The following is a 112,805-nucleotide window of genomic DNA, read 5'->3' as shown; positions in this document are numbered from 1 at the left end:
GCAGGTCCCGTGGGGCGTGGACGCCCTTCGTGGGCCGGTCGCCGAACCCGCGTGGAAGCACCGGCCCAGCTGGTACGTGCTCGCGACCCAGGACCGGATGATCCCGCCGCCCACCCAGCGCATGATGGCCGAACGCGCCGGCTCGACCGTCGTCGAGGTCATCGGCAGTCACGCCGTCCACATCTCCCAGCCCGCGGCGGTCGCCGACCTCATCCGCCAGGCCGCCGCCGGCTGACCACGTCCGTCCACCCAGGCCGGACTTCTCCCACCGCCGCGGACGGCCTCATGGACCGCCATCCGCTGATTCCGCACGCCCGAACACCGGGACCGGACGCCGTCCCCAGACGCTCGGCCCCTGCGAAAAGGAGGCAGTCATGACATCCAGACCCGTGACCAAAGCCGCCGTCATCGGCACCGCGATCGAGTTCTACGACCTCGCCCTCTTCGGGCTGGCCGCAGCCATCGTCTTCAACGACCAGTTCTTCCCCGCCGACGCGCCCCTGGCGGGCACGCTGGGCTCCTTCACCGCGTTCGCCGTCGGCTTCCTCGCCCGGCCCATCGGCGGAGTCGTGTTCGGGCACATCGGTGACCGCGTCGGTCGCAAACCCGCCCTGGTCCTGACGCTGCTGCTGATGGGGCTGGCCACGACCGGCATCGGGCTGCTGCCCACCTACGACCAGGTGGGCCTGGCCGCGCCGATCCTGCTCGTGCTCCTGCGGCTGGTCCAGGGCTTCGGCGCCGGAGCCGAATACGCCGGCGCCCTCGTCCTGGTGGCCGAGACCAGCGACCCCCGCCGACGAGGCCTGCGGGCCGCGCTTCCCGGCATGGGCGTCCAGATCGGCATCCTGCTCGCCACGCTCGTCTTCACCGCGGTCGCGCCGCTGCCGTCGTTCACGTCGTGGGGCTGGCGGGTGCCGTTCCTGCTCAGCCTGGTGGGCGTGGGCGTCGGGCTCTTCTGCCGGATCCGGGTGCCGGAGTCGCAGCTCTTCGAGCGCGAGCGGGCGCACGGCGTAAGCCGCTTCCCGGCGCTGGAGGTCTTCAGAAGGCAGCCGCGCAGCCTGCTGATCGCCGCCGGGATCAACGCCCCCTACGGCGCGATCGGCTACATCATGAACGTCTTCGTGCTGTCCTACGTCACCAAGACGCTCGGCCTGCCCGCCACGGTGGGCCTGATCGCCAACGTGTGCTCGGCAGCCGTGGGGATCGCGCTCATGCCGCTGTTCGGGCTCCTGGCCGACCGCGTCGGCCGCCGGCCGGTCTTCCTCGGTGCCACGCTCGCCCTGTCCGTCTTCGCCTTCCCGATGTTCTGGCTGGTCGACACCGGCCGCCCCGAGCTGGTGATCTTCGCCGTCACGCTGGGGTACGGCGTCTTCGTCACGGCCATGTTCGCCGTCCTCGCCTCGATCCTGACCGAGCTGTTCGGCACCCGATACCGCTACAGCGGCATCGCCATCTCCCGCGAGTGGACGGCCGCGCTGACCAGCGGTCCCGCCCCGCTCGTGGCGGCCTCTTTGGTGGCGGGAGCCGGCGGCGCGTCGTGGCCCATCGCGCTCCTGCTCGTGGGTCTGGCGACGATCGCCTTCCTGGCGGTTCTGCTCGCTCCCGAGACCCGCGCCAAGAACCTGGACGAGCGCGTAAGTCAGGAGCCCGTCGGCTCAGGTGCAGTCATCTGACCGATTACCGGCCGGGGGCCGCAAGCCTAGCTTCGGAGCACATCGAGACCGCATCAGTGAGGAAGTCACATGCCCTACATCACCGCCAACGACGGAGCCCGGATCTTCTACAAGGACTGGGGCACCGACGGTTCCCCGGTCCTGCTCAGCCACGGCTGGCCGCTCAACTCCGACGCCTGGGAGGCGGCCGCCCTCTTCCTCGCCGAGCACGGGCACCGCGCCATCGCCCACGACCGGCGCGGCCACGGCCGCTCGGCGCAGACCTGGCACGGCAACGAGATGGACACCTACGCCGACGACCTGGCCTGCCTGATCGAGCAGCTCGACCTGCGCGACCTCACCCTGGTCGGGCACTCGACCGGAGGCGGCGAGGTCGCCCACTACCTCGGCCGCCACGGCAGCGACCGCGTCTCGAAGCTGGTCCTGGTCTCCGCCGTGCCGCCGCTGATGCTGCGCAGCGAGGACAACCCCGAGGGCCTGCCGATCGAGGTGTTCGACGCGATCCGGGCCGGTGAGGCCGCGAACCGGTCCCAGCTCTACCGCGACCTGGCCGATGGTCCGTTCTTCGGGCACAACCGCCGGCAGGACGTCCCTCAGGGCTTCCGGGACGCGTTCTGGCTGCAGAGCATGGCGTGCGGGCACCGGGGCGCCTACGAGTGCATCGCGGCCTTCTCGGCCACCGACTTCCGGCCGGACCTGGCGAAGGTCGATGTCCCCACCCTGGTCATTCATGGCGACGACGACCAGATCGTGCCGTTCGAGGTCGGGGGTAAGCGATCGGCCGAAATGATCAACGGCGCCGTCCTGAAGGTCTACGAGGGCAGCGGGCACGCCCTGCCCGACACCGACCGCGACCGCCTGCACGCCGACCTCCTCGCCTTCGTGAACTCCTAAGGAGCACCCGCATGACCCCACTGCGCCGTCTCGGCACCCTGCTGGGCACCCTCGTCGCGAGCTGCGCCCTGATCCTCGGTCTGAGCGGAGCGGCTGTCCCCGCCTCCGCCGACTCCACCACCTCCGGCGCCAAGCCGACCGTGGTCCTGGTCCACGGTGCGTTCGCGGACGCCTCCGGCTTCAACGACATGATCACACTCCTGGGGGCGGCCGGGTTCCCGGTGATCGCGCCGGCCAACCCGTTGCGTGACGTGGCCGGTGACGCCGCGTACATCTCCAGCGTCCTGGACACCATCACCGGGCCGATCATCCTGGTCGGGCACTCCTACGGCGGCATCGTCATCACCAACGCCGCCCGCGGCCACGACAACGTCAAGGCGCTGGTCTACCTAGGCGCGTTCGCCCCCGACCAAGGGGAAAGCGCTCTGCGACTCGCCGGCCAGTTCCCTGGCAGCGAGCTGGGCGAAGCCTTGCTGGCCCGGCACTACCCGCTGCCCGACGGCACCAACGACGGCGTCGACGGCTACATCACCGCCGACAAGTTCCGCGAGGTGTTCGCCGCCGACCTGCCCGCCTACAAGACCCGGCAGATGGCGGCCACCCAGCGGCCCGGCAGCGTCACCGGCCTGTCCGACGGCAGCGGCGAGCCGGCCTGGAAGACCGTCCCCTCTTGGTACCTGATCCCCATGCAGGACAAGGTGATCCCGCCCGCCGCCCAGCGCTTCATGGCCGAACGCGCCGGCAGCAAGGTCCGCGAGATCAACTCTTCGCACGTCGTGATGATGTCCCACCCCGCCGCCGCGACCGCGGTGGTCCTGTCCGCCTACGCCGCCACCCGCTAGGAGAGACCGGATGAAACCCGACACGATCGTCTTGATCCATGGCTTCTGGGTCACCCCGCGCAGCTGGGAGAACTGGATCGCCTACTACGAGGCCAAGGGGTTCCGGGTACTCGCTCCTGCCTACCCCGGCTTCGAGGTCGAGGTCGAGGCGCTCAACGCCGACACCACGCCCATCGAGCAGGTCACCGTCCCGCAGATCATCGACTCGCTGGAGAAGCTGGTCGGCGGCCTGGACAAGCCGCCCATCCTCATCGGGCACTCGGCCGGCGGCGTATTCACCCAGATCCTGCTCGACCACGGTTACGGCGCCGCCGGTGTGGCGATCAACTCCGCCCCCACCGAAGGTGTCAAGATCATCCCGCTGTCGCAGCTCAAGGCCACCTTCCCCGTGCTGAAGAGCCCCGCCAACCGGCACAAGGCCGTCGGCCTGGACTACGAGCACTGGCGCTACGCCTTCACCAACACCTTCCCCGAGCACGAGGCGCGGGCCGCCTACGAGCGCTACCACATCCCCGCCTCCGGCAACATCTTCTGGGGCAGTGCCCTGGCCAACATCCACCCCGGCAAGGACGACACCTACGTCGACTACCGCAACGACGACCGCAAGCCCCTGCTGTTCATCGCCGGCGAGCACGACAACCTGATGCCGCCCAAGATTCAGCGCTCCAACGCCAAGCACTACAAGGCGCCGAACACGATCACCGAAGTCATCGAATACCCCGGGCGCTCCCACCTGATGCCCGCCCAGCAGGGCTGGGAAGAGATCGCCGACCGCGCCCTGGCCTGGGCGCTCCACCACAGCTCGTAAAGGGAGCGTTCCATGTCGGACGTCAGGTTCACCCACATCGGCGGCCCCACCGTCCTCATCGAGTTCGACGGCTGGCGGCTGCTGACGGACCCGACCTTCGACGTCCCCGGCCGGACGTACGCGTTCGGCTGGGGGACCTCCTCCCGCAAGCTCACCGGCCCCGCCCTCCATGCGTCCACCCTCGGGGGCGTGGACGCCGTCCTGCTCACCCACGACCACCACGGCGACAACCTTGACCACGCCGGCCGCGCCCTGCTGGCCACCGCCACGACCACGATCACCACCGCCTCGGGCGCCCGCCGCCTCGGCGGCGCCACCCGCGGGCTCACGTCCGGGCAGACCACCCGGCTGGCTGCGCCCGGCCGGCCGGCGATCGAGATCACCGCCACCCCGTGCCGGCACGGGCCGCCCTTGAGCCGGCCCATCACCGGCGAGGTGATCGGCTTCTCCCTCACCTGGCCCGGCCAGGCCTACGGCCCGCTCTGGATCACCGGCGACACCGTCTACCACCGCGCCCTGCGCCGGGCCGCCGCCCGGATCCGGCCGGGAACGGTCCTGCTGCATCTGGGCGGCGTCGGCTTCCCCCTCACCGGGCCGCTGCGCTACACCATGACCGCCAAGCAGGCCGTACGACTGTGTCAGGCCATCACCCCGCACACGATCCTGCCGGTCCACTACGAGGGCTGGCAGCACTTCCGGCAAGGCCGCGAAGGCATCGAGCAGGACCTGCGGCGCGCCCCCGAACAGGTCAGCAGCCGCTTCCACTGGCTGCCCCGAGGAACGGCCGAACAACTGCGGCTCTAGGCCGACCACACCCCGGAAAGGACGTCGACCATGACCACCACGACCCCACCCCAGCCCCAGACCGACAACCTGGCGATCGCCGCCTTGCAGGACGTGCTCATCGACGTCGCAGAACTGGCCTCCCAGGCCAAGCAGGCGCACTGGAACGTCCGCGGCGCGACGTTCCTGTCCGTGCACCGCTGGCTCGACGAACTCGCCGAGACCCTGCGCACCCACACCGACACGCTGGCCGAGCGCATCGCCACCCTGGGCGGCTGGCCGGACGCCTGCAGCGAGACGCTGGGCGAACGCACCACCCTGGAGTCGCTGCCCTTCGGCCGGCTCACCACGGGCCAGGCGCTCACCGCCATGGACGCCGGCCTCGAGCGCATCGCCGCCGTGGCCACCTCGTGGCTGGACAACGCGGCCGTCGGCCGCGATCCGATGACCGCCGACCTCCTCACCGGCATCTGCCGCGACGTGCAGAACCAGCAGTGGTTCGCCCGCGCCCAGCAGTGAGCCGTAGCCATGGCCGACCTGTACTGGACCAACCGCGCCGCCTGCCGGGCGGCCGACCCTGACCCGTTCTTCCCGCTCATCTGGGACGGCCGGCACCAGCCGGCCGTGCGGATCTGCTCAGGCTGCGTCGTGCGGCCGCGCTGCCTGGAGTGGGCGCTGGAGTCCGGCGAGCCGGACGGCGTCTGGGGCGGAACCACTCCGGCCGAACGTCGGCGGCTGCGGCGGCTGCCACGGCTGAAGACTTCGACATGACGCCTCACCTCAGTTCGCGAGTCGTCGCCCAGGACCGGTCCCTGCCCGGCGCATCCAAGGAGACTTCATGACGATCTTTTCACGCGGGTTCCGCAGCAGGCGCCGCGCCGATGAGCGGCTGCCGCCGGGGCAGTACCTCACCCAGGGCTTCCCTGTCCTGTCAGCCGGGCCCACGCCGCACGTCCCGCTGGAGCGGTGGGAGTTCACCATCGACAGCGAGACCGAACAGGTGCACCGCTGGACCTGGCCGGAGCTGATGGCCCTGCCGCACGAGACGCCGACCGTGGACATCCACTGCGTCACCACCTGGTCCAAGCTCGGCACCCACTGGCAGGGCGTCTCGCTAGACGTGCTCTTCGAGCAGGTGGAGACGGCGGCGCAGTACGCGCTGGTCTACTCCTACGGCGGCTACACCACCAACCTGCCGCTGGACGACCTGCTGGACGGCAAGGCCTGGATCGCCTACCGCCACGACGGCCAGGACCTGGCGCCCCGGCACGGCGGACCGGCCCGCCTGCTGGTCCCTCACCTGTACTTCTGGAAGTCGGCCAAGTGGGTGCGCGGCATCCGCCTGCTGAAGCAGGACCATCCCGGCTTCTGGGAGAGCGCCGGCTACCACCAATACGGCGATCCCTGGCGCGAACAGCGCTACGCCGAGGACTAAGTGGCTGCCCGCCCGCCTGGCCGAGGCCTACGACGAAACCGATACCGCCCGCACACTGATCTTCGACGTGCCCGGCTGGCCCGGGCATCTGCCCGGCCAGCGCGTGGACGTGCGCCTGACCGCCGCCGACGGCTACACTGCCCGCCGCAGCTACTCCCTGGCCGCCGCCAAGGGCGTCGAGCTGACCGTGCAACGGGTGGAAGACGGCGAGGTCTCTCCCTACCTCACCGATGACCTGCGCGTCGGCGAGCGGGTGGAGATCCGCGGCCCCATCGGCGGCCGGTTCGTCTGGCGACCGGTCAGCCGTCCGGTGCTGCTCGTCTCCGGCGGGTCCGGTGTCGTGCCGCTGATGGCCATGATCCGCGCGCGCCCGTGCGGCGGGGGTGGACGCCCCCTTCCACCTGATCCACTCCCTGCGCTCGCCGGAGCGGCTCTACTACGCCCGCGAACTGCTGCACCCCGACCCCGGTGTGCGAGTCAGCCTCCTCTACACGCGCACGGCCCCCGACGATCACCCTCGCCCGGCCGGCCGCCTAACCAGCGCCGACCTCGACCCTCCCGGCGCCGCCTGCTTTGTCTGCGGCCCCACCGGCTTCGTCGAGACCGCCGCCGAACTGCTCGTACGCCTCGGCCACGACCCCGCCGACATCAGAACCGAACGATTCGGCCCCACCGACGGCTGAGCGCACCGACGCGCGGACGGGGGTCAGGCGCGTTCGACGTGGACGAAAGTCATGCTTGGAAGCTTTGAGGAGACTCTGGCCCCTGGCTGGCTGCCCGGGAGGTTAACAGCCAGCACCCTCATGTACGCGATAATTCTCTATTATCTCGTACATGAGCCATCTCGGCGGCGCGGCGACCAGGAGAATGTCTCGCCGGGACGGTGCGCGACTCCCACACGTTATCCAGTACATCACCGAAGGCGTCGCCCGGCGGCCGGCATGAGCGCAACGCCGAAGATCGCCGCCCTGCGCGGCGAGCCCGTCACGCTCGCCGCGGCCGCCGACGCCTTCCTCGCCACCCCTCGCACCGCCAACCCCAACACCCACCGCGCCTACGCCTCGGCCATCGACCGCGTCACCGCGCTGCTCGGCCGCGACCGCCCGCTGGCCGAGGTCGCCGACGCCGAGATCGGCACCGCGCTCGCCGAGCTGTGGGGCGCCAGCGCGCCGGCGACCTGGAACCGCAACCGCGCCGCCATCGCCTCCTGGCTGCTCTGGTGCCAGACCAAGAAGCACTGGGCCGCCCCGTCGGTCCCGGCCGACGCCGAGCGCCGCAAGGAGAGTGCCGACGAGACCCGCGCCGTGGCCAAGACCACCATCCACCGGCTGCTGTCGCGCCGTGACATCCCGCTGCGGGAGCGGGCGCTCTGGCGGATGCTCTATGAAACGGCCGCCAGAGCGGCTGAGATCCTGGCCCTCAACGTCGAGGATCTCGACCTGAAGCACCGGCGCGCCCCCGTCCGATCCAAAGGCGGCGCCATCGAATGGGTGTACTGGGACAGCGGCACCGCCCACCTGCTGCCCCGCCTCCTACGGCTCCCCGACGGCAGCACCCGCACGCACGGCCCGCTGTTCCTGTCCGAGCGCCGCCCCGTCCCCGCTCGTCGGCCCGCCGCGGGCGACATCTGCCCGTACACCGGCCGCGCCCGTCTGGGCTACGATCGCGCCCGCGTCCTGCTGGACAAGTACGCCGGACTCGATCTGCATCAGCTGCGCCACAGCGCCGCCATCCACCTTGGCGAGGCTGAGGTGCCGCTGCAGCTCATCATGGGCAAGACCCGGCACAAGAACCCGCGCACCGCCATGCGGTACGTCAAGCCTGGAGCTGAGGCCATCGCCAAGGTCACCGAGGTCCTGGCGCCCCGCCGCCGTATCCACTGATCAACTGAGTGGCGGCTCGCCGGAGCCATAGGAGTTCCGGGCCTTTTACGCGCAGAAGGTAGCGGTCACTGCCTCTTTCCCCCGTACTTGGTCTGCCCCCCTCACCGGGAGGGCGAGGCGTGCACGGCGGGGCGCGGGCGAGCGCTTGACGCCCGGGTGTCAGGGGACGCGCCGCACCCGGATGCCGTGGGCGTCGGCGCGCTCGGTGCCGCCCGCGTCCACGTTCGTGATGGGGATCAGCCCCCGCACCTGCCCCGAGCGCCCGTCGTCGGTCATGCGCACGATCAGCATGCCGGGGTCGTGGCCGTGGGAGGAGTGCGGGTCGCCGGAGAGCGGGTTGGGGCCGCGCGTCGAGGCGAACACCCACCCGTGGTCCGGCGAGGAGGCGAACAGGTCCACTGTCGGGTCGGCGCTGTACGGGGAGGTCAGCGGCACCGTGTTGACCCGGGCCCCGGTGCGCCCGTCGAAGACCTCCACCACGTTGGCGTCCCGGTCGCCCACCCAGACGTGCCGCTCCCGGGGGCCGACGGCGGTGCCGTGCGCGTCGCGTTCCGGGGTGTCGTCGTCGTAGAGCCGCTCGACGGCCGGCGTGTTCGGCGGGTTGGCGGCCGAGTAGCCGCCGCGGGGCATCCGGAAGACGCTGAACTGGTCGAGGTTGGCCGGGGTGCCGCCGCCCCCGTCGCCGAAGACGGCGCCCTTCGCCTCGATGAACCCGCAGCCGTTGGCGGGCACGTGCGCGGCGTCGTACTCGCCCGTGATGGCCATCGGCGTGGCGCGCCAGTCCACGACGAACATGCCGCCGCCGCGCAGGCTGACGAAGACCGGGCCGTTGTCGGAGGCGATGAACGGGCAGATCGGCGCGTTGTCGGGGCGCAGCTCGGGGGCCTGGCAGGGCGCGCCGGCCGGTGTGGTGCAGCCGGCCAGGTCGAGCGTCGCCGCGGGCTCCTGGGTGAAGGTGCCGGTGGCGTAGTCGGTGCGGATGCGCTCCAGCTTCTTGCCGTTCTGGTTGGCGATGACGAGGTAGCGGTCGTCCCCGGTGGGCCACAGGGCGTGCGCCTGCCGGGCGCCGCCCGCCCCCGTCTCGGTCTCGACGCAGGCGAGCGGGAGTCGGGAGGCGGCGTCGAAGATCACGACGTGGCCGCTGGCGACGAAGGCGAGCGCCGCGTGCGTCCCGGCCTGGTTGAACACGATCATGTGCGGCCTGACCGGGTTCCTGCCGGTGGCGGCCAGGCACAGGGACGACGTGGCGCCCGCGAGGTCGATCACGGAGACCGGGCGCGCGGCGGACAGCCGCCTGGTGACCTCGCCGCCGTCATAGACGTGCACGTAGCCGCCGTAGGTGCGGCCGTTGCTGTCGGACTGGTCCACCAGCCAGATCTCGTACGCCTCACGGCCGGGGTCGGCCCCGGCGGCCCCCAGGGTGAGCGTCATCAGCAGCGCGGCGATCACGACACGCCATTTCACGGCGCCTCCCAGGGACGTCTCCAGCACTGATCGTCGCCTGCAGTGTCTCCGCGATCTCGTGTCCGGACAAGGGTCACGCCACGATGCCGGCCGGGGGCCGGCGGCACGCTGCAGCACGTGCTGCAGCGCCTGCCGCAGGCGATGGGCGGCGTCCAGCGCGCCTCACCGAATGATCCCGGATCAGGGGCGAAGGTCCTGCGTCGCGGGGCCGGGCGGTCCGGATCAGGGCTGAAGCTCCTGCGTCGCGGGGGCGGGTGGCGCGGATCGCAGGGGGACCTGCCAGCGCAGGCGGGTGCCGCCGCCGTCGTCGGGAGCGTCGAGGTGTGCGGTGCCGCCGAGCCCGCGGGCCCGCTCCTCGATGTTGCGCAGCCCGCTGCGCCGCCCGGCCGTCCCGACGCCGACGCCGTTGCCGGTCACCACCAGCGGGAGCCGCTCGCCCGCCTCGACCGACACCTCCGCGCGGCCGGCGCGGGAGTGGCGCACCACGTTCGACAGCGCCTCGCGCAGCACGGCGAGCAGGTGCTCGGCGACCGGCTCGGGCACGACGGTGTCGATCTGGCCCTCCATGCGCAGGCCCGGCATGAAGCCGAGATGGCTGCCCGCCCCCTCGACCAGCTCCACGATCTGCCCGCGCAGCCCGGGCGCGATCTCGTCCACCGGCCCCTGCAACGCGAAGATCGACGACCGGATCTGCCGGATCGTCTCGTCCAGCTCGTCGATCGCGTGCTGCAGCCGCTTGGACGCCTGCGGATGATCGACCAGCCGCACCGTGCTCATCAACGTCATGGCCGTCGCGAACAGCCGCTGGATGACCACGTCGTGCAGGTCCTTGGCGATGCGGTCGCGGTCCTCCAGCAGGCCCAGCCGCTCGCCGTCGCGCCGCGCCTCCGCCAGCTCCAGCGCCAGCGCCGCCTGCCCCGCGAACGCCTGCAACATCTGCCGGTCCGCCCCGCTGAACGGCAACCGGCCGCTCCGCTCGGCCAGCATCAGCACGCCCCGCACCCCCGGCGCGGTGCCCAGCGGCACGAGCAGCGACGGCCGCCCCTCCGGCTCGCTCATCGGCTCGCCCCAGGTGAACACCTCGCCGGCCGGCGTGCCGTCGATCTCGCACGCCGTGCCCAGCAGCTCGCGCGCGCCCTCGCCCTCGGCGGCCGCCACCCGCAGCGCCGGCCCCTCCGGCAGCAGCACCTGCGCCAGGTCCGCGTCGCTCATCTGCCGGGCGCGCGCGGCCACCACCGACAGCACCTGGCGGGGATCCGCCCCGGACAGCAGGTTCGTGGTCACGTCCGCGGACGCCTGCAGCCACCTCTCGCGCCGCCGCGACTCCTCGTAGAGGCGGGCGTTCTCCACCGCGACGCCGGCCGCGGTGGCCAGCGCGATCACGACCGCCTCGTCCTCCTCGTCGAACTCGCCGCCGCCGCGCTTCTCGGTCAGGTACAGGTTGCCGAACACCTCGTCGCGCACGCGTACGGGCACGCCGAGAAACGTGCCCATCGGCGGATGGCCGGGCGGGAACCCGTACGACTCGGGGTGGTCGGCGATGCGGCCGAGCCGCAGCGGCCGCGCGTCCTTGATGAGCAGGCCGAGCAGCCCCAGCCCGTGCGGCCAGTGCTCGATCCTGGCGATCTCCTCCTCGCTCAGCCCCACCGGGATGAACTGGACGAGCGTGTCGCCCTCGCCGGCCACGCCCAGCGCGCCGTAGCCGGCGTCCACCAGCGTGGTCGCGGTCTCCACGATGCGGCGCAGCACCGTCTCCAGATCGAGGTCGCTGCCGATGGAGACCACGGCCTCGAGCAGCGCATGCACGCGGTCCCGCGTCGCCAGCACGGCGTTCAGCCGCACCTGCAGCTCCGCCAGCAGCTCATCGAGGCGCATCTGCGGCATCAACGGACGGTGCTCGCTCTCCACACCGGCCAGCCTGGCACGCCGGGGACGCGGCCCGTACCTAGGTCGCGGGCAGCGCGGCGGCCAGCAGCACCACGCCCAGCGAGCCCACCAGCGACGCGATCGCCATGCTCCTGGCCAGCCGAGGACGGCCGGCGCCGCTGGCCCAGCCGTGCGCCCCGACCATGGCCATGACGGCGCAGAACAGCAGCAGCTTGGCCGCCAGGATCCGGCCGTAACCCGGCTCGGCCAGCATGGCCCACGTGACGCCCTTGTGCCAGGCGATGGCCACGCCGGTGGCGAGCTGGAGCGGCAGGAACACCGCGACGGTCAGCAGCCCGAAGCGCCGGCCCACGGCGGTCAGCACCTGGCCGCGCCGCTCGGCGTCGAGCAGCCGCCGGGCCGGCGGCAGCACCACCAGCGACACCGTGAGCTGCCCGCCGACCCACAGCGCCGCCCCGAGCACGTGCAGGAACCGCACCACCGACCACCACGTCATGGCTGTGTGCGCCCTCCTCACCCGTCCCGGAGCCCGATCAGGCTACCGGCCGCGCCGGCCGGGGCCGCAGGGTCCTCCTTCCGGCGAAGAAGGGACTTTGGTCCCTGGTCCCGCACGGGACGGGGTCGGCAGGCTGTGATGGTGATGTACCAGAACGGGACGGACGCCCGGCGGCTGCGGGAACTGCCCGGGAGCGAGGCGCTGCGCCTGCTGGCCGACGTGCCGTTCGGCCGGATCGTCTTCACCCGCCACGCGTTGCCCGCGATCCGGCCGGTGAACCACGTCGTGGTGGACGGCGCGATCGTCATCCGGTCCAGCCCCGGCACGATCCTCAGCTCCCACGTGGCGCCGGCGGAGGCCGTGGTGGCGTACGAGGCCGACGAGCTGGACGGGCACGAGCGCCTGGGCTGGAGCGTGATCATCACCGGGGTGGCGCGCCTGGTGACGGAGCCCGGCGAGGCGGCGCGGTTCCGGGCCGTCCTGACCCCCTGGGTGGCGGGCGAGATGGAGCAGGTGATCCGCATCCAGCCGGAGATCGTCACGGGGTTCGAGCTCGTGCCCGCGGCGGTCACGGCGTAACGGGCGTACAAAGGTCGGTCCGCCGGGATAGTGGGCGCGGCACGGACGGATGGGGAACGCTGCCCGTGGACGGAACGGACGCAGCCCCCAGAGTCGGGAGATCCCCATGGACCATGCCGGTGCACGCCCGTTCGTCATCGATCCCGCGGGCCGCGACATCCACGGCGAGGCCGAGCACATCCGCGCGCTCGGGCCCGCCGCGCGCGTCGAGCTGCCCGGCGGCGTCCTGGCGTGGGCGGTGAGCGACCAGGCCCTGCTCAGGCGGCTGCTCACCGATCCCCGGGTGTCCAAGGACGCCTACCTGCACTGGCCGGCCTGGATCAAGGGGGAGATCTCCCCCGAGTGGCCGCTGTTCGCGTGGGTGGCCGTGCGCAACATGCTCACCGCGTACGGGCCGGATCACCGGCGGCTGCGCGGGCTGGTCTCCAGCGCCTTCACCGTCCGCCGCACCGCCGCGCTGCGCCCGCGCATCGAGGCGATCGCCGCGGAGCTGCTCGACGAGCTGGCCGACGTGCCGCCTGCGACGGTGACCGACCTGCGCGAGCGGTACGCCTACCCGCTGCCGATCAGGGTGATCTGCGAGCTGTTCGGCGTCGGCGACGAGGCGACCCGCGAGGAGGTGCGCCACTGCGCGGACTCCTTCTTCCAGATCGGCCGGCCCGACGCCCCGGACACGGCCGACATCCTGGCCCGCCTGCAGGCCGTCCTGCGCGGGCTCGTCGCGGACAAGCGCGCGAACCCCGGCGACGACCTGTCCTCGGCGCTCATCGCCGCCCGCGACGAGGAGAACGCGCCGCTGGAGGAGCACGAGCTGGTCGACACGCTCGTCCTGTTCCTGAGCGCGGGTCACGAGACCACGGTCAACCTGCTCGACAACGCGATCTGCGCGCTGCTCGCCCATCCCGGCCAGCTCGCCCTCGTCCGCGCCGGCCGCGTGAGCTGGGACGAGGTCGTCGAGGAGACGCTGCGCAGCCAGGGCCCGATCGCGAACCTGCCGCTCCGCTTCGCCGTCGAGGACATCGACCTCGGCGACGGCGTCGTGCTGCCCGCGGGCGAGCCCATCCTCAACTGCTACGGGGCCGCCGGGCGCGACCCGCTCGTGCACGGGCAGGACGCCGGCGCGTTCGACGTCACCCGGGCCTCGAAGGAGCACCTGGCCTTCGGGTACGGCATGCACCGCTGCCTCGGCGCGCCGCTGGCCACTCTGGAGGCCACGATCGCGCTGCCCGCCCTGTTCGCGCGATTCCCCGGCATGAGGCTGGCCGTGGCGCCGGACGAGCTGCTGCCGCTGGAGTCGTTCATCTCCAACGGGCACCGCGCGCTGCCCGTCCTGCTGTCGGTCTGACGTCGATCCCGCCGGCACGCCATCGCGGGCGGCACCTGCCATGGCTACTCCCTGGCCGTGCCCGGTGACCGCGGTTCCGTGCGCGAGGCGATCGAGGGCGTCCGCGTCCGTCGGGCACCATGAACACGCCTCGCATTGTTCACCGTCCCTTGGCGTTGACGTCCTTCCTTGACAACACGCGAAAAGCGATCATGACGGTATCCGTCACCCCTTCCGCAAGGAGGCTTCGTGCACGCTCCGCCGCGCCCTCGCCCGTCCTGGCCGGTACGGCTCGCCGTCGTCCTGTCCGCCCTCGCCTCCCTCGTCGGGCTGGCCGGGGTCGCTCCCGCCAACGCCGCGGTCTACAGCTCCTGCACCATCTCCCGCTGCGCCGACGCCCGCTCGGCCAAGGCGATCTGGGCCTCCAAGGGCTACCCCACCAGCGCCGGCTGGTACTCCTGGCCCGACGGCAGGTACAACTACACCGGCGGACGCCACTACAACCGCGAGGGGCAGCTGCCCGCCGACGCGATCTACTACGAGTACGACGTGTACTCTCGTGCCCGGGGCGCCGCGCGTGACGCGTACCGGATCGTCGTCAACCGCAGCACCGGCGCGGCCTGGTTCTCGCCCAACCACTACACCGACTTCTACCGGCTCTAGGGAACGTCCATGGCCTCTGCCCCGCGTCCGCTGCCCGCATGGCTGACCGTGTCCACCGGCCGGGTCGTGGACGGGCGGGCCTGCCGGACCCGTGCCGCCTTCTTCGAGGAGGTGGCGCGGGCCCTGCGCTTCCCCGGCTACTTCGGCCGCAACTGGGACGCGCTCACCGACTGCCTGCGCGACATCGGAGCCGTCACGCTCGTCGTCGGCCACGCCGAGGAGCTGCTGGCCGACGAGCCTGCCGAGCAGCTCGCCACGTTGCTGACCGTGCTCGCCGACGCCTCCCACGACGGGCTGGCCGTGACGCTGTGCGCGGACGCCGGGCACGACGCCGCGCTGCGCGAGCGCGTCGCCGCCGCGCTGAGCTGATCCCGGTCACCCCTGGAGGTAGCGCAGGACGGCCAGCACGCGGCGGTGGTCGTTGTCGGACGGGGCCAGGCCGAGCTTGGTGAAGATCTGCGTGACGTGCTTCTCGACCGAGCCGTAGGACAGGAACAGGCTCTCGGCGATGGCGCTGTTGGAGCGGCCCTGCGCCATCATGGCCAGCACCTCGCGCTCCCGCGGCGTCAGCAGCGCCAGCGCGTCACCGCGGCGGCTGGCGCCCATGAGCTGGGTGACGACCTCGGGGTCGAGCACGGTCTCCCCCGCCGCGACGCGGTCGAGGGCCGACAGGAAGTCCCTGACGTCGGCCACGCGCTCCTTGAGCAGGTAACCGATGCCGCGGGCGCCGCCGGCGAGGAGCTGGGCGGCGTAGCGGGTCTCGATGTACTGCGAGAACACCAGCAGGCCCAGCCCGGGATGGTCGCGGCGGACCTGGATGGCGGCGCGCAGCCCCTCGTCGGTGTGGGTGGGCGGCATGCGCACGTCCACCACCGCCACGTCGGGGCGGTGCTCGGCCACGGCCGCCACCAGCGCGTCACCGTCGCCCACGGCGGCCGCCACCTCGTGGCCGCGCGTGGTGAGCAGCAGGCACAGGCCGTCGCGGAGCACCACGGCGTCCTCGGCGATCACGATGCGCATGGGCCGTCCGTTCACGCGCGCAGGGGCAGGTCGACGGTGACCACCGTAGGGCCTCCGGCGGGACTGTGGATCGCGAGCTCGCCGTCCACCACCCGCACGCGGCCGGTCAGTCCGCGCAGCCCCGACCCGGTGGCGGGCCCGCCGTCCGCCACGACGGCGCCGCCCTCGCCGTCATCCCACACCCGCAGGCGCAGCCGCCCGCCCTCCGCGCGCAACCGGATCGCGGCCTGCCGGGCGCCGCTGTGCTTGGCCACGTTGGCGAGCAGCTCGGCGGTGCAGAAGAACGCGATCGTCTCGACGGCGGGCGAGGGCCGCTCGGCCAGTTCGGCGTCCAGGTCCACCGGCAGCGGGCTGCGGGCGGCGAGCGTGGCCAGGGCCACCTCCAGGCCCTTGTCCAGGGCGGGCGGGTGGATCCCGCGGATCAGGTTGGTCAGCTCCGACAGGGTCTCCTTGGCGCCGCGGTGGGCGCCGTCGATCAGGGCGCGGGCGCGTTCCAGGCGCTCGGGGTCGCCGGCCTCGGCCAGCTCCTCCCTGGCCATGCTGAGGCTCATGGCCAGCGCCGTCAGCCGGGCCGCCGTCCCGTCGTGCAGGTCGCGCTCCACACGGCGCAGCGCGGCGGCGGCGTCCTCCACGGCCAGCGCCCTGGTCTCCTCCAGCGTACGGATGCGGTCCTGGGCTGGGGGCGGGCCGAGCAGCGTACGCGCCAGCATCCGCTCCGGCAGCAGCGCGACGTGCACGGCCCAGGGGGCCAGCAGCAGCAACCCCAGCCCGAGCACGCCCAGCAGCAGCGCGCCCGGCCAGCCCTCCGGCGCAGGGAGGCCGGGGAAGCGCCACCACAGCGGGCACGTCAGCAGCACCAGGCCGAGCCCCCACGTCCCGGCGGCGGCCGCGAAGGCGAGCGCCGCCGCGGGCAGGCGGACCACGGCGTGGATGATCGCCCGCCAGCCGGCGACGTCGCCGAGCGCCGAGCCCATCCGGTTCAGCAGGCCCCGGCCCGGGCGGTAGGGCGCGGGCGACGGCACGTCCGTTCCCGCCAGCGTCCGCGCCAGCCCCCGATTGGCCGCGCCGAGCCGTCTCGCGCCCACCACGCATCCCGCCAGCAGCGGCAGGCCGACCAGGTAGGTGGAGGCCACCACGCCGACCAGCACGACCAGCAAGTGGACCAGGCCGAGTGCGGCCATCACCGGCACCGTCAACGTGTAGCCGAGCTCGCGCCAGATCCGCACCGGCCCGCTCCCTTCTCCTCGCCTTCCAGGCTGACGGAACCGCCCTGGGACGGCCACCCGGTGATCCCCCGGGGGTTGTCCCCCGTCGGGCACGGCGGACCTTCCCGTGGTGCGCGGGTGGAGGCGCGGGCGAGGGTGGCCCTGTGGGTGATCGATCGGACATCGGTGGATCGAAGGAGAGGAGTCACGACATGTTCCGCAAGTCCACGGGCCTGGCGGCCGGGCTGGCGATGGCGACGCTCATGGGGCTGGCCCCTTCAGCGGAAGCCGCGGCGGACACGGCGGCGGGCACGACGGCGGGCGCGGCGGCGGGCGCGACGGCGGGCGCGGCGGCGGGCGCGGCGGCGGGCGCGACGGCGGGTGCCGGAGCGGTGCGGCCTGCTCGGGAGACGGCGCCCCAGCCGGCCTCGGCCGCCCAGACGGCGGCTCGCAGGACGGCGCCGATCGTGTGGGGGGCGTGCACCGGTGAGGACGTTCCCGCCGGGATGGAGTGCGGCGCGCTCGACGTGCCGGTGGACTGGTCGAAGCCGCGCGGCAAGCAGGTCAGGCTGGAGCTGGCCAGGCTGCCGGCCACCGAGCCGGCCCGCCGCATCGGCAGCGTGCTCGGCATCCCCGGCGGCCCTGGCGCCAGCGGCATCGACGACCTCAGGCGGGCGGCGCCCGACCTGACCGAGCTGCGCCGCCGCTTCGACCTCGTCGGCTACCGGCCGCGCACCACGGCCTGGGGCGCGACCGCGGCCGAGCCGTGCTGGAAGCCCGGCGTGGCGCTGCACGACCCGCGCGGCCCCAGGGAGTTCGAGGCCATGAAGGCGGCGATGGCCCGGGCGTTCGAGGCCTGCCGCGAGGCTGACACGACGGGCCTGTTCGCCCACCTGGACTCGCTGTCCATCGCCAGGGACATGGAAGCCGTGCGCCGGGCGCTCGGCGAGGAGCGGCTGAGCTTCATGGCCAACTCCTACGGCGGGGTGGCCGCGGCCGCGTACATCAGGCTGTTCCCGCAGCGCATCAGGGCCATGTACCTGGACGGGGTGGTCGACCAGACCGAGGGTTGGCCCATGGTGAACCTGGTGATGCGCACCGGCGTGGAGGAGGCGCTGGAGCGGTTCGGCCGCTGGTGCGCGGCGACTCCCGCGTGTGCGCTGCACGGCGAGGACGCCACGGAGATCTGGCGCGAGCTGACCCGCGCCACCGACCGCGAGCCGATCCCGATCAGGTCGGAGCGGTACGGCGAGGGCGAGCTGACCGGCTGGCACCTGCGCAGCCTCGGCTTTCTCCCGGACCCCGGCCCCGGCCACTCCCGGTGGCTGGCGCTGGCCGAGTGGGTGGACAAGGCGCGGCGCGGGGACGGGTCGGGGTTCGCCGACCACGTCCTGGGCAACACGCAGGTGTGGGCCATGCCCGCGATGCTGGCGATGACCTGCGGCGACGAGCGCGGCTACACCGGCTGGGCCCAGCTCCGGAAGTACCGCCGCGACATCCGCGAGGCCGCGCCGGACTTCTCGGGGGCGGCGTTCGACCAGCTGGGCTGCATCGGCTGGCCGCAGCCGGTGGCCAATCCGGCGCGCCGGCTGGAGGTGCGCGGGCTGCCGCCGATGCTCGGGGCGGGCACCCTGGAAGGGGACTTCCCGTTGACCGAGCGGTTCATCCGGATGGTGCCGGGCTCGGTGACCCTGGGGTATGACGGGCCCGGGCACGTCCTCTACCTGCTGGGCAAGAAGTGCCCGATCGCGCACGCCACCGCGTACCTGGCCGGGCTGAGGCTGCCCGCTGCGGGCACCGTCTGCCCCGCGGAATGACGCGGGCTCGCCCCGAGGCGGCCCCGTCGTGGACGTAGGTGCGGGTGGCCGGGGCCCGGCGTGGTTCTCATCGGGCGGCGCGCGTGACGTCCTTGATGTGGGCGTTGCGCAGGAGGATGAGCCTGGTCAGGTAACGCTTCAGGACCAGGATCTCGGCGAGCGTGCCCAGCGGCGGCACGGGGGCGGCGAAGTCGACGACGTCCGTCATGAGCGTGGCCGCGCCGTCGTGCGCCGCCTCGAACGTGTGGGCGTGACGCCAGCGCCTGAACGGGCCGGTGACCTGCTCGTCCACGAAGTACGAGGGGCGCGTGCTGGCGCTGATGATCGAGGTCAGATGCCAGGTGAGGCCGAAGTGGCGGGCGCGCCACGTGACCTGGTCACCGAGAGAGAGCCGGCCGGACGTGACACCCGCCACCGCCTGCTCGGCGGTGTGCCCCATCGAGGACGTGTGCACGTCCACCGACAGGGACGCGTCGAAGACGACCGGCGGCGGCGCCAGGACCAGTGTGGTCACCTCGAATCGGGCCATGCGCGGATCCTAGCCCCGCACACCCGCCCTGCCCTCCGCCAGCCCGGCCCCCGCAGCCCCGCAGCCCCGCAGCCCGACGCAGGGTAGGCACCGCAGAGCAGACGGCCGCATGGCACGCGGCCCGCGCAGGACGGGCAGCGCTCAGGGCGGCAGCCCCGAACACCACAGGCCGCACATCCCACGGGCCACAGGCAGCGGTCGCAAGGCCGCGGACCGCAGGCGCTGGGCCGCACGCGGTGGGGCTGCCCTACGGCATGCGGCGGCGCAGGGCGGCGGCGCTCAGTACGGAAGGCGGCAGGCGGCAGGCGGCGGTTGCTGGGGTTTGCGGGTGGCCGGGTCAGCGGTCGCCGGTGAAGCGGCGGAGCAGTTCGTCGGCGGCGGCGAAGCCGGCGACCACGTCCGCCGCCGTGCGCTGCCGCTCCACCATGCCCACCGCCTGCCCGGCGTAGACGTAGGCGGTGTCGAAGTCGCCCGCCGCGCGTGCGGCCTCAAGCTCCGCCCGCGCCGCCTCGTCACCGGCCAGTTCCTCCTCCCGCCCGTGCCACCGCTCGAAGAAGGCGTTCCGCAGCGCGCGCCCGCCGAACTCCGGCGGCCAGGCCAGCCGTTGCGCGACGTCGAAGACCCGCCCGTACGCCGTGCCGGTCTCCCCGGTGGCCAGCACGCGCGCCAGGGCGGCCTCGGACAGCGTGGTCTCGGCGCAGCCCAGGAACGCCGTGCCGGCCCAGGCGCCCGCCGCGCCGGCGGCCAGCACGGCGGCCAGGCCCCTGGCCGTGGCGATCCCCCCGGCGGCCAGCACCGGGACCGTCACCTCCTCCAGCACGCCCTGCAGCAGCGGCAGCGTGGCCACCTCGGCACGGCCGTGGCCGCCGCCCTCGCCGCCTCTGGCCACCACGACGTCCGCGCCGGCCTGCTCGGCCTCCCGCGCCTCCCGCGTGGTGCCGGCCTGGACGGCGACGGTGATGCCGGCGCTCCGCAGCGGCTCGACGTACGGGGCGAAGTCTCCGAAACTCACCGAGACCAGCGCCGGCCCGGCCTCGATGGCGGCGTCGAGCTGGGCGGGATGGTGCTCCAGCGCCCACGCCATCAGCCCGATCCCGTACGGGCGCCCGCCCGCGGCGGCGACCGCGGCCTGCTCCGTGATCCACGGGGCCGGCGCGGAGGCGGGCACCCCGATCATGCCGAGCCCGCCGGCCGCCGAGACGGCCGCTGCCAGCCGACCGTCCCCGACGCCCGCCATCGGCGCACCGACCAGCGGCACGTCCAGGCCGAAACGGTCGGTCAGCCAGGTGCGTGGCATTCGTCGCTCCTCATCACCCAAGGTCTCATCACCATCACCAGAGGCCACGTTGCCGGAGACCTCGCCACAGCAGGCCTCGTCACTGACTCCAGGCCTGCTCGTCACTGACTGGAGGCCTCGCCACCGCAGGCCTCGCCGCGACTACAGCCTTCGCCACCGCGGGCCTCGCCACTGACTACAGGCCTCGTTACTGCAGGTAGCCTTCGACCTGCGCGACCGGCGCGACCTTGGCGTCGTCGGGGTCCATCCCGGCCGACTGGCGGGCGCGGCGGCGGCGCAGCAGGTCCCAGCACTGGTCGAGGGTCTCCTCCAGGTGGGTTATCCGGGCGTGCTGCTCCGGGCCGGCGGACTCGCGCCGGGATAGCAGGTCGTGCTCCTCCTCCACGAGGGCGTGAATGCGCTGGAGGATCTGCTGGTCGTCCATCGTCCGTCCGATGCCTTCCTGTGTGCATGCCGATCGGGACCCACCGTGCTGGGGGGACGATCCACCGTACATCGCACGAATGTGTGATCTTGACGGCCATGCCCGCCGGGCCGGCCGGCCGCGGGAAAGGACCCCCGCACCCGGCCGAGACGAATTTCTCGCAACCCGCATATCGATGCGGCAATAAATTTCAACAGGCCCGGAACCGTCTCCGCCGCACCGGCCGGCTTTTTCTGACGCGTAATCTTCTTATGCCGTTCCAGGAAGTACCGTTCCAAGGTCGCTTCCGCCGATCATTGGTCGCGGCAAATCAAGATCCGTGTGTAATCGTACGGTCCTGTTGGGGAAAAGCCGCGCGTTGCAAGGTGGTCATATGGATTTCAAGATCCTCGGGCCGATCGAGGTTCGTACCTCTCTCGGGAGACCGATCGCGCTCGGCCGCCGAAAACAGCGCGTGCTGCTGGCCGCCCTGCTGCTCAACACCGGAAAGGCGATCCCCAGCCGGCGCATGCTCGACTGGCTGTGGGGCGAGCGCGCCCCGGCCACCGCGGAGTCGAACCTCTACACCTACATCTCCGCGCTGCGCAAGGTGCTCGGCTCTCCCTCCCGCATCGAGGCGGGCTCCAACGGGTACATGCTGCGCGTCACGCCCGGCGAGGTCGATGTCACGCTGTTCGAGGACCTCGCCGCGCAGGGGCGGCTGGCGCTGTCCGCCGGACGCCACGACGTCGCGCTCGACCGGTTGACCCGGGCCCTGTGCCTGTGGCGCGGCGAGTCCGTCCTGGAGGAGCTGCCCCTGCCCGCGCCGCTGCGCTGCGAGGCGGCGCGGCTGGAGCGGCTGCGCGCGACCGTCGTGGACGCCTCGCTGGAGGCCAGGCTGGCGCTCGGCCAGCACGGCGAGATGCTCGCCGACCTGGAGGCCATGACCCGCAGGGACCCGCTGAACGAGCGGCTCAGGGCCCAGCTCATGCTGGCCTTGTACCGTTCCGGCCGCAGGGCCGACGCGCTGACCGTCTATCAGAGCGCGCGGATGACGCTGGCCGCGGAGGTCGGCATCGACCCCGGCCCCGACCTGGTCCGCATGCACCAGCGCATCCTCGCCGACGACCCCGCCCTGACGCCGCCGCCGGCGGTCGCCGCCCGCAGGGCCCCGGCCGAGCTGCCCATCGGCTCGGCCGCCTTCACCGGCCGGACCACCGAGATCTCCCGACTGCGCACGATGCTGACCACCGGCTCCGGCACCACCGCCATCTCGACGATCACGGGCGCCGCCGGGGTCGGCAAGTCGGCGCTGGCCGTGCACGTCGCCCACCAGGTCGCGGGGCATTTCCCGGACGGGCGGCTCTACGTGGACCTGCACGGCTCCACCCCCGGCGTCGCGCCGCTGAACCCGGCCGACGTCCTGGCCCGCCTGCTGCGCTCGCTCGGCGACGACACGGCAGCGGGGCCCTTCGGGCGGCCCGACGTGGACGAGGCCGCGGCCCGCTTCCGCTCGCTGACCGACGGCAGGCACCTGCTGCTCCTGCTCGACAACGCCCGCGACGCCGCGCAGGTGCGCCCGCTGCTGCCCGCGAGCCCCACCTGCCGCGTGCTGGTCACGGCGCGCAGGATGCTCACCTCGCTGGACGCCGCGTCGCACTTTCGCCTCGGCGTCATGGCCGAGGACGAGACCTCCACGCTGCTCGGCCGCCTGATCGGGGAGGAGCGCGTGGCCGCCGAGCAGTGGGCGGCGCGCGCGATCGTACGGCTGTGCGCCGGGTTGCCGCTGGCGATCAGGATCGCCGCCGCCCGGCTGATAGCCAGGCCGGAGCTGTCGCTGCGCGCCCTGGCCGACCGGCTGGCGGTCGAGGACCACCGCCTGTCCGAGCTGCAGGCCGACGACCAGGCCGTACGGGCGTGCTTCATGATGAGTTACCGGAGCCTGGACGCCGAGTCCTCCCGGATGTTCCGGCTGCTGAGCCTGCTCGGCGGCGGCGTCATCAGCGTCGCGGCCGCCGCGGCCCTGGCCGACCGCCCCGAGCCGCGCACCGCCGACCTGCTGGACCATCTCGCGGAAGCCCAGCTTCTGGAGTCATGCGGCCACGACCGCTACCGCATGCACGACCTGCTCAGCCTGTTCGCCCGCGAGCGGGCCAGGGAGGAGGACACCGAGGAGGACCAGGCCCAGGCCGTCCGGCGGGCGCGGCGCGGCGTCCGGACGCTGCCCGCCCTGCCACCCGCCCTGCCACCCGCCCAGCCACTCCCTCCGCCGCTCGCCCCGCCGCCCGCCCAGCCGGTCACCTACATGACCGTGAGGGGCTGAAGCCGGCCCGCCCGCGGGAAATCATCCGTATTCACCGGGAGATCGGATCGAGAAATACCCGGCGATCCGCTCCCGGCCGCTTTTTCTTCTCCGCCGTCTCGCGCCCGCCGCCGACCTACACACATTTGTATGGCACGGGGCATAGCCGGATTCGACATTGTTGACGCCAGGTCTCACCTTTTCTCGCCGCCGAGAAGAAGGCCGGGCACCAGCGGAATTCGCGCGAACCGGGAAGGGCGGACGTGTCTGAACTCATCGGCGTGGACGAGTGTGAAAGTTTCACCGTGAAACAGGTCCAGGACTTGTACAGAAGGTACGTCAGCCGCAGCCAGGTCAACCTCATGACCTCCTTCGGCTTCGGCCGGGAACTCGTCGAGAGCGCCGAGGGCGCCCGGATCAGGACCCGCGACGGCCGCGAGGTCCTTGACGTCACCGGCGGGGTCGGCGTACTCAACCACGGCCACAACCACCCCCGCATCCTGCAGGCCCGGCGCCGCTTCGCCGACCGCCGGCGCATGGAGGTGCACAAGGCGTTCTTCTCGCCGTACGTGGCCGCCCTCAGCCACAACATCGCCACGCTGCTGCCGGGCGACCTGAACATCTCCTACTTCCCGAACTCCGGCGCCGAGGCGAACGAGGGCGCCGTCAAGATGGCGTACAAGTACCACGGGGGGCGCCGCAACACCATCCTCCGCTCCGACATCAGCTTCCACGGCAAGACCCTGGGCGCGGGCAGCCTGACCGGATCGTCGGAGAACTCCTTCCGCTTCCCCGGCCTTCCCGGCATCGTCGTCCACCCGTACGGCGACGTCGCGGCCGTCCGCGCGGCCGTCGAGGCCGCCCGCACCCCGGACGGCACGTGCGACGTCTACGCGATCATGGTCGAGCCGTACAGCGCGTCGAGCATGCGCTGCTGGTCGGAGAGCGACCTGTACGAGCTGCGGCGGCTCTGCGACGCCGACGACATCATGCTGATCTTCGACGAGGTCTACACCGGCTGGGGCAAGACGGGCAGCCTCTTCTACTTCATGCGCCATCCCGACCTGCTGCCCGACATCCTCGTCTACTCCAAGTCCCTCGGCGGCGGCAAGGCGTCGATCGCCGGGTACACCGCCCGCGAGCGTGTCTTCCGCAAGGCGTACGACCGGCTCTCGGACGTCATCCTGCACAGCACCACCTACTACGGCTTCGGCGAGGAGACCGTCACCGCCATCGAGGCGGTCAACATCGTCATCGAGGACGACTACCCCGCCAGGGCCCGGCAGATCGAGCGCATCCTGGGCCCCGGCCTGCAGAACATCCACAAGCGCCACCCGGACGTCGTCGGCCGGGTGAGCGGGGTGGGCTCGCTGTGGGGCGTGTTCCTCAGCGGCGGGCCCAAGGTGCTCGACCTGGCCGCCAAGCTCGCGCCGGGCTTCTCCGGCGACCCGCAGTTCCGCACCAAGCTGGTCGCGCTCTCGGTCATCGCCGACCTCTACCGCGAGCACGGCATCGTCTCCTACTACAGCCCGAACGCCGACAACCCCCTCGTCGTCGCGCCGACCCTGGCCATCGAGCCGGAAGACGTCGAGTACTTCCTGGATAGCCTCGACAAGACGCTGTCGAAGGGCCTGCCGCGGTTGCTCGCCGCCTTCGTGCGGGAGAAGGTGGGGTCGCGATGGCCCGCCGGGTCGTAGTCACCGGCAGCGCCGGGATGCTCGGCGGCCACCTGGCCCGCCGGCTCGTGCTCGACGGCCACGACGTGCTCGGGGTCGACGTGCGTCCCCAGCCCGACCCGCTGCTGGCCGCGGGGCACCGGATCGGCGACGTGCGCGACCTGCCGCTGATGACCGAGGCCATGACCGGCGCGGACGCGGTCGTGCACTGCGCCGGCGCGCTGCCGAGCTACCCGGCCGAGCAGATCCACGACCTGATCGTCACGGGAACCGGCACGGTCCTGGAGGCCGGGCGCCGGGCCGGCGTGGAGCGGCTGGTCCACATCTCCTCCACCGCCGTGTACGGGCTGCCGTCGCTCGTGCCCACCCCGGAGGAGCATCCCCGCGCCCCGGTCGACCCCTACACCAGGGCGAAGGCCGAAGCGGAGGAGCTGGCCGAGAAGTACCGGGCCGACGGCATGTGCGTGCCCGTCCTGCGTCCCAAGACCTTCCTCGGCCCCGGCCGGATGGGCCTGTTCGCGATGCTCTTCGAGTGGGCCGAGGAGGGCCGCAACTTCCCGGTGCTCGGCAGCGGGGACAAGCGCATCCAGATGTTCGCGATCGAGGACCTGGTGGACGCGGTGGCCCTCGTGCTCGACGCGCCGGCCGGGGTCGCCGGCGACACCTACAACCTGGCCGCCGCCGAGTTCGGCACGCTGCGCGAGGACTTCCAGGCGGTGCTCGACGCGGCCGGGCACGGCAAGCGGGTCGTCTCGCTGCCCGCGGGACCGGCCCTGGCCGGGCTCCGGCTGCTGGAGCGCAGCAGGCTGTCCCCGGTGTACGGGCGGCTGGCGCGCAAGCTGCTCGCCGACTCCTATGTCAGCATCGACAAGGCCCGTGAACGGCTGGGCTTCCGCCCGCGGCTGTCCAACCGGGACGCGATCCTGCGCACGTACGCGTGGTGGCGGGAGCAGCGGGCGGCCGGCGTACCTGCCGGTTCAAGTGGCGGCGCGACGAGCCGTGACGCGTGGCGGCAGGGCGCGCTGTCCCTGGCGAAGGTCTTCTTCTGAGCTATCGGGGTGAAGCATGCGCCTTGTCGAATCGGCAGACGTTCCAGAGAGCCCGCAGCGCCAGGAAGCGGCGCAGGACCGGGCCGTGGCGACCCGCAGGCGCCCGGTCGCGGACCTGGCCGCCCTGATCCGCCCCTCCCACGCGGCCAAGGCGATCCTGCTCGTGCCCGTGGCGCTCATCGGCGCGACCCCGCCCAGCCTGTCCGAGGTGGTCGGGGTCGCCTGGGCCACGGTGGCGTTCATGCTCGCCTCCGCCGCCGTCTACATCGGCAACGACATCGCCGACCGCCACCGCGACCGCCTCCATCCGGTCAAGTGCGCCCGCCCCGTCGCGGCCGGCCGGGTGGGGGTGCTGACCGCTGCCGCCTGCTGCGCCGTCCTGCTGGCGGTGCTCGCGGCCATCGTCGCCCAGGCGCCGGCGTCCTCGTGGCCGGTGCTGGTGTACCTGGTGCTCAACGTCGCCTACAGCCGCGGGCTCAAGCACGTTCCGCTGGTCGACGTTGGGGTCGTCGCGGCCGGCTTCGTCCTGCGCGTCGTCCAGGGGTACGAGGTGACCGGGGACCGGGTGCCCTCCTGGCTGCTGATCACGGTGTTCGCGATGTCCCTGCTGCTGCTCATCGGCAAGCGCCGCCAGGAGCTGCTGGAGGCCGGAGCCGTGCACCGGCCCGCGCTGCGCGGCTACTCGATGGAGCTGACCAACTGGCTGCTGCAGATCGCCTCCGTGCTCGCCCTCGTCTCGGGCCTGATGTACCTGCGTGACGAGGGGCCGTTCGGCCCGCATCACGGCCAGACGGCCATGATGCTGTCCACCCCCTTCGCGCTGTTCGCCCTCTTCCGGTACCTGCAGATGCAGCTCGTGGACAAGCAGGGCGGTGACCCGGTGCGCCTGCTGCTGCGCGACCGCGTCATGGTCGCGAACTCGATGTTGTGGGCCGCCGCCCTCGGCGTGACGCTCGTGCTCGTCCACCTGTGACAACGATTGTGAGAGGAAGGCGATGGACGTCCGCTTACTGGGACCGGTCGAGGTGACCTCCGGTGACCGCGGTGTGCCTCTGGGGCCGCCTCAGCGGCGCGCGGTGCTGGCCGCCCTGGCGATCGACGCCGGCCGGCCCGTCTCGCTCCGCACGCTGATCGAGCGGGTCTGGGACGATCCGCCGGACCGGGCGGCCGACTCGCTGTACGCCCACATCGCCCGCCTGAGGCAGGCGCTGACCGTGACCGGCGCCTGCATCGAACGCCGCGACGGCGGTTACACGCTCGAGGTGGACCCCGATCGGGTGGACGCCTACCGGTTCCGGCGGCTCGCCAAGCAGGCGCAGCTACGCGCCCGCGACGACTTCGCGCGGGCCCGGCTGCTGGGCGAGGCGATGGAGCTGTGGCGCGGCGCGCCTCTTACCGGCATCCCCGGCGAGTGGGCCGCCCGCATGCGGTACGGCATCGAGCAGCAGCACGTCGGCGCCCTCGTCACCTGGGCCCAGGCGCACCTGCGCCTGGGCCGTCCCGACGTCGTGGTCACCGAGCTGACCCCGCTGGTGCCGCGTTACCCGCTCGCGGAGCCGCTGGCGAGCCTGCTCATGCGCGGCCTGTGCGCGCTGGGACGCGGCGCGGAGGCGGTGGCCCTGTACGCCCGCCTGCGCGGGTACCTCGCCGACCACCTGGGCGTCGAGCCGGGGCCTGAGCTGCGCGCGCTGCATCTGCGGATCCTGCGTGCGGGCACGGGCCCGGCGCCCCGGCCGGCCCTGCTTCTCGCCCAGGTCACCGGCTGAGCGAGACGACCAGCCGCTGCCCGCTGTGGTCGGACAGGCCGTCGGAGCGGACCAGCCGGTACTCGTGCACGGCGATCTCGGGCGTGGTGTACGCCCAGTCGATCCGCCACAGCGACAGCAGCGGCCGCCGTTCGTCCCAGGTGGCGGGGTAGAGCGAGCGCAGCGCCGGGGCGGCGTCGGTCATCCGCTCCGGCACCAGGCGCAGCAGGCCCATCGCGGGCGAGGCGTTGAAGTCGCCGGCCAGGACGGCGGGCAGCGGGTTCGCCCGGATGTCGGCGGCCAGCGCGCGCAGGTTGGCCTCGCGGGCGTCGTGCTGGGCGCGGCTGAGGCCGCCCGCGGCGACCGGCGAGTTGATGTGGGAGTTGTAGAACGAGACGGTGCTGCCGCCGACGCGCAGGTCCGTGCGCAGCGTCTTCACCGTGTGGAAGCCCGGCCAGCCGGAGCCGGGCGGCACGTGGGCGTCCCCCGCCTCGATGCCGCGCTCCAGGACGATGGGGAAGCGCGACAGCGTCACCATCTCGCTCGCCGTGGCGATGTGGAACCCGGGGAACTCCCGGCGCAGCCTGTCCAGGTCGTTCACCCGGATCGGCCGGGAGTCCGCGCCGAAGTAGACGTACTCCTGCAGCAGCAGCACGTCGGCGTCCTGGGCGCGGAGGTGGCGGTAGAAGGCGGCGACGTCCCGCGGCGGCGTGCCGGCCGGCGGGGGCGCCATGCCGCTCACCGGCTGGTCCCAGTACCAGGTGTTCCAGGAGAACACCTTGATCGCGTCCGGCGGGGCCGGGGCGGCGCGGTGCCACAGCGAGGCGAGGTTGAGCCCGCTCGCGCCACCGCCCAGGATCAGGGACACCAGCGCCACCGCGACGGCCGTCCGGCGCGCGCGGCGCGCCACCGCCAGGGCCGCGGCGAGCAGCAGCACGGGAACGGCCGCGAACGCCAGCGGCGGGACGAGCTCGGGGCCCTGCCACCACCACACCCGCCCGGACAGGACGCGGTGCAGCACCACGAACACCGTCCAGGCGATGGCCGCGCACAACACCAGCGGGACCCTCCGGCGCGCCCGCGACGGCGTGGCGCCGGTCGTGCGCGTCTGCCGGGCCGGATCCCGCAGCGGAGCCGTCATGTGGCCGCCTGCCCTGAGACCTCCATCGTCACGTCGGGATCGTAGAGCCGGCGGAACCTCGCCGAGCACAGCCACCGCGCGACCCCGGCCGCCACCCCGGCGGCGATGGTCACGTTCACCAGGAAGTGCACGGCGCCGAAGTACAGCAGGAACAGCGGCCCGCGCCTGCGCAGCACGAAGCGGTACATGCCGAGGTCGGCCAGCAGCGACACGGCCAGGGCCAGGGCGGCGGGCGCGGCGCCGGCCGGGCCGAGCGGGATCACCAGGGGCGAGGCGGCCACCGCCGCCAGCGCGGCGAGGCTGCCGCCGGCCCGGCTGGAGGTCTCGAACCCGCGGGCGAAGCGCCGCCGGCGCGCGTACAGCGGCACCCTGGCGCGCCCCCGCCGGTACAGCTTGCGCAGCAGCTTGGCCAGCTTGTCGTCGTGGTCGTGCCGCGAGCGCACCGCGGTGGTGAGCAGCATCTCGTAGCGCTGGGTGAGCCGGTGGCCGTAGTCGACCTCCTCGGTCTCGCGCAGGCGCGGGTTGAACGGCCCGATCTCGTCGAACACCCGGCGCGGCATCGCCATCAGCGCCGAGAACAGGAACGAGACGGGCCCCTCCGAGCTGACCGTCCAGTAGTGGTACTGCAGCGCCCGGTACTCCTCGACGAGGCTGTCGCGGATCAGCGGCTCGGGGTCGTGGATGCTGGACACCACGCCGAGCCCCGGATCGGCGGCGAGCAGGCCGACCGCCACCTCGACGGCGTCGGGGTAGGCGGCCACGTCGGAGTCCACGAACACCAGGATCTCACCGCTCGCGTGGGCGGCGCCGAGGTTACGGGCGGCGGCCACGCCCAGGTTCCGCTCGGTGCGGATCACCCGCACGCCGAGCCGCCGCGCGACCTGCGCCGAGTCGTCGGTGCTGCCGTCGTCCACGACGATCAGCTCGATCGGCCGGTACGTCTGCGCCTGCAGCGCGCGCAGGCACAGCTCCAGCGAGGCGGCGTAGTTGTAGTTGGGCACGATCACCGACACGACAGGCCCTGGCCCGCTCATCGCTCACACCTCCGCGGGAAGGTCGTAGGTGCGCCGGAACCTGCTGGACACCAGGCACTGGGCGGCTCCGGCGAACACCGCCACCGCGACGGTGACGTTCACCAGGAAGTGCACCGCGGTGAAGTACAGGGTGAAGGGCATGCCGGCGTAGCGCCGGACGAAGCGGTACATGCCCAGGTCCGCCGCCATCGAGCCGGCCAGCAGCACCAGCGGCGCGGCCAGCCAGGCCGGGCCGAGCAGGGCCGGCAGCGGCGCGGTGAGCACGGCGAACAGGGCGGCGAGCGAGCCCCAGCCGCGGCTGCTGTTGGCGGGGCCGCCGTTGAAGTCCGGGCGGCGCAGGTACAGCGGGATGTGCAGGCGCGCGCGGTGGAAGAACTTCGACAGCACCACCGTGAGCCGGTCGTCGTGGTCGTGCCTGCCCCTGATCCGGTTGTCCAGCACGATGCGGTACCGCTGGGTGACGCGGTGGCCGTACTCGGCGTTCTCGCTGTGGCGCAGCGCCGGGTTCAGCGGGCCCACCTCGCGGAAGACCTCCGCCCGCATGGCGAACAGCGCGGAGTAGATCGTGCTGATCTCGCCCTCGTCACCGGAGATCCAGTAGTGCAGCTGGAGGCTGCGATAGCGCTCGACGAGGCTGTCGGGGATCAGCGGCTCCGGGTCGTAGGTGCCGCACACCACCCCCAGGGTGGGATCGGCGGTCAGCAGGTTCACCGCGTGCTCGACCACGTCCTCGGCCAGCGCCAGGTCCGAGTCGAGGAAGAACAGCACCTCGCCGCGGGCGTGCTCGGCGCCGAGGTTGCGGGCCGCCGGGGCGCCGATGTTGGTGTCGGTGACCACGACCCGCACCCCGTGCCGGTGGGCGACCGCCACGGAGTCGTCGGTGCTGCGGTCGTCGACGACGATCACCTCGACGCGCGGGTACGTCTGCCGCTCCAGCGCGCTCAGGCACAGCTCCAGGGTGCGGGCGTAGTTGTAGTTCGGCACGATGACCGAGACCAGCGGCTTCATCGGGGACCCCTTCGCCTGGTCCGGCGCAGCAGCAGCGGCAGGGGCCGGCCGAGGCCGCTCCTGGTGAAGTCGGAGGAGTTGTTGACCCGGGGGTAGGGCTCGTCCGGGACCGGGACCTCCAGGAACTCGCACAGCGGGCCCCAGCCGGCGGCGGCGTCGAAGACGAGCAGCCGCCCGGCCGGGATGGCGGCGACCACCCTGGCCGTGTGCTCCTGGAACAGCTTGACGGCCCGTTCGGGCTCCCGGTCGGCCGCTGTCGCGAAGGTGCGCGCGTCGAGGGTCGTGTCGACCATCCTGACGAACGCGGCGAGGTCGGTGCCGAGCAGCGACGACAGCAGGACGGCGGCCCTGCCCGGCAGCGACTCGATGCGCCGCCGCTGGGCGAACAGGGTGCGCTGCATGCTGGCCAGCCAGCGCTCCGGGTCGCGCGTGGTGAGGATGACCTTGGCCTTCGGGTAGTGGTCGGCGAGCTGCCGCCAGTAGGCGGAGGTCGGGCCGTCCACGCACGACTCGTAGCCGACGAGCAGCCGGTCCCAGTCCGCCTGGCGGGCCGTGGCCGCGGCCAGCCAGGGCCTGATCTGCCGCGGGTGGGCGAACACGTCCACCATGTGGTGGCACGGCCCGAAGCCGAGCCGTTCCAGCGCCGTCTTGAGCGACAGCGTTCCCGTCCGGCCGAAACCGGTGCCGATGACCTGCATGGCCGCTCAGTCCTGGGCCGCGAGACGGGCGAGCTTCTCCAGGCGGGCGAGCGCGAGCCGCTGCGTCACGCCCACCGCTCCGCCGAGGGCGCCGGTGAAGGTGACGGCGAGGTGCACGCCGGAGAAGTACAGGCCGAACGCCGCGCCCCGCTGCTTGTAGGCGAAGCGGTGGGTGCCCGCGTCCAGGGCGATGGCGGCGGCCACCAGCGCGGGCGGGACGAGCGCGCCGGCGCGGCGCGCCCGTGCGGGCAGGACGCGGGGCAGGGCGAGCGCCGGGACGGCGGCGAGCAGCAGCACGCCGCCGACCGCGCGCGGCACGGAGTCCCCTGGCGTCTCCCCCTCGCGCCAGTCCAGCGCGCTGAGGCGGGCGCGGCGGAAGACCTTGCGCAGGATCGTCCGCACGGTGGCGTCGTGGTCCTTGCGGCCGCGGATCGCCTCGCTCAGCTTCACCTCGTACGAGCGCGTCACGCGGACGCGGTAGTCGGAGGAGACCGTCTCGCGCAGCCGCGGGTCGAAGGGGCCGACCTCGGCGAACACCTTGGCGGGGACCGCCAGGACGGAGGCGTGCAGCTCCAGCGTCGGCCGGTGGGCGGGCATCCACCAGCGGTGCATCTGCACGGCGCGGTACTGGGCGGCCAGGCTCCGGGAGACGAGCGACTCGGGCAGCAGGATGCCGCCCAGGGCGCCGATCTCCGGATGATCCCGCAGGATCCGCACCGCGTTCTCCACCGCGTCCGGGTCGAGCGCGATGTCGGCGTCGAGGAAGAACAGGATCTCCCCGGCGGCGTGCTCGGCGCCGAGGTTGCGGGCGGGGGTCGGGCCGCCGTTGACCCTGGTGCGCACCACCGTGGCGCCCATGGACGCGGCCACATGCGCCGCGTCCTCGGTGCCGCAGTCGTCCACCACGATGACCTCGACGTGCGGATGGGTCTGCGCTCTCACCGCGTCCAGGCAGAGCCGTAACACGTCGGACCGGTTGTAGCTGGGGATGATGACCGAGACTAGCGGGTGCTCCCGACTCATGATGTGCGCTCCATTGGCCGTGCCAGACCTCATGTCCGGCTCACGCTAGGCACGGCGCCTTGTCCCGTTCTTGTCGTGCCGGACGCGCCCGCCCGGCACGACAAGAACGGGACAAGGACCGCTCACTACGTTCGGCACCGTGATCGAGCAGCGGCTGGCCGCCACCACCCCCTTGCCGGAACGATCCTTCGCGGAGCGGGTCAGGCGTTTCGTCCGCCCGCGCCGGCGCTGGTGCTGGGGCACCAGGCTGGTCGTGACCGCCTCGGTGGCGTGGCTGCTCTTCGTGCTCTGCCACCTGGCGGCCAGCGGGCGCACCCCGCTGTGGGCCCCGCTGGAGCTGATCCCGCCGCTGTTGTTCCTGCTGGTCCCCGCGCTGCTGCTGATCGTGGCGCCACTGGCCCGGCCGGTGCGGCGGCGCGTCATCCCCCTGCTGGTGATCACCGCGGTGCTGGGCGCCGGGCGCAGCGGGATCAACTACGCCACCCTCTGGCACACCCCGCCGCCCGCGGGCCCCGGAGCCGTCACCGTGGCCGCCTGGAACACCCAGTTCTGGGACCAGGACTGGATCACCGCCGGCGGCGACCGGTACTCCCCCGGCTTCTACGCCTACCTGCACGAGCTGGACGCCGACGTCTACCTGCTGACGGAGTACCTGTACGCGGACACCAGCGCCGGCGACATGCGGTCCGGGCGCTGGACCGCCGACCTGGCGATGCGCATCGACAAGCTGGCCGAGCTGCGCCGCGAACTCCCCGGCTACCACGTCGCGGCGTCCGGCGAGCAGATCACGCTCTCCCGGTTCCCGATCACCGGGCACCGCGGCCTGGACCTGCGCCCGTGGCTGCCGCCGGACCAGCGGGAGATCCCCGAGGCGCTGCGGGACTGGCCGGAGGGCTACACGGTCGAGACGCTGCGCACCGACCTCGACGTCAACGGCACGACCGTCTCCTTCTACGCCACCCAGATCTCCCAGCCCCCGCTCGAATGGCGGCTGTACGACGCCGGCTCCCGAGACGCCGCCACCAGCACGACGCTGCGGCGGGAGGCGAGTTTCCGGGCCATCGGCGCGGACCTCGCGGCCAACCCCCACCCCGTCGTGCTCGCCGGCGACCTGAACACCTCCCCGGCGATGGGCATCCGCCGCCTGCTCCCCGAGCGGCTGATCGACCGGACGCCCGCGCTCTCGTCCCTCCATCCGGCGACCTACCTGGCCGGGACCGCCGAGCTGTGGCGGATCGACTGGCTCTACACCAGTGCCGACGTGACCGTGCACCGCTACGAGCTGCCCGGCGCCGAGGGGCTGTCCGACCATCGGGCCCAGCGCATGGTCGTGTCGGTGTCCTGACCGGCGCGGCTGCACCGACGAAAGGAACGACGCATGCCTGACGAGGTGTCCTGGCGTGGTGACGTCGCGGTCATCGTGCCGAACTACAACAAGCGCAAGACCCTGCGGGCGTGCCTGGAGTCGGTGTACGCGCAGACGTACCGCCCGGCCGAGGTGGTCGTCGTCGACGACGTCAGCACCGACGGCTCGCTGGAGATCGCCCGGCGGTTCCCGTGCACGCTCGTCGAGTCGCCGCGCAACCGGGGGCCGGCGGGGGCCCGCAATCTCGGGGTGGCGAACAGCTCGGCTCCGCTGCTGTTCTTCGTCGACTCCGACACCGCGCTGGCCCCCGACGCGATTCGGAACGCCGTCAAGGCGTACCGGGAGACGCCGGACTGCGGCATGGTGCAGGGCATCTACGACATCGAGCCGCTGTACGACGACGGGCCGGTCGAACGCTACCGCGTGCTGTGCGAGCACTACGAGCGCAGCCGGACGACGGCGACGTTCCTGTCCTGCAGCCTGATCCCGCGCCACGTCTTCGCTCAGGCGGGCGGGCTGGACGAACGGCTGCGCGACGGCGAGGACTTCGAGTTCGGCACCCGCATCCCGGCCCGCTACCGGCGGGTCGTGACCACCTCCGTGGTCACCAGGGCCGACGACGAGGACCGGTTCTGGGGGTGCCTGGCGGAGCGCTTCGTGCGGTCCACGACCCTGCCGGTGATCATGGTGCGGGCGCGGCGGCTGCGCGGCGAGGGCCGGGCCGGCTTCCAGCTCGACATGATCGGAACGGGCCGGCACAAGCGCCGCAAGGGACCCCGGCTCTCCTCCGCCTCGGCGGCGGCCACGTTCCTCAGCCTGCCGCTCGCGCTCCTCAGCCCCTGGCTGCTGGCCGTGCCGGCGGCGGCGCTCGCGGTGTTCCTGTTCAGGAACCGGGTGTTCATCGGCTTCGCCCGCCGCCACCGGGGCGCCCGCTTCGCCCTGTGGGTCGCCTGGATGCAGCTCTGCTTCCACACGGCCTTCTTCCTCGGCGCCTGCGTGGGGCTGCTGCGCGTCGCCTACGAGCTGGGCCGAAGGCGGGGCGAGCCGATCAGGACGGGCCCGGCCCCGGTGCCGTCGGCCGGGGCAGGCGAGTGAGCCCGGCCAGGCCGCCCCGGCTCCTGCGCCTGCCCCGCCTGCCTCGCCTGCCTCGCCTGCCTCGTCCGCTGGCGCGGGCGCTGGTCGCCGCGTTCGCCCTCGCCGTCGTGGCCGCGATCGCCTGGACGATGTCCCGGCTGGACTGGAGCGTGGTCGGCGTCCTGTTCACCCGGCGCGACGCCGGTCAGATCGCCCTCCTGCTCGGCGGCTCGCTGCTGGCGAGCACGGCGGGGCTGTCGCTCGGGTTCCTCGCCTGGCGCGTCGTGCTGCTGGAGCTCGGCCCTCCGGTCAGCGGGCCGCGGGTCGTGCGGATCTTCTTCGTCGGCTTCCTGTCCAAGTACCTGCCCGGACGGGTGCCCGGCATGATCGCCACCGCCAAGGTCGCCACGGTCAACGGCATCACCTTCGGCAGGCTGATGACCACGGCGGCGCTCGTCATGAGCCTGGTGCTGCTGAGCGGGTTCACCGTCGGGCTGCTCGCCGGCGTGCAGATGCTGGGGGCGCGGGCGGCCTGGCTGGCCGTGGCCGCCGTGCTGATCGTGGTCGTCCTGGTGCGCCCGCAGCTCGTCAACCAGAGCTCCGCACTGCTGCTGCGGCTGCTGCGCCGCCCCGCGGCGGCCAGGGCCGCCTCCGTCCGGGGGGTGCGGCTCGCGGTCGCCTGGCAGAGCCTGTCATGGGTGGTGACGGGGCTGCATCTGTGGCCGCTGGCCATCGCGATGGGCGCTCCCGCGTCCCGCTCCCTCCTGCTGTGCGTCGGCGCGTTCACGCTCGCCACCTCGGTCGGCATCGCGGCCGTGTTCATCCCCGACGGGATCGGCGTCCGCGAGGCGGTGCTCACGGCCGCCCTGAGCGTGGTGCTGCCCACCCCGGCCGCCGCGGTGGTGGCCCTGGCCAGCCGGCTGATCTCCACCGTCAGCGAGGTGCTGCTCGGCGCGGCGGCCCTGGCGATCGCCGAGTACCTCATCCGCCGCGGCCGGTCCGATCCGCAGGAGGCGCCTCAGCCCGCGGTGTCACCCCAGCACGGCAGCCCGTGACCGCCGGAACGTACCGGCGACGGCCTCCGCCGTGCACCGCGCGGCGGCCTCCGCCGTGAACCACGCACCGGCCTCCGCCGTGAACCACGCACCGGCCTCCGCCGTGTACCGCACGCCGGCCTCCGCCGTGTACCGCACGCCGGCCGAACGGGTGATCTCCGACGCTGTTCACCTGGGTGCTTCGCGGGCACCGCCCGCCGTTCATCGGCGGGCCCTTGACTGCCCTGGCAGACGCCACCAGCTCCCGGTCCGCCGAGTCCTCCGGCTTCTTGCGCGCCACCGCGGCGTCCTCCAGGTCGATCTCCGTCGATGCCTGGATCACAGCACTCATCAGGTGTGTCCCCCTGATCAGGAGTTACACCGTTGTTCTTGTTGTTCTTACAGTCCCCCAACCGCTCAACGCGCCACGGGGATGGATGAGCTCACGCGCAGTGCCGCGCCCCTGCCGGTGCTACGCCAGCAGGGAGCGCGGCAACGTACGCACGAGAGCACGTGCGCCGAGGCGACGGGCGGCGGGGTCGTGCTCGGGTGGCACCGCGGGGGCGCGCCCGTCCTAGATCATTGTGTGAAGCTGATGCACTTGTAGTAGCTGCCGCCCGGCATGCCGGTGTCCTTCTTCAGGCAGCCCTTGTAGGTCTTGCCGGAGATCAGCTTGTAGCCCTTGGTGTAGCTCGTGCCGTTGATGTCGACGCTCACGGGGCTGCTGCCCACGATGAAGAAGAGCTTGTAGCTCTTGTTGGCGGTGCTGGTGGGCTTGCTGATCCGGGCCCAGATGTACCAGTTGGAGCCCAGCTTGCCCTTACGCAGTTGCAGCGTTCCGAGGTCGGTGTTGGCCTGCAGGCGCGTCGTCACGTTGACGGCGTCCGTCGGTGCCGAGGAGTCCCAGTTGTCGGCCGAGGCGGGAACCGAGCCGAGCAGCGACAGGGCCAGCCCGGCACCCGCGATGAAGGCTGTCTTGCGCAGATATCTCACTACCGTCTTCTCCCGAATCAGGGTGTCTGGACGGGAGGCGACGGTAGTGACACGTGGTATGCCCTCGGTATGTTCGCGCGCCTGACCGCGGCGTGTGGATCCGCCAAGCTTCTGGACGTCGCGCGCGGTATCGGTGGATCGCCGATCCCTCGGCCCCTCGGCGGCGCCCTGGATACCTGCCACAGCCTCGACGTCCCCCTGGCGTTCGGCACGCTGGACGGCCCCGTCGCCGCTCGGCCCATCGGCGACGAGCCCAACCCCGAGGCCGTCACGCTCTCCCACGAGCTCGAACAGGCATGGATCCGCTTCGTCACCACCGGCGATGCGGGATGGGCCGCCCACCGGCCCGGTCAGCGGCTCACCCGTGTCCTGGACGCCGGGCCGCAGACTCTGCCCTACCGGGACGGCCTCCCGCCGGATCTGGGAAGGCCACGCCCCGGCCCCCTTTCGGTCTCCCGTAGGGCGCGGACACCGCAGGCCGGACCGGCGCACCCGCTCATCTCTTCACGTACAGGTCGCTGAAGATCCTCTCCCGTACTGCTTGGTGTCCGGGTGCTCGATGAGCAGGACATGGGCGGTCTTGTCGGCAACGGGACGGTGCCGCATTCCCCTGGGAACGACGAACAGTCCGCCCGCCTTCAGCACCACCGGGTCCTGCCCTTCCAACTGGATCTCAAAGCTGCCGTCCCAGCACAAGAAGAGCCCGGTTGTGAACAGCGCCCGCCCCGCCGGGGCCGCCGACCGCCTGGGCCGGGCGTCGGTCACGAGGTCGTGTAGGGGCTCTGGGTGAGCAGGTGGGCCTTGTAGCCTTCGCCGATGCCGGGTTCGGGGGTACCGTTCCAGTCCTTGATCAGGACGCCGCCGGTGCTGCAGCCCCAGGGGTTCCAGGTCCATGCCAGGTGGGACAGGCCGTGTGCGGCGGCCCAGTCCATCAGCGTGTCCATGTAGTCGTAGCCGCAGTTGTCCTGGCCGAACTCGCCGAGCACTATGGGTACCTGCTGGGCGAGCGGGGCGATCTGGGCGTCCCAGCAGGACGTGGTGGCGCAGGCGTTGAAGCTGTACGCGTGCCAGGACGCGGCGATGTTGTTCAGCGGGTCGTTCGGCTTGTAGGCCAGCCACTCCCGCATGTCGTTGGCCCACTCCAGGCCGCCCACCATGAGGACGTTGGCCGCCCCGGTCGCCCGGACCGCGTCCACCAGGTCCTGCATGCCGGCCACCTCATAGGGAATGCCGGTGCAGGTGCCGCCGTCGCGCAGGCACTGCCAGCCCAAGGTCTTGTTCCAGTCGCTGCCGATCTCCGGGTACGGCTCGTTGAACAGATCGAAGACGACAGCGTCGTTGCCCTTGAAGGTGTTCGCGACGCCGGTCCAGAACCGGGGGGCGTACTGCGCGTCCGGCATCGGCTTCTGGCACGTCGCGGTGGTGTCCTTGCAGTGCCAGTCCGGCCCGTTGCTGTAGGCGCCCGAGGTCCAGTGCAGGTCGAGGATCGGGGTGATGCCATTGGCGACCAGCAGGTCGACGTAGGCCTTCACGCCCTGCTGGTAGGTGGCGCCGCTGGGCGAACCGTTGACGCCGAGCCAGCATTCCTCGTTCAACGGCAGCCGCACCGCGTGGATGTTCCAGCTCTTCATGGCGTCGACCGAGGCCTGGTCGACCGGGCCGCCGTCCCATTGGCCCTTGCCCTGCACGCAGGCGTATTCACCGCTTGAGCGGTCCACGCCGAGCAGACGGTAAGGCTTGCCGTCCGATGTGACGATCTTGTTGCCGGACACTCGCAGGCGTGGTGCTGGACCACCGGGGTCGGGGGTGGGAGTGGTGGTCGTGGTGGGGGTCGGCGTGATCACCGAGCCGGTGCAGGTCGTGCCGTTGAGCGCGAACGAGGTGGGTACCGGGTTGGCGCCCTTCCACGCTCCGGCGAAGCCGATGGAGGCGGACGCGCCGGTGTCCAGCGATCCGTTCCAACCCATGCCGGCGGCGGATACGCGCGTCCCGGACTGCGTCCAGGTGGCGCTCCAGCCTTGCGTGACCTTCTGATCGGCGTCGGGGAAGTCGAACGTCAAGGTCCACCCCTTGACCGCAGAGCCGAGGTTGGTGATGGCGACGCCGGTGGTGAAGCCGCCGGGCCACTCGCTCTGGACGGTGTATGTGACGGAGCAGCCTGTGGTGGTGGCGGCCGATGAGGGGAGCGTGGCCGCTGCCATGCTGCCCAGTGCCAGAGCTCCGACGGCGCCGAACGTGAGCAGCGCATGACGATGTTTCATCCGATCCCTCTGTTCGAGATAGACGGGGGACAGCTGCTCCAGCATGCTTGGTTAGAAAACTTGTGAAAGTCAATCGTGGAGGGGATGCCCAGGAAGAACTGCTCTGGAGGCCGGGAAAGGATCCCAGCTCAAGGGCCTCCGGGCGGAGCTGCTCGTCTGGCGGGTGGCTGAAAATAAGGTAGCTTTTGCATACCAGGTGTGGGAGGTGGCGCGGTGACGAGCCCGATCTGGGCAAGTCGGACGAAGACCCGTGGAATGGTGCTGGACTTGATCCGGGCGGCGCGGGCAATCAGCCGGGTGGAGCTCGTGGCGGCGACCGGTTTGACCGCACCGACGATCTCCGAGGTCGTACGTGAACTCATGGCTGACGGTCTCGTCGCCGAGGCGGGGCTGGGGGCCTCGACGGGTGGCAAGCGACCGATGCTGGTCCAGCTCAATCCTTCGGCCCGCTACAGCGTCGGGGTGCAGTTGGAACGCAATACATGCGTGATCGTCGTGGTCGATCTGGCCGGCCGGCAGATCGCGAGGATGTCGTTCAGCGGAGTGTCGTCGATGCCGCCGGAACGTGGGCTGTCGTCGGTGGCCGCGCAGGTGAACGCGTTGCTGGACACGGCGGCCGTCGATCGTGACAAGGTGCTGGGCGTCGGCTTGGTCAGCTATGGGCCGCAGGATCGGCGGAGTGGTGTGCTGCTGACCCCGCAGCCCACCGAGGAGTGGTTCGGCTACCCCATCGCGGACCGTCTCGCCGAGAGCCTCGGCCTGCCGGTCCTGTTGGACAACGACGCGGCGGCGGCCGCGATCGGTGAGTACTGGATGGGGGCGGTGGAGCCGCGCAGCACCTACGGCTGCATCTACATGGCCACGGGGATCGGCGGTGGCGTGGTGGTCGCCGGCGAGGTGTATCGCGGCAGCTCTTCGAACAGCGTGGAGATCGGCCACATCTCCATCGACGTCAACGGGGACGAATGCCCTTGCGGCAACCGTGGCTGCCTGGAAAACTACGCCGGCCCGGCCGCGTTGGTCAGGGAGGCGCTGACGACGCCGGGGCTCGGCCAGCGGCTGGCGCTCGACCCGACCGGGGACGACTTCCTCACCGACTTCGCGCGTCTCGCGGCCGCGGCGAACGCCGGCGACCCGGCCGCCCGCGGCCTGGTCGAACGGTCGGCCCGCTGTCTGGGTAGCGCCGCGGTCACCATGGCCACCCTGTTCGACCTCGACACGGTCGTCCTGGCCGGGCCGAGCTTCGCGGTTGCCGGCTCGACATACCAGTCGGTGATCCAGGAGGAGGTGGACCGCCGTACGTTCGCGCGGCGGGCTCACCGGGTGCGGGTCGTGCCATCGGTCAGCGGGTCGGACGCCGCGGCGATCGGCGGAGCGGTCCTCGTCCTGCAGAGCGAACTGGTCCTCGGCCGCGGCCGTCCGAAGGACGGCGCCCCACCCGCGTCTCCCGAGGGTGAGGTGGAGACCGCGACCGTCGTGTGACGCGCCGCCTTATTCGGACATCTTCTCAAGTGAGGCGATCGCTGCCAGCGACCTTGCGCTCAGGATCAGAGCAGCTCAGAAGCTTGTCCGGCCCAGGGGCAGGCAGGGCCGGAACACGTCGTCGAACAGGGCTCCTCCGGCTGGCCGATCTGCTGCGACATCGCGGTATTGGCTTAATTAAGTTGCTTACGTAAGCATGGCGTCTGCGTAAGGTCCGGACGCCTGGTCGGTCGTGACGACCTGTGTCAGTACGGTTTGAAGTCGGGGTAGTAAGCCGCGGCTGCGGTGGCGGTGTCGATGTTCCGCGGGAACAGCGCGGCTTCGTAGGCGCGGATGGCCGCGTCGATGTCCTCGGGCTGTCCGGCGATGGCGTTGCCGAGCTGGCCGGCGTCGAACAGCGCCCAGTTCGCTCCTTCGCCGTCCGGAGGCGCCAGGTGGGCGGCGTCTCCGATGAGCGTGACCCCGGGTACATGCTCCCAGCGGTGCCCGATCGGCAGCCCGTACAAGGGGCGGAAGACCGGCGGGATGTCGCTGTCGGCGACCAGCGCGACGAGCTCCGGCGCCCACCCCTCGAACATCGCCGCGACCGTGCGGGCGGCCGCAGGGCCGTCGGTGAAGTCGATGCCGTCGAACCAGTCGAGCGGCTGGTCGAACATGGCGTAGGAGTGCAGGGTGTCCGCGCGCTCGCGCTGCACGCCCAGACCGATGCGGGTGGTTTCGTCGTAGGCGGTCATCGACCCGCCGCCGACCAGCGCCAGGGTGGCAGGGTGCCGGGTGTCGCTCTCATACAGGTAGGTCTCGACCATCGAGCGTCCGGCGTAGGCGGGCGTGGCATCAGACAGCAGCGGCCGGACCTTCGACCAGGCACCGTCGGCACCGACGAGGATGTCGGTGACGATCGTCGATCCGTTGGCGAAGGTCACTTCGTGACGACCGTCCTGGAGGGTCCGGACATTCTGCGTCTTGTGGCCCCAGACGACCGTGCCGGCGGGGAGGGATTCCAGCAGCAACTGCCGGAGCTCGCCACGCTGCACCTCGGGGCGGCCTGCGGCGGGGTCGTCGGGCTGGTCCGCCAGGATGGTGCCGTCAGGTGCCACGTCGCGGGATGCCTGGCGGCCTTCGAGGATGAGGGAGCGGAAGCCGTCCATCAGGCCGGCGGCACGGATCCCGTGCTGTCCGTTGTAGTCGTGGATGTCGAGCATGCCGCCTTGGCCGCGGGCCTGCGCGGACGCCTCCGCCTCGTACACCGTGGACGGGATTGCGTGAACCGCCAGGGTTCGGGCCAGCGTCAGTCCCGCAAGACCGGCGCCGATGATCGTGATCTGAGTCATATATGCGTTCCTTACTGCTCTTGGACGAACCGGCGGTCCTGCCCGCAAGGGCTCCCGGCCACCGCGCGGAACACGCGGAGTGACAGGGCTGCCGGGTCAGGGGAAGCTGGGCGGCTCGATCCGGGAGGCGAGCTGCTCCAGGAGGTCGTGGAGCCGCGCCCGCCCTTCGGCGCCCAGCGGCGCGAGGATCGACTCCTCGACGCGGTCCATGGCCTCTTCAAAACCCTGGATCAGCTCGGAGCCCGCTGGGGTGACATGCACCCGGCGGCTGCGCGTGTCACCCTCCTGCGTCCGGCGTTCCACGAGTCCGCGCCGCTCCAGCCCGGCCAGGAGCCGCGAGACGCCCGGCGCGCTGGTGCGCGTGGCCCGGACGACGTCACGCTGGATGGCATCCGGGTTCTTTGACAGGTACGCCAGCACGGCGCTCTGCTCGTGGGTGAGGCCGCGTTCCCGTATCCAGTCATCGGCGATGCGCCGCTGCCCCCACACAACCCACCGCATCAGCTCCAACGTGCTCTCCTTCATAGTTAACATGGTAACTGTTGCATAGTTAACAATCAAATCGGGATACCTCTCACACTGGTGTCCGGCCTCTCCGGCACGAGGACCTCGGCGACCTTGGCGATGGCTTCGGCACCGGGCTTGACGTAGCTCATAGCGGTGCGGGGGTTCTTGTGCTGCGTTTTGCCCCCGATGAGCTGCGGGGGATTTCGGCGTCGCCGAGGTGCATTCGCCGTAGCGACCGGGCACACCGCCGCCCGCGCCGCTCTGTGACGATGGGCCGTCGGCGGACATCCGGATCGGCTACGCCCGCTGCTCCGCCGTCACCGAACTGCAACGGTCTGCGGCTCATCCCCGGCACCGCCACCAACGACCGCCGGGCCACACCCTTGCCTTCCCGCTGAGGCAACAGCCGAGCTGGAGCGGCTGCGCCACCAGGTGCTGGGAGATGCCAAAATCCGAGCCACCGCGATCATCGCCCAAGCCCGCACCGACGCCCAGCAGATCATCGCGACGCCAGGCTACAGCGCACGCAAAGCCGGTACCCGCACCAGGCTCAGCCAGGGCAAGCCGCGCAGACGGCGCCCGCGATCACCGGTAATCCCGCACCCATCATGGTGCTCAACGACCGCCGGCGCATCTACGCACCCCTCAACGCCGATGCCCGAACCCCTACCTGTCATCGCACCCGTCCCCCAGCCACAGAGTCGCTAACCGGCGTGGCTGTATGCGGCCTTCTTGATGCACCAGGCGTCTTGATGCACCAGGCGTCGCTGTTGCTCTGGCGGCCCACGAGGTCTTATCTGACGTCATGGAGCATGACCTGGCGCGGGTGATCTCGCCCGACTGCGCCGCGGCCGGCAAGCGCCCCGGCCGCGGCGGAGCAGGTCAGCTTCCGTGGACCTCGAAGGTGAACAGGGAGTAGCCCCACGCCGTACCTCGGGCCGTGCCGTAGACGCGGAGGTAGCGGGTGGAGGCGTTCAGGCCGGTGTTGTCGTCCTCACCGCCGTTGCCGCCCGTAACTGACCTGACGGTGGTCCAGGTCGTCCCGTTCGGCGAGGTCTGGATCTGGTACGCCGACCCGTAGGCCGTCTCCCATACCAGCCGCACCCGGTTGACCGTGCGGGTCGCGCCCAGGTCCACCTGGATCCACTGCGGGTCGGAGAAGGCACTGGACCAGCGGGTGGTGGCGGAGGCGTCCACGGCGGCCGAGGCCGGGAAGGCGGCCGACTCCACGCTGGAGGCCGCCGCCGGCCTGTTCAGCGCCAGATTCGTCACGGGCGGCTGGATGCCCTGCTCCTTGATGCGGATGTTGCGGAAGGCGGCCTGGTCGGCGCTGCCGTGGTTCTGGATGCCGACGTACCCGTCCAGGTTGCGGTTCGGATCGGTGTTGGTGAAGTCGTTGACCAGGGAGCCGTTGAGGTAGACCCGGATGCGCTGGCTTTCGACGAGGAGCTCGAAGGTGTTCCACTCCCCCGGCGGGTTGAGCGCCGCGTCGCGGGCCGCGAGGTCGGCCGACTTGAAGCCGTAGATGGAGCCGGTGGTGCGGTCGGGGGTGTCGGTGGCGTCGATCTGGATCTCGTAGCCCTGGTTGACCGCCACCCACGGGTCGCTGCCGGGGTTGGGGAAGCCGACGAAAACGCCGGAGTTGCTGTCGCCGGTGAGCCGCCAATCGGCCTTCAGCGAGTACGAGGTGTACTGCTTGGCGTTGTACCAGAACAGGCCCATGCCGCCGACGGAGGTCAAGGTGGCGTCGGCGTTGCTGAAGCTGCCGGGGCCTGACTGCGACCAGCCGCTGGTGGAGCCGTTGTAGAGGGTGGTGTAGCCGGTCTCGGGCCGGCAGTCGGCGTGGGCGCGCTTGGCCGCGTACCGGATGCCGCCGAGGAGCTGGGAGCGGAAGGCCGGCTCGGCGTAGGACGACTGGGTGTGGCCGAAGCCGGTGTAGAACGAGCGGCCGGCGTCGATGGGCTTGCACCAGGTGATCGGATGGTCGGCGCCCATGGAGCCGCCTGAGTAGGACGACTCGTCCAGCGTGGCCAGGACGCGGGCCGAGGAGCGCGGGTTGGTCTGGTAGTTGTACAGCTCGTCGGTACGGGTCCAGACCTGCGGCAGGTGCGCCGTGGCCGGGTGGGCCCGGTTCTGGGTCGGGGAGTTCACCTGCTGGATCGCCGGGTGGCTGGCGAAGTGGGCGCCGACGAGCTGGCCGTAGAAGGGCCAGGCGTACTCGGTGTCGGCGGCGGCGTGCACGCCCACGTAGCCGCCGCCACCGCGCACGTAGGACTCGAACGCCGTCTCCTGACCGGCGTTCAGCACGTCGCCGGTGGTGCTGAGGAAGACGACGGCCTCGTACTGGGCGAGGTTGGCCGTGGTGAACGCGCCGACGTCCTCGGTGGCGGTGACGGTGAAGCTGTTGGCCGCGCCGAGTTCCCTGATCGCCTGGATACCGGCCGGGATGGAGTCGTGCCGGAATCCGGCGGTCTTGGAGAAGACCAGGACGTCGTAGGGGGCGTCGGCGGCCACGGCCGCCGGCGCGTAGATCGTGCAGGCGGCCAGGGCGATGGCGGCGCCCAGGCCGGCGAACAGTCTGCGCATGGATCCTCCAGTTGCGGCGGTGCGGTGCCGGCGACCGGGCGTCCGCGCGGGGCACGGGCGCCCGGTCGTCGCATGATCACCGAGGCGGGGCTGAGCGGCTCGCCGTCGGCGTCGTGCCAGGGTCCATTCGGTCGTCCGACCTCATTGTCACCTTCTTGGCCGGACGGGTCAGCTTCCGTGGACCTCGAAGGTGAACAGGGAGTAGCCCCACGCCGTACCTCGGGCCGTGCCGTAGACGCGGAGGTAGCGGGTGGAGGCGTTCAGGCCGGTGTTGTCGTCCTCACCGCCGTTGCCGCCCGTAACTGACCTGACGGTGGTCCAGGTCGTCCCGTTCGGCGAGGTCTGGATCTGGTACGCCGACCCGTAGGCCGTCTCCCATACCAGCCGCACCCGGTTGACCGTGCGGGTCGCGCCCAGGTCCACCTGGATCCACTGCGGGTCGGAGAAGGCACTGGACCAGCGGGTGGTGGCGGAGGCGTCCACGGCGGCCGAGGCCGGGAAGGCGGCCGACTCCACGCTGGAAGCCGTCGCCGGCCTGTTCAGCGCCAGGTTCGTCTGCTCCGTCCCACTGGTGAAGGAGAAGGAGTCGACGTCGAACAGCGCTCCCGCGCCGCCGGTGAACACCAGGTAGAGGGTGTGCGTCCCGGACGGCGGCGTCACCGTGCCGGTGACGTTCGCCCAGTTCTCCCAGCCGCCGGTCGGCGCGACGGTGGCCGAGCCGATGACCGTCCCGGTCGCCGAACCGGCCCGCAGGGTCAGCGTGCCGCCGACGCCGGCCGACGCGACGCGCGCCGTGAACGACGTCACCCCGGTCAGGTTGTACGGCGTGAAGGAGATCCAGTCGCCGTTCTCCACGTTCCCGACCACGTTGCCGCCGTCGGCCGACGGCTTGGGCAGGACCGCCACTCCCTGCTGCGCGCCGAAGTGCTCGGCCTGCCGGGCGCGCGGCTGCAGCACGGTCTGCGGCGCGTGCACGGGCATGGTCGAGCCGGCCGGCATGTACTCGGCGTCCAGGACGCCGAAGATGTTGGCCGCGGCGTCGTGCTCACCGTCCTCGGTGGTCTGGATGGTGCCCGAACAGCCGGTCGCGTTGGTGATCGGATGGCCATGGCTGTCGTGGCCGAGGATGTAGGTCACCCGCACCCGGGAGCAGTCGATCGTCGGCGCGTTCGGATCGGTGACGCTGACCTGGAACGGGATCGCGTCGCCGAAGGCGAACACCCGCCCGTTGGGCGGCTGGGTGAGCGTGACCGTGGGCTGGCCGACGCTGATGACGACGCTCGCGGTGGAACTTCGGCCGGTGCTGTCGCTCACCGTCAGCGTCGCCGTGAACTGGCCGTTGGAGGTGTAGGTGAACGACGGGTTGGCGGCGGTGGAGTCGGTGCTGCCGTTCGTGGTGAAGTCCCAGGCGTAGGTGATCGCGTCGCCGTCCGGGTCGCTGGTGCCCGCCGAGCTGAACTGCACGGTGAGCGGCGCGTTGCCCGACCTCGGGGTGGCGCCGGCGGCGGCGACCGGGGCCTGGCCGGTACCGGCGTTGTACTCGATGCGGTAGACGGCCGAGTTGGCGTCGCCGCCGAACCAGCCGGTGCCGTAGTCCAGCACGTAGAGGGCGCCGTCCGGCCCGAACTCCAGGTCCATGACCTGGGTGCCGGTGAAGGCAGGGAACGACTCGATGGTGCCCACGCCGCCGGAGGAGGTCACGGTGACCGTCTTGATCCACCGCCGGCCGAACTCGCCGAGGAAGACCTTGCCGCTCATGGACTGCGGGAACTTCACGTCCGAGGCGAGCGCGGCGTTGTAGGTGTAGACGGGGCCGCCCATCGGCGACAGGCTGCCGCAGCACAGGGCCGGCGGGTCCTGCCCGGCGCCGTACGGCAGCCAGGCCGCCCGGGAGGCGGGCAGCTGAGTGATGCCGGTGTTGCGCGGCGAGTTGTTCACCGGCCCGCCGGCGCAGTTGAACGCCGACCCCGAAGGCCCGGACGGGAAGGTGTAGTCGATGTAGGGCACGTTGAACTGCGAGCAGTACGGCCAGCCGTAGAAGCCGGGCTGGGTGATGCGCTCGAAGGAGACCGAGGCCGCCGGCCCTCGGCTGGGGCTGGCGGTGCCGGCGTCCGGCCCGTAGTCGCCGAGGTAGACGACGCCGGTCGCGCGGTCCACGCTCATCCGGAACGGGTTGCGGAAGCCCATGGCGTAGATCTCGGGCCGGGTGTTCGCGGTGCCGGGCGCGAACATGTTGCCCGCCGGGATGGTGTAGCCGCCGGTGGCGCCCGGCTTGATCCGCAGCACCTTGCCGCGCAGGTCGTTGCTGTTGCCGGAGGTGCGCTGCGCGTCGTAGGCGGGGTTGCGATCGGCCCGCTCGTCGATGGGCGTGTAGCCGCTGGAGTCGAACGGGTTGGTGTCGTCGCCGGTCGACAGGTACAGGTTGCCGGCCGCGTCGAAGTCGATGTCGCCGCCCACGTGACAGCACATGCCGCGGCTGGTGGGCACGTCCAGGATGGTGACCGCCGAGGCGGCGTTGATGGTGTGGTCGGCGTTGACGGTGTACCGGGCCAGCCGGTTCACGCCGTTGAATGGGGCGAACTGGGCGGCGGTGCCGGTGGCGGGCGCGTCACCCGCGGGGGTGCTCAGCGGCGGCGCGTAGTAGACGTAGACCCAGCGGTTGGAGGCGAAGTTCGGGTCGGCCTTGATGCTCTGCAGGCCCTCTTCGTCGTGCGTGTACACCGGGATGGTCAGCGCCACCTTGGTGTTGCCGAGCGGGTCGGTGTAGCGGATCGTGCCCTCGCGCGAGGTGTGCAGGACACCTCGGTTCGGCAGCACGGTAAGGCCCATCGGCTCGCCGGTCTCGGCGACGCCCTTGGCCAGCGTCACCTGGGTGTAGCCGGCCGCCTCCGCGGGGGACGGCGCGATGAGACCGAAGGCCGCCATGACCACGGCAACGCATCCGGCCAGTCTTCGTAACATGATCGGTGATCCCGCTTCCTGTCGTCGAGATGGCAGACAGGCGTGCGCCGATCACGCCAACGACGGGGGACGCCCCGCTCATCGGCCGGACGGAGTCGGTACCCGGCGGGCGCTGGTACCGTCAGCGCCCGCCGGTCTCCTCCGGCGCGATGAGCGGGGCCGGGCCGGCAGGGTGGTCGGCGTCCGCCCGGCCGGCTCCGATCTTCCCCATCCAGAACAACATGTGATCAAAGGTGTGGCGAACGGTGCGGGGTGGCGAGGTCGCTCTCATGCTGCACCTCCGGCCACTTTCGGCAATCCATGCGGCTCGTTGTGCCGCAAGAGTAGGTTGTTACCTGCATGTTGTCCAGATTTTCACCCGTACTACCCCGACTTTCATCACGGCCAAGAATAAGTCCTGAACAAACGGCGATAAGGTCTTCCTCGCGAGCGCGAAGCGGGGTATGTTCGGCGACGAACGTCCCGAGCAAGCGCCCATCAAGGAGGGCGGGTGAAGTCGCACCGGCCGGAGAACGCGCACCAGGCCACGCTGCTGCGCCTGCTGCGCGATGGGCCCCGGTCGCGGGCCGAACTCGCCGACATCACCACCGAGCCCGCCGGGTCGCCGACGTTCCCGTACCCGAGACGCATGTCGCGCTCCAAGCTCAACACCGAACTTGACCGGCTCGTGAAGCTGGGACTGGCCGAGCCCGACGGCCTGGCCGCCTCCCGGGGCGAGCGCCGTTCCGGCCAGGTACGGCTGCCGCACAACACCCGCTTCGCCGGCATCGGCATCGGCGCCACCTCGGTCGACGTGGACGTCGCCGCCGGGGAACTGCGCGTGCTCGGGCATCTGAGCCAGCCGCGCGACATCCGCCTCGGCCCCGAGCAGGTTCTCGACCGGGTGCTCGGCCTGGCCGGGAAGCTGCGCGAGCAGGGCTCCACACCCAGCTGCACGGCGCCGGAATCGGGATGCCGGGCCCGTGAGCTTCGCCGAGGGTGTCCCGGTGGCACCGCCGATCACGCCGGGGGCCCGCCAGGTCGGTGACTTCCTGCTCGTCAAGATCGGCTCCGGCGCCGGCTGCGGCATCGTGTGATGGACGGCAGGATCTACCGTGGCGTCTCGGGCAGCGCGGGCGACATCGGGCAGGTCGGGCAGCCGGGCCCCCGGCCCGTGACGGCCGTTGCCGATCAGGAGGACGCGGGCGCCAGGCCCGGCCGGCAGCAGCCCACTGTCGGCCATGGCACCTCCCTGCACCGGCCAGGGTGAGTACCCACATATCGCCGCCAACCGCCGAAGCGCTCCATGACAGCGCAACATGACAGCGCTGCCTTGACAGCGCGCCTCCCGGGTGAAACTTTCATACCAGATCGGGGTTGACAACGTTGTCAGATTTGTTGGTACTGGCCTGCTGACCTGCGGGAAGGTCCTCGATGAAGCGATCCGTCCTGACAGCACTCTTATCCCCCCTCATCGCCCTCGCCCTCGCGGCTCCCGCCACCGCCGCGCTCACCGCACAGAAAGGTCCGGAGCCCATTCCCAACCCAGGCCCTTCGGGCACCCCCTCCCCCGGCCCCTCCTACAGCCCGCCGCCCGGCCCGGCCGCGGCCGAGCCGGCCCCGCCCGCCGGCGAGGCACGCAGGGCCGCACGTGACGGCCAGGAGCTGGCCAGAGCGGAAGGCGCGGCCTTCGCCTCCTCCTTCGAGGACGGCGACCCGCAGCCGACGTGGCTCAACACGGCCGAGAAGGCCGAGAACGTCACCGGAACCCTGCCCGGCGGCATCGAGGGCAGCATCACCGACAAGATCGCCGAGGTCCGGGCCAGCGGCGAGTACGCGGCCGCGGGCGAGGTGAAGGAGAACCTGGCCGACACCGACGCCAACACCAAGTGGCTGGTGTTCACCGGCACCGGCTGGGCGCAGTACGACCTGTCCGAGCCCGTCGCGGTCGTGCACTACGCGCTAACCTCCGCCGGCGACGCCCCCGAGCGCGACCCGCGCGACTGGGAGCTGCAGGGCTCGCAGGACGGCCGGGCCTGGACCACCCTCGACACCCGCACCGGCGAGACGTTCACCGCCCGCCACCAGCGCAAGGAGTACCGCTTCGGCAACACCACCGCCTACGCCCACTACCGGCTGAACGTCACCCGCGTCGGCGACGGCTCGACCCTGCAGCTCGCCGAGTGGGAGCTGTCGGACGGCAGCAGCGGCCCCCGGCCGCCCAGCGACATGCGCAGCCAGGTGGGCACGGGCCCGACGGGCGGGTTCGTCTCCAAGCCGCGCGCCGGCTTCACGGGGCTGCGGGCCCTGCAGTACGCGGGCAGCACCACCTCCGCGTCCGGCGGCCGTTCCCTGAACAAGGTGTTCGAGGTGGACCTCCCAGTGACGTCCACCACGGAGCTGTCGTACCTGGTCTTCCCCGAGTTCACGGCGGCCGACCTGCGCTACCCCAGCACGTACGTCTCGGTGGACCTGGCCTTCGACGACGGCACCTACCTCAGCGACCTGAAGGCCGTGGACCAGCACGGCGTCCGGCTGGCCCCGAGGGAGCAGGGCGAGTCCAAGACTCTCTACGCCGACCAGTGGAACTTCAAGCGCGCCGAGATCGGCCGGGTGGCCAGGGGCAAGCGGATCAGCCGCATCCTGGTGGCCTACGACAGCCCGGCGGGCATGGCCGGGTTCCGGGGCTGGGTGGACGACATCAGGATCGTCTCGGAGCGCAGGCGGCAACCGTACGAGGGGCGCCCGCCGCACCAAGGCAGCGGCTACGCCGGCCACGTGGTGACGACCCGCGGCACCCATTCCACCGGAGGCTTCTCCCGGGGCAACAACTTCCCGGCCACGGCGGTCCCGCACGGGTTCAACTTCTGGACGCCGATGACCGACGCGGGCTCGACCAGCTGGCTGTACGAGTACCACCGCGCCAACAACGCCGCCAACCAGCCGGAGATCCAGGCGTTCACCGCCAGCCACGAACCGAGCCCGTGGATGGGCGACCGGCAGACGTTCCAGTTCATGCCGTCGGCGGCCGAGGGCACGCCGGACCCGTCGCGTACCGCCCGCGCGCTGCCCTTCCGGCACGAGCGCGAGGTCGCCCGCCCGCACCTGTACGCGGTCACGTTCGACAACGGGATCAAGGCCGAGATCGCCCCGTCCGACCACGCGGCGCTGGCCCGCTTCACGTTCCCGGGCTCCGCGGCGAAGCTGATCTTCGACAACGTGAACAACAGCGGCGGTCTCACGCTCGACGTCGCCGCCGGGGTGGTCACCGGCTACTCCGACGTGCGCAGCGACCTGTCCACGGGCGCCACGCGGATGTTCTTCCACGCCGTCTTCGACCGCCCGGTCACCGGCGGCGGCAAGCTCACCGGGCAGGGCCGCGACAACGTGCTCGGCTACCTCGCCTTCGACGCCGGCCCGACGCGTACGGTGACCATGCGCATCGCGTCCTCACTGATCAGCGTGGCGCAGGCGCGCAGGAACCTGGAGCTGGAGATCGCCGCCTCCGACACGCTGGAGGCGGTGAGCGAGCGGGCGCGCCGGGCGTGGGACGCCAAGCTGGGCGTCATCGAGGTGGAGGGCGCGAGCAGGGACCAGCTCGTCACGCTCTACTCCAACCTGTACCGGCTGTTCCTGTATCCGAACTCGGGCTTCGAGAACACCGGCACCGCCGCCGCGCCGCTCTACCGGCACGCCGTGCAGTCGGCCACCGGCACCCCGCCCAGCACGCCGACCGAGACGGGCGCGCGGGTGGCGGACGGGAAGGTCTACGTCAACAACGGCTTCTGGGACACCTACCGGACGACGTGGCCCGCGTACGCGCTGCTCACGCCGGAGGCGGCCGGCGAGATGGCGGCCGGGTTCGTCCAGCAGTACCTGGACGGCGGCTGGATCGCGCGCTGGTCGTCGCCGGGGTACGCCGACCTGATGGTCGGCACCAGCTCCGACGTGGCCTTCGCCGACGCGTACCTGAAGGGGGTGCCGGGGTTCGACGCCGAGGCCGCGTACGCCGCCGCGGTCAAGAACGCCACGGTCGTGCCGCCCAGCCGGAACGTGGGCCGCAAGGGCCTGGCCACCTCCACGTTCCTCGGGTACACGACCATCCAGTCCACGGGCGAGGCGATGTCGTGGGCGATGGACGGCTACATCAACGACTTCGGCATCGCGAACATGGCCAAGGCCCTGGCCGGGCGCTCCACGGGCGCGAAGCGGGCCCGCTACCTGGAGGAGTACGAGTATTTCCGTGACCGGGCGCTGAACTACGTGCACCTGTTCGACCCGGCGACGGGCTTCTTCCAGGGCAGGAACGCCGACGGGTCGTTCCGCCGCAAGCCGGGCGCCTACGACCCGCGTACGTGGGGCTTCGACTACACCGAGACGAACGGCTGGAACATGGCCTTCCACGTCCCCCAGGACGGCCGCGGCCTGGCCAACCTGTACGGCGGCGCCGGCAAGCTGGCGGACAAGCTGGACACGTTCTTCGCCACGCGGGAGACGGCGCTGTTCCCCGGCTCGTACAGCGGCATCATCCACGAGATGCGCGAGGCCAGGGACGTGCGCATGGGCCAGTACGGGCACAGCAACCAGCCCTCGCACCACATCGCCTACATGTACGACTACGCCGGCCAGCCGTGGAAGGCGCAGGCCAAGGTACGCGAGGCGCTGTCGCGGCTGTACCTGGGCAGCGAGATCGGCCAGGGCTACCCGGGCGACGAGGACAACGGGGAGATGTCGGCGTGGCAGGTGTTCGGCGCGCTGGGCTTCTACCCGCTGCAGATGGGCAGCCCGTACTACGCGATCGGCTCGCCGCTGTTCAAGAAGGCGACGGTGCGGCTGGAGAACGGCAGGAAGCTGGTCATCAGGGCGCCGGGCAACAGCGAGCGCGACGTCTACGTGCAGGGGCTGAAGGTCAACGGCAGGCCGTACGGCAAGACGTACCTGCCGCACGACCTGATCGCCAAGGGCGGCGAGCTGGTGTTCGAGATGGGGCCGAGGCCGTCGCGATGGGGCACCGGCGAGGACGCCGCGCCGCCCTCGATCACCCGCGACGACCGCGTCCCCGCGCCGCTGCGCGACGTCACGGGCCCGGGCCGCGGCACGGCGTCGGGCGCGGGCGGCGCCGACGTGAGCGCGCTGTTCGACGACAGCTCGGCCACCCGGGCGGACCTGCCCGAGTGGGTCCGCTACGACCTGCCCGGCAAGCGGCGGGTGAGCTTCTACACGCTCACCTCGGGCGCGCAGGCGGGCCAGGACCCGGCCGGCTGGGTGCTGGAGGGCTCCGCGGACGGCCAGTCGTGGCAGGTGCTCGATGAGCGGTCCGGCGAGAGCTTCCCGTGGCGGCTGCAGACCCGGCCGTTCAAGATCGCCAAGCCGGGGGCGTACGACCATTACCGGATCAGGTTCACCGTCTCCGGCGGGACGTCACCCGCGCCACCCGCGGCGTTGGCGTCACCCTCGGCGTTGGCGTCACCGGCGTCGCTGGCCGAGATCGAGCTGCTCGCACCGGCGGGGCCGGAGACGTCGCCGGTGGTCGCCGAGGCCGGCGGGGCCTTCGCCGCACCCGGGGAGACCGTGACGCTGCCGGTGACCGTGACCAACCACGCCGACCGGCCCGCCGGCGGCGAGCTGACCGCGACCGGGCCGCAGGGCTGGACCGTCGAGCCGGGCTCCGCCGCGTTCGGGCCGCTCGCGGCGGGCGCCTCGCAGGTGGTGCCGTTCCGGGTGACGGTGCCGGCCACGGCGGCTCCCGGCAGCCATCCGGTACGGCTGTCGGCGGTCTCCGGCCTGGGCACGGCGAGTGAGCAGGTGACGGTCACGGTGGTGGGCGACAGCGTGGAGTTCACGCCCGGCACCCCCGCCGAAGAGCCCTGGCTGCTCGACGAGGACGGCTCGCAGCTCGACGGCGAGGTGCACGACGGGCGGGCCCGCTTCACCGACGGCGACAGCCAGGCCGTCTACCGGTTCGAGCTGCCGGCCGGGACGAGCGCGGGCTCGCTGACGCTGGACATCGGCAACCAGTTCCTGGTGCAGGTCTCCTCCGACAACCAGAGCTGGCGGACGGTGCTGCAGGAGAACGCCAACGTCCGCGACCTGTCCAACCGGGAGCAGCGCACCGTCGAGCTCGCCGAGGGGCGCACGTTCTACCTGCGCATCGCGGACAGCCGGCCGCAGGACGGCTGGGGGGCCTGGCTGGCCAGGGTACGGCTGGAGGTCCAGCGCCCGGCCGGCTGACCCGTCGCTGCCCGGGGGCGCTCGACGTCCCCGGGCAACGCCCCCGGCTGACCCGCCGCTGCTCGGAAGCGCTCGGCGTCCCCGGGGGAACGCCGTGTCATGCCAGCCGCTCGCCGATCTCCTTCAGCTCCGCGTTCTGCACCTGGATGATCTTCCCGGCCAGCTCCAGCGTGGGGCCGTGCCTGCCGGAGGTCCGCACGGTCTCGGCCATCATCACGCCGTGGTGCAGGTGCTCCGACAGCGCCTTGAGCCACGCGCGGTCGAAGCCGTCGCCTTCGGGCAGGTCCGTACCCATGGCGGCGACCGGCTTCACCGGCACCGTCTCGTTCCAGGAGCGCAGCCAGGACTCCATCATCGCGATGTCCGCCCGCTCCGCCGGGATGAGCTTCCCGGCGAGGTCGCGCACGTACGAGCTGCCCGCCCGGCCGGCCGCCGCCTCGGCGAGCTGGATCGTCTGCTGGTGATGCGTGATCATTTCCTGGTTGAAGGTCACGTCCGCCTGCGCGTACGCCTTCTCCGTCTCCGCCGCCGCGGCACAGCCCGCCGCCAGGAGCAGGCCGAGCAGCGCCACGATTGCCGTCTTCCAACGCATGTGCTGAGGTACGCACGCCATTGCCCGATGGTTCGATCGGCACGCCACGTAGTTCTATGATTACCCGATGTCATCACGATGGCGGGGTGCGGTCCCGCCGGTTCTTCTCACCTGCGCCCTCCTGCCCGCCTCTCCCGCCCGGGCCACGGCCGGGCCCGCCGACTACGCCGTGCACGGCATCGACATCTCCGGGCACAACCATCCGAAGGAGCAGGCGATCGACTGGCGGGCGCTGGCGGCGAGCGGGCAGAAGTTCGTCTCGATCAAGGCCACCGAGGGTCATCGGACCAAGTGGGTGAACACGTGGTTCGCCCGCGATCTGGCCGGGGCGCGCCGCGTGAAGCTGATCCACACCGCCTACCACTACTTCGTGCACGGTCAGGACGGCGTCGCGCAGGCTGACCACTTCCTGAACACGGTGCGCGGGCAGGGCCTCGACGGGACGCACCCGTACGAGCTGCCGCTGGAGGTGGACGTGGAGGGCGCGTGCGGAGCCGAGCCCGCCGTCCTCGTGCGGCGGGTGCTGGCCTTCATCGGCCGGGTGGAGAGCGTCACCGGCGTCGCGCCCACCGTGTACACGCAGAAGAGCTTCGTCGACCGGTGCATGGCGGGCAGCACGGCGCTCGGGAAGCACCGCGTCCGGCTCGCCCGCTACGGCCGCACCCCGCCGGCACCCCTTCCCGGCGGGACGGGCTGGGACTTCTGGCAGTTCACCGACTCTGCCCGGGTGGCGGGGCTGCCGGACCACGACGTGGACGAGAACGTCTTCGCCGGCGACCTGGCGGCCCTCGAACGCCTGGCCAACCTCAGCCCCTGACGGCCCCGCCGAAAGGCACGGAAAGAGCCGTTATCAGTTATTGATTTCCCGGGAACGGGGAATTTATTTTCGGCTGCTATGCTGAATTCATAATCTCGCGAATTGCATTTAGCATCGGCGTTCCACTCCCCCAGGAAAGGAACGCCCGCACATGCGAGACGCGCGACCCAGCCAGACCGCGATCATGGCGGCCGCCTCCCGCGCGGCCCACCTCGTCGTGGACGGCGAGCCGTACATCTTCCGCGACACCCTGGCCGCGACCCTCCTGGGCGGCCAGGCCGAGGAGCTCGTCGGCTACCACCGCGCCTACGGCGGCCACATCGTGCTCTCCGGCACCCGCGCCCAGGTGACCGCCCGCGCCGCCTACACCGAGCGCCGGCTCGGCAACCGCTTCGAGCAGTACGTGGTGCTGGGCGCGGGGCTCGACACGTTCGCGCTCAGGCGCGCGCCGGGCGGGCCGCCCACGCGGGTGATCGAGGTCGATCACCCCGCCACGCAGCAATGGAAACGCGAGCTCATGGCCGCGCCCGGCCTGCGTGACGAGCGGGGCGCCGAATACGCCTCGTTCGCCCTGGCCGCCGCCGCCGACCGCGGCGAGCCGTGGCTGTCGTTCTTCGCTCCCGACGAGGTGTCGTCGCTGCTCAAGCAGCACGGGCTGGAGGTGGTGGAGCACGTGCGGCAGGCCGGCTGCGTCGATCCCGAGCTGTGGCGCCGCCAGGACGGGCTGCGCCCTGCCGACCTGTGCCGGCTGGTGCGCGCCGTCGTGACCGGCTAGCCGACGGCCCAGCCGACGGGCCCGATGGGCGAGCCGGGCGACACGGCGGTGCCCTCCTGTGCCACAACGCCACCGACTGCTACTCTCCGTTATGGATTGCTTACTTTTCGTATAGCGGGGAGCTCTTGTGAAGGTCGCGTGCGTCGGTGGCGGGCCCGCCAGCCTGTACTTCTCGATCCTGATGAAACGGGTGGACCCCGACCACGACATCACCGTGTACGAGCGCAACCCGGCCGGTTCGACGTACGGCTGGGGCGTGACGTACTGGGACGAGCTGTTCGGCTACCTGCACGACGTCGATCCCGAGTCGGCCCGCGAGATCAGCGCGAGCTCGGCCCGCTGGGACAGCTGGGTCGTGCACCTGCACGAGCGCGCCACGGTGACGGTGGGGCACGGCGACAAGGGGTTCGGCATCAGCCGGCGCCGGCTGCTCGCCATCCTCGCCGAGCGGGCCGAGTCCCTCGGCGTGCGCGTCGAGTACGAGCACGAGATCGCCGGCGAGGAGGAGGTCGCCGACGCCGACCTGGTCGTGGCCGGTGACGGCGTCAACAGCCGGCTGCGCGAGCGGCACGCCGAGCACTTCGGCACCGAGGTCGCGGTCGGGCGCAACCCGTACATGTGGCTCGGCACCACCAAGGTGCTCGACTCCTTCACCTTCGCCTTCGTCGAGACGGAGCACGGCTGGATCTGGTGCTACGGCTATCCGTACAGCGAGCAGCACAGCACGTTCATCGTCGAGTGCGGGCCCGACACGTGGCGGGGGCTCGGGCTCGACGTGGCGAACGAGGCCGACGGCCTGGCCCACCTGGAGAAGCTCTTCGCGGAGGTGCTGGACGGGCATCAGCTGATCGGCCGCACGCAGGCCGACGGCGGCCCGCGCTGGCTGCACTTCCGCACCCTGACCAACCGCACCTGGCACCGCGGCAACCTCGTCCTGCTCGGGGACTCCGCGCACACCACCCACTACTCGATCGGCGCCGGCACCGCCCTGGCGCTCGGCGACGCCGCCTTCCTGGTGGACGCGCTGCACGCGGACCCGGAGCTCGAGACCGCCCTGGCCGGGTACGAGCGGGAGCGCATGACCGCGATCCGGCCCTCCCAGCGGGCGGCGCGGCGCAGCGCCCAGTGGTACGAGCACGTCCCGCGGTACGTCGACCGGCCGCCCAGGGAGATGATCGCGCTGCTGAACCAGCGGCATTCCGCGCTGCTCCCGCACGTGCCGCCGCGCCTGTACTACTGGGCGGGCAGCGCCGCCGGCGCGATCTCCGGGCTCGGCGCGCGGCTGTTCAGGCGGGGTTGAGACCGGGCGCCACGACGGCTCGGCCGGACGTGGTGCGCTCGCGCCACGACGGCTGACGGCTCAGTCGGGCGTGGCGCGCTCGCGCCCGGCTCCCGGCGCGGACTCCTCAGGCGGGCCGGACTCCTCAGGCGGGCCGGACTCCTCAGGCGGGCCGGACTCCTCAGGCGGCTCGGGCGGCTCGGGTGGTGGCACGCCGCCCGGCGGCGGCGCCGCGGTGTGGTGATCGGCCGTGGCGGCCTGGCCCGCGGGAACAGGCTGGACCAGCTCCTGCCGGGCGACGAACGTGTCGATCAGCGACAGCAGCATGGCCACCACCGGCACGGCCAGCAGCGCCCCCACCGCCCCGAACAGCGACGCCCCCAGGATCACGCCCGCGAAGGCCACCCCGGGATGGATGTCCACCGACCTGCCGCTGATCCGCGGCTCCAGCGTCAGGTTCTCCACCTGCTGGTACAGCACGCCCCAGGCGAGCGCGGCCAGCCCGATCCACGGCCGGGGCGACACGAGCCCGACCACCACGGGCAGCACGATGGCGATGTAGGTGCCGATGGTGGGCACGAACTGCGCCACCAGCCCCGTCCACAGCCCGAGCGCGAGCCACGACGGCATGCCGAGCGCCAGGAACACCACGGTCGACGCGGCGGCGTTGACGGTGGCCAGGATGAGCCTGGCCCACACGTACCCACCGGTCTTGGTCAGCGACACGTCCCAGACGGTGAGGAAGACGCGCTGGAGGTTCGCGGGCATGAGCCGGGCGAGCCACACGCGCAGCCGGGGCCCGTCGGCGGAGAGGTAGAAGATCAGCAGGATCAGCGTGAACAGGTTGACGACCGCGCCGGTGAGGGTGCCGACCAGGCCCAGCACGTTGCCGAGCACGTCCTGGGCGTACTGGGCGGCCTGCTGCGGGGTGAGGTTGAGCGAGGTGAGGATGTCGGCGATCCGGTAGTCGGTGCCGAACCGCTCGTTCACCCAGGCGACGGCGCCGGTGAGGATGTCCGGCAGCTCCCGCACCAGGACGGCGACCTGCTCCGCCAGCAGGCTCCCGAACAGGTACAGGAAGATCGCCGAGACGAGCAGGAACGCCACCATCACCAGCAGCGCCGCCGCGCCGCGGCGCATGTGCCGGGCCAGCCGGCCCACGGCGGGCTCCATGGCCAGGGAGATGAACCAGGCCATCACCACCACGACGATCAGCCCGCCCGCGTCGGCCAGCACGAAGCGCGCGAAGAGCACCAGGGCGAGGACCGCGACGACGGCGAGCGCGGCCCGCCACACGTTCGCGGGTGAGAGCAGCACCCGCACGACGCGGGGCTCTTCCTGCTGCGTCATGTCCCCTCCCTGGGGCTTGCGGTCGCCGCCGCCCTCCTCCGGACCGGGTGACATGATCGGCGACAGGTACGTGGCCCTGCGCAGCGTACGTGGTGGACGAGGTGGTTGCCCAGTCTCGATCAGGACCGCGGCGGCCCGCGGGAGGGCGGGACGTGGCGCGGATCAGCCCGTGAGGAAGTCGTCGATCATGGAGGCGAGCCATTCGGCGCGGTGCACGAGCGTGACGTGCGTGGTACCGGGCAGCACGGCCAGCCGCGCGTCCGGCAGCCCGGCCTGGTCGCCGGCCACCCCGCCGCCCCGCAGGCGGAACGTCTCCACGGCGTGCTCGGGGCGGATGATGTCGGAGTCGCCGATGACCACCATCGTGGGCGCCTCGATCGCCCGCACCTCCTCGGCCGTGGGCTCGCGGAGGTCGCGCATGAGGGCGCTCACCTTCTCGCACAGCGCGGGGAAGTCCTCGGGCCGGGGTGCGAGCTGGAGGTACTCGTCGTGGAAGGGCGAGCCGTGCAGGTGCTCGGGCCGGATGCTCTCGAAGCCGTCGGCCAGGCCGGGGTGCAGGCCGTCCGGGCTGAAGGAGAACGAGGCCAGGACCAGCTTGCGGACGAGGTCCGGCCGCTGCTCCGCGACGTGGAAGGCGATGCTGGAGCCCAGGCTGTAGCCGAGGAGGTCGGCCCGCTCGACGCCGAGGTGGTCCAGGAGCGCGGCCACGTCGCCGGCGACGAGCTGGGGCGACAGGGGGCGGTCGATGTCGGCCGTGCGGCCGTGGCCCTGGAACTCGACGGCGATCACCTGACGGGTCTTGGCCAGGTGCGGCAGGAGCTTGCCGAACGAGGTGCCGATGCCGGAGAAGGAGCCGTGGATGAGGACCAGCGGGTCGCCGGCGCCGTGGATCTCGTAGTACATGTTCAGGCCGTTGACGGGGGCGTAACCGCTCGTGTGGTTCGTCATGTGCCCATGGTGCGGGCCCGCGCTTACGCTCTTCTTCAGGTTCGCTTCCGCACGTCACAGTAGAACGGAACCCTACGTTCCCTTACACTGCGGGTATGAGCAGCGCACCGATGAGCGGCCGCAAGGCGCAGGCCGCACGCAACGACGAGTTGATCCTCCAGGCGGCGCGGGCGGTCTTCACCGCCGAGCCCGGCGCCCCCATCGCGGCCGTGGCCGAGAAGGCGGGCGTCGGGATCAGCGCCCTGTATCGCCGCTACCCCAGCAAGGAGGCGCTGCTGCAGAAGCTGTGCGGGGACGGGCTGCGGCTCTACATCGAGGTCAGCGAGCGCTCGCTGGCCGACGACGGGGATCCGTGGGAGGCGTTCGCCGGATACCTGCGCGGCATCGTGGACGCCGACTCCAGCTCGCTGACGATCAAGCTGGCGGGCACGTTCACGCCGACGGAGGAGCTGGGCAAGCTCGCGGCCAGGGCCTCGGCCCTGGCCGTCGAGGTGCACGGCCGGGCGGTGGCGGCGGGCGTGCTGCGGCCGGACGTGACGGTGGCCGACATCGCGCTGCTGTTCGAGCAGCTCGCCTCGATCAAGCTGGGCGGCGAGGAACGCGCCTCCCAGCTCCGCCACCGTTACCTGACGCTGATGATGGACTCCATGCGCGTCCCTCCGGCCCACCGCGACCTGCCCGGCCCCGCGCCGCAGGACGAGGAGCTCGGGGCCCGCTGGGTGCCGCGCGGCTAGTCCTCGCCGGCCTTCCAGTGGAACAGGTACGACATCAGGAAGCCGAGCAGCCCGGTCACCCCGGCCGACACGGTCATCGCCATGCCCAGCGCCGACACCGCGCCGGAGACCAGGCCGGGGCTGCCGGCGACGAGGCCGGCGGCCTGGGTGAGCACCAGGGCGACGCCGAGCACGAGGAACAGCACGAGGCCGATCTTGAACAGGACCATGGTGACGCTCTTCATGACGGGGGCTCCTCTCAGATCGGCAGCACGCCGGTGGCGACCAGCACGCCGATGACCAGGGTCGGGATGACGAACCAGAGGATCAGCCGGCCGAACGTCCTGGCCGGGTCCACCTGGGCGATGCCGCTGGCGATGTAGATCGGGGCCGCTCCCGGCGGGGACGCCCCCTCGGTCGAGGCGAAGATCATGATGGCGGTGGCCGCGGCGGCCGGGGCGATCCCGGCCGCGGTCAGCGCGGTGAAGGCCACCCCGCCGACGGCGGCGATCGTGGCGGTGCCGGTCAGCGGCGCGGCGATGACGACGAGCAGCAGGCCGACGATGGTGGCGATGACCACCGCGGGCGCGTCCAGCCCCCGCAGGATCGCGGTGAGCTGGTCCACCAGGCCCAGCTCGCCCAGGCTGGCCGCGGCGGCGAAGGCGAAGAACAGCGTCGCGCCGATGACGGCGTACCTGGGGGCCATCTCGCCGAGCAGCTCGCTCCAGGCGCGCCCGGTGCGCGGCAGCCGCTTCCACGCCACCGCGAACGTGGCCAGCACGGTCAGCACCGGGATCCACACGATGATGCTGATGTCGTCGGCCGCCTCGCCGACCCGCGACTCCATCAGCGCCACCCCGAAGTCCAGCGTCATCAGCACCGGCACGACGATGCCCGCGTACACCAGCAGCGACGTCCACCCGGCGCGCAGCGCCGCCCGCAGCGGCACGATGTCGGCCGCGTCGGTGGCGGCGATGTCGTGCCTGCGCACCCACAGGAACACCACCACGAACCGGTAGGCCACCGTCCACAACCCGCCCACGAGGGCGGGCACGAAGAGCTGGTCGGCGGTCAGCACGGGCGCCACGGCGGCCGAGCCGAGCAGCAGGAACATCGACGAGCTCGGCGGGATCGAGATGCCCAGCCCGGCGTTGCCCGCCACCAGCGAGGCGGCCAGGTCGGGGCGCCAGTTCGAGCGGATCATCCAGGGGATGGTGACGGAGCCGACGGACGCGGAGATGCCGGAGCCCGACCCGGAGGGGCCGCCCAGCAGCGCGGAGGCGGAGGTCGAGACGTATCCCGCACCGCCGCGCAGCCTTCCGAAGATCGAGTTCAGTACGGTGACCTGCTCCTGGATGAGGCCGAGCCTGGTGAGCAGGTACCCCATGAAGACGAAGGCCAGGGCGGCGAAGACGACCTCCTCGGCCATCGCGTCGGCGATGCCCGCCCACGCCAGGTCGAAGAAGCTCGTGCCGCCGAAGAGGCACACGCCGGCGAAACCGATGAGCATCGCCTCACCGATGTTGCGTTTCAGCACGCCGTTCCAGACGACGATGATGGCGATGTAGGCGATGAGCGCCCATACGGCGATTCCCATGGCGAATGACCTCCAATGGGGGGTTGTGCTGGGGGTGAACGGCCCGCCGGCCGATGGTCAGGCGCCGGCTTCCGGCGGGGGCGGGGATGAGCCCGGTGGGGCTGCGGCTGGGCCGGGCCCGCTGTCGCGCGGGCCAGGCGGGGTTTCGCGCGGGCCGGGCGGGGTTTCGCGCGGGCCAGGCGGGGTTTCGGGGCGGTCGGCGAGGCGGCGGGCCAGGTCGACGGTGCGGCGGGCCCTGACGACGATCGGGGCGTCCACGAACCGGCCGTCGGGCAGCGCCACCGCGCCGAGGCCCGCCTGCTCCGCCTGCTCCGCCGCGGTCACGATCTCGGCGGCCCTGGCGGTCTCCTCCTCGGTCGGCCGGAACGCCCGCCTGATCGCGGGGATCTGGCGCGGGTGGATGGCGGTCCTGCCGAACAGCCCGAGCGCGCGGCCCGCCCGGCAGGAGGCGAGCAGCCCGGCCTCGTCCTTGACGTCCGGGTAGACGGACATGGGCACCGGCGGCAGCCCGGCCGCCGCGGCGGCGAGGACGACCTGGAGCCTGAGGTGGTTCATGGCCTGCTCGTCGGTGATGGCCAGCTCGGCCGCCAGGTCCTGCTCGCCGAGCGCCACCCCCGCCACGCGCGGGTGCGCGGCGATCTCCCTGGCCGCGACGATCCCGGCCGCCGACTCCAGCAGCGCGTACGCGGGCGCGCCGGTGAGCGCGTCGAGCACGGCCGTCGACTCGACCTTCGGCAGCCGTACGGCGTCGGCGAGCTCCCCGACGGCGGCCAGGTCGTCGCGCCCGCGGGCCGTGGCCGGATCGTTGACCCGCACGTGCACGGCCGGACCCGGGGTGCCGCGGCGGGCGCGCAGGTAGGCGACCGCGTTCTGTCTGGCCGCGTCCTTCCGCACGGGCGCGACCGCGTCCTCCAGGTCGATGATGACCACGTCGGCGCCCGACGCCACGGCCTTGTCGAACCGCTCGGGCCGGTCGCCGGGCACGTACAGCCAGGTCACGGGGAGCAGCGGGCTCACGCGATCACCCCGTCCTCGCGCAGGGCGGCGATCCGCTCGGCGGGGTAGTCCAGCTCGCCGAGCACCTCGTCGGTGTCCCTGCCGAGGGTGCGCCCCGGCCACCGGATCTCGCCGGGCGTCTCGGACATGCGGAACATGACGTTCTGCATGGTGAGGGTGCCGAACTCCTCGTCGGGCACCTCCACGAACGTGTTCAGCGCCGCGTACTGCGGGTCCTCGGCCAGGTCGGTGACGTCGTAGATGGGCGCGACCGCGGCCTGCACCTCCTCGAACCTGGCGATGACCTCCGCGGCGTCCCGTTCGGCGATCCAGGAGGCGACCGCCTCGTCCAGCTCGTCCACGTGCTGCACCCGGCCGTGCCCGCTGGCGAACCACGGCTGCTCGACCAGGTCGGGCCGGCCGACGAGGGTGACGACGCGCTCGGCGATGGGCTGGGCGCTGGTGGAGATGGCCAGCCAGCGGCCGTCGCGGGTGCGGTAGGTGTTGCGCGGCGCGTTGCTGCTGGAGCGGTTGCCGGTGCGCTGTTGCACGATGCCGAGCGCCTTGTAGACGCTCATCTGCGGCCCGAGCAGCCCGAGGATCGGCTCGATGATCGCCATGTCGATGACCTGCCCGCGCCCGGTCTGCTCGCGGGCGTGCAGGGCGACCATGACGGCGTACGACATGGCCAGGCCCGCGATGCCGTCGGCCAGGGCCAGCGGCGGCAGGGTCGGCGGCCCGTCGGGCTCCCCCGTCATGGCCGCGAAGCCGCTCATGGCCTCGGCCAGCGTGCCGAACCCCGGCCGCTTGGCTATCGGCCCGAACTGCCCGAACCCGGTCATCCGCGCCACGATCAGCCGCGGGTTGAGCTCCAGGAGGTCCTGGGGGTCGAGGTTCCAGCGTTCGAGGGTGCCGGGGCGGAAGTTCTCGATCAGGACGTCGGACCGCTCGGCCAGGCGGCGCAGGATCTCCTGCCCCTCGGCCCGCGACAGGTCCACGGCCGCGGCGCGCTTGTTGCGCGACAGCGTCTTCCACCACAGGCCGGCGGCGCCGTGCCCGCGCGAGGGGTCGCCCCGGCGGGGATGCTCGATCTTGATCACGTCGGCGCCGAAGTCGCCCAGCATCATGGCGGCGGAGGGACCGGCGAACAACGTCGCCGCGTCGATGACCCGCAGGTCAGCGAGGCTCGTCATGGGTATGTAACTTATAAGAAATATGTCATAGGTCAAGAGCGTGGCCGTTCTGCGAGACACTTGAGGACATGTCACCCACCGAGCCCCGGCCGCCCATGAGCAAGGCCGAGTACGTCTACAGCGTGCTCCTGGAGGAGATCCGCACCGGCCGGATCCCGGGCGGCACGGCCTTGCGGGCCGGGGAGGTGGCCAAGCGCCTGGGGGTGTCGGTCACGCCGGTGCGGGAGGCGCTGCGCAGGCTCGAGAAGGACCGGCTGATCAGTTACGAGGCCCACCACGGCGCGACCGTGGTGGACCTGGGCGACGAGGCGCTGGCCGAGTACTACGGGGTGCGCGCCGTCGTCGAGGGCCTGGGGGCGCGGCTGGCGGCGGCCAGGATCACCGCGCAGGAGCTGGCCGAGCTGCGCGAGCTGCACGCCTCGATGGCCGACGACGCCGCGCGGGGCAGGCACGACCGGCTCGGCGAGCAGAGCAGGCGTTTCCACCTGCGCATCGTCGACATCGGCGGCCCCGCGTTCCTGGGCGCGCACGCCAGGTCGGTGCGCAACAGCTTCCCCGTGCCCGCCGAGGCGTCACTGTGGCTGGACGAGACGCAGGTCCAGGCCCAGCTGGAGGCGCACGAAGGCATCCTGACGGCCCTGGAGTCGGGCGACGCGGAGACGGCGGAACGCATCATGATCGACCACGTGCGCCGCGCCGGCGAGTTCCGCCAGCACCACTGAGCAGGAGGTCAGTGGGGCAGCGTGGCGCGGACCCCGTCCAGCACGTCGGGGGTGGACTCCACGGGCAGCGCCGACAGCGACAGCCGCGCGAACGCCTGCTGGTGCTCCTCGACCCGCCTCCGGTCCTCGATGACGATCGGGGCGTGCAGCAGGTGCAGCACCAGCGCGTCGGGACGGTCCTGCTGGGGGAAGCGCAGCAATGTGAACGGCGGCCCCTGGTAGAGGTAGCCGCTCTCGCTGACGGGCCGGGCGACCTGCACGGCGAGGTGCGGCTGCCTGGCGGCCTTGGTGAGCGCGTCGAGCTGGGCGAGCCGGTCCTCGGGCCGGCCGAGCGGCGGGTCGGTCAGCGCCGCCTGGTCGAGCACCGCCCACAGGTGCGGCCCCTGGTGCCGGTCGAGCACCCGCTGCCGGACCGCGACCAGCTCGGCGGCGCCGGCGGCCTGCTCGTAGGAGGCTCCGGCGGGCAGCCCGGCCAGCGCGGCGGACAGCGCGTAGGCCGGGGTCTGCAGCAGCGCGGGGACCTGCATCGGGCAGTACGTGTAGATGATCTGCGCCTGGTCCTCCATCTCCAGGAACGCCGACAGCCCCAGCGGCACGCCGGGGGCGTCGTACCAGCCGGGCACCCGCTCCTCCCGCAGCAGCGACAGCAGCCGGGGCGCGTGCTCGCCGTGGCCGTACAGCTCCAGCAGGGTGCGCACGGTGGCCTCGCGCGGGGCCACCAGCCCGTGCTCGATCCGGAAGATCGTGGAGGTGTTGAGCCCCGCGGCGTCCGCCGCGGACTTCATCGACAGCCGGGCCGCGGCGCGCAGGGAGCAGAGCCGGGCCGCGACAACGCTTAACTGCATACGTCTGTCACAACCATCGATGACAAATATCAGCGTTTACACCTGGTCTATTGAAACCGAGTGACGGGTGTTGCACGATGGCCACTCTAGTGGTCAGACACGTCGTGCATACGCCAATCCGAAAGGCAGCGAAACTGTGGCGGACGCGTGGATACTCCATCCCGACTACCGGACTCCTCCGGCCCCCACAGACCTCGGCCTCACCCCCGGACCGTGGCGGCACCCTGACGGGGGCCAGATCATGAACGGCACCTACGAGCGCCCCCTGCCCAGGCACCGGGTCGAAGTCGTGACCGTCTGGTACGGCTACGCGCTGAGCCACTGGCGCGGCCCCCGCATGCCGCGCTTCAGCAGCCCGATGGTGTCGGCCTGGAACCCGGTGCTGGCACAGGGCCTGTCCGTCGATCCACACGCCCCGGCACCCTACCGCGACGAGCTGTGGTGCGACCGGTGGATAGCCGAGGCGTTGCTGTACGCGCGCAAGCCGTACGGGGCGTTCACGCTGCCCGCCGACGAGGCGATGCGCTGGTTCGCCAAGAGCGGCGGCACGAACCTCGTCTACCGCGCCCAGCTCGACGGCGACCTCGTGCGGGTGGTGGCGGGCACGTCGGAGCGGTACGGGCAGCTCTTCGACCTCGACGCGCTGATCGCCGACTACCGCGAGGCGCTGCCGAAGGAGCTGGCGGAGCTGGAGGCGCAGGCGCTGGACGCGCACCGGTCCTGCTCCCCCGCGCTGAACTACGTGCTCACCGAGAACGCCGAGGCGCTGTTCGCGCAGGCCGCCCTGTCGGTGCGCGGCCTCACGCTCGGCTACCCGCCGCGGGAGACGGCGGCCCGCATCATCGCGGAAGCCGCCCAGTGAGCGAGCCGGGGATCAAGGGCATCCTGTTCGACCTCGACGGCACCCTGTTCGACCATCGCGCCGCCGCCGACGCCGGCATCACGGCGTGGGTGGCGGGCCGCTTCCCCGGCCATCCTCGTCTGGACGAGGCGGCGGCGATCTGGGCGGCGCTGGAGGGCCCGTACCTGGCGATGTGGCAGGCGGGGCAGTGCTCGGTGCAGGAGCAGCGGCGGCTGCGCCTGGCCGCGCTGTGCGCGGAACTGGCCGTGCCCGTGCCCGGCGACCTGGACGCCGCGTACGCGGGCTTCGCCGACCTGTACCGGCGGCACTGGGCGGCGTTCCCGGACGTGGCCGGGGCGCTGGCGGGGCTGGGCGGGTACGCGCTCGGGGTGCTGACCAACGGCACGCTGCCGATGCAGGAGGCCAAGGTCCGCACGATCGGGCTGGCGGGGCTGGTCGGGCCGGTGCTGACGGGCGAGGTCCTGGGCGGGCACTTCAAGCCCGCCCCCGCCTGCTACACCGGGGCCGCCGCGGCGCTGGGGCTGGCGCCGCGGGAGGTGCTGCTGGTGGGTGACGACGTGGAGAACGACGTGACGGGCCCCGCGGTGACCGGGATGCGCTCGGTCTGGCTGGACCGGCTCGCGGCCGTCCCACCGCCCGCCGGGTTCCCCCGCATCACGTCGCTGACGGAGCTGCCGCAGCTCCTCGCGAGCTGATCGCCCCGATGCCGAAACCGCCGAGGGGCAGCGCGATGAGCGCGGCGGGCACCCGCCCGAGACCGTGCCGGCGCCCGCTCCCGTACGCGGCGGCGCGGACGACGGTGACGGCGACGCGGGCGGGGGCGAGGGCGGCGACGCGGGCGGGGGCGAGGGCGGTGAAGATGGCGGGGGCGGGGGCGGTGAAGATGGCGGGTGCGGCTGCGGCGGCGGGGAGCCGTGAGACCCCGCCCATGCCTCGTTTGTCAGGACATTCTGACGTCGGTTAAGCTGATCAGCATGACCGCGAACCTGGCCATCGACCTGGACCGGTCCAGTCCCGTGCCGCTCTACTTCCAGGTGGCCGAGCAGATCGCGGAGGCGATCCGCCGCGGTGACCTGGCCCCCGGCTCGCGGCTGGACAACGAGATCCTGCTGGCCGACAAGCTCGGCCTGTCGCGGCCCACGATCCGGCAGGCGATCCAGTACCTGGTGGACAAGGGCCTGCTGGTGCGCAAGCGCGGTGTCGGCACCCAGGTGGTGCACGGCCAGGTCAAGCGCTCGGTCGAGCTGACGAGTCTCTACGACGACCTGCGCCGCTCGGGCCAGGAGCCGGCCACGCAGGTACTGGCCCTGGAGTCGCGCCCGGTCGACGAGGACATCGCGCCCATCCTGGGCGTGGAGCCGGGCACCCAGATCCTCTACCTGGAACGCCTCCGCTTCGCGGCCGGGGAGCCCCTCGCCGTCCTGCACAACTGGCTCCCCCAGGGCCTGGCCCCGCTCACGGCCGCCGACCTGGAGGGGCGCGGCCTGTACGAGCTGCTGCGCGGCGCGGGGGTCCGCATGCGCGTCGCCAACCAGCGCATCGGCGCCAGGGCCGCCACCCAGGCCGAGGCCCGGCTGCTGGAGGAACGCCGCGGCGCGCCGCTGCTGACGATGGTCCGCACCACGTACGACGACCAGGGGCGCGCCGTCGAGCACGGCTCCCACGTCTACCGCGCCTCCCACTACTCCCTGGAGGTCACGCTCATCGAGCGCTGATCTCCGCGCTCGCCGGCCGGCGAGCTGCCCGGCGAGCGTACGCGGCGGAGGCGGTCTCCTCACCTCGGCCACTGGCGACGGGCCACTTCGCGCCGGTGCGGCTGCTGCGAGGATCGAACGTGCGGGGCCTGAAGCTCCAGCCGACCGTCATGGGGCTCGCAGCTACAGGACCTTCCGAGAAGGGGCCATACCTTCAGCTCGAAGCAGCCGCCCTCGCTCCAGCCGATGCATGGCCACGTCAGCGCGCGCCGCCTCGTAGAAGCGATCACGCGCCTCGGTCACCCCATCCGCCAGGGACGACCAGTCGTCCCATCGATCCGGTCGTTCACTCACATACGTTCGCAGGACCACGATCGCGTCGCACCAGGCATCGGCGGCTTGAGCCGTAGCAGCGTCCCCGAAGAACAGCACCTTCTCCAGGGCCTGCCTTCGACGCATCTCAGCCTGGGCCATCAGAGCCTCTCCGGTCTCCCATTCGATATGCGGGCTGGCCGAGTACGGCCGATGCATGGCCGTCGTGCAGCAGGCGAGCGTGTACAGCTCCTTGTTCACGCTTGCGTACTCGACGTAAGCGTCGAGCCGGCGCTCGTCCCACCGGGTCGCACGCTCCCGTCTCCAGCGCCTTCGGTCGGCGGAGGCCGTGGTGGCCATGGTTGCCAGCGCCCCGACGATCACTCCGATCAACGGGAGGAGTTGCAGGAGAAATGCGTCCATGCCTGGAGGATGACAGGGGCACGCGAGACGTCATAGCTACGTCCCCCTACCTCTGGGCGGCGCCAGGTCATGTCCAAACGGGGTGGGCGGCCCGGCAGCCGTGAGAGGCTTCGCCGGTGCTGTCACCTCACCGGCCGAGCGGCTACGCGACGGGTTGCGTCCGCGGAAGTGGTGTACGAGTTTGACCTGGTCAGCAGGTGTGGCGTCGTGAAATGAGAACGGTCATCGCGTGATCCTTCGTAGCAACGATTCCAAGAAGGAGAACGGCGATGACCGCGGACAACAGTGTGTCGCCTGAGCGGTGGCTGGCGCAGCAGATCGAGACCGGCGGTCCGGATCTGTTGCGATCCATGGTGAAGACCATGGCCGAGACGTTGATGTCGGCGGAGGCCGACAGCCTGTGCGGCGCCGCCTACGGGCAGCGCAGCGACGAGCGGACCAACTCCCGTAACGGCTACCGGGCCCGCGAGTGGGACACCCGGGCGGGCACGATCGAGCTGGCCATTCCGAAGCTGCGCTCGGGCTCGTACTACCCGGAGTGGCTGCTGGAGCGCCGGCGCCGCGCGGAGCAGGCGCTGATCAGCGTGGTCGCCACCTCCTACCTGCTGGGAGTGTCGACGCGGCGGGTGGACAAGCTGGTCGAGCAGCTCGGCATCAAGCACATCTCCAAGAGCCAGGTCAGCCAGATGGCCAAGGTGCTGGATGAGCAGGTCGAGGCGTTCCGCACCCGCGCGCTGGATGCCGGTCCTTACACGTTCGTCTGGCTGGACGCGCTGACCCAGAAGGTGCGCGAGGGCGGCCGCACGATCAACGTGCACGCACTGGTGGCCACCGGCGTCAACGCCAACGGCCAGCGCGAGGTGCTCGGCCTGGAGGTCACCTCGGCCGAGGACGGCGCGGGCTGGCTGGCGTTCCTGCGCGGTCTGGTCGCCCGCGGCCTGTCCGGGGTGCAGCTCGTGGTCTCCGACGCTCACTGCGGGCTGGTGGAGGCGATCGGCGCCGCGCTGCCGGGCGCGGGCTGGCAGCGCTGCCGCACCCACTACCTGCGCAATCTGCTCACCTGCGTGCCGAAGTCGGCGCAGCCGTGGGTGGCCACGCTGGTGCGGACCATCTTCGACCAGCCTGCCGCCGAGCAGGTCCGCGCCCAGCACGCCTGGGTCATCGACGCCCTGGAGGCGAAGTATCCGGCCGCGTGTGAGCATCTGGACGCCGCCCGCGAGGACCTGCTGGCCTTCGCTGCCTTCCCGCGTGAGACCTGGCGGCAGATCTGGTCGAACAATCCGCAGGAGCGGCTGAACAAGGAGATCCGCCGGCGCACCGACGTGGTCGGCATCTTCCCTGACCGGGCCGCGATCATCCGGCTGGTCGGCGCTGTGCTGGCCGAACAGACCGACGAATGGACCGAGGCGCGCCGCTACATGGGCCTGGACATTCTCGCCAAGGCACGCGTCCGGCTCATCGCCGGTGACACACCGGCCCAGAACCCGCTCCCGCAGACACTTACCGCTTAACCTGCAAACCAGGATCACACGAAGATCGATTCATACACCACGTCCGTGGACGCGACCTACGCGACGAGGGGTTGACGGCGTCGCGGTGGCGATCTTGTGTACGGCGGAGCAGCCGCCGTCCCAGATTCCGGACGGGTTACTTTCTCTTTTCGTCACCCCCGCAACCCTTGGCAACACACCTCCCGGACACCTATGGTTCAGTGCAATGCCACACATTACTGGGAAGGTTCATGACGTCTAAGCAGGTCAAGCCGCTGTCCGGCGCCGTACGCACGTCCGCCGGGGCCGTACGGCCGCTTCCGGGAGTGCGTATCACCGGTGGTCTGCTGCACCACTGGCAGCACAGGAACGGCACGGCCACGATCCCGCACACCATCGAGCAGCTCCGCGCGGCCGGCAACGTCGCCAACCTGAGCCGCCTCCTGGAGCAGGACCCGGCGCCGTACCGCGGCCGCTACCCGTTCCTGGACACCGACCTGTACAAGACCCTGGAGGGGCTGGCCTACGAGCTGGGCGACGGCCGCGCGGGGGAGCCCGTACGGGAGTTCTTCGAGGAGGTCGTCGGCCTCCTGGAGCGGGTCCAGGCCGAGGACGGCTACCTCAACTCCTTCTTCCAGGACCCGGCCGCCACGAAGAAGCCGTGGGAGGACCTGGCCTGGGGGCACGAGCTGTACAACCTGGGTCACCTCATCCAGGCCGCCGTCGCCGCGGCGCGCCGGATGGGCGACCAGCGGCTGCTGCGGGTGGCGGAGCGGTTCGCGGACCTGGTGGTGGAGCGGTTCGCGCACGAGGGGGTGTGCGGCCATCCCGAGGTGGAGATGGCGCTGGTCGAGCTGTTCAGGCAGACGGGGCTGCGCGCCTACCTCGACCTGGCGGCCGCGTTCGTGGACCGGCGCGGCTCCGGGCAGCTCAAGCACAGCATCTTCGCCGGCGACTACTTCCAGGACCACCTGCCCTTCCGTGAGCTGCCGTCGGTGACCGGGCACGCGGTGCGGATGGCGTACCTGGCGGCCGGCGCGGCCGACGTCCACCTGGAGACCGGCGACCGGTCGCTGTTCGAGGCGCTGGAGCGGCTCTGGGACGACATGGTGGCGACCAAGCTGTACGTCACCGGCGGGCTCGGCAGCCGCCACTCCGACGAGGCGATCGGCGACCGGTACGAGCTGCCGTCCGAGCGCGCCTACAGCGAGACCTGCGCGGCCATCGCCGTCATGCAGTGGGCCTGGCGGATGTTCCTGGCCACGGGCGGCGCCAAGTACCTCGACGTGTTCGAGCGCGTGCTCTACAACGCCTACGCCGTGGGCCTGTCGGCGGACGGCAAGGCGTTCTTCTACGACAACCCGCTGCAGCGCCGCCCCGACCACGAGCAGCGCAGCGGCGCGGAGGCCGGCGGCGAGCCGCTGCGCCGCGCCTGGTTCACCTGCCCGTGCTGCCCGCCGAACATCGTGCGCTGGATGGCCCAGCTCGCCGACTATGTGGCGGCCGAGCGGGACGGCGCGCTGCTGATCGCCTCCTACGCCGAGGGCCGGATCGAGGGCGCGGAGCTGGACCTCGCGGTGGAGACCGCCTACCCGTGGGACGGCGACGTGCGGCTCACGGTCGAGCGGGCGCCGGACGGGCCGTACGGGCTGGTCCTGCGCATCCCGGGCTGGGCCCGCGGCGCGACGGTCACGGTCGACGGCCGGCCCTGGGACGCGGAGCCGGACGGCGGCTGGCTGAGCGTCGAACGCCAGTGGAAGGCCGGCGACGAGGTACGGCTCACGCTGCCGATGCCGGTCAGGGCGCACGGCTCGCACCCCCACCTCGACGCCACCAGGGGCACGGTCAGCCTGGCCCGCGGCCCGCTGGTCTACTGCGTGGAGCAGCAGGACAGCCCGGACGCCGCCGTGGACGACCTGGTGATCGGCGTACCCGACATTGTTAACGCGAACATCGAACGGCGGGACGACGCAGTGGTGCTGACCCTCACCGCCGCCGCCGCTCCCCCGCCCTCCACCGAGCTCTACCCGGAGCTCCCGCTGGAGCAGGCGCTCCCGGGGACGCCGGTCACCGCGACCTTCGTCCCCTACTTCCTCTGGGGCAACCGCGACCCCGAAGCCATGCGGGTCTGGGTCAGGACCCCCGACGCAACCAACGGAAAGAAGGCGAAATGAGGAGATCGGCGGCGCTCACGAGCGTCACGATGACCGCCGTGCTGGCGCTCTCGGCGTGCGGCGGTGGCGGCGGGGCAGCCCAAGGCCCGGGCGCCGGCACCGGCGCGACCGGCTCCGCGGCGACCCCGGCGACGGGCGGCACGGTGCACGTCCTGGCCAACGCGGACTTCTCCCACCTGGATCCGGTACGCGGCTTCGACGGCGGCGTGAACAACTTCTACCGGCTCATCTACCGGGGGCTGACGACGTTCGGCGCCGGTCCGGGCGCCGAGGGCACGAAGATCGTGCCCGACCTCGCGACCGACACGGGCACGCCGTCCAACGGCGCCAAGACGTGGACGTTCACGCTCAAGGACAACATCTTCTTCGAGGACGGCACGCCGATCACCAGCGAGGCGGTCAAGTTCGGCTTCTCGCGGGCCTTCGACCCCGAGGCGGGCATCGGCTCGCCGTACGGCAAGCTGCTGCTCGACGCGCCCAAGGACTACAAGGGCCCGTACCTGTCGGGCGACCTGGACACGATCGAGACGCCGGACGCCAAGACGGTCGTCATCCATCTCAAGAAGCCGTTCGCCGACTTCCCGAGCGCGCTGGCGCTGGCGAACTTCACCCCGTTCCCCAAGGGCACCGGGGCGGGGGCGGCGTTCGACAGCAAGCCGATCGCGAGCGGGCCGTACAAGGTCGCCTCCTACCAGCGCAACGTGTCGCTGAAGCTGGAGCGCAACCCGCAGTGGAAGCAGGAGACCGACCAGGTGCGGACGGCCAAGCCGGACGCGTTCGAGTGGACGTTCGGCCTGGACGCCGCCACGATCGACGAGCGCATGCTGGCCGGGCAGGGCACCGACGCCGACGCGCTCGGCCAGAGCATCCAGGCGGCGACCGTGGCCCGGGTGCAGACGCCGCAGATCAAGGCGCGCACGCTGTCCGGGCTCAACGGCTGCACGACCTACATGGGCCTGAACACCACCAAGAAGCACCTGAGCGACGTGCGCGTGCGCCAGGCGATCAACTACGCGATCGACAAGGACACCATCGTGGCGGCGATGGGCGGGTCGCTGCTGGCGCAGAAGGGCACCTCGATCCAGCCGCCCACGGTCGCCGGCCGGGTGGACTACGACCCGTACCCGCACAACGTCGAGCAGGCCAAGAAGCTGCTGGCCGAGGCGGGCCTGTCGGGCGGGTTCTCGCTGACCCTGGACACCAGGGCGCAGCCGAAGATGGCGGCGGTCTCGGTCGCCGTCCAGGAGGCGCTCAAGCAGGTGGGCATCGACGTCAAGATCAACAACATCGACGCCTCGACGTACTACGAGGTCATCGGCACCCCGGCCAAGCAGAACGACATGGCCGTGACCGGCTGGTGCCCCGACTGGGCCTCCGGCGCGACGTTCCTGCCGCCGCTGTTCGACGGCCGCAACATCACCGCCAAGGGCAACTCCAACCTCGCCCAGATCAACGACAAGGAGATCAACGCCAAGATCGACGAGATCGCCGCGATGACCGACGTCGAGCAGGCCAACGCGGCCTACGGCGAGCTGGACAAGCAGATCATGGAGCTGGCGCCGGTCGTGCCGCTGGCCTACGAGAAGCTGATCCTGGTCAACGGCGCCAACATCGCGGGCGCCTACCAGTCCAACTCCTACTCCGGCGGTGTCGACCTGGTCTCCGTCGGGCTGGCGAAGCCGACGAAGTAGATGACGGTCGCAGCGCATCCAGAGCAGGTGGCGGGCGGCGCGCCCGCCACCTCGGGCCGGCGCGTCATCCGCGTGCTGCTGCGTGATCGGGGCGCCGTGATCAGCGGCGCCTACCTCGCGCTGATCGTGCTGATGGCGATCGGCGCGCCGCTGATCAGCGCGATCACCGGGCACGGCCCCAACGACTTCGACACGGCCGCGGTCAACACCGACCTGGGCGGGGTGCCCTACGGTCCACTCGGCGGGATCAGCGCCGAGCACCTGCTGGGCGTCGAGCCGCAGAACGGCCGCGACATCCTGGCCCGCATCGCGTACGGCGCCCGGGTCTCCCTGATCATCGCGCTCTCCGCCACGGCGCTCACCACGCTGCTCGGCGTGGTGCTGGGCATGCTGGCCGGGTTCTACCAGGGCTGGGTGGACCAGGTGATCTGCCGGGTCATGGACTTCCTGATGGCCTTCCCCGCGCTCATCTTCATGATCGCGATCCTGTCCGCGCTGCCGCAGGGCAACCGGCCGGTGCTCCTGGTCGTGGTGATCAGCGTGTTCGGCTGGCCGTACCTGGCCCGGGTGGTGCGCGGGCAGACGCTCACGCTGGTGAGCCGGGAGTTCGTGGAGGCCGCGCGGGCCTCGGGCGCCTCGACGGGCCAGCTCGTGTTCAAGGAGATCCTGCCGAACCTGCGCAGCTCCCTGATCGTGATGATCACCCTGGCCGTGCCCGGCTACGTCGGCACCGAGGCGGGGCTGTCGTTCCTGGGCGTCGGCGTCACGCCGCCCACGCCGTCGTGGGGCCAGATGATCTCCAGTTCGGTCGGCTGGTACGCCGTCGACCCGATGTACTTCGTGATCCCCGGCGCGTTCCTGTTCCTCACGGTGCTGTCGCTGACCGTGCTGGGCGACAGGATCCGGGCCGCCTTCGACGCGGGGGATGCCTCATGATGGCGCGCTACGTGATCGGACGCCTGGCCGGCGTCGTGGTGATCCTGTTCCTGGTGTGCCTGTTCACGTTCGTCCTGTTCTTCACCCTGCAGCCGGACCCGGCGGTGATGATCTGCGGGAAGACGTGCACGCCGGAGCGCATCGACCAGATCCGCGACGTGCTGGGGCTCAACCAGCCGTTCCTGACGCAGTTCTTCGGCTTCCTCGGCGGCATCTTCGCCGGGCGCGACTACGGCCAGGGCGCCAACCTCGTGCACTGCGCGGCGCCGTGCCTGGGCTACAGCTTCCAGACCAACCAGTCCGTGATGGACATGGTGGTGGAGCGGCTGCCGGTCAGCGCGACGGTCGCGATCGGCGCGGCCGTGCTGTGGCTGCTCTTCGGGATCGCCGCGGGGCTGCTCAGCGCGGTCAAGGAGGGCACCTGGTGGGACCGCACCGCAATGGGGCTTGCGCTCGGCGGCTCCAGCATCCCCAACTACGTGCTGGCGCTGGCCCTGCAGTACGTGCTCGTCGTGCAGCTCCAGGTGCTGCCGTTCCCGCAGGCCGTGGCGTTCTCCGACGACCCGGTGGTGTGGTTCCAGTCGTACCTGATGCCGTGGATCGTGCTGGCCACCGGCTACGCCTGCCTGTACGCCCGGCTCACCCGCGCCAACGTGATCGACACCCTGGCGGAGAACTTCATGCGCACGGCCAGGTCGAAGGGCCTCAGCCCGGCGCTGACCATGCGCAGGCACGCGCTGCGGCCGGCCCTGACGCCGATCGCGACGATCTTCGGCATGGACTTCGCCGCGCTGCTCGGCGGCGCGCTGATCACCGAGACCGTGTTCGGGCTGAACGGCATCGGCAAGATGGCCGCCGACTCGATCGCCAAGAACGACCAGCCGGTCATCATGGCGGTCACGCTGCTGGCGGCGTTCTTCGTGGTGATCGGCAACGTGGTGGTGGACCTCGTCTACACGAGGCTGGACCCGAGAGTGAGGATCACGTCGCCATGAGCGAGTTGCTTGTCGTGGAGGACCTCACCGTCACCTTCCCGACCACGCGCGGCCCGGTGGACGTGGTCAAGGGCGTGTCGTTCACGGTCAGCAGGGACGAGACGGTCGGCATCGTCGGCGAGTCGGGCTCCGGCAAGTCGATGACCAGCCTGGCGATCATGGGCCTGCTGCCCAAGGGCGCGCGGACCAGCGGCAGCATCCGGCTGGACGGCGCCGAGCTGCTCGGCCGCTCCGACCGGGAGCTGCGCAGGCTGCGCGGCGACCGGATGTCGATGATCTTCCAGGACCCGCTGTCGTCGCTGAACCCGTACTACACCGTGGGCCTGCAGATCGAGGAGATGTACCGGGCGCACCGCGGCGGCTCCAGGAAGGCCGCGCGCCAGGTCGCCGTCGAGGCGCTCGGGCACGTCGGCCTGCCCGAGCCGGAGCGCCGCGTGAACTACTACCCGCACCAGTTCTCCGGCGGGCAGCGGCAGCGCGTCATGATCGCGATGGCGCTGGTGTGCGAGCCGGCGTTGCTGATCGCCGACGAGCCGACCACCGCGCTGGACGTGACCGTGCAGGCGCAGATCCTGCGCCTGCTGGCCTCCCTGCAGCGCGAGAGCGGCACCGGGATGGTGTTCATCACCCACGACCTGGCCGTGATCAGCTCGATCGCGACCCGCGTGCTGGTGATGCGGCGCGGCGAGCAGGTCGAGTACGGCACCGCCGAGCAGGTCTTCGCCGAGCCGGAGCACGACTACACCCGCATGTTGCTGGAGAGCATCCCGCGCATCGACGATGAGGTGGTCCTGTGACGTTGTTGCGCGCCGAGGGCCTGACCAAGCGGTTCGTCTCGCGCGGCCCGCTGGGCGCCAGGGCCGAGTTCACCGCGGTGGACCAGGTCAGCTTCGAGGTACGGCTGGGCGAGACGCTGGCCGTCGTCGGCGAGTCCGGCAGCGGCAAGTCCACCACCGCCCGTATGATCGCCAAGCTGATGGACCCGAGCGGGGGCACCCTGGAGTTCGAGGGCGAGGACGTCACGCACGCCAGGGGCGCGGCGCTGGCCCGCTTCCGCGCGAACGTGCAGGTCGTCTTCCAGGACCCGTTCTCCTCGCTCAACCCGCGCCACACGGTGGAGCGCATCCTCATGGCGCCGCTGGTCTACCAGGGCATCGCGCCCAAGGGCAGCCGCCGCGAGCACGCCAAGGAGCTGATGGAGCGGGTCGGGCTCAACCCCGACCACTCGCTGCGCTACCCCGCGCAGTTCTCCGGCGGGCAGGCGCAGCGCATCGGCATCGCCCGCGCGCTGGCCGTCAACCCCAAGCTGGTGATCTGCGACGAGGCCGTGTCGGCGCTGGACGTGTCGGTGCAGGCGCAGGTGATCGAGCTGCTGCGGCGGCTGCAGCGCGAGAGCGGCTTCAGCTACGTGTTCATCGCCCACGACCTGGCCGTGGTGCGGCAGATCGCGCACCGGGTGGCGGTCATGAGCAAGGGACGGATCGTCGAGCTCGGGGCCGCCGAGCAGGTGTTCGGCGATCCGCAGGACGAGTACACGCGCACGCTGCTGGCGGCCATCCCCCGGATCGACCCGGAGTGGGACCGCCGCAGGAGGGAGAGGTCTTGATCACCGCGACGTACACGATCCCCGGGATGCGGGTGCGCGACCACGTCGAGCGGGTGCCCCTGGACTGGTCCGACCCGGAGGCGACCATCACGGTGTTCGCCCGCGAGCTGGTGGACCCGGCCCGCGACGGCGAGGACCTGCCGTGCCTGCTCTACCTCCAGGGCGGGCCCGGCGGCAAGGGGCCCCGGCCTGTCGGCACGGCGGGCTGGCTGGGGCGGGCGCTGGAGACGTACCGGGTGATCCTGCTCGACCAGCGGGGCACGGGCCGCAGCTCGCGCATCGACGGCCGGGTGATGAGCGCGCTCGGCGCGCGGGAGGGCGCCGACTACCTGGCGCGGTTCCGCGCCGACTCGATCGTGGCCGACGCCGAGCACCTGCGCACGACGGTCTTCGGCGGCCGGCGCTGGTCGACGCTGGGGCAGAGCTACGGGGGTTTCCTGACGCTCACGTACCTGTCGAACGCGCCCGAGGGGCTCAGCGCCTGCTACGTCGCGGGCGGCCTGCCGTCGCTCGCCCCGGACGCCGCCGAGGTCTACCGGCGCACGTACCCGCGGGTGGCGGCCAAGAACGCCGAGTTCTACCGCCGCTACCCGCACCACGCCGGGACGACGGCGCGGCTGGCCGACCGGCTGGCCGAGGGCGACGTGCTGCTGCCCGACGGCGACACGCTGACCGTTCGCCGGCTGCAGTCGCTGGGCATCGACTTCGGCATGAAGCCCGGCTACGAGCGCATGCACTGGCTGCTGGACGAATCGGACGGGCTGCCGGAGACGTTCCTGCACCAGGTGCTGGCCCGCTCCTCCTACGCCGACAACCCGCTGTTCGCCGCGCTGCAGGAGAGCATCTACGGCTCCGGGGCGGGCGCCACCGCGTGGGCGGCGCAGCGCGAGCGCGCGAGCCACCCCGCCTTCGCCGAGGACGCCAGGCCGCTGCTGTTCACCGGGGAGATGATCTATCCCTGGATGTTCCAGGAGATCCGCGCGCTGCGCCCCTTCCGCGGCGCCGTCGAGCTGCTCGCCGAGCGGGACGACTGGCCGCCGCTGTACGACCTGGACCGGCTGGCCGCCAACGACGTGCCGGTGGCCGCCGCCGTCTACTTCGACGACATGTACGTCGACTCGGGCCTGCAACTGGACACCGCCTCCCGGGTGGGCAACACGCAGGCCTGGGTCACCAACGAGTACGAGCACGACGGCATCGGCGAGGAACGGGTCTTCGCCCGCCTGACGCAGCTCGTCCGCGACCTTGGAGGAGGACTCACCGATGGGTGACGGCAAGCAGCCCAAGCAACCCAAGCTGCCCAGGCTGATCGACATCCCCGCGTTCACCCAGTACATCGCCCAGGGGTGGGACTCCCCGGCCCGCACCCCGGACCTGGTCCCGGGCGCGGCCGAGGCCGCCGCCGCCCACCGGGCCAGGCTCGCCGAGGCGCTGCCCGGCCGGACCGTCGTGGTGCGGGCCGGCCACGCGCCGACCCGCAGCAACGACACCGCCTACGACTTCCGCGTGGACAGCGACTTCTACTGGCTGACCGGCTGCGCGGTGGAGCACGCGGTGGCCGTCGTCCGTGACGGCGCGGCCACCGTGTACCTGCCGCCGCCGGCCCGTCCCGGCGAGACCGGCTTCTTCGCCGACGCCGCCTACGGAGAGCTGTGGGTCGGCCCGTCGCCGTCGCCGGCCGAGTGGTCGGCCGCGCTCGGCGTCGAGGTCCTGCCGCTGGCGGACTTCACCGATCCGGAGGCGCCCGCCGACGACGTCGGCCGGGTGCTCGCCGAGCTGCGCATGATCAAGGACGAGTGGGAGGTCGGGCAGCTCCGCGAGGCCGTGGACCGCACGGTCGAGGGCTTCGCCGCCGTGCTCGCCGAGGTGCCCGCCGCCGTGGCGGGCGGGGGCGAGCGGTGGCTGCAGGGCACGTTCGACCGGTACGCCAGGACGTACGGCAACGGCCCCGGCTACGCCTCCATCGTGGGCAGCGGCCCGCACGCCCCCACCCTGCACTGGGTGCGCTGCGACGGCCCCGTCCGCGAGGGCGAGGCTCTGCTGCTCGACATGGGCGTGGAGACGCGCTCCCACTACACCGCCGACGTCACCCGCACCTTCCCCGTCTCCGGCGCGTTCAGCCCGGCGCAGCGGCAGGTGCACGACCTGGTGGAGCGGGCGCACCGGGCCGGGCTCGCGCAGGTGGCGCCGGGCCGCCCGTTCACCGCCTTCCACCACGCGGCCATGGAGGTCATCGCGCGCGGCCTGCACGACTGGGGGCTGCTGCCGGTGTCGGTGGACGAGGCCCTGTCGGACGCCGGCCAGCACCACCGCCGCTACCTGATCTGCGGCATCGGCCACCATCTGGGCCTGGACGTGCACGACTGCGCGCGCTCGCGCCCGGAGGCGTACCACGGGGCGGAGATGACGCCCGGCATGGTGCTGACCGTCGAGCCCGGGCTGTACTTCCACGCCCACGACCGCACGGTGCCGCCGGAGCTGCGCGGCATCGGCGTTCGCATCGAGGACGACCTGCTGGTGACGGCGGACGGCGCGGAGAACCTGTCCGCCGCGCTGCCCATCGACGCGAGCGGGCTGGAGAACTGGACCAAGGAGAAGAACGTATGACCGCCCCTGTGTGGCACGGCGTGCACGTCGCGACCGCCCTCCCCTTCGACGACGACCTGTCCGTCGACTACGACGCCTACGCCGAGCACGTGCGCTTCCTGGCCGAGGGCGGCTGCCACGGCGTGTGCCCCAACGGCTCGCTCGGCGAGTACCAGACGCTCACCGACGAGGAGCGCGCCCGCGTGGTGCGCACCGCCGTCGAGGCCGCGCCCGACGGCTTCCACGTCATGCCGGGCGTGGCCGCGTACGGGTCCGCCGAGTCGCGGCGCTGGGCCGAGCAGGCGGCCGAGGCGGGGGCGTCGTCGGTGCTGCTGCTGCCGCCGAACGCCTACCGCGCCGACCGCCGGGCCGTCGTCGCCCACTACCGCGAGGTGGCCAAGGCGGGGCTGCCGGTGGTGGCCTACAACAACCCGATCGACACCAAGGTGGACCTGACCCCGTCGCTGCTGGCCGAGCTGCACCAGGAGGGGCTGATCGTGGGGGTGAAGGAGTTCACCGGGGACGTGCGCAGGGCGTACGAGATCGCCGAGCTCGCCCCCGGGCTGGACGTGCTGGTCGGCTCGGACGACGTGCTGCTGGAGCTGGGCATCGCCGGCGCGGTCGGCTGGATCGCGGGGTACCCGAACATGATCCCCCGGGCCACCGTGGAGCTCTACCACCTGGCCGTGGCGGGCGACGTGGCCAAGGCCCTGCCCCTCTACCGGGACCTGCACCCGCTGCTGCGGTGGGACTCCAAGACCGAGTTCGTGCAGTCGATCAAGCTGTCGATGGACCTGGCCGGGCGCAAGGGCGGCGCCTGCCGGCCGCCGCGCCTCGCCCTCGCGCCCGAGATCGCGGACCGGATCACCCGTGACACGGAGGCGGTCCTGGCCAAGGGCTACCGCTGACCCTGCCCCCTCCCCGGCCGCACCCCGCCTCCGCCGGCCCCCGCGCCGCGACCAGCCGCACCGCCGCAGGCGCCCCGCGGCAGGTGTGCCCCTTCCCCCGGAAGGACCCCGGCCGGGGTGCGGCGGGGCAGTGGCGGGCGGGCGGTCAGCGGGCGGTGTAGCGAGCGTGGGTGGCGGCGGCCGTCAGGGCCGCCGCCCGGGCCGCTTCCGTCGGGGTGAACGGCAGCTCGGGCCGCCGCACGAGCAGCGCCCGGTCGGGGTTCACCGAGATGACCATGGTGGTGTTGAGCTCGGCGCCCTCGTCCACGGTGTCGCCGGGACGCCGCCATTCGGCGTGCGAGACCCGCAGCAGCTCGGCCATCGCCTCGGGCAGCCGGTCCGGGTCGTCGCTGACGCGCTGCGCCAGCACCAGCGCCTGGACGCCGGGGTCGGTGAGGTCCTTCACCCGCGCGGGCACGATCACCACGTCCTGCCCGCCGGCCTCGCTCAGCGCCCCGGCCAGCACGTCCAGCGCGAGCTCGCGGGGCGCCTCGATGACGAACTCGTCGAGCGCGTCGCACCCGGCCGGGGTGATGGCGCTGCTGCCGGTCGGCGCGATGTGCAGCGCCAGGATGTTGCACCCCAGCCGCCCGAACGCCCCCGCCACGGTGGCGAGCCGGCCGGGCCGCTCCACCACCCGCATGCGGATCCGCCACAACGCCATGGGCCCGCCCGCCCCGCCCTCGACAGGCAGCGGAGCCGTCCCGCGACCGGCACGGGCCCGGCGGCGGAACCGGCCCGGCAGACCGCCTCCCGCCCCGCTCCCAGCCCCAGCTCCGGCCTTGGAACGGTGGCCCGCGCTCGCGGGACGGTGGCCGAGCCGTTTGTGGATCGCCGCGCCGACGATCAGCGCCACCCCCAGCCCGACCAGGATGACGGGTCCCGGCTCCTGGTGGCCGAGCAGGGTCGCGAGCAGGTGCGCCAGGCCGACCGCGAGGAACAGCGCGGCGAGCTCACCGACCTCCCGCCCCCAGGAACGGCCGTGCCCGGTACGTGCGTCCATCACCTTCGGTGCATCGCTCATGACCCCCAGTCTGCGCGGGCCGTGTTTCGTGATCATGAGTCTCAGGGTTGCGGCGGCATTAAACCCGATTCACCACCCGGCCCGAATCTGCCGCCTGGTTTACCGGCCGCTGTCCCGCGGGCGTCAGGGGACCCTGGCGGAGGAGGCCGTCCAGGGGGTGCTCGCCGCGGGCGGGACGGCCTCGAAGCCCGCCGTGGGACACTGCCTCGGTCGTGAAGTCGAGTCGTGGAGTCCCTCCCCCGTGCGTACCAGCGTCGCCGCCGCCGTCCCGCTCCTGTTCTGCCTGACCGCCTGCGGCCCCGCCCCGCTCGCCCCGCCGGCGACGCCGCCCGCGACCCCCGCGTCCGAGCCTCCCGCCACCTCCCCGGAGCCCGCCGCCACGGCCTCCCCTGGCTCGCCGGGCGCCGCCGCTCCCGAGCGGACGCCGGGCGGCGGCCCCCTGGCCGGTCCGGGGACGGTGTGCGGGGAGGCCGAGGCCGCGAACGGCTCCCCGGCGGCGGTCGCCGTGCGGCGGGGGCTCGTCGACTGCGCCGAGGCCCTGCGCGTGGTGCGCGCCTACTACCGGCCGCGGACGCCCAAGCAGGGCAGCGCCGGGGTCGCCACCGTCGCGGGCTGGGAGTGCGTCAGCAACACGGCGGCCGAGAGCATGCGGACCGGCAGGCTGACGTCGTGCCGCAAGAGCGGCGCCACGATCGTGGCCGACGTCATCCCGTAACCCGGGAAAAAGCCGGGCGCCTCCGCCCCGGCCGTGAACGGGAAATGAATTCTGCCGTACGTTCGCCTTCACACCCGCGCGGTCCCCGCTGATGCCATCCCATAATTCCGCCATGGGGGTCATTTCAAGAAACGGGGTTCGATGAAGCGGTGGATCGGCGTCATTCTGGCGGCGGTTCTGGCCGGGGTGGCGGTGGTCGCGATCGTCACCGGGAACCAGGGGGGCGACGAGCCCGAGGTGGCGGTGGTGCGGGGGGTCATCGGGTCGGAGAAGAAGCCGTTCTTCGACGACCCCCGCGTCAAGGCGGCCTTCGCCGGGCACGGCCTGCGCGTCGAGGTGGACACCGCCGGTTCCCGGCAGATCGTCACCGACGTGGACCTGAGCCGGTACGCCTTCGCCTTCCCCTCCAGCGTCCCGGCCGCCGAGCGGATCAAGCGCGACCGCGGCGCCACCGTCACGTACTCGCCGTTCTACTCGCCGATGGCGGTGGCCACGTTCGAGCCGATCGCACAGCTGATGGCGAAGGCCGGCGTGCTCAACAATTCCGACAAAGGCCACCAAACCTTAGACATCAAGAAATATCTGGACCTAGTGGCTAAAGGCACCCGCTGGGATGAAATTCCGGATAATTCGACATACAAGGCGCGCAAGCGGGTGCTGCTGACGACCACCGACATCCGCACCTCCAACTCCGCCGCCATGTACCTGTCGGTGATCGGTTACGTGGCCAACGGCGAGGACGTCATCACCTCCGACGCCCAGGTCGCCAAGATCGCGCCCGTCCTCGCGCCGGCCGTGCTCGACCAGGGCTTCTCCGAGTCCACCAGCGAGGCGTCCTTCGACGACTACCTGGCGCTGGGCGCCGGCAAGACGCCGATGCTGGTGGTCTACGAGGCGCAGTACCTGGCGCACGTCTTCGCCGGCGACGGCGCGATCAAGCCTGACATGCGGCTGGTCTACCCGTCGCCGACCGTGCTCAGCAAGCACACCCTCGTCCCCCTGTCGGCGGACGGCAACCGGGTCGGCGAGCTGCTCACCGAGGACCCCGCGCTGCAGTCGCTGGCCGCGCAGTACGGCTTCCGCACCACCGACCCGCAGGCGTTCGCCGGCCTCGTCGCCAAGACGAAGGCGCCGGCCGCCGCCGGCCTGGTGGACGTCGTCGAGCCGCCCACGTACGAGCGGCTGGACCGGCTCATCACCACCATCGACGCCGCACGTCCCTAGCAAGGAGATCCCGCACGTGTCCGATCTGGTGCTCACGCCGCCCGCGCCGGTCACCCCGGTACCGGCCGAGACGGCGGCCACCATGCTGCCGATGACCGACGAGCGCGCGGCCGAGCTGACCGCCAAGGCGCGCGAGTTCGCCGGCGAGCTGGGCGGGATCGACCCGCGCTCGCCGGAGTTCTCCCGCAAGGTCCATGACATCTCCTCGATGGGCGACACCGAGATCAGGTCCGCCTCGCAGGTGGCCAACCGCATGCTGAAGCGGCCGGTCGCGGCCCTCGACGCCGCCAGGGGCGAGGGCGCCGACGCCCAGGGCCGGGTGGCGAGCGGCCTGGTGGCGCTGCGCCGTACCGTCGTGGACCTGGACCCGAAGCAGGCGGCGAGCGGGCCGCGCAAGCTGCTGGGGCTCATCCCGTTCGGCGACCGGCTGCGCGACTACTTCGCCAGGTTCCACTCCGCGCAGCAGCACCTCGACGACATCATCCGCGCGCTCAAGTCCGGCCAGGACGAGCTGCTGCGCGACAACGCCGCCATCGAGGGCGAGAAGGCGAACCTGTGGGAGGCGATGACGCGGCTGCAGGAGTACGCGGTCATGGCCAAGGCGATGGACGCGGCCCTGGAGGAGCGCATCGCGGTGGCGGACGAGACGCAGGCCACGGCGCTGCGCTCGGACGCGCTGTTCGCCGTCCGCCAGAAGCACCAGGACCTGCTCACCCAGCTCGCCGTGTCCGCCCAGGGCTACCTGGCCCTGGACCTGGTACGCAAGAACAACCTGGAGCTCAGCAAGGGCGTCGACCGCGCCACCACGACCACCGTCGCCGCCCTGCGCACGGCGGTGACGGTCGCGCAGGCGCTGGCGAACCAGAAGCTCGTGCTCGACCAGATCACCGCGCTGAACGCGACGACCAGCGACCTCATCCTGGCCACCAGCGAGATGCTGCGCACGCAGGCCGGCGCCATCCAGAACCAGGCCGCCGCCACGACCGTGGACCTGGACACGCTGCGCCAGGCGTTCGACAACGTCTACGCCACGATGGACCTGATCGACTCCTTCCGCGCCAAGGCCGTGGACAGCATGGCCGTCACGGTGGACAGCCTGACGTCGGAGCTGGAACACGCCAGGACGTACCTGGACCGCGCCAAGGAGGGCTCCGCATGAGACGGTTCCTGGCCGCGCTCCTCCTGCCCGCCCTGCTCCTGACGGCCGCCTGCGCGGGCGGCGCCGAGGAGCTCACCGACGGGCCCGACGTGCTGCGCGTCCTGGCCGGCAGCGAGATCAAGGACCTGGAGCCGCTGCTCGAACGGGCCGGGAGCGAGGCCGGAGTCCAGGTGAAGCTCACCTACACCGGCACGCTCGACGGCGCCGACCAGGTCGCGAGCGGCCGCGCCGACGGCACGCTGGACGCCATCTGGTTCTCCTCCAACCGCTACCTGTCCCTGATCGACGGCGCCCAGGCCAAGCTGTCCACCCAGACCAAGATCATGGTCTCGCCGGTGGTGCTCGGGCTCAAGCCCGCCAAGGCCGCCGAGCTCGGCTGGGACGGCAAGCAGGTCACCTGGGCCGACATCGCCGCGGCGGCCAGGGACGGCAGGTTCAGCTTCGGCATGACCAACCCCGCCTCCTCCAACTCCGGCTTCTCCGCCCTGGTCGGCGTGGCCGCCGCGCTGTCGGACGCCGACGGGGCGCTCAGCGCCGAGCAGGTCGCCGCGGTGACGCCCCGGCTGAAGGAGTTCTTCTCCGCGCAGCGGCTGACGGCCGGCTCGTCAGGCTGGCTGGCCGACGCCTACGCCCGCGACCCGAGCGTGGACGGCATGGTCAACTACGAGTCGGTGCTGCTGGGCGCCCGCGAGCCGCTCACGCTCGTCCACCCGGGCGACGGCGTGGTCAGCGCCGACTACCCGCTCACGCTGCTGGCCTCCGCCCCGGAGGAGAAGAAGGTCCTGTACGGCAAGCTCACCGCCTGGCTGCGCACCCCGGCCGTGCAGAAGGAGATCATGACCGGCACGCACCGCCGGCCGATCGTGGGCGGCGTCCCGCTCGACTCCCGGTTCGGCTCCGCCCAGCTCATCGAGCTGCCCTTCCCCAACCGGCGCAGCACCGCCGACGAGCTGATCACCACCTACCTCAACCAGGTGCGCGTCCCGGCGCAGGCCACGTTCGTGCTGGACACGTCCGGCTCGATGAAGGGCGGCAGGATCGACTCGCTGCGGCAGGCGCTGGTGGCGCTGACCGGCGCGGACACCTCCGCCTCCGGCGCCTTCACCCGCTTCAGCAACCGCGAGACCGTGACGATGATCCCGTTCAGCGGCTCGCCGCGGCAGCCCGTGCCGTTCACCGTCCCCGAGCGGAACCCCGAGACCGTGCTCGCCGAGATCAGGAGCTTCGCCGAGGGGCTGAGCGCCTACGGCGGCACCGCGATCTACGACAGCCTCAAGGCCGCCTACGACCGCCCGGTCGAGGCGGGCCACTACGGCTCGATCGTGCTCATGACGGACGGCGAGAACACCGACGGCTCCGACTACGCCGGCTTCGAGAGCCACTACCGGTCCCTGCCGGAGGACAGGCGCCGCGTGCCGACGTTCGTGGTGCTGTTCGGGGAGAGCGACGCCGAGGAGATGCGCCAGGTGGCCGAGCTGACCGGCGGCGCGGTGTTCGACGCCCGCGAGACGTCGCTGACCAGCGCGTTCAAGGAGATCCGTGGCTACCAGTGAGCGGGTCCTGCGGTATCTGGGCTCGACCAGGAACATCGCCGGCTCCTGCCTGGCGCTGCTCGGCCTGGTGGCCCACTTCCTGGGGCTGGCGGGCGCGTACTGGCCGGTCGTCGTGGTCGCGCTGTACGGGGCGGGCGCGCTGCTCGCCCCGCCCGACCGGGTCCGGCTGACGATCTCGCACGCCGAGGTCGAGACGCGGGCGCTGCGCGAGGACCTGGACGGGCTGCTGCGGCGCGTGGACCGGCGCTTCCCCGACGACGTGCGGGCCGCCGTGCACGGGCTGGCCGAGGTCATCGGCGGCGTGCTGGCCAGGGCCGAGCAGCTCACCGCCTCCCCCGACCAGCTCCACGTGGTCTCGCAGACCATCCGCCGCTACCTGCCCGCCAGCCTGGAGGCGTACGCGAACCTGCCCCGCCGCTACGCCCTGACCCGGCGGGCCGGGCGGGAGCGCAGCGCCCACGAGGAGCTGCTGGAGCAGCTCGCCCTGCTCGACGCCCAGATGGGCAAGGTCGCCGAGGCGATGCACCGGGGCGACGAGCAGGCGCTGCGCGACCAGGGCCGGTTCCTGCGCGACCGGTTCGGCGGCTCGGAACTCGACCTGAGCTAGACCGGGCTAGACCCGTTCGACCTCCACGACCAGCGCGGACGCGGGCCGCAGCGCCGGGGCCGGCAGCCCCAGCTCGCCCAGCACGGCGCCAGGCAGCCGCACCGGCGCCGCCGCCCACTCCGGCATCGCCGCCCGCTCGGGGACGGGCCCGGCGACGCGCACCTCGTACACGGCCTCCGGGTCGAGGCCGGGCAGCCGCAGCGGGCCGGGCGCGATCGCGAGCCTGGAGCTGATCTGCACGTACGCGTAGACGGCCCGCTCGGGCAGCACCACCCCGTGCAGCAGCGCCGACGGGTCCGGGTGGTCGGCGCGCACCACGCGCCCGGCGTGCAGCACCGGCCGCAGCCGCTTGTGCAGCGCGATCCACGTGGCCAGCTCGTCCAGCTCCTCCTGGCTCGCCGCGGTCAGGTCCCACTCCACGCCCATGTGCCCGAACAGGGCGGTCGCGGCGCGGAAGGCCAGCGGCAGCACGCGGCCGGTGACGTGGTCGCGCGGCGCGCCGACGTGGCAGCCCATCCGCTCCGGCGGCACCAGCAGCCCCGTCCAGCGCTGGATCTGCTGCCGGTCGAGCGCGTCGTTGCTGTCGGAGGTCCACACCCGGTCGGTGCGGGCCAGGATGCCGTAGTCGACGCGCGCGCCGCCCGACGAGCACGACTCGATCTCCAGCCGGGGGTGGCGGGCGCGCAGCTCGTCCAGCAGCCGGTACGTGGCCAGCGTCTGCGCGTGCACGCCCGGCACGCCGTCGTGCACCGGCTCGGCGATGTCGCGGTTGTGGTCCCACTTGATGTAGTCCAGCGCGTACTCGCCGACCAGCGTGTCCAGCCGCTCCAGCAGGTACGCGTACGCCTCGGGCCTGGCCAGGTCGAGGACCTGCTGGTGACGCTGCGGCGGCGGCATGCGCTCGGCGTGGCCCAGGATCCAGTCGGGGTGCTCGCGGGCCAGGTCGGAGTCGGGGTTGACCATCTCGGGCTCGAACCAGAGGCCGAACTGCATGCCCAGCTTGCGTACGCGGTCGGCCAGCGGGTGCAGGCCGTCCGGCCAGACGCCCTCGTCCACGTACCAGTCGCCGAGTCCGGCCCGGTCGTGGCGGCGGTGGCGGAACCACCCGTCGTCGAGCACGAACCGCTCGATCCCGGCCGCGGCGGCCCGCTCGGCCAGCTCCAGCAGCCGGTCGAGGCCGTGGTCGAAGTAGGTGGCCTCCCAGTTGTTCAGCGTGACCGGACGCACCGGCAGCGGGCGCGAGCGCAGGTGCGCGTGCAGCCGCGCGCTCACGTCGTCCAGCCCGCCGCCCGACCAGGCGAAGTACACCCACGGCGTGCTGTACCGCGCCCCCTCGGCCAGCACGACCTCGCCGGGTTCGAGCAGCTCGCCCGCGCCCAGCAGCGCCACGCCCTCGGCCAGCCGCTCGGCGTAGTGCACGTGGTCGCCGCTCCACCCGGCGTGCACCGCCCACACCTCGCCGCCGCGGAACCCGAACCCCTCGGTGCCCGCCACCAGCAGCCCCGTCGCGTCGTGCCCGGTGCGGCCGCGCCGGTTCTCCCTCGCCCACACCCCCTGCCCGAACGCCCTGCGCTGCGGCGCCTTCTCCAGCGCCCACCGGCCGGTGAAGTCCAGCAGCTCACCGGCCCGCGCCGGCACCGGCAGCACGCACACCAACCCCGCCACCCGGTACGGCGACCCGGCCGCGTTCGCGACCGTGTGCCGCATCCGCACCAGGCCCTCGCCGTCCATGACCAGCTCGCTCACCAGCCGCAGGCCCGCCGTGGCGTCGGAGGCCGTCACGGTCACCGACCCGCCGGAGCCCGGCTCGGCCGTCACGTCGATCCCGTCCACCTCCCACCGGACCGGCCAGTGCTCGCCGTCCCTGCCGCCGGACAGGCCGGGGCGGCCGTACCAGCCGTCGCCCTGGGCGGGCAGCAGCGGCGGGGCCGGGGCGGCCAGCGCGGGCAGCAGGTCGGGCGCGGCGACGGGCCCGAGCCCGGCGCCGAAGTGCCGCACCCGCGGCAGGCCGGGGCCGGAGTCGTCGAGCACCAGCGCGACGCCCGCCGCGGAGAGGATCACAGGAGACAAGTCGGGCTCCTAACGCAGGGAGGGGGACACCTGTTCAGCGCTACGACGCTACCTTCCCCGCTCTCGCGGGCGCACGACGAGGCCGTACGAGTACGCGAGGGCGACGCTGCCGCCGCTCTGCCCGGCCCTGGGACTTTCGCCACACCGCCGTTCTCGATAGGTGCGCACGCCTGCGACCTGCGCACATCCACCCGCCGCGACAGGCCGGTCACTCCAGGCGACAGCTCCCGAGTGGCTTAAATCGCCGCGATCGTTTAGGTTAGCCTCACCTAATCTAGATCGGAGATTTCGGGGATGACCGAGCCCTTTCACATGTTCCACGTACGGGTGGACCGGCTCGAACGGCTGAGCCCGTCGTTCCTGCGGGTGACCTTCACCGGCGACGACCTGCACCACTTCGCGGACAACGGCTTCGACCAGCGGCTCAAGCTCCTCCTCCCGGTCCCCGAGCACGGCATGGCCCACCTGCCCACCGGCCCGGACTGGTTCCTGCGCTGGCGCGAGCTGGACGAGGCCAAGCGCAACCCGATGCGCACCTACACGGCCAGGCTGGTCCGCCCCGAGGCCGGCGAGGTGGACGTGGACGTCGTCATGCACCCCGACGGCGGCCCCGTCGCGCGCTGGGCCGAAGGCGTGCAGCCCGGCGACATCGCCGCCCTCTACGGCCCGACCTCCCGCTTCGAGGGCCGCCACGGCGGGCTGGAGTTCCACCCGCCCGCCGGCACGGGCTGCGTGCTCATCGCCGGCGACGAGACCGCCGTCCCCGCCATCTGCGGCATCCTGGAGCGCCTGCCCGCCCACCTGAACGGCGAGGTGCTCATGGAAGTGCCCTGCGACGACGACGCGCTGCCGATCGAGACCCCGGCCTCGGTCAAGGTCACCTGGCTGGCCAGGAACGGCGGCGAGCGCGGTGCCCAGCTCGTCCCCGCCGTCCGGGCCGCCGCCGGCCGCCTCCTCCCCTCCACCCCCATCGCCGCGTCCGCCGACTTCGTGGACGTGGACGTGGACACCGAGGAGCTGTGGGAGGTGCCGCCGGAGGAGGAGGTCGACTACGGGCCGCTGTACGCGTGGCTGGCCGGCGAGGCGTCCGTGATCAAGACGCTCCGCCGGCACCTCGTGGCCGAGCGCGGCATGGACCGGCGCTCGGTGGCGTTCATGGGCTACTGGCGGGACGGCCGCGCCGAGAACTAGCGATCACGGGCTGCGCGACGGCGACGGCGTCGGGGTCGCCTGCACGGCCGGTCCGCTGGGCAGCGGCGCGATCACGTTGTTGACCAGCGCGGTCGCCGCCGTGGTCGCGATGGCGATGGCCACCGCGGCCAGCGGGGCGGCCAGGGCGCGCAGCGTGCGCACGTCCCTGATCCGCCCCCACGGCTCGCCCGCCAGCCACATGAGCCGCCACTCCCACCACAGGCCCAGCCCGATGCTGACCACGGCGATGTTGCCCACCGCCACGAGCACGCCGATGAGCGCCTCGTCGGCGGTGGGCAGCCCCGCCTCCGACAGGTCGCTCTGCAGGATGGTCGCCATGACCAGGGTGTACACGTACGTCGGCAGCTCGACGAGCAGAGCCGTCAGGAAGAACGCCAGGGACTTGGCGATCGGATGCGTGCCGCGCACGCGCGGGTAGAAGTAGCCGAACACCATGCTCAGCACGGGCAGCGACAGCAGCGCCAGCACGGCGGCGGCCAGCTCGGTGGCGCCGGTCTGCTGGCCGCGCACCGATTCCGCGATCCGCACCACCGAGTACGGCAGCGACAGCACCGCCCCCACCCCCAGCGAGACCAGCCCGTTCTGCCAGGGGGTGCGCCCGGCCAGCGTGGTCAGCGCGAGGTCGGAGTCGAGCGGCCCCTCGCGCTCGTCGCCCGCCTGCTCCAGCGCCTGCCGCCGCTGCTCGAAGTCGTCGCCCGCACCCGGCTCCCGCAGCAGCGCCGTCAGCGCGGCGCGGGCCGACCGGCGTCTGATCAGATCGCGGACGAGCAGCCGGTGCTCGTCCACCTGGACCGGCCGGAGCAGCTCGGCCCGCGGCGGCGGCAGCAGGACGAACACGCCCACCCACACCAGCAGCACCAGGAGGCCCGAGGCGGCACCACCGGCCTGGACGCGCATGAGCAGCAGGAAGAACATCGCCGTGTGGAAGGCGACCGGCTCGGTGAGACCGGCAGGGCCCTGGCCGAGGCGGCGCACGCGCACGACGAGCATCACCAGCGCCAGCAGCGGCGCGGCGATGAACGCCACCGTGCCGGCGACACCCGTCAGGTCGTCCCATGGCAGGGCCATCCAGCTGCTGCGCGAGTCCAGCACGGTCATGGCGTAGACCAGCACGCCGAACACGACCGACGCCGCCACCACCCACCGGGCCGCGCTCGTCGCCGACCACCGGTGACTCGCCTCGGTCGCCCAGCCGAACACCAGGGCGAACCAGCCGAGCAGCAGCAGCGCCTGCCACAGCAGGTGCGGCGGGGTGAGCCCGGACACCACCGCCATGCCGGCCAGCATCACCCCGGTGCCCAGCAGCGCCAGGCCGGTCCGTGGCAGGCGGCGGCGCTGCCCGGGGACGGCGGCCGTCACACCCGCGCCCCCCGCCGCGACGGCCAGCACCCCGGCCGCGGGCCAGGCGCCGAAGGAGGCCGCCAGCGGCCACGCCGCCAGGACGAGCCCCGCCAGCGCCGCGAACACCGCCGCCGCCTTCACCGGCAGGTCGCTGTGCCCCTGAGCGGCGCGGAACGTCGAATGGAGTGCCAGCACCGGAGCGCCCACCACGATCGCCAGCACCGCGGCCTCCACGCCCACGCCCTCGGAGGCGAACCAGGACACGCCCCCTGCGCCCCCCACCAGGGCTGCGAGCACCCCGTTGCGGGGCCGGCGCCACCACGCGCCGCCGAGCGCGCGGGCCAGGGTGTAGAGGAGGATCAACCCGGCCGCCACCAGCCCCACCGTGAGCGACGCCGTCCAGACCCGCCCCAGGAAGGTGATGGACTCCTCCTGGTACCAGTCCTCCGAAACCGTCTCCCCGTCCTCGACCTCCTGCTCCACGGGGTCGCTGCCCTCGAGGTGCGTCGCGAGCCTCCCGTCCTGGACGACGTGGTGGGCCACGGACGCGTTCCGGCCGTCCTCGGCGAAAGCGACCCTTATGGGGCTGTCGCCGCCGTTGAGGCGCAGCAGGTGCGCGTCCTGCGCCAGCGGGGGCGGCCCGCTCACCCCCGCTACCGTCCAGCCGGTGGAGGTGACGACGATCTCGTGGGCGGTCGGCCGGGGAACTGTCCCGTTCGCGGGCGGCTGGTACTCGATGCCGATGGCGCGGTTGGCGTTGGCGAAGACGACACCGTAGTGGACGCCGGTGTAGGTGATGACCGCCTCGCGTGAGCCGCTCTGCGTCCTGACGACCGGTGTGGAGTACGCCAGGTGAAGCAGGAACCCCGACACCGGCATCTCGAAGGCGCCCAGCCGCTCGGCGACGAACGAGCCGGGGTCACGAGCGGCGGCGCCCGCACGCACGGCGGCCACGTCGGGATCGTCGGCGGGCACCCGCACCTCGTGGACGATCTGAATCCGGAAGAGGGTCTCGCCCGGATCGACCGCGGTGTCGGCGGGCTCGCCGTCCGGGTGATCGCGCCAATCCCCCGGACGAGCCGGTGAGAGGGCGATCCGCGTCGTGGCGGAGCGCTCCGGCTCCGAGCGCTCCGGACGTCCCGGGCCCTGCGTGATCTCCAGCTCTGCGGTGCCGAATCGGGTGCCGCACCTGGCGAACACGTGATGCCTGCCCGGCGGGAGCGCGGGATCCAGCGTGGCGTCGGCGGACATGGCCGCGCCGGACGGGCTTCGGGCGAAGACCGGGCTCTTGACGAAGGCGCCGGACTGGGCGGTGGTCTCCGCCGGGGCCGCCGCGCAGAAGGCGGTCACCCGCACCGCCCGCGTGCCGGCGGGCACGCGGCGCGGCTCGACGGCGACCCGGAGCGGCTCCTCCTCCACGGCCTCCTCGGCGGGCTCGGACGTGGGCTCCGCCTGCGGCCTGGCGGCGGTGGGGTCGATCCGCGAGACCGTCCACAGCCCCGCCACGAAGACCAGCACCACGGCCAGCACGGCCAGCACGGCCAGCGAGCCGCGCCGCACCCCCGCGCGCGTTCCGTCCCCTGCCATCAGCGCAGCTCCGGTGAGCTCCCCAGCACGGTGCGCAGTTCACCCGGCCTCGGCGGTCTCGTCCACGTCACGCCGGGGCCGCCGGCGGCGATCAGCCGGGGCACGACCTCGCGCAGCAGCGTCTGCGCGCCGGCGTCCGGCCGCCGGGCGCGGGCCTCCCGGTAGAGGTCGAGCACCCGGGCCAGGTCCAGCATCAGCGTGTTCGCCTCGCCCGCCCTTCCCCGCTGAACCGCGCCGCTCTCTTCGGTGGCGCCGGCTCCGGCTGCCGCGCCACCCTCTTCGCCGGTCCCCTCCGTGGCGGCGTCCTTGGCCGGGAGCTGCTTGATCGGCGTGCCGTTGACGTGGGTGAGCGGGCTGTCACCGCTCACCCGCCCGTCCGCCGGGGCCTTCCGCGCGTCCTCGCCGGGCTCCTCCCCGGCCTCGTCATCCGGCACGACGACCTGCAACGCTCCAACGCGGGCCTCGGCCGTCCAGCCGCCCGGGCGGACGGCCTCGCCCACGGCCGCGGCGAAGCGGACGGCGTCCATGCCGTCCACCTCGCCCTCCAGCCATCCGGGCCGCAGGTGCAGCACCCCGGGCCGCTCGGCGGCTGCCAGCCGCTCCAGCAGCGTCTCGACCGTCCCCTGCGGGTCGTGCAGGGCCGCGTCCCCCCGGGCCGCGAAGGCGTCGGCGAGCAGGTGCAGGGAGATGAGCCGCGGCGGCTCGTACGTGGTGAGCACCCCCTGCTCCGCGCCCACCCGCAACGCCCCTCCCGCCTCGTGGTAGGCCCGCAGGCCCTCCATGAACGCCGCCTCCGCCTCGGATGTCAGCAGCAGCTCCCATCCCCGCTTCGGCCCGGACCCGGGCGCGACCGAGCCCTCGCCGCTCACCGGGTCCCCGCTGGAGGCCCCGTTACGGCGGAGCCACCAGGCCACCGCGCCCACCACGGCGGCGGCCAGTACTGCGACTGCGATTAACACGATCTTGGTTCGCTTTCCCCTCGTATTCCGACAGGGCTAGCAGCGTAGTGATCGTCCCCGACAAATGCCGATATTTCCGTAAATTAAGATCAGCTGGGACGCGGTTCACCTCCGGCCGGGCCGCAGCACGGACGACCGATCTGCCCGCCCGTGCCCAAAGGATGAAGTTTCTTCTATCTGGTAACCGGAATTGTTTTCCTGAGGAATTCTCCTGTCCACCCGAATCGCAGCCGCCCTCTCGACGTGTGCGTACAAGCATGTACACTCCAATCCGGAAGCACACAGTCGCTCTATGTGACGCATGCATGACATCTGGTGCCAAAGGGCGGGTCCGCGCTACCGACGGGATGATCCCGGCCCTGAGAGAGCGCGGAGCCGGATATGGATCCACTACACCTGACCACCAGCCGCCGCGACGGGACGCTCACCGTGAGCGTGGCCGGCGAGCTCGACATCGCCACCACCGAGCAGTTCCGCAGCCACCTGCTCGCGCTGCTGCAGGAGGCGGGCCGCTCGCGCGGCACCGACACGGAGCTGGTCATCGAGGTGAGTCGGCTGTCCTTCATCGACGCGGCCGGGCTCGGCATCCTCGTCTCCGTCCAGAACCAGGCCGTCAACCAGCGCACCCGGCTGCACATCAAGGGTGTGCCGCCGAGCATGCGCCGCCTGCTCCGCATCACCGGCCTGGACCGGCACCTCATCTGACCCCGGCGATCGCACGCCTGTAGGTTGTCACGCGTGCCTACCATTCGGGTTCCCGATCAGATACCTCTCAAGCTGGAGGACGGGTTCGAACGGATCAGACGGGAGCTGAAGCTGCCCGGCGGCTTCCCCCGCGCCGTGCTCGACGAGGCCGCGTGGGTGGCCAAGGTGCCACGGCTGGACGCCAGGGACATGACGGACGTCCCGTTCGTGACCATCGACCCGCCCGGCTCGATGGACCTCGACCAGGCCGTGCACCTGGAGCGGCTGCGTGCCGGCTACCGCGTCTGGTACGCCATCGCCGACGTCGGCGCGTTCCTCCGCCCGGGCGGCGTGCTCGACGCCGAGGCCCGCACCCGGGGCGAGACCGTCTACCTGCCTGCGGGCAAGGTGCCGCTGCACCCGCCGGTGCTGTCGGAGGACGCGGCCAGCCTGCTGCCCGGCGCGCTGCGGCCCGCCGTGGTGTGGCGGATCGACCTCGACTCCGACGGCCGCACCGTGGGCGCCGACGTCCAGCGCGCCCTCGTACGCAGCCGCGAGCGCTACGACTACGACTACGTGCAGGCGGTCCACGACACCGGCACCGCCGACGGCGTGCTGGAGCTGCTGGCCGAGATCGGCGAGCTCAGGCTGGCGCTGGAGCGCGAGCGCGGCGGCGTCACGCTGCCCACGCCCGACCAGGAGGTGGTGCGCGACGACGGCGGCTACCGGCTGGAGTTCCGGCTGCCGCTGCCCGCCGAGGCGTGGAACGCGCAGATCTCGCTGCTGACCGGCATGGCGGCGGCCACGATGATGCTCGACGCCGAGATCGGCGTGCTGCGCGTGCTGCCGCGTCCGCGGCCGGGCGACCTGGCCAAGGTGCGCAGGGTGGCGCAGGCCCTCGACGTGCCGTGGCCGGAGGGCGCCGGGTACGGCGCCGTCGTGCACGGCCTGGACCCGAAGGCGGGGCGGCAGGCGGCGTTCCTGCACGAGTCGAAGGTGCTGCTGCGCGGCGCCGCCTACGTGGCCTTCGACGGCGCCCCGCCCCGGCTGGCCGAGCACTCGGCGGTCGCGGCCCCGTACGCGCACGTCACGGCCCCGCTGCGGCGCCTGGTCGACCGGTACGCGACCGAGGTGTGCCTGGCGGTCGCGGCGGGCGAGCCGGTCCCGGCCTCCGTGCGGGCCGCGCTCCCGCTCCTGCCGGACCTCATGGCGGCCTTCGGGCGGCGCGCGGGGGCGGTGGAGCGGGCGTGCGTGGACCTGGTGGAGGCGTTCCTGCTGCGCGATCGGATCGGGCAGGCGTTCGGGGCGATGGTGATCGACGTGGACGAGCGGCGTGGGGGCGGGCAGGTGCAGCTCGTGGACCCGGCGGTGATCGCCCGCTGCGACGGCGCCCTCCCGCTCGGCGAGCAGGTCACGGTACGGCTCACCCAGGCCGACCCGGCCACCCGCGAGGTCCGCTTCACCCTCGCCACCTGACCGGGTCCCGGCCCGCTGTCAGAACGTCGGCGGCGGTGCGGAGGACTTCGCGCGCATGCCCTCGCAGATGACCTCCGCCATCCGCACCGCCCCGCCCCTGGCCCGGGCGCGGCGCTCGGCGGCCAGGCAGCCGCGCAGCAGATCGTGGACGTCGCGCGCCTCCAGATCGCCGCGCACCGCCCCGACCCGCTGCGCCCTGGTCAGCAGCCTGGCCAGCGCCGCGGCGAAGTCGTCGGCCAGCGTGGAGCCCGGCCGCAGCGCCATCCCCGAGCCGCTCTCCAGCATGTCGCACAGCGCCTGGTTGGCGGCGGCCTGCTCGACCACCGTCGTGAACCAGCCGAAGAACGCCCGGCCCGCGTCCTCGGCGGTGGCCAGCGCCCTGGCGTCGGCCACGAACCGCTCGACCCGCCCCAGCAGCACCGCCTCGACCAGCGCCTCCTTGGTGGGGAAATGCCGGTAGACGGTGCCGACCCCGAACCCGGCCCGCCTGGCGATCTCGTCGAAGGAGATGGTCAGCCCGTCACTGGCCAGGGCCTCCTGCGCGATCTGCAGGACCCGCTCGCGGTTACGGCGGGCATCGGCGCGCAGCGGCCTGGCGGCGCTGTGATCGTCGCCCATGACCTCGACCTGCCTTCACGACAAACGGAGAGAGCTCTCCGATTCTATCGAGGCCTCTCCCCTCCGTACCAGCCCGCCACCCCTCCGTACCAGGCCGCCGCCCTTCCAGGCCGGCCCGACGCCCCGTCCGCACCAGCCCAACGCCCCTCCGTACCAGCCCAACGGAACGGCGCCCGTCCCACCGCGGTGGGACGGGCGCCGCAATCGACGGGACGACGCCGTCACGACGGCCCGGGCGCCGCCGACGCCTCCTCGCACTCGGCCGCGCCGGCGCCCGGCGCCGGCGAGCGGTAGGGCGCCGGCGAGCGGGGCCCCCTGGGCGGCATGCCGACGCGCTTGAGCCGGATCCGCTCCTCCCGCGGCACCGGCGCCAGCGCCACCACGCGCGCCCTGTCCGGCAGGTGCCGCAGGTCGTGCGTGATGAGCAGTGTCGTACGCCCGGCCATGAGCCGCTGCAGCGGCCGCATCACCTGGGCGGCCGTGGCGTCGTCGAGCCCGCTGGTGGGCTCGTCGAGCACCAGCACCGGCGTGTCGCGCAGGATGGCCCTGGCGATCGCGATCCGCTGCCGCTGCCCGCCGGACAGCAGGCGGCCCCGCTGCCCGACCGGCGTGTCGTAGCCCTGGGGCAGCACCTTGACGAAGTCGTGCACCCCGGCCGCCTCCGCCGCCCTGATCACCTCGTCGAGCGAGGCGCCGGGACGGCCGTAGGCGATGTTCTCGCGTACGGAGCCGGAGAACAGCAGCGTCTCCTGGTGCAGGATCGTCACGTTGTCGCGCAGCGACTCCCGCGTCAGGCACCGGATGTCGGCGCCGTCCAGCAGGACGCGGCCCTCGTCCGGGTCGTAGAAGCGCAGCAGCAGCTTGGCCACGGTGGACTTGCCCGCCCCGCTGGGCCCGGCCAGGACGACGACGTCGCCGGGCTCGGCGGTGAACGACAGGTCCCGCAGCACCGGCCGCCCTCGCCCCGGGTAGGCGAAGCCGACCCGTTCGAAGGCGATGCGGCCCTGGCTGCGGCCCGCGGGCGCGGCGTCGCGCGCGTCGGTCACGGCCGGTCCGGTCCGCAGGATCTCGATGACCCGGTCGGAGCCGGCCGCCGCCTCCGAGACCGTCATGGCCAGCTCTCCCAGGCTCTGGACGGCCGGGTAGAGCAGGGCCAGGTAGGCCGCGAAGGCGAGCAGCCCGCCGAGCGTCAGCCGGCCGGCCGCGATCTCCCACGCGCCGAACCCGAGGATGACGATCAGGCAGACGGTCTCGATGACCTGGACCACCGGGCTGTAGAGGCCAGCCAGCCAGGCCTGGGCCATGTTGGCGCGCAGCCAGCCGCGGCCCTCGCCGTGCAGCCGGCGGGACTCGGCGTCCTGCCGGTTGTAGGCCTGCACGAGCGGCTGGTTGGCCAGCCCCTCCTCCAGGACGCTGTTCATCGCGCCGTTGCTGGCGCGCTCGAGCGCCGCCGCGGACCTGAACCTGCCCGCGAACACCTTCGAGACCACCAGGAACAGCGGGATCAGCGCCATGGTCAGCAGCGCGAGGTCCCATCGGATGAAGAAGGCCGCCGCCCCGAAGAAGATCACGCCGGCGACCGTGGTGATGAGCTTCACGAGCCCGGACCCGACGAGTTCCTCGATGGCCTCGATGTCGTCCGTCAGGCGGGCCATCAGGTCGCCCAGCCGCCGCTTCTCGGAGAAGTCGGGGGCGAGCGTCTGCACGTGCGCGTACACGCGGTCGCGCAGGGCCAGCAGGAACCGTTCGGCGCCCAGCGCGGTGGCGTAGGCCCCCGCGAAGGACGTCACCCCGGCGAGCGCCGCGAGCCCGAGCCACCAGATCGCGGGCGCCCAGAAGGCCCCCAGGTCCCGAGTCGTCAGCACTTCGTCGGTGATGTGCCCGAACAGGCGGATCGCGGCCACCTCGCAGAGCGCGGCCAGAATGGCGAACACCACCCCGGCCGCGAACAGCTTCCGCAATCCGCGGGTGTCCGGCCAGAATTCGCGAAAGGTGCGGCGAATGGAAATCGCCGGCGCGAGCTCACGGCCGGAGGCGCTCAACGAGAGCCGGCGGCTGAGCCGCCGGCTCTCAACGGGGCGCTCTAGCACCCCCACCACCTGCGACGGTGGCAGCAGTTCCACCTGCGGTAGCAGCGGCGCCTACGACGGCAGCCCCATCCTTGCTGGTATCCGGCCTGAGACAGTTGCGTGTTCGCCATGATTCCTCCCCCGTTGGCTGAACACTGACAAATCGGACGCTAGCACCCGAAATGCGATAAATCAGCAGATATTCGCCGATTTCAAACAGTCTTGACTGGTAAAACCCGGCCGGAAAGGCGCTGTCGGCGGCGACGTAAAGCCGCCCGCCGACAAGTAAAACGGCAACAGGAAGGTCAAACCGGAACAAAAGATGCTCCTGAGAACTGGTTCTCAGGAGCATCCTCGACGAAGCGGATCAGGTGAGCGACGAGTACGCCACCACACCCCGCCGCATCGCGTCCATCGCCTTCACCGCGGTCTGCTTGATCTTGCTGCCGGGCGGCGCCGCGTTCCCGAGCTGGCCGAGCAGGTCCATGAGCTGCTTGATCCACCGGACGAAGTCACCGGCCGCCAGCTCGTTGCCGTTGACGCCCTCCATCAGCACCGCGTCGAGGCTGTGCCCCTTCGTCCACCGGAACGCCGCCCACGCGAACCCCAGATCGGGCTCCCTGATCGTGGACAGCCCGTGGTCGGACTCGATGCCCTCCAGCTCGCCCCACAGCCGGATCATCGCCGACAGCGCGTCCTGGGCCCGCCCCGCGGGGATCTTCGGGCGGCGGGTGTCGTCGGACGCCCGCGACTCGAACACCAGCGCCGACACGCACGCCGCCAGCTCCGCGGGATCGAGCTCCTCCCACAGCCCCATGCGCAGCGACTCCGCGGTCAGCAGGTCCAGCTCCGTGTAGAGGCGGCCCAGCCGCCGCCCCTCGTCGGTGACGGCCTCGCCGTCGAGGTAACCGAGCTGCTCCAGCACCGAGCAGATGCGGTCGAACGTGCGCGAGATGACGTGCGAGCGCCCCTCGACCCTGCGCCGCAGCCCCTCGGTCTCCCGCAGCAGCTTGTAGTACCGCTCGGCCCAGCGGGCGTGATCCTCGCGCTCGTCGCAGCCGTGGCACGGATGCTGACGGATGCGCCGGCGCAGCTCGTTGACCTCGTCGTCCTCCACCGTGTGGTCACGCGCCCTGACCGGCTTGCCCAGATCCCGGTCACCGATCTTGGCCAGCAGCGTGGAGACGAGGTTGGCACGCTCCTTCGGCGAGCGGCCGTTGAAGTTCTTCGGGATGCGCAGCTTCTCCAGCGGCTCCACCGGGACGGGGAAGTCGGCCGGGTCGAGCTTCTTGATCTGCTTGCCGATCGTCAGCACCAGCGGGCTCGGCCCGGTGCCGCGCGGGTTGCGGCCCGGGTCCAGCACGATCGCCAGCCCCGCCCGGCGCCCGCCCGGCACCCGGATGACGTCACCGGGCTGCAGCGCCTCCAGCGACCGCACCGCCGCCGCCCGGCGCGCGGCGCCCCGCTGGCGCGACAGCTCCGCCTCCCGGTCCGACAGCCGCCGCCGCAGCGCGGCATACTCGGGGAAGTCGCCCAGGTGGCACGTCATCGCCTCCTGGTAACCCTCCAGCGCCTCCTCGTGCTTGCGCAGCTGCTTGGCCAGCCCCACGACCGCCCGGTCCGCCTGGAACTGCGCGAACGACTCCTCCAGCAGCGTCCTGGCGCGTTCCCGGCCGAACTGGCCGACCAGGTTGACCGCCATGTTGTACGACGGCTGGAAGCTGGAGCGCAGCGGATACGTACGGGTGCCCGCCAGCCCCGCCACCGACAGCGGATCCATGCCCGGCTGCCACAGCACCACCGCGTGACCCTCGACGTCGATGCCGCGCCGCCCGGCCCGGCCGGTGAGCTGGGTGTACTCCCCCGGCGTGAGATCGGCGTGGGTCTCGCCGTTCCACTTGTCCAGCTTCTCGATCACCACGCTGCGGGCCGGCATGTTGATGCCCAGCGCCAGCGTCTCGGTGGCGAACACCGCCTTGACCAGGCCGCGCGTGAACAGCTCCTCCACGACCTCCTTGAACGCCGGCAGCATGCCCGCGTGATGCGCCGCCAGCCCCCGCTCCAGGCAGTCGCGCCACTCCAGGTAGCCCAGCACCGCCAGGTCCTCGTCGGGCAGGTGCGCCGTGCGCTCGTCCACGAGCTGCCTGATCTCGTGCCGCTCGCGGTCGGTGGTCAGCCGGATGCCCGCGTGCAGGCACTGCTGCACCGCCGCGTCACAGCCCGCCCGCGAGAAGATGAACGTGATCGCCGGCAGCAGCCCCTCGGCGTCCAGCTTCTCGATCACCTGCACCCGGTCCGGCGGGCGCGAGCGCTGCGGCCGGCCGTAACCCCGCCGGCCCCGCCCCGCCGTCAGCCGCTCGGCGTCACGCGTCACCCGCATCAGCGTCGGGTTGATGCGCGGCGTCAGGTCGTCGGTCATGAACAGGTCGTAGACGCGGTTGCCGACCATCATGTGCTGCCACAGCGGCACCGGCCGGTGCTCGTCGACGATCACCGTCGTGTCGCCGCGCACCTCGCCCATCCACTCGCCGAACTCCTCGGCGTTGCTCACCGTCGCCGACAGCGCCACCAGCCGCACCGAGTCGGGAAGGTGGATGATGACCTCTTCCCACACCGCGCCCCTGAACCGGTCGGCCAGGTAGTGCACCTCGTCCATCACGGCGAACCCCAGCCCGGCCAGGGTCGCCGAGCCGGCGTAGAGCATGTTGCGCAGCACCTCGGTCGTCATGACCACGATGGGCGCCTCGCCGTTGACGCTGTTGTCGCCGGTCAGCAGGCCGACCTTGGCGGTGCCGTACCGCTTGACCAGGTCGTTGTACTTCTGGTTGGACAGCGCCTTGATCGGCGTCGTGTAGAAGCACTTGCGGCCCTGCTCCAGGGCGAGGTGGACGGCGAACTCCCCGACGACCGTCTTGCCCGAGCCCGTGGGCGCCGCCACCAGGACCCCGTCGCCGGCCTCCAGGGCCCGGCAGGCGTCCAGCTGGAAGTCGTCCAGCTCGAAGTCGTAGAGACCTCGGAACGATCTCAGAGCGGCCCCGTCGTCCCCGTGCTTGTGACGGAAGGCCGCGTAGCGTTCCGCTGGCGTTGTCATACCCGCCAGCCTACCGAAATCGCCATTCCGGTCCGTCCCGGCTGTCGCGGCCCTCGCCGCCCTGGTGAGCGTCCCGCGCGCACGCGGCGCCGTCCCGGCCAGGCGCCTTTACAAAGTAGATCTCACACGATCACGCGTAGCGCTCCCGGCCGGACCTCGCAGTCCACCGGCACGGCCCCCACCCGTTCGCCGTCGGCGTAGGCGACCAGGTCCTCGGCTTCCACCCGTACGCCGCGCACCCGCCACGTCGACACGGCCGGATGCGTCACGTGCCTGCCCCGGTACACGCCGGGAAACACCCGCAGGAACTCCCCCTTGGACACGGCCCCGATCATCACCACGTCCAGCAGCCCGTCGTCGGGCCTGGCGTCGGGGCAGACCCGCATGCCCGCCCCGTACGAGCGCGTGTTGGCGACCGCCACCAGCATGGCCTCCCGCTCGACCACCTCGTTCCCGTCCAGCGTGAGGCGGAACGGGACCGGCCGGAACGAGCGCAGCTCCCGCGCCGTGGCCACCATGTACCGGGCCATCCCCGGCGGCCAGGTGAGCCGGTTGGCCCGCTCGTTGACGCGGGAGTCGAACCCGCAGCACGCCACCCCGGCGAACAGCTCATCGGCCGTCCCCGCGCGGATGCGGGCGGCGTCGACGCGGCGCGACTTCATGCGCAGCACGGTGGCCGCGGCGGCCACGAGGTCGCGGCGGGGCAGGCCGAGCGCGGCGGCGAAGTCGTTGCCGGTGCCCGCGGGGATGATGCCGAGCGGCACGTCGGTGCCGGCCACCGCCTGCACGGCCAGGTGCACCAGGCCGTCGCCACCGAAGGCCACCAGGGCGTCGGGGCGCTCGGACACGGCGGTGCAGGCACGCTCCAGCGCGTCGGTGGCGTCGTCGCCGACGATCACCGTCAGCTCGGCCCCTCCGGCACGCAGCCGGCGCGCCACGGGCTCGAGCAGGCGCAGCGTACGCCCGCCACGCGCGGCGGGGTTGACGAGCAGGGCGAGTTGCGGGGAGGAGGACACGCCCGGAATGTATCGCCTGGGGCGCGCGACCGGAATGCCCTTAACGCTTGTCCGCTGCGGGCGGCTCCTCGTCGAGAGGCGTGGGGTCGTCGAGGGGCGAGGTGTCCTCGGCCAGCGGCGAGGCCTCGTCGTCGGACAGGTGGGAGAAGTTCTCCGTGTTCGGCAGGCGCCGCTCGCGGAGGTACATGAAGCCCTCGGCCACGAAGTAGAGCACGACCATCGGCATGGCCAGCGCCATCATCGTCAGCGGGTCTCCGCCCGGCGTGATGACCGCGCCGAAGATGAACATGACGAAGATGACGGTGCGGCGGTGCTTCTTGACCGTGGCGTGGGACAGGACGCCGATGATGTTCAGGAACACCAGCAGCAGCGGCAGCTCGAACGAGATGCCGAAGATCACCAGCATGATGAGCACGTAGCTGACGTACTCGTCGATCTGGATGGCCGCGACGGAGTCGGTCGGCGCGAACCCCAGCAGGATCGCCAGGCTGGTGTCCATGATGAAGTACGCCAGCGCGGTGCCGAGCAGGAACAGCGGGACCGCCAGCCCGAGGAAGGCGAAGGAGTACCGCTTCTCGTTGCGGTAGAGCGCGGGCGTGACGAACGCCCAGATCTGGTACAGCCAGACCGGTGAGGACACCACGATGCCGACCAGCGCCGACACCTTCAGCGTCAGGAAGAACGACTGGAAGATGCCGCCGAAGATGAGCGTGCACTCGCCGGGGCGGAGCTGACCGGCCTGCGGAGTCTCACAGAACGGTTCCTTGATGAACGCCCACACCGGATCGAAGACGATGAAGCCCACCACGACGCCTACGAGCACGGCGGCCAGCGCGATGACCAGGCGGTTGCGCAGCTCCCGCAGATGCTCCATCAGCGGCATGCGACCCTCGGGGTCGGGTGCCTGATTGCTCGACCGTTTGAGCAGCGCCATCTAGCAGTCCAGGTGACGAGGAGGGATGGGGATCAGGCGTGCTTGTCGGCCTGCGAGGCGGCGCCGGCGCGCAACCTGGCGGCCTGCTCCTCGAGCTGGCGGGCCTGCTCCTCGGCAGACAGCGCCGGAGCCGGGGCCGGGGCAGGCGCCGGGGCGGCCTGGATCGGCTGCGGCTGCACGGGCTGAGGCTGGGGCTGGGCCTGCATCGGAGCCTGCGCCTGCTGCACGGTGTGCTGGGGCTCGTCGTCGTCATCGCGGAGCTTGGCGGTCTCCGACTTGAAGATCCGCAGCGACCGGCCGATGCCGCGAGCCATGTCAGGCAGCTTCTTGGCACCGAACAGCAGCACGAGCGCCAGGAGGATGATCAGGAGTTCGGGCACTCCGAGGTTCGGCATGAAACGCCCTTTCTAGCGAGTTGCCTGTTTCAGCCACGATCGTACGCTGCCTGGGGCGCGGTCTCACCCCCCTGGCCCGCCAATCTGGCCCGCCTCGGCTCAAGCTGCGCATGCGCCGCGGCGATTTCCCTTCTCAGAGTACGTGCCGCGGCCACGACACGGGCACCCGCGATGCCGAGCACGACCAGCCCGGCCACGCCCAGCCCCACCGACAGGAAGATCCAGGTCATGAGTGGTGAGCGTACAGGGCCAGGGCCCGCTCGGCCTCCTGGCGCACGGTCTCGGCCATGTCGGGCGGCGAGACCACCCGGCCGGTGTCGCCCAGGCGCAGCGCCAGCTTGAGTATCCAGTCCTCGTCGCGCGCCCGCAGCGCCACCCGCAGCCGCCCCTCGCCCAGCTCGGTGACCTGCTCGCACGGGTAGTACTCGGCCACCCACCGCCCGGCCGCGCTCAGCTCCAGCTCGACCAGCTCGTCGGTCGGGGAGGGGCGGAAGACGCCGGCGGTGACGTCGCGCGGCTCGGCCTCGGCGGGCGGGTCGGCGGGCACGTCGAGCACGTCCACGCCGAGCACCCGGTCGAGCCGGAACAGCCGCATCGCCTCGGCCCGGTAGCACCAGCCCTCCAGGTAGGCGCGGCCGTCCACGACCACGAGCCGCATCGGGTCCACCTCGCGCGGCGTCACCTGGTCGCGGCCCTGCACGTAGTAGCGCAGCGACAGCCGCCGGCCCCTGGTCAGGCCCTCGCGCACGCGGGGCAGCGCGTCGGGGGCGGCGTCGACGTCCACGGCGACCTGGGTGCTGACGGTGGCGGCGCCCTCCCCCGCGGCCCGCTCCAGCTTGGCCGTCACGCGCGGCAGCGCGTCGCCGGGCACCTCGGCGAGCTCGGGGGTGGCGGCCAGCATGCGCAGCGCGACCAGCAGCGCGCTGGCCTCGTCGATGCCGAGCCGCAGCGGCCTGGCGATGGTGTCGGCGTTGTCGATGAGGATCTCGCCGCCGTCCCAGGAGACGTCGATGAGGTCGCCGGGGGTGTGCCCGGGCAGCCCGCACATCCAGACGAGCTGCAGGTCGTCGATGAGCTGCTTCTCGCTCAGCCCGAACACCGCGGCCACCTCGCCGACCTGCGCCCCCGGGTGGGACATCAGGTACGGCACCAGCGCCAGCAGCCTCGGCAGCCTGTCAGCCGACCCGCTCATGCCTCCTCCTTCGCCGGCCGCGTGAGCGGGCCGCTGCTGCGTCCGATGGCCGGCTCGCCACGCTCCCTCACGCCATGGCCCCCTTCAACCGCCTGATGACCGCCTCGCGGGCGTCCGGCGGCTGGACCACCTCGACGTCGGCGCCGAGGCTGGCCATCCACCCGGCCAGCCGCTCGGGGTCGGTGAAGGCCAGCTCGGCCTCGTCCCACCCGCCGGTGCCGGGGCGCACGGCCCTGGCGAGCTGCCGCAGCCCCTCGCACGCCCCCTGGCGCACGCGGACGACGGCGATCCGCTCGTCGGTCGTCTCGTCGGGGAAGCCCACCATGGCCCGCAGGTCGACGCCCTCGGGCACCTCGACGGCGCCCGCCTTGCCGACCGTGGCGACCTGCCCGGTGATGCGGCTGAGCCGGAAGGCGCGCGGCGCGTCCCTGTCGCGATCGTACCCCGCCAGGTACCAGCGGCCGCGCCGGCTGACCACGCCCCACGGCTCCACGGTGCGGCTGCGGACGGTCTCGCTGCCGGCACCGCGGTAGTCGAAGCGGACCACGCGCCGGTCGCGCACGGCGTCCCACAGCGCGGGGAAGGCCGGGTCGCGGGTGTCCACCCGCAGCTCCAGCGCTCCCGTGCCGACGGGCTGGTCGGTGGCCACGCCGCCGGCCCGCAGCTTCAGCAGCGCCCCCGAGGCGGCCTCGGCCAGGCTGGCGCGCTGCCACACCTGGGCGGCCAGGCCCAGCACGGCGGCCTCGTCGGGCTCCAGGGTGATCTCGGGCAGCTCGTACGACTCCCGCTCGATCCGGTAGCCCGGCTCGTCCTCCCACGGGTCGCGCACGACGTCGATCGGGATGCCGATCTCGCGCAGCTCGTTCTTGTCCCGCTCGAACATGCGCTGGAACGCCTCGTCGCCATCGCGGTCGTATCCGGGGACGGCCTGGCGGATCTGCTCGGCCGACAGCGGGCGCCGGGTGGCGAGCAGGCAGATCACCAGATTGAGCAACCGTTCTGTCTTCCGGCGCGACATCTGCCTCACTCCTCCTTCATCGACGCTACCCTGCCCCCGTGATCAGATGGCGCAAGGGCGAGGTCGTACGGATCCGACGCGAGTGGCCGGGAGCGGTGGAGCTGGACGTCACCGTCCCCGAGGGGGAGTGCCGGGCGCTGGCGTATCCACCGTTGGTGGGGCGCCCGGAACCCGGCGATGAGGTGCTGCTCAACACGACCGCGCTCGCGATGGGTCTCGGTACGGGAGGTTACGCCATGGTGGTGGCCGTCCCGAACCGTTTGCCGGAAGATCCCGAGGGACCGGGCCACCTGGTGAAGGCCAGGTACACGCCGCTGCAGGCCACGGTGCAGGGCGCCGACGAGCAGGATTCCCCGTTCCACGAGCGATTGCGCGAGTCCGACTCGCTCGACGGCATGCCGGTGATCGTGGCCGATCTGCACTCGGCGCTGGCGCCGATCCTGTGCGGCCTGTACGCCGCCAGGCAGGGCGTCCGGGTGGCGTACGTGATGCAGGACGGCGGCGCGCTGCCCGTCTGGTTCTCGATGGCGGCGGCGCAACTGCGGGAGGCCGGCTGGCTGGCGGGCGTGGTGACGGTGGGCCAGTCGTTCGGCGGTGACCTGGAGGCGGTCACCGTGCACACGGGCCTGCTGGCGGCCAGGCACGTGCTGGAGGCCGAGGTGGCGATCGTCACGCAGGGCCCGGGGAACCTGGGCACGGGCACCCGGTGGGGCTTCTCAGGGGTGTCGGCGGGCGAGGCGGTCAACGCGGCGGGCGTGCTGCGGGGGCTGCCGGTGGCGGCGCTGCGGGTCAGCGAGGGCGACCGGCGCGAGCGCCACTACGGCGTCTCGCACCACTCGCTGACCGCCTACGGCCGGGTCGCGCTGTCGCCCGCGCGGGTGCCGGTGCCTGAGCTGCCGGGCGAGTTCGGGGTGCGGGTCAGGGACCAGGCCGAGCTGCTGGCCGTACGGCACCGGCTGGTCCCCGTCCCCGTGGACGGCCTGCGCGAGGCGCTGGAGGCCTCGCCTGTGCGGCTGTCGACGATGGGCCGGGGCCTGGAGGAGGACCTGGCCTACTTCCTGGCCTCGGCGGCGGCGGGCAGGCTGACGGCCTCGCTGCTGTCGTAGGAGTCCTTGAACGTGAACGCCTCGGGGCTGGGCCCCTCGCACCTGAGGCGTTCCAGCCGCCGCATCCCCTCCGCCAGGGTGGGGATCTGCCCTGCGGGCACCCACCACAGCACCATGTACGGCTCCATCATGCGCAGGAACCACTCCCTGCGCCGCCGCAGCACGGCCAGGTGCTCGCTGCGGTAGGCGTAGTTCCACAGGGTCTCCAGCGACTCCCACACCGAGAAGTTCATCAGCAGGTGGTCGCCGTAGTCGTGCACGACGGTGGCGGTGGGGTCGGTCTCGCTCTCCTTGAGCCGCCACACGAACCCCGGTGCCGTGTCGGCGACGGCGTTGATGGGCTCCAGCAGGGCGACGAACTCGGCGAGCTCGGCACTGTCGATGGGCGCGCGCAGGTGGGCGATGTTGAGCTCGGCGAGATGCATGGGTGGCGGGTTCATGGGAGCCAGCACACCATCACTCGCTTTCTATGTCAATATTCGTTTGCTTTAGAGAGGGTTCAAGGGAGACGCAGCACTCCCCCGGCCGCGGATCCAGCGCCGCCCGCCCGGGATCGTCGCCGAGCCCCTCCAGCAGCCCCTGGCACAGGGCCAGGTTCATGGAGCACACCAGCAGCGGCTGCTCCTCGGCCAGCGCGTGGAACGGGCAGTTGCGCAGCCGCACCTTCCCGCCCTCGGCGTACGGCTCGTAGCCGCGCTCGCCCAGCACCCGCTCGACCGGCTCGCCCCGGCGGCCCCTGGCGATCCTGGCGCCCGCGCCGCGCGCCACCTCCTCGGCCCGCTCCTCGGCGCCGAGCACCTCCACCACGTCGGCCAGCACCGAGGCGAGCGCGGCGTAGTCGCGCGGCGGCAGGCTCACCGACCGCTCGCCCCTGGCCCGGCGGTAGACCTTCGCCGGCCGGCCGCTGCCCGGCCCCTTCTTCTCCTGCCGGCGGAACCCGCTCTCCAGCAGCCCCGCCTCCACCAGCTTGTCGAGGTGGTGCCCGGCCAGCGTCCTGGACACGCCCGCCGCCTCGGCGGCCTCCCCCCGGCCGACGTCGCCGCCCCGGGAGGCGACGACGTCGTACAGGCTGCGGCGGACGGGGTCGTGCAACAGGGCCAGCGCCTCGAGGTCGTCGCTACTCACAGCGGGAGTCTACGAAAGCTTCGGCTCCACGCGTGCGGGCGCGGCCCGCCTCCGCCGCCCCGGGCCGTCCTGCCTCAGTAGGCGGCGATGAGGTCCACCACGAAGACGAGCGTGTCCGAGCCCTTGATCCCGTACGCCGGGTTGCCGGCGCGGCCGTACCCGTCGGCGGGCGGGACGATCATCAGCACGCGGCTGCCGGCGGGCACGCCTGCCAGCGCCTTGTCCCAGGCCCTGATCACGCTGCCGTCGCCCAGCTTGAACGCCTTCGGCCCGCCGCTCGCCCAGGTCGCCTCGAAGACCCGGCGGCGGCTCCAGACGGCGGCCTCGTACTGGACGACCACGAGCCGCCCCGGCCGCGCCGCGGGCCCCTCTCCCCTGGCCAGCACCTTGGCCGCGAACCTGGCCGGCGGCGGGCCGGCGGGCACGGCCAGCGCCGGCCTGGCGCCGCCGCCCACCCTCACCCCGGCCAGCGTGCCGCCCTGCGACTCGACCGAGGCGCCCCTGGGGTGCGCGCCGAGGATGTCGACGACGTAGAACAGCTCCTCGCCGGCGGCCACGCCCTGCGGCGGGTTCGCGCCGAACCCGTCCTGCGGCGGGATCGCGGCGATCACGCGGCTGCCCACCCTGCGGCCCTTCAGCGCCCGCTCCAGGCCGGGCAGCAGCTCCCCGACGGGGAACGCCGCCGGGGTGCCCCGGTTGAAGCTGGAGTCCACCAGGCGGTTGCCCCGGCCGTCCCACACGTGCGCGGTGTACTGGACGATCGCCACGTCGTCCGCGCCGAGCCGCTCGCCCTTGCCCGTGGCCAGCTCGTCCACCTGCAGCCCGGCCGCCGGCCTGCCGTCGGGGAAGTCGATCGTCGGGCGGGCGCCGAACGCGCCGCCCACCCTCAGGTCCAGCTCCCCGGCCGCCTCGCCCGTGCATCCGGCCAGCAGCAGGGGCGCCAGCAGCAGTGACGCGGCGGCACGGCGCATCGGTCCTCCCAGCACGCAACGGCCCGGCGGATCGCCCGCGAGGGGGCGCGCCGCCGGGCTCGCGATGCTACCGCGACAGGAGGCCGCCCGTCAGCATGCCGGTGCCGGCCGGCTGACGGGCGGTTCGCGGGCCGCCCCCGGCTTGCCGGCGGGCGGCCCGTGGTCGCGTCAGTAGGCGCCCAGGACGTCCACCACGAACACCAGCGTGCTGTTGGCGGGAATGCCCTGCTGCGCCTGGCTGCCGTACCCGAGGTCCGGCGGGATGCTCATCACGACGCGGCTGCCGACCGGCACCCCGGCCAGGCCCTTCTGCCAGCCCTGGATGACCTGCGCGAGCGGGAACTCGGCCGCCTGGCCCCGCTCCCAGCTCGAGTCGAACTGCTGGTCACTGCCCCAGATCTTGCCGGTGTAGTGCACCACGAGCGTCTGGTTGGCCTGCGCCTTCGCGCCGGTGCCCTGGATGATCGTCTTGACGACGAGGTCCTTGGGCGCCTTCTCGTCCGTCTTCGTGGTCAGCGTGGGCGCCTTCTCGCCGCCGGGGTTGTCCACCTTGACGCCCTTGATCGACTCGCCGGTCTCCTTGCCGGTGGCGGCCTTCAGCGCCGCCGGCTGGGTGCCGACCACGTCGAACACGAACACCTTGGTCGGCTCGGCCGGCGTCGTCGCCTGCTGCTGGACGGCGGAGTCGTTGGCCAGCACGGCCAGCAGCCGGCCGCCGTGCTTGACCTTGGTGAAGCCCTCCTGCAGCACCTGCGGCAGCTGCTCGTTGACCGCGATCGTCTCCGGCGCCTTGGTGTCGTAGGAGGAGCCCGCGACGGCGTTGCCCTTGCCGTCCCAGTTGTAGACGGTCAGGTTGACGATCACGCGGTCGCCGGCCTTGACGCCGGCGCCGGTGCCCGGCTGGATCACCTCGTAGGACGACTTCGTGGCGGGCGTGCCGGAGGGGAAGGTCACCGTGGGCTTGGCGCCCACGTTCCCGGCGACCTTGACCCCCGACGGCGCGCCGGCGGCGGTGCTCGCGGTGGCGCTCGCGGTGGCGCTCGTCGTGGCGCCCGGGGTGGCGCCGTTGTCGGAGCCGCACGCTGCGGCGAACAAGGTCAATGGCACGGCGGCCAGTACGGCCAGAGCGCGGCGCATGGATTTCCCTCGGAAAGACGTCAGATTCGCGCCACACTACCCGACATGCCGGTAGGGCCGAGGTAAACGGAGCCCCACGTTCCGCGCTACCCCGCCCCGGCCGGACCCGGCGGCGACCCGCGGCCCGGCCGCCACCCGGCCGCGCGCCCGCCGCCGTCCCCTCTCACATGCCGGCGATCAGCTTGTCCACCCGCTCGTCCACGCTGCGGAACGGGTCCTTGCACAGCACCGTGCGCTGCGCCTGGTCGTTCAGCTTCAGGTGCACCCAGTCGACGGTGAAGTCGCGCCGCTTCTCCTGCGCCTTGCGGATGAACTCGCCGCGCAGCCGCGCCCTGGTCGTCTGCGGCGGCACCGACTTGGCCTCGAAGATCTTCAGGTCGGAGGCCACCCGCTCCACCGAACCGCGCTTCTGCAGCAGGTAGTACAGGCCGCGCCTGCGGTGCACGTCGTGGTAGGCCAGGTCGAGCTGCGCCACCCGCGGCGACGACAGGGGCAG

General features: G+C 72.2%; 104 protein-coding genes and 1 pseudogene (1 of these 105 running past the window's edge). 57 read left to right on the top strand and 48 right to left on the bottom strand.

All coding sequences use genetic code 11. From position 1 onward, the window contains the following. From AB0I79_RS47045 to AB0I79_RS46990, 12 genes and pseudogenes are all read left to right on the top strand, one after another. Positions 1-235, top strand: partial view of an alpha/beta hydrolase gene (locus AB0I79_RS47045; RefSeq protein ID WP_357888110.1) — the 3' end only. 437 nt of this gene lie to the left of the window's left edge; the window shows 235 of its 672 coding nt (coding positions 438-672); the start codon falls outside the window, past its left edge; its stop codon occupies positions 233-235. A gap of 139 nt (positions 236-374) precedes the next feature. Next, positions 375-1,673 (top strand): MFS transporter, encoded by a 1,299-nt coding sequence (locus AB0I79_RS47040; RefSeq protein WP_357888107.1) that lies wholly within the window; start codon positions 375-377, stop codon positions 1,671-1,673. Positions 1,674-1,742: 69 nt separating this feature from the next. Further along, positions 1,743-2,567 carry an alpha/beta hydrolase gene (locus AB0I79_RS47035; RefSeq protein ID WP_357888104.1) on the top strand — a complete coding sequence of 275 codons (825 nt, stop codon included), beginning with the start codon at positions 1,743-1,745 and terminating at the stop codon, positions 2,565-2,567. Positions 2,568-2,578: 11 nt separating this feature from the next. Next, positions 2,579-3,409, top strand: coding sequence for an alpha/beta hydrolase (locus tag AB0I79_RS47030; RefSeq protein ID WP_357888101.1), 831 nt, complete (start codon positions 2,579-2,581; stop codon positions 3,407-3,409). Positions 3,410-3,419: 10 nt separating this feature from the next. Continuing rightward, positions 3,420-4,217, top strand: a complete 798-nt coding sequence (locus tag AB0I79_RS47025; protein ID WP_357888098.1) for an alpha/beta hydrolase — start codon at positions 3,420-3,422, stop codon at positions 4,215-4,217. Between the two features lie 12 nt (positions 4,218-4,229). Next, on the top strand, positions 4,230-5,021 hold the full coding sequence (locus AB0I79_RS47020; RefSeq protein ID WP_357888095.1) for an MBL fold metallo-hydrolase: 792 nt from the start codon (positions 4,230-4,232) through the stop codon (positions 5,019-5,021). 30 nt (positions 5,022-5,051) lie between these two features. Continuing rightward, positions 5,052-5,519 (top strand): DNA starvation/stationary phase protection protein, encoded by a 468-nt coding sequence (locus AB0I79_RS47015; RefSeq protein ID WP_357888093.1) that lies wholly within the window; start codon positions 5,052-5,054, stop codon positions 5,517-5,519. A 9-nt stretch (positions 5,520-5,528) separates the two neighbouring features. Then, positions 5,529-5,771 carry a WhiB family transcriptional regulator gene (locus tag AB0I79_RS47010; RefSeq protein ID WP_357888090.1) on the top strand — a complete coding sequence of 81 codons (243 nt, stop codon included), beginning with the start codon at positions 5,529-5,531 and terminating at the stop codon, positions 5,769-5,771. Between the two features lie 67 nt (positions 5,772-5,838). Beyond that, entirely contained in the window at positions 5,839-6,435 is a 597-nt protein-coding gene (locus tag AB0I79_RS47005; RefSeq protein WP_357888087.1) for a sulfite oxidase-like oxidoreductase, read from the top strand. Between the two features lie 67 nt (positions 6,436-6,502). Beyond that, positions 6,503-6,652: pseudogene (locus AB0I79_RS47000) on the top strand (oxidoreductase); the annotation flags it as partial. Positions 6,653-6,818: 166 nt separating this feature from the next. Beyond that, positions 6,819-7,118 carry a hypothetical protein gene (locus AB0I79_RS46995; RefSeq protein ID WP_357888127.1) on the top strand — a complete coding sequence of 100 codons (300 nt, stop codon included), beginning with the start codon at positions 6,819-6,821 and terminating at the stop codon, positions 7,116-7,118. A gap of 258 nt (positions 7,119-7,376) precedes the next feature. Continuing rightward, complete coding sequence (locus AB0I79_RS46990) at positions 7,377-8,318, top strand: site-specific integrase (protein WP_357888084.1); 942 nt, start codon at positions 7,377-7,379, stop codon at positions 8,316-8,318. 159 nt (positions 8,319-8,477) lie between these two features. On the opposite strand, the gene AB0I79_RS46985 is transcribed toward AB0I79_RS46990, so the two are convergent. From AB0I79_RS46985 to AB0I79_RS46975, 3 genes are all read right to left on the bottom strand, one after another. Continuing rightward, positions 8,478-9,782, bottom strand: coding sequence for a hypothetical protein (locus tag AB0I79_RS46985; protein WP_357888081.1), 1,305 nt, complete (start codon positions 9,780-9,782; stop codon positions 8,478-8,480). A gap of 222 nt (positions 9,783-10,004) precedes the next feature. Continuing rightward, entirely contained in the window at positions 10,005-11,666 is a 1,662-nt protein-coding gene (locus AB0I79_RS46980; protein ID WP_357888077.1) for a GAF domain-containing protein, read from the bottom strand. Positions 11,667-11,727: 61 nt separating this feature from the next. Then, positions 11,728-12,165 carry a hypothetical protein gene (locus AB0I79_RS46975; protein WP_357888074.1) on the bottom strand — a complete coding sequence of 146 codons (438 nt, stop codon included), beginning with the start codon at positions 12,163-12,165 and terminating at the stop codon, positions 11,728-11,730. A 138-nt stretch (positions 12,166-12,303) separates the two neighbouring features. On the opposite strand from AB0I79_RS46975, the gene AB0I79_RS46970 reads away from it, so the two are divergent. From AB0I79_RS46970 to AB0I79_RS46955, 4 genes are all read left to right on the top strand, one after another. Then, positions 12,304-12,744, top strand: a complete 441-nt coding sequence (locus tag AB0I79_RS46970; protein ID WP_357888071.1) for a pyridoxamine 5'-phosphate oxidase family protein — start codon at positions 12,304-12,306, stop codon at positions 12,742-12,744. 106 nt (positions 12,745-12,850) lie between these two features. Beyond that, a complete protein-coding gene (locus AB0I79_RS46965; protein WP_357888068.1) occupies positions 12,851-14,089 on the top strand; it encodes a cytochrome P450 in 1,239 nt (412 codons plus the stop codon). Between the two features lie 228 nt (positions 14,090-14,317). Next, complete coding sequence (locus AB0I79_RS46960; protein WP_357888066.1) at positions 14,318-14,731, top strand: ribonuclease domain-containing protein; 414 nt, start codon at positions 14,318-14,320, stop codon at positions 14,729-14,731. Between the two features lie 9 nt (positions 14,732-14,740). Next, positions 14,741-15,100 carry a barstar family protein gene (locus AB0I79_RS46955; protein ID WP_357888063.1) on the top strand — a complete coding sequence of 120 codons (360 nt, stop codon included), beginning with the start codon at positions 14,741-14,743 and terminating at the stop codon, positions 15,098-15,100. A 6-nt stretch (positions 15,101-15,106) separates the two neighbouring features. Here AB0I79_RS46955 and AB0I79_RS46950 read toward each other — a convergent pair whose 3' ends face one another. Both AB0I79_RS46950 and AB0I79_RS46945 read right to left on the bottom strand, forming a co-directional pair. Beyond that, entirely contained in the window at positions 15,107-15,751 is a 645-nt protein-coding gene (locus tag AB0I79_RS46950; RefSeq protein WP_357888060.1) for a response regulator transcription factor, read from the bottom strand. Positions 15,752-15,762: 11 nt separating this feature from the next. Then, positions 15,763-16,977 carry a sensor domain-containing protein gene (locus AB0I79_RS46945; RefSeq protein ID WP_357888057.1) on the bottom strand — a complete coding sequence of 405 codons (1,215 nt, stop codon included), beginning with the start codon at positions 16,975-16,977 and terminating at the stop codon, positions 15,763-15,765. Positions 16,978-17,168: 191 nt separating this feature from the next. Here AB0I79_RS46945 and AB0I79_RS46940 point away from each other — a divergent pair, with 191 nt between their 5' ends. Beyond that, positions 17,169-18,773 carry an alpha/beta fold hydrolase gene (locus AB0I79_RS46940; RefSeq protein WP_357888054.1) on the top strand — a complete coding sequence of 535 codons (1,605 nt, stop codon included), beginning with the start codon at positions 17,169-17,171 and terminating at the stop codon, positions 18,771-18,773. A 67-nt stretch (positions 18,774-18,840) separates the two neighbouring features. Here the strand turns inward: AB0I79_RS46940 and AB0I79_RS46935 are convergent, their stop codons facing one another. From AB0I79_RS46935 to AB0I79_RS46925, 3 genes are all read right to left on the bottom strand, one after another. Then, complete coding sequence (locus AB0I79_RS46935) at positions 18,841-19,302, bottom strand: SRPBCC family protein (protein ID WP_357888051.1); 462 nt, start codon at positions 19,300-19,302, stop codon at positions 18,841-18,843. A gap of 337 nt (positions 19,303-19,639) precedes the next feature. Continuing rightward, positions 19,640-20,599, bottom strand: a complete 960-nt coding sequence (locus AB0I79_RS46930) for a nitronate monooxygenase (RefSeq protein WP_357888048.1) — start codon at positions 20,597-20,599, stop codon at positions 19,640-19,642. A 187-nt stretch (positions 20,600-20,786) separates the two neighbouring features. Next, positions 20,787-21,023 carry a DUF2630 family protein gene (locus AB0I79_RS46925; protein WP_357888045.1) on the bottom strand — a complete coding sequence of 79 codons (237 nt, stop codon included), beginning with the start codon at positions 21,021-21,023 and terminating at the stop codon, positions 20,787-20,789. Between the two features lie 373 nt (positions 21,024-21,396). Between AB0I79_RS46925 and AB0I79_RS46920 the strand changes: the two genes are divergently transcribed. The 5 genes from AB0I79_RS46920 to AB0I79_RS46900 all read left to right on the top strand — a co-directional run bounded on the left by AB0I79_RS46920 (position 21,397) and on the right by AB0I79_RS46900 (position 27,795). Further along, positions 21,397-23,325 carry a BTAD domain-containing putative transcriptional regulator gene (locus tag AB0I79_RS46920; RefSeq protein ID WP_357888042.1) on the top strand — a complete coding sequence of 643 codons (1,929 nt, stop codon included), beginning with the start codon at positions 21,397-21,399 and terminating at the stop codon, positions 23,323-23,325. A gap of 302 nt (positions 23,326-23,627) precedes the next feature. Then, positions 23,628-25,001: an aminotransferase class III-fold pyridoxal phosphate-dependent enzyme gene (locus AB0I79_RS46915; RefSeq protein ID WP_357888040.1), complete on the top strand. Its 1,374-nt coding sequence runs from the start codon at positions 23,628-23,630 to the stop codon at positions 24,999-25,001. Continuing rightward, positions 24,983-26,029 carry an NAD-dependent epimerase/dehydratase family protein gene (locus AB0I79_RS46910; RefSeq protein WP_357888038.1) on the top strand — a complete coding sequence of 349 codons (1,047 nt, stop codon included), beginning with the start codon at positions 24,983-24,985 and terminating at the stop codon, positions 26,027-26,029. Before AB0I79_RS46915 ends, AB0I79_RS46910 begins: the two co-directional genes overlap by 19 nt. 85 nt (positions 26,030-26,114) lie before the next feature. Continuing rightward, positions 26,115-27,002 (top strand): UbiA prenyltransferase family protein, encoded by an 888-nt coding sequence (locus AB0I79_RS46905; protein WP_357888035.1) that lies wholly within the window; start codon positions 26,115-26,117, stop codon positions 27,000-27,002. A gap of 22 nt (positions 27,003-27,024) precedes the next feature. Further along, complete coding sequence (locus AB0I79_RS46900; protein ID WP_357888032.1) at positions 27,025-27,795, top strand: BTAD domain-containing putative transcriptional regulator; 771 nt, start codon at positions 27,025-27,027, stop codon at positions 27,793-27,795. Here the strand turns inward: AB0I79_RS46900 and AB0I79_RS46895 are convergent. From AB0I79_RS46895 to AB0I79_RS46875, 5 genes are read right to left on the bottom strand one after another with little or no spacing between them, the layout of a single operon-like run. Further along, a complete protein-coding gene (locus AB0I79_RS46895) occupies positions 27,785-28,915 on the bottom strand; it encodes an endonuclease/exonuclease/phosphatase family protein (protein ID WP_357888029.1) in 1,131 nt (376 codons plus the stop codon). The genes AB0I79_RS46900 and AB0I79_RS46895 overlap by 11 nt on opposite strands. Further along, entirely contained in the window at positions 28,912-29,949 is a 1,038-nt protein-coding gene (locus AB0I79_RS46890) for a glycosyltransferase family A protein (protein ID WP_357888026.1), read from the bottom strand. The genes AB0I79_RS46895 and AB0I79_RS46890 overlap by 4 nt, the downstream gene beginning before the upstream one ends. A gap of 3 nt (positions 29,950-29,952) precedes the next feature. Then, positions 29,953-30,957, bottom strand: a complete 1,005-nt coding sequence (locus AB0I79_RS46885) for a glycosyltransferase family 2 protein (protein WP_357888023.1) — start codon at positions 30,955-30,957, stop codon at positions 29,953-29,955. Continuing rightward, on the bottom strand, positions 30,954-31,655 hold the full coding sequence (locus tag AB0I79_RS46880) for a sulfotransferase family protein (RefSeq protein ID WP_357888020.1): 702 nt from the start codon (positions 31,653-31,655) through the stop codon (positions 30,954-30,956). The genes AB0I79_RS46885 and AB0I79_RS46880 overlap by 4 nt, the downstream gene beginning before the upstream one ends. A gap of 6 nt (positions 31,656-31,661) precedes the next feature. After that, positions 31,662-32,678 carry a glycosyltransferase family 2 protein gene (locus AB0I79_RS46875; RefSeq protein WP_357888017.1) on the bottom strand — a complete coding sequence of 339 codons (1,017 nt, stop codon included), beginning with the start codon at positions 32,676-32,678 and terminating at the stop codon, positions 31,662-31,664. A 139-nt stretch (positions 32,679-32,817) separates the two neighbouring features. Between AB0I79_RS46875 and AB0I79_RS46870 the strand changes: the two genes are divergently transcribed. Genes AB0I79_RS46870 through AB0I79_RS46860 form a run of 3 tightly spaced genes read left to right on the top strand, consistent with a single transcriptional unit; the run spans position 32,818 to position 36,173 of the window. Then, complete coding sequence (locus AB0I79_RS46870; protein ID WP_357888014.1) at positions 32,818-34,023, top strand: endonuclease/exonuclease/phosphatase family protein; 1,206 nt, start codon at positions 32,818-32,820, stop codon at positions 34,021-34,023. Positions 34,024-34,056: 33 nt separating this feature from the next. Then, on the top strand, positions 34,057-35,139 hold the full coding sequence (locus tag AB0I79_RS46865; RefSeq protein ID WP_357888011.1) for a glycosyltransferase: 1,083 nt from the start codon (positions 34,057-34,059) through the stop codon (positions 35,137-35,139). Next, a complete protein-coding gene (locus AB0I79_RS46860) occupies positions 35,136-36,173 on the top strand; it encodes a lysylphosphatidylglycerol synthase domain-containing protein (RefSeq protein WP_357888008.1) in 1,038 nt (345 codons plus the stop codon). Before AB0I79_RS46865 ends, AB0I79_RS46860 begins: the two co-directional genes overlap by 4 nt. Positions 36,174-36,731: 558 nt before the next feature. Here the strand turns inward: AB0I79_RS46860 and AB0I79_RS46855 are convergent. After that, the gene (locus AB0I79_RS46855; RefSeq protein WP_357888005.1) at positions 36,732-37,145 is read right to left on the bottom strand and encodes a hypothetical protein; all 414 of its coding nucleotides are present in this window, start codon (positions 37,143-37,145) and stop codon (positions 36,732-36,734) included. Positions 37,146-37,214: 69 nt separating this feature from the next. Here AB0I79_RS46855 and AB0I79_RS46850 point away from each other — a divergent pair, with 69 nt between their 5' ends. Next, a complete protein-coding gene (locus tag AB0I79_RS46850) occupies positions 37,215-37,667 on the top strand; it encodes a hypothetical protein (protein WP_357888002.1) in 453 nt (150 codons plus the stop codon). Here the strand turns inward: AB0I79_RS46850 and AB0I79_RS46845 are convergent. Together AB0I79_RS46845 and AB0I79_RS46840 are read right to left on the bottom strand one after the other, a co-directional pair. Next, a complete protein-coding gene (locus AB0I79_RS46845; protein ID WP_357887999.1) occupies positions 37,650-37,910 on the bottom strand; it encodes a hypothetical protein in 261 nt (86 codons plus the stop codon). The genes AB0I79_RS46850 and AB0I79_RS46845 overlap by 18 nt on opposite strands. Beyond that, a complete protein-coding gene (locus tag AB0I79_RS46840; protein WP_357887996.1) occupies positions 37,907-39,406 on the bottom strand; it encodes a cellulase family glycosylhydrolase in 1,500 nt (499 codons plus the stop codon). Before AB0I79_RS46840 ends, AB0I79_RS46845 begins: the two co-directional genes overlap by 4 nt. 255 nt (positions 39,407-39,661) lie before the next feature. Here AB0I79_RS46840 and AB0I79_RS46835 point away from each other — a divergent pair, with 255 nt between their 5' ends. Then, positions 39,662-40,888: an ROK family protein gene (locus AB0I79_RS46835; protein ID WP_357887993.1), complete on the top strand. Its 1,227-nt coding sequence runs from the start codon at positions 39,662-39,664 to the stop codon at positions 40,886-40,888. A 245-nt stretch (positions 40,889-41,133) separates the two neighbouring features. On the opposite strand, the gene AB0I79_RS46830 is transcribed toward AB0I79_RS46835, so the two are convergent. From AB0I79_RS46830 to AB0I79_RS46815, 4 genes are all read right to left on the bottom strand, one after another. Next, positions 41,134-42,219 (bottom strand): NAD(P)/FAD-dependent oxidoreductase, encoded by a 1,086-nt coding sequence (locus tag AB0I79_RS46830; protein ID WP_357887990.1) that lies wholly within the window; start codon positions 42,217-42,219, stop codon positions 41,134-41,136. A gap of 96 nt (positions 42,220-42,315) precedes the next feature. Further along, positions 42,316-42,744, bottom strand: a complete 429-nt coding sequence (locus AB0I79_RS46825; RefSeq protein ID WP_357887987.1) for a MarR family transcriptional regulator — start codon at positions 42,742-42,744, stop codon at positions 42,316-42,318. An 864-nt stretch (positions 42,745-43,608) separates the two neighbouring features. Further along, the gene (locus tag AB0I79_RS46820) at positions 43,609-45,312 is read right to left on the bottom strand and encodes a ThuA domain-containing protein (RefSeq protein WP_357887984.1); all 1,704 of its coding nucleotides are present in this window, start codon (positions 45,310-45,312) and stop codon (positions 43,609-43,611) included. A 168-nt stretch (positions 45,313-45,480) separates the two neighbouring features. Next, positions 45,481-48,273 carry a carbohydrate-binding protein gene (locus tag AB0I79_RS46815; RefSeq protein ID WP_357887981.1) on the bottom strand — a complete coding sequence of 931 codons (2,793 nt, stop codon included), beginning with the start codon at positions 48,271-48,273 and terminating at the stop codon, positions 45,481-45,483. A 490-nt stretch (positions 48,274-48,763) separates the two neighbouring features. Here AB0I79_RS46815 and AB0I79_RS46810 point away from each other — a divergent pair, with 490 nt between their 5' ends. From AB0I79_RS46810 to AB0I79_RS46800, 3 genes are all read left to right on the top strand, one after another. Then, positions 48,764-49,300: a hypothetical protein gene (locus tag AB0I79_RS46810; protein WP_357887978.1), complete on the top strand. Its 537-nt coding sequence runs from the start codon at positions 48,764-48,766 to the stop codon at positions 49,298-49,300. A 48-nt stretch (positions 49,301-49,348) separates the two neighbouring features. Further along, positions 49,349-49,522, top strand: a complete 174-nt coding sequence (locus AB0I79_RS46805; protein WP_357887975.1) for a hypothetical protein — start codon at positions 49,349-49,351, stop codon at positions 49,520-49,522. A 164-nt stretch (positions 49,523-49,686) separates the two neighbouring features. Beyond that, positions 49,687-54,483, top strand: a complete 4,797-nt coding sequence (locus AB0I79_RS46800) for a GH92 family glycosyl hydrolase (protein WP_357887972.1) — start codon at positions 49,687-49,689, stop codon at positions 54,481-54,483. A gap of 97 nt (positions 54,484-54,580) precedes the next feature. Here AB0I79_RS46800 and AB0I79_RS46795 read toward each other — a convergent pair whose 3' ends face one another. Beyond that, positions 54,581-55,075, bottom strand: coding sequence for a DUF305 domain-containing protein (locus tag AB0I79_RS46795; protein ID WP_357887969.1), 495 nt, complete (start codon positions 55,073-55,075; stop codon positions 54,581-54,583). A 67-nt stretch (positions 55,076-55,142) separates the two neighbouring features. On the opposite strand from AB0I79_RS46795, the gene AB0I79_RS46790 reads away from it, so the two are divergent. The 3 genes from AB0I79_RS46790 (at position 55,143) to AB0I79_RS46780 (ending at position 57,967) form a co-directional block, all read left to right on the top strand. Beyond that, entirely contained in the window at positions 55,143-55,892 is a 750-nt protein-coding gene (locus AB0I79_RS46790; protein WP_357887966.1) for a glycoside hydrolase family 25 protein, read from the top strand. A 151-nt stretch (positions 55,893-56,043) separates the two neighbouring features. Continuing rightward, positions 56,044-56,667 (top strand): class I SAM-dependent methyltransferase, encoded by a 624-nt coding sequence (locus AB0I79_RS46785; protein ID WP_357887963.1) that lies wholly within the window; start codon positions 56,044-56,046, stop codon positions 56,665-56,667. A 127-nt stretch (positions 56,668-56,794) separates the two neighbouring features. Further along, positions 56,795-57,967: an FAD-dependent monooxygenase gene (locus AB0I79_RS46780; protein WP_357887960.1), complete on the top strand. Its 1,173-nt coding sequence runs from the start codon at positions 56,795-56,797 to the stop codon at positions 57,965-57,967. 60 nt (positions 57,968-58,027) lie between these two features. Here AB0I79_RS46780 and AB0I79_RS46775 read toward each other — a convergent pair whose 3' ends face one another. Together AB0I79_RS46775 and AB0I79_RS46770 are read right to left on the bottom strand one after the other, a co-directional pair. Continuing rightward, positions 58,028-59,296: an AI-2E family transporter gene (locus tag AB0I79_RS46775; RefSeq protein WP_357887957.1), complete on the bottom strand. Its 1,269-nt coding sequence runs from the start codon at positions 59,294-59,296 to the stop codon at positions 58,028-58,030. A gap of 162 nt (positions 59,297-59,458) precedes the next feature. Then, entirely contained in the window at positions 59,459-60,244 is a 786-nt protein-coding gene (locus AB0I79_RS46770) for an alpha/beta fold hydrolase (protein WP_357887954.1), read from the bottom strand. A gap of 95 nt (positions 60,245-60,339) precedes the next feature. On the opposite strand from AB0I79_RS46770, the gene AB0I79_RS46765 reads away from it, so the two are divergent. Continuing rightward, the gene (locus tag AB0I79_RS46765) at positions 60,340-60,978 is read left to right on the top strand and encodes a TetR/AcrR family transcriptional regulator (protein WP_357887951.1); all 639 of its coding nucleotides are present in this window, start codon (positions 60,340-60,342) and stop codon (positions 60,976-60,978) included. On the opposite strand, the gene AB0I79_RS46760 is transcribed toward AB0I79_RS46765, so the two are convergent. Genes AB0I79_RS46760 through AB0I79_RS46745 form a run of 4 tightly spaced genes read right to left on the bottom strand, consistent with a single transcriptional unit; the run spans position 60,975 to position 64,743 of the window. Further along, entirely contained in the window at positions 60,975-61,202 is a 228-nt protein-coding gene (locus tag AB0I79_RS46760; protein WP_357887948.1) for a hypothetical protein, read from the bottom strand. The two genes, AB0I79_RS46765 and AB0I79_RS46760, sit on opposite strands and share 4 nt — an antisense overlap. Positions 61,203-61,216: 14 nt before the next feature. Next, entirely contained in the window at positions 61,217-62,554 is a 1,338-nt protein-coding gene (locus AB0I79_RS46755; protein ID WP_357887945.1) for a TRAP transporter large permease subunit, read from the bottom strand. A gap of 57 nt (positions 62,555-62,611) precedes the next feature. Then, positions 62,612-63,571: a CoA ester lyase gene (locus tag AB0I79_RS46750; RefSeq protein ID WP_357887942.1), complete on the bottom strand. Its 960-nt coding sequence runs from the start codon at positions 63,569-63,571 to the stop codon at positions 62,612-62,614. Further along, positions 63,568-64,743 carry a CoA transferase gene (locus AB0I79_RS46745; RefSeq protein WP_357887939.1) on the bottom strand — a complete coding sequence of 392 codons (1,176 nt, stop codon included), beginning with the start codon at positions 64,741-64,743 and terminating at the stop codon, positions 63,568-63,570. Before AB0I79_RS46745 ends, AB0I79_RS46750 begins: the two co-directional genes overlap by 4 nt. 68 nt (positions 64,744-64,811) lie before the next feature. On the opposite strand from AB0I79_RS46745, the gene AB0I79_RS46740 reads away from it, so the two are divergent. Next, on the top strand, positions 64,812-65,465 hold the full coding sequence (locus AB0I79_RS46740; protein ID WP_357887936.1) for a GntR family transcriptional regulator: 654 nt from the start codon (positions 64,812-64,814) through the stop codon (positions 65,463-65,465). Between the two features lie 8 nt (positions 65,466-65,473). Here AB0I79_RS46740 and AB0I79_RS46735 read toward each other — a convergent pair whose 3' ends face one another. Then, positions 65,474-66,310 carry a helix-turn-helix transcriptional regulator gene (locus AB0I79_RS46735; protein WP_357887933.1) on the bottom strand — a complete coding sequence of 279 codons (837 nt, stop codon included), beginning with the start codon at positions 66,308-66,310 and terminating at the stop codon, positions 65,474-65,476. A gap of 241 nt (positions 66,311-66,551) precedes the next feature. Between AB0I79_RS46735 and AB0I79_RS46730 the strand changes: the two genes are divergently transcribed. Further along, positions 66,552-67,172 (top strand): hypothetical protein, encoded by a 621-nt coding sequence (locus AB0I79_RS46730; protein WP_357887930.1) that lies wholly within the window; start codon positions 66,552-66,554, stop codon positions 67,170-67,172. Then, the gene (locus AB0I79_RS46725) at positions 67,169-67,867 is read left to right on the top strand and encodes an HAD family hydrolase (RefSeq protein WP_357887927.1); all 699 of its coding nucleotides are present in this window, start codon (positions 67,169-67,171) and stop codon (positions 67,865-67,867) included. Before AB0I79_RS46730 ends, AB0I79_RS46725 begins: the two co-directional genes overlap by 4 nt. On the opposite strand, the gene AB0I79_RS46720 is transcribed toward AB0I79_RS46725, so the two are convergent. Continuing rightward, positions 67,827-68,102, bottom strand: a complete 276-nt coding sequence (locus tag AB0I79_RS46720; protein WP_357887924.1) for a hypothetical protein — start codon at positions 68,100-68,102, stop codon at positions 67,827-67,829. The genes AB0I79_RS46725 and AB0I79_RS46720 overlap by 41 nt on opposite strands. Before the next feature lie 44 nt (positions 68,103-68,146). Between AB0I79_RS46720 and AB0I79_RS46715 the strand changes: the two genes are divergently transcribed. Next, on the top strand, positions 68,147-68,887 hold the full coding sequence (locus AB0I79_RS46715) for a GntR family transcriptional regulator (protein WP_357887921.1): 741 nt from the start codon (positions 68,147-68,149) through the stop codon (positions 68,885-68,887). 162 nt (positions 68,888-69,049) lie between these two features. On the opposite strand, the gene AB0I79_RS46710 is transcribed toward AB0I79_RS46715, so the two are convergent. After that, on the bottom strand, positions 69,050-69,601 hold the full coding sequence (locus tag AB0I79_RS46710) for a hypothetical protein (protein WP_357887918.1): 552 nt from the start codon (positions 69,599-69,601) through the stop codon (positions 69,050-69,052). Positions 69,602-69,870: 269 nt separating this feature from the next. Between AB0I79_RS46710 and AB0I79_RS46705 the strand changes: the two genes are divergently transcribed. From AB0I79_RS46705 to AB0I79_RS46660, 10 genes are all read left to right on the top strand, one after another. Further along, complete coding sequence (locus tag AB0I79_RS46705; RefSeq protein ID WP_357887915.1) at positions 69,871-71,112, top strand: IS256 family transposase; 1,242 nt, start codon at positions 69,871-69,873, stop codon at positions 71,110-71,112. Positions 71,113-71,342: 230 nt separating this feature from the next. Beyond that, a complete protein-coding gene (locus AB0I79_RS46700) occupies positions 71,343-73,265 on the top strand; it encodes a beta-L-arabinofuranosidase domain-containing protein (RefSeq protein ID WP_357887912.1) in 1,923 nt (640 codons plus the stop codon). Then, positions 73,262-74,956 (top strand): ABC transporter substrate-binding protein, encoded by a 1,695-nt coding sequence (locus AB0I79_RS46695; RefSeq protein WP_357887909.1) that lies wholly within the window; start codon positions 73,262-73,264, stop codon positions 74,954-74,956. The genes AB0I79_RS46700 and AB0I79_RS46695 overlap by 4 nt, the downstream gene beginning before the upstream one ends. Continuing rightward, positions 74,957-75,892, top strand: coding sequence for an ABC transporter permease (locus tag AB0I79_RS46690; protein ID WP_357887906.1), 936 nt, complete (start codon positions 74,957-74,959; stop codon positions 75,890-75,892). Next, the gene (locus tag AB0I79_RS46685; protein ID WP_357887903.1) at positions 75,889-76,887 is read left to right on the top strand and encodes an ABC transporter permease; all 999 of its coding nucleotides are present in this window, start codon (positions 75,889-75,891) and stop codon (positions 76,885-76,887) included. The genes AB0I79_RS46690 and AB0I79_RS46685 overlap by 4 nt, the downstream gene beginning before the upstream one ends. Further along, entirely contained in the window at positions 76,884-77,684 is an 801-nt protein-coding gene (locus AB0I79_RS46680) for an ABC transporter ATP-binding protein (RefSeq protein WP_357887900.1), read from the top strand. Before AB0I79_RS46685 ends, AB0I79_RS46680 begins: the two co-directional genes overlap by 4 nt. Beyond that, positions 77,681-78,493 carry an ATP-binding cassette domain-containing protein gene (locus tag AB0I79_RS46675; RefSeq protein ID WP_357887897.1) on the top strand — a complete coding sequence of 271 codons (813 nt, stop codon included), beginning with the start codon at positions 77,681-77,683 and terminating at the stop codon, positions 78,491-78,493. Before AB0I79_RS46680 ends, AB0I79_RS46675 begins: the two co-directional genes overlap by 4 nt. Beyond that, positions 78,490-79,764, top strand: a complete 1,275-nt coding sequence (locus AB0I79_RS46670) for an alpha/beta fold hydrolase (protein WP_357887894.1) — start codon at positions 78,490-78,492, stop codon at positions 79,762-79,764. Before AB0I79_RS46675 ends, AB0I79_RS46670 begins: the two co-directional genes overlap by 4 nt. Then, positions 79,757-81,100 carry an aminopeptidase P family protein gene (locus tag AB0I79_RS46665; RefSeq protein ID WP_357887891.1) on the top strand — a complete coding sequence of 448 codons (1,344 nt, stop codon included), beginning with the start codon at positions 79,757-79,759 and terminating at the stop codon, positions 81,098-81,100. The genes AB0I79_RS46670 and AB0I79_RS46665 overlap by 8 nt, the downstream gene beginning before the upstream one ends. Continuing rightward, on the top strand, positions 81,097-81,987 hold the full coding sequence (locus AB0I79_RS46660) for a dihydrodipicolinate synthase family protein (RefSeq protein WP_357887888.1): 891 nt from the start codon (positions 81,097-81,099) through the stop codon (positions 81,985-81,987). The genes AB0I79_RS46665 and AB0I79_RS46660 overlap by 4 nt, the downstream gene beginning before the upstream one ends. A 145-nt stretch (positions 81,988-82,132) precedes the next feature. Here the strand turns inward: AB0I79_RS46660 and AB0I79_RS46655 are convergent, their stop codons facing one another. Continuing rightward, positions 82,133-83,050 carry an ACT domain-containing protein gene (locus AB0I79_RS46655; RefSeq protein ID WP_357887885.1) on the bottom strand — a complete coding sequence of 306 codons (918 nt, stop codon included), beginning with the start codon at positions 83,048-83,050 and terminating at the stop codon, positions 82,133-82,135. A 241-nt stretch (positions 83,051-83,291) separates the two neighbouring features. Here AB0I79_RS46655 and AB0I79_RS46650 point away from each other — a divergent pair, with 241 nt between their 5' ends. The 5 genes from AB0I79_RS46650 (at position 83,292) to AB0I79_RS46630 (ending at position 88,308) form a co-directional block, all read left to right on the top strand. Continuing rightward, positions 83,292-83,765 carry a hypothetical protein gene (locus AB0I79_RS46650; RefSeq protein ID WP_357887882.1) on the top strand — a complete coding sequence of 158 codons (474 nt, stop codon included), beginning with the start codon at positions 83,292-83,294 and terminating at the stop codon, positions 83,763-83,765. A 141-nt stretch (positions 83,766-83,906) separates the two neighbouring features. Further along, positions 83,907-84,989: a hypothetical protein gene (locus tag AB0I79_RS46645; RefSeq protein ID WP_357887879.1), complete on the top strand. Its 1,083-nt coding sequence runs from the start codon at positions 83,907-83,909 to the stop codon at positions 84,987-84,989. A 16-nt stretch (positions 84,990-85,005) separates the two neighbouring features. Continuing rightward, positions 85,006-86,148 carry a toxic anion resistance protein gene (locus AB0I79_RS46640; protein WP_357887876.1) on the top strand — a complete coding sequence of 381 codons (1,143 nt, stop codon included), beginning with the start codon at positions 85,006-85,008 and terminating at the stop codon, positions 86,146-86,148. Next, positions 86,145-87,701, top strand: coding sequence for a VWA domain-containing protein (locus AB0I79_RS46635; protein ID WP_357887873.1), 1,557 nt, complete (start codon positions 86,145-86,147; stop codon positions 87,699-87,701). Before AB0I79_RS46640 ends, AB0I79_RS46635 begins: the two co-directional genes overlap by 4 nt. Beyond that, positions 87,688-88,308 (top strand): hypothetical protein, encoded by a 621-nt coding sequence (locus AB0I79_RS46630; RefSeq protein ID WP_357887870.1) that lies wholly within the window; start codon positions 87,688-87,690, stop codon positions 88,306-88,308. Before AB0I79_RS46635 ends, AB0I79_RS46630 begins: the two co-directional genes overlap by 14 nt. A 6-nt stretch (positions 88,309-88,314) precedes the next feature. Here AB0I79_RS46630 and AB0I79_RS46625 read toward each other — a convergent pair whose 3' ends face one another. Continuing rightward, positions 88,315-90,378: an alpha-galactosidase gene (locus tag AB0I79_RS46625; RefSeq protein ID WP_357887867.1), complete on the bottom strand. Its 2,064-nt coding sequence runs from the start codon at positions 90,376-90,378 to the stop codon at positions 88,315-88,317. Positions 90,379-90,672: 294 nt separating this feature from the next. Here AB0I79_RS46625 and AB0I79_RS46620 point away from each other — a divergent pair, with 294 nt between their 5' ends. Next, the gene (locus AB0I79_RS46620; protein ID WP_357887864.1) at positions 90,673-91,569 is read left to right on the top strand and encodes a siderophore-interacting protein; all 897 of its coding nucleotides are present in this window, start codon (positions 90,673-90,675) and stop codon (positions 91,567-91,569) included. A 3-nt stretch (positions 91,570-91,572) separates the two neighbouring features. Here AB0I79_RS46620 and AB0I79_RS46615 read toward each other — a convergent pair whose 3' ends face one another. Together AB0I79_RS46615 and AB0I79_RS46610 are read right to left on the bottom strand one after the other, a co-directional pair. Continuing rightward, the gene (locus AB0I79_RS46615) at positions 91,573-94,518 is read right to left on the bottom strand and encodes a hypothetical protein (RefSeq protein WP_357887861.1); all 2,946 of its coding nucleotides are present in this window, start codon (positions 94,516-94,518) and stop codon (positions 91,573-91,575) included. Then, positions 94,518-95,477, bottom strand: coding sequence for a hypothetical protein (locus AB0I79_RS46610; protein ID WP_357887858.1), 960 nt, complete (start codon positions 95,475-95,477; stop codon positions 94,518-94,520). The genes AB0I79_RS46615 and AB0I79_RS46610 overlap by 1 nt, the downstream gene beginning before the upstream one ends. 381 nt (positions 95,478-95,858) lie before the next feature. Between AB0I79_RS46610 and AB0I79_RS46605 the strand changes: the two genes are divergently transcribed. Both AB0I79_RS46605 and AB0I79_RS46600 read left to right on the top strand, forming a co-directional pair. Next, positions 95,859-96,182: an STAS domain-containing protein gene (locus AB0I79_RS46605; protein WP_357887856.1), complete on the top strand. Its 324-nt coding sequence runs from the start codon at positions 95,859-95,861 to the stop codon at positions 96,180-96,182. A 33-nt stretch (positions 96,183-96,215) separates the two neighbouring features. Beyond that, the gene (locus AB0I79_RS46600) at positions 96,216-97,637 is read left to right on the top strand and encodes an RNB domain-containing ribonuclease (protein WP_357887853.1); all 1,422 of its coding nucleotides are present in this window, start codon (positions 96,216-96,218) and stop codon (positions 97,635-97,637) included. Between the two features lie 18 nt (positions 97,638-97,655). Here the strand turns inward: AB0I79_RS46600 and AB0I79_RS46595 are convergent, their stop codons facing one another. The 9 genes from AB0I79_RS46595 to AB0I79_RS46555 all read right to left on the bottom strand — a co-directional run bounded on the left by AB0I79_RS46595 (position 97,656) and on the right by AB0I79_RS46555 (position 107,970). Further along, positions 97,656-98,255: a helix-turn-helix domain-containing protein gene (locus AB0I79_RS46595; protein ID WP_357887850.1), complete on the bottom strand. Its 600-nt coding sequence runs from the start codon at positions 98,253-98,255 to the stop codon at positions 97,656-97,658. A 221-nt stretch (positions 98,256-98,476) separates the two neighbouring features. After that, a complete protein-coding gene (locus AB0I79_RS46590; RefSeq protein ID WP_357887847.1) occupies positions 98,477-100,216 on the bottom strand; it encodes an ABC transporter ATP-binding protein in 1,740 nt (579 codons plus the stop codon). A gap of 475 nt (positions 100,217-100,691) precedes the next feature. After that, a complete protein-coding gene (locus AB0I79_RS46585; RefSeq protein WP_357887844.1) occupies positions 100,692-103,415 on the bottom strand; it encodes a DEAD/DEAH box helicase in 2,724 nt (907 codons plus the stop codon). Between the two features lie 122 nt (positions 103,416-103,537). Beyond that, entirely contained in the window at positions 103,538-104,431 is an 894-nt protein-coding gene (locus AB0I79_RS46580; RefSeq protein WP_357887841.1) for a YegS/Rv2252/BmrU family lipid kinase, read from the bottom strand. 40 nt (positions 104,432-104,471) lie between these two features. Continuing rightward, positions 104,472-105,365 carry a twin-arginine translocase subunit TatC gene (tatC, locus tag AB0I79_RS46575; RefSeq protein WP_357887838.1) on the bottom strand — a complete coding sequence of 298 codons (894 nt, stop codon included), beginning with the start codon at positions 105,363-105,365 and terminating at the stop codon, positions 104,472-104,474. Between the two features lie 32 nt (positions 105,366-105,397). Further along, a complete protein-coding gene (tatA, locus tag AB0I79_RS46570) occupies positions 105,398-105,760 on the bottom strand; it encodes a Sec-independent protein translocase subunit TatA (protein WP_357887835.1) in 363 nt (120 codons plus the stop codon). A 29-nt stretch (positions 105,761-105,789) separates the two neighbouring features. Next, positions 105,790-105,990, bottom strand: a complete 201-nt coding sequence (locus AB0I79_RS46565) for a hypothetical protein (RefSeq protein WP_357887832.1) — start codon at positions 105,988-105,990, stop codon at positions 105,790-105,792. After that, on the bottom strand, positions 105,987-106,952 hold the full coding sequence (locus tag AB0I79_RS46560) for a WYL domain-containing protein (protein ID WP_357887829.1): 966 nt from the start codon (positions 106,950-106,952) through the stop codon (positions 105,987-105,989). The genes AB0I79_RS46565 and AB0I79_RS46560 overlap by 4 nt, the downstream gene beginning before the upstream one ends. 67 nt (positions 106,953-107,019) lie before the next feature. Then, on the bottom strand, positions 107,020-107,970 hold the full coding sequence (locus AB0I79_RS46555; RefSeq protein WP_357887826.1) for a WYL domain-containing protein: 951 nt from the start codon (positions 107,968-107,970) through the stop codon (positions 107,020-107,022). Positions 107,971-108,008: 38 nt separating this feature from the next. Here AB0I79_RS46555 and AB0I79_RS46550 point away from each other — a divergent pair, with 38 nt between their 5' ends. Next, on the top strand, positions 108,009-109,076 hold the full coding sequence (locus tag AB0I79_RS46550) for a DUF3866 family protein (protein WP_357887823.1): 1,068 nt from the start codon (positions 108,009-108,011) through the stop codon (positions 109,074-109,076). On the opposite strand, the gene AB0I79_RS46545 is transcribed toward AB0I79_RS46550, so the two are convergent. The 5 genes from AB0I79_RS46545 to AB0I79_RS46525 all read right to left on the bottom strand — a co-directional run. After that, positions 109,022-109,516 (bottom strand): DUF3291 domain-containing protein, encoded by a 495-nt coding sequence (locus AB0I79_RS46545; RefSeq protein WP_357887820.1) that lies wholly within the window; start codon positions 109,514-109,516, stop codon positions 109,022-109,024. The genes AB0I79_RS46550 and AB0I79_RS46545 overlap by 55 nt on opposite strands. A 16-nt stretch (positions 109,517-109,532) precedes the next feature. After that, positions 109,533-110,201, bottom strand: a complete 669-nt coding sequence (locus AB0I79_RS46540; RefSeq protein WP_357887817.1) for a helix-turn-helix domain-containing protein — start codon at positions 110,199-110,201, stop codon at positions 109,533-109,535. A gap of 74 nt (positions 110,202-110,275) precedes the next feature. Then, complete coding sequence (locus tag AB0I79_RS46535; protein WP_357887814.1) at positions 110,276-111,172, bottom strand: FKBP-type peptidyl-prolyl cis-trans isomerase; 897 nt, start codon at positions 111,170-111,172, stop codon at positions 110,276-110,278. A 168-nt stretch (positions 111,173-111,340) separates the two neighbouring features. After that, entirely contained in the window at positions 111,341-112,309 is a 969-nt protein-coding gene (locus AB0I79_RS46530; protein ID WP_357887811.1) for an FKBP-type peptidyl-prolyl cis-trans isomerase, read from the bottom strand. A gap of 163 nt (positions 112,310-112,472) precedes the next feature. Beyond that, on the bottom strand, positions 112,473-112,805 hold a 333-nt coding region (locus tag AB0I79_RS46525), incomplete at its 5' end, for a proteasome accessory factor PafA2 family protein (protein ID WP_357887808.1).

It is taken from the genome of Nonomuraea sp. NPDC050202 (assembly GCF_040656115.1).
In the GTDB taxonomy this organism is placed as follows: domain Bacteria; phylum Actinomycetota; class Actinomycetes; order Streptosporangiales; family Streptosporangiaceae; genus Nonomuraea.
This window is presented reverse-complemented; position numbering and strand designations above follow the sequence as displayed.

Excerpts from the sequence above, each read along its gene's own strand:
- AB0I79_RS47040 (WP_357888107.1), top strand. The coding sequence starts at position 375 with ATGACATCCAGACCCGTGACCAAAGCCGCCGTCATCGGCACCGCGATC.
- AB0I79_RS47035 (WP_357888104.1), top strand. The coding sequence starts at position 1,743 with ATGCCCTACATCACCGCCAACGACGGAGCCCGGATCTTCTACAAGGAC.
- AB0I79_RS47030 (WP_357888101.1), top strand. The coding sequence starts at position 2,579 with ATGACCCCACTGCGCCGTCTCGGCACCCTGCTGGGCACCCTCGTCGCG.
- AB0I79_RS47025 (WP_357888098.1), top strand. The coding sequence starts at position 3,420 with ATGAAACCCGACACGATCGTCTTGATCCATGGCTTCTGGGTCACCCCG.
- AB0I79_RS47020 (WP_357888095.1), top strand. The coding sequence starts at position 4,230 with ATGTCGGACGTCAGGTTCACCCACATCGGCGGCCCCACCGTCCTCATC.
- AB0I79_RS47015 (WP_357888093.1), top strand. The coding sequence starts at position 5,052 with ATGACCACCACGACCCCACCCCAGCCCCAGACCGACAACCTGGCGATC.
- AB0I79_RS47010 (WP_357888090.1), top strand. The coding sequence starts at position 5,529 with ATGGCCGACCTGTACTGGACCAACCGCGCCGCCTGCCGGGCGGCCGAC.
- AB0I79_RS47005 (WP_357888087.1), top strand. The coding sequence starts at position 5,839 with ATGACGATCTTTTCACGCGGGTTCCGCAGCAGGCGCCGCGCCGATGAG.
- AB0I79_RS46990 (WP_357888084.1), top strand. The coding sequence starts at position 7,377 with ATGAGCGCAACGCCGAAGATCGCCGCCCTGCGCGGCGAGCCCGTCACG.
- AB0I79_RS46980 (WP_357888077.1), bottom strand. The coding sequence starts at position 11,666 with ATGCCGCAGATGCGCCTCGATGAGCTGCTGGCGGAGCTGCAGGTGCGG.
- AB0I79_RS46975 (WP_357888074.1), bottom strand. The coding sequence starts at position 12,165 with ATGACGTGGTGGTCGGTGGTGCGGTTCCTGCACGTGCTCGGGGCGGCG.
- AB0I79_RS46970 (WP_357888071.1), top strand. The coding sequence starts at position 12,304 with ATGGTGATGTACCAGAACGGGACGGACGCCCGGCGGCTGCGGGAACTG.
- AB0I79_RS46965 (WP_357888068.1), top strand. The coding sequence starts at position 12,851 with ATGGACCATGCCGGTGCACGCCCGTTCGTCATCGATCCCGCGGGCCGC.
- AB0I79_RS46955 (WP_357888063.1), top strand. The coding sequence starts at position 14,741 with ATGGCCTCTGCCCCGCGTCCGCTGCCCGCATGGCTGACCGTGTCCACC.
- AB0I79_RS46950 (WP_357888060.1), bottom strand. The coding sequence starts at position 15,751 with ATGCGCATCGTGATCGCCGAGGACGCCGTGGTGCTCCGCGACGGCCTG.
- AB0I79_RS46940 (WP_357888054.1), top strand. The coding sequence starts at position 17,169 with ATGTTCCGCAAGTCCACGGGCCTGGCGGCCGGGCTGGCGATGGCGACG.
- AB0I79_RS46935 (WP_357888051.1), bottom strand. The coding sequence starts at position 19,302 with ATGGCCCGATTCGAGGTGACCACACTGGTCCTGGCGCCGCCGCCGGTC.
- AB0I79_RS46930 (WP_357888048.1), bottom strand. The coding sequence starts at position 20,599 with ATGCCACGCACCTGGCTGACCGACCGTTTCGGCCTGGACGTGCCGCTG.
- AB0I79_RS46925 (WP_357888045.1), bottom strand. The coding sequence starts at position 21,023 with ATGGACGACCAGCAGATCCTCCAGCGCATTCACGCCCTCGTGGAGGAG.
- AB0I79_RS46920 (WP_357888042.1), top strand. The coding sequence starts at position 21,397 with ATGGATTTCAAGATCCTCGGGCCGATCGAGGTTCGTACCTCTCTCGGG.
- AB0I79_RS46910 (WP_357888038.1), top strand. The coding sequence starts at position 24,983 with ATGGCCCGCCGGGTCGTAGTCACCGGCAGCGCCGGGATGCTCGGCGGC.
- AB0I79_RS46900 (WP_357888032.1), top strand. The coding sequence starts at position 27,025 with ATGGACGTCCGCTTACTGGGACCGGTCGAGGTGACCTCCGGTGACCGC.
- AB0I79_RS46895 (WP_357888029.1), bottom strand. The coding sequence starts at position 28,915 with ATGACGGCTCCGCTGCGGGATCCGGCCCGGCAGACGCGCACGACCGGC.
- AB0I79_RS46890 (WP_357888026.1), bottom strand. The coding sequence starts at position 29,949 with ATGAGCGGGCCAGGGCCTGTCGTGTCGGTGATCGTGCCCAACTACAAC.
- AB0I79_RS46885 (WP_357888023.1), bottom strand. The coding sequence starts at position 30,957 with ATGAAGCCGCTGGTCTCGGTCATCGTGCCGAACTACAACTACGCCCGC.
- AB0I79_RS46880 (WP_357888020.1), bottom strand. The coding sequence starts at position 31,655 with ATGCAGGTCATCGGCACCGGTTTCGGCCGGACGGGAACGCTGTCGCTC.
- AB0I79_RS46875 (WP_357888017.1), bottom strand. The coding sequence starts at position 32,678 with ATGAGTCGGGAGCACCCGCTAGTCTCGGTCATCATCCCCAGCTACAAC.
- AB0I79_RS46865 (WP_357888011.1), top strand. The coding sequence starts at position 34,057 with ATGCCTGACGAGGTGTCCTGGCGTGGTGACGTCGCGGTCATCGTGCCG.
- AB0I79_RS46850 (WP_357888002.1), top strand. The coding sequence starts at position 37,215 with ATGTTCGCGCGCCTGACCGCGGCGTGTGGATCCGCCAAGCTTCTGGAC.
- AB0I79_RS46840 (WP_357887996.1), bottom strand. The coding sequence starts at position 39,406 with ATGAAACATCGTCATGCGCTGCTCACGTTCGGCGCCGTCGGAGCTCTG.
- AB0I79_RS46835 (WP_357887993.1), top strand. The coding sequence starts at position 39,662 with ATGGTGCTGGACTTGATCCGGGCGGCGCGGGCAATCAGCCGGGTGGAG.
- AB0I79_RS46830 (WP_357887990.1), bottom strand. The coding sequence starts at position 42,219 with ATGACTCAGATCACGATCATCGGCGCCGGTCTTGCGGGACTGACGCTG.
- AB0I79_RS46825 (WP_357887987.1), bottom strand. The coding sequence starts at position 42,744 with ATGAAGGAGAGCACGTTGGAGCTGATGCGGTGGGTTGTGTGGGGGCAG.
- AB0I79_RS46820 (WP_357887984.1), bottom strand. The coding sequence starts at position 45,312 with ATGCGCAGACTGTTCGCCGGCCTGGGCGCCGCCATCGCCCTGGCCGCC.
- AB0I79_RS46815 (WP_357887981.1), bottom strand. The coding sequence starts at position 48,273 with ATGTTACGAAGACTGGCCGGATGCGTTGCCGTGGTCATGGCGGCCTTC.
- AB0I79_RS46805 (WP_357887975.1), top strand. The coding sequence starts at position 49,349 with ATGGACGGCAGGATCTACCGTGGCGTCTCGGGCAGCGCGGGCGACATC.
- AB0I79_RS46800 (WP_357887972.1), top strand. The coding sequence starts at position 49,687 with ATGAAGCGATCCGTCCTGACAGCACTCTTATCCCCCCTCATCGCCCTC.
- AB0I79_RS46795 (WP_357887969.1), bottom strand. The coding sequence starts at position 55,075 with ATGCGTTGGAAGACGGCAATCGTGGCGCTGCTCGGCCTGCTCCTGGCG.
- AB0I79_RS46790 (WP_357887966.1), top strand. The coding sequence starts at position 55,143 with ATGTCATCACGATGGCGGGGTGCGGTCCCGCCGGTTCTTCTCACCTGC.
- AB0I79_RS46785 (WP_357887963.1), top strand. The coding sequence starts at position 56,044 with ATGCGAGACGCGCGACCCAGCCAGACCGCGATCATGGCGGCCGCCTCC.
- AB0I79_RS46775 (WP_357887957.1), bottom strand. The coding sequence starts at position 59,296 with ATGACGCAGCAGGAAGAGCCCCGCGTCGTGCGGGTGCTGCTCTCACCC.
- AB0I79_RS46770 (WP_357887954.1), bottom strand. The coding sequence starts at position 60,244 with ATGACGAACCACACGAGCGGTTACGCCCCCGTCAACGGCCTGAACATG.
- AB0I79_RS46765 (WP_357887951.1), top strand. The coding sequence starts at position 60,340 with ATGAGCAGCGCACCGATGAGCGGCCGCAAGGCGCAGGCCGCACGCAAC.
- AB0I79_RS46760 (WP_357887948.1), bottom strand. The coding sequence starts at position 61,202 with ATGAAGAGCGTCACCATGGTCCTGTTCAAGATCGGCCTCGTGCTGTTC.
- AB0I79_RS46755 (WP_357887945.1), bottom strand. The coding sequence starts at position 62,554 with ATGGGAATCGCCGTATGGGCGCTCATCGCCTACATCGCCATCATCGTC.
- AB0I79_RS46745 (WP_357887939.1), bottom strand. The coding sequence starts at position 64,743 with ATGACGAGCCTCGCTGACCTGCGGGTCATCGACGCGGCGACGTTGTTC.
- AB0I79_RS46740 (WP_357887936.1), top strand. The coding sequence starts at position 64,812 with ATGTCACCCACCGAGCCCCGGCCGCCCATGAGCAAGGCCGAGTACGTC.
- AB0I79_RS46735 (WP_357887933.1), bottom strand. The coding sequence starts at position 66,310 with ATGCAGTTAAGCGTTGTCGCGGCCCGGCTCTGCTCCCTGCGCGCCGCG.
- AB0I79_RS46730 (WP_357887930.1), top strand. The coding sequence starts at position 66,552 with ATGAACGGCACCTACGAGCGCCCCCTGCCCAGGCACCGGGTCGAAGTC.
- AB0I79_RS46720 (WP_357887924.1), bottom strand. The coding sequence starts at position 68,102 with ATGGGCGGGGTCTCACGGCTCCCCGCCGCCGCAGCCGCACCCGCCATC.
- AB0I79_RS46715 (WP_357887921.1), top strand. The coding sequence starts at position 68,147 with ATGACCGCGAACCTGGCCATCGACCTGGACCGGTCCAGTCCCGTGCCG.
- AB0I79_RS46710 (WP_357887918.1), bottom strand. The coding sequence starts at position 69,601 with ATGGACGCATTTCTCCTGCAACTCCTCCCGTTGATCGGAGTGATCGTC.
- AB0I79_RS46705 (WP_357887915.1), top strand. The coding sequence starts at position 69,871 with ATGACCGCGGACAACAGTGTGTCGCCTGAGCGGTGGCTGGCGCAGCAG.
- AB0I79_RS46700 (WP_357887912.1), top strand. The coding sequence starts at position 71,343 with ATGACGTCTAAGCAGGTCAAGCCGCTGTCCGGCGCCGTACGCACGTCC.
- AB0I79_RS46695 (WP_357887909.1), top strand. The coding sequence starts at position 73,262 with ATGAGGAGATCGGCGGCGCTCACGAGCGTCACGATGACCGCCGTGCTG.
- AB0I79_RS46690 (WP_357887906.1), top strand. The coding sequence starts at position 74,957 with ATGACGGTCGCAGCGCATCCAGAGCAGGTGGCGGGCGGCGCGCCCGCC.
- AB0I79_RS46685 (WP_357887903.1), top strand. The coding sequence starts at position 75,889 with ATGATGGCGCGCTACGTGATCGGACGCCTGGCCGGCGTCGTGGTGATC.
- AB0I79_RS46680 (WP_357887900.1), top strand. The coding sequence starts at position 76,884 with ATGAGCGAGTTGCTTGTCGTGGAGGACCTCACCGTCACCTTCCCGACC.
- AB0I79_RS46665 (WP_357887891.1), top strand. The coding sequence starts at position 79,757 with ATGGGTGACGGCAAGCAGCCCAAGCAACCCAAGCTGCCCAGGCTGATC.
- AB0I79_RS46660 (WP_357887888.1), top strand. The coding sequence starts at position 81,097 with ATGACCGCCCCTGTGTGGCACGGCGTGCACGTCGCGACCGCCCTCCCC.
- AB0I79_RS46655 (WP_357887885.1), bottom strand. The coding sequence starts at position 83,050 with ATGAGCGATGCACCGAAGGTGATGGACGCACGTACCGGGCACGGCCGT.
- AB0I79_RS46645 (WP_357887879.1), top strand. The coding sequence starts at position 83,907 with ATGAAGCGGTGGATCGGCGTCATTCTGGCGGCGGTTCTGGCCGGGGTG.
- AB0I79_RS46635 (WP_357887873.1), top strand. The coding sequence starts at position 86,145 with ATGAGACGGTTCCTGGCCGCGCTCCTCCTGCCCGCCCTGCTCCTGACG.
- AB0I79_RS46620 (WP_357887864.1), top strand. The coding sequence starts at position 90,673 with ATGACCGAGCCCTTTCACATGTTCCACGTACGGGTGGACCGGCTCGAA.
- AB0I79_RS46615 (WP_357887861.1), bottom strand. The coding sequence starts at position 94,518 with ATGGCAGGGGACGGAACGCGCGCGGGGGTGCGGCGCGGCTCGCTGGCC.
- AB0I79_RS46605 (WP_357887856.1), top strand. The coding sequence starts at position 95,859 with ATGGATCCACTACACCTGACCACCAGCCGCCGCGACGGGACGCTCACC.
- AB0I79_RS46595 (WP_357887850.1), bottom strand. The coding sequence starts at position 98,255 with ATGGGCGACGATCACAGCGCCGCCAGGCCGCTGCGCGCCGATGCCCGC.
- AB0I79_RS46585 (WP_357887844.1), bottom strand. The coding sequence starts at position 103,415 with ATGACAACGCCAGCGGAACGCTACGCGGCCTTCCGTCACAAGCACGGG.
- tatC (WP_357887838.1), bottom strand. The coding sequence starts at position 105,365 with ATGGCGCTGCTCAAACGGTCGAGCAATCAGGCACCCGACCCCGAGGGT.
- tatA (WP_357887835.1), bottom strand. The coding sequence starts at position 105,760 with ATGCCGAACCTCGGAGTGCCCGAACTCCTGATCATCCTCCTGGCGCTC.
- AB0I79_RS46565 (WP_357887832.1), bottom strand. The coding sequence starts at position 105,990 with ATGACCTGGATCTTCCTGTCGGTGGGGCTGGGCGTGGCCGGGCTGGTC.
- AB0I79_RS46560 (WP_357887829.1), bottom strand. The coding sequence starts at position 106,952 with ATGAGCGGGTCGGCTGACAGGCTGCCGAGGCTGCTGGCGCTGGTGCCG.
- AB0I79_RS46555 (WP_357887826.1), bottom strand. The coding sequence starts at position 107,970 with ATGTCGCGCCGGAAGACAGAACGGTTGCTCAATCTGGTGATCTGCCTG.
- AB0I79_RS46545 (WP_357887820.1), bottom strand. The coding sequence starts at position 109,516 with ATGAACCCGCCACCCATGCATCTCGCCGAGCTCAACATCGCCCACCTG.
- AB0I79_RS46535 (WP_357887814.1), bottom strand. The coding sequence starts at position 111,172 with ATGCGCCGTGCCGCCGCGTCACTGCTGCTGGCGCCCCTGCTGCTGGCC.
- AB0I79_RS46530 (WP_357887811.1), bottom strand. The coding sequence starts at position 112,309 with ATGCGCCGCGCTCTGGCCGTACTGGCCGCCGTGCCATTGACCTTGTTC.